At 34.3% G+C, this 107,423-nt stretch carries 87 protein-coding genes, 2 tRNA genes and 1 riboswitch; of the genes, 47 read left to right on the top strand and 42 right to left on the bottom strand.

Going from position 1 to position 107,423, the window contains the following annotated elements; genetic code table 11:
- Both BM088_RS11090 and BM088_RS11085 read left to right on the top strand, forming a co-directional pair.
- A partial coding sequence (locus BM088_RS11090; RefSeq protein ID WP_143085064.1) for a transposase occupies positions 1 to 327 on the top strand: 327 nt, incomplete at its 5' end.
- 68 nt (positions 328 to 395) lie between these two features.
- Positions 396 to 2,672, top strand: a complete 2,277-nt coding sequence (locus BM088_RS11085) for an acyl-CoA dehydrogenase (RefSeq protein ID WP_091983658.1) — start codon at positions 396 to 398, stop codon at positions 2,670 to 2,672.
- Positions 2,673 to 2,762: 90 nt separating this feature from the next.
- On the opposite strand, the gene BM088_RS11080 is transcribed toward BM088_RS11085, so the two are convergent.
- Positions 2,763 to 3,812, bottom strand: coding sequence for a GGDEF domain-containing protein (locus BM088_RS11080; protein ID WP_091983657.1), 1,050 nt, complete (start codon positions 3,810 to 3,812; stop codon positions 2,763 to 2,765).
- Positions 3,813 to 4,013: 201 nt separating this feature from the next.
- Here BM088_RS11080 and hrpA point away from each other — a divergent pair, with 201 nt between their 5' ends.
- A complete protein-coding gene (gene hrpA / locus BM088_RS11075) occupies positions 4,014 to 7,967 on the top strand; it encodes an ATP-dependent RNA helicase HrpA (protein ID WP_091983655.1) in 3,954 nt (1,317 codons plus the stop codon).
- A gap of 335 nt (positions 7,968 to 8,302) precedes the next feature.
- Positions 8,303 to 8,599 (top strand): PilZ domain-containing protein, encoded by a 297-nt coding sequence (locus BM088_RS11070; protein WP_091983653.1) that lies wholly within the window; start codon positions 8,303 to 8,305, stop codon positions 8,597 to 8,599.
- A gap of 91 nt (positions 8,600 to 8,690) precedes the next feature.
- Here BM088_RS11070 and BM088_RS11065 read toward each other — a convergent pair whose 3' ends face one another.
- Positions 8,691 to 9,881, bottom strand: a complete 1,191-nt coding sequence (locus BM088_RS11065) for a class I SAM-dependent methyltransferase (protein ID WP_091983651.1) — start codon at positions 9,879 to 9,881, stop codon at positions 8,691 to 8,693.
- A 97-nt stretch (positions 9,882 to 9,978) separates the two neighbouring features.
- On the opposite strand from BM088_RS11065, the gene BM088_RS11060 reads away from it, so the two are divergent.
- From BM088_RS11060 to BM088_RS11045, 4 genes are all read left to right on the top strand, one after another.
- Positions 9,979 to 10,248: an acylphosphatase gene (locus BM088_RS11060; protein WP_091983649.1), complete on the top strand. Its 270-nt coding sequence runs from the start codon at positions 9,979 to 9,981 to the stop codon at positions 10,246 to 10,248.
- A gap of 127 nt (positions 10,249 to 10,375) precedes the next feature.
- On the top strand, positions 10,376 to 10,765 hold the full coding sequence (locus BM088_RS11055; RefSeq protein WP_091983647.1) for a hypothetical protein: 390 nt from the start codon (positions 10,376 to 10,378) through the stop codon (positions 10,763 to 10,765).
- 13 nt (positions 10,766 to 10,778) lie between these two features.
- The gene (locus tag BM088_RS11050; RefSeq protein ID WP_091983645.1) at positions 10,779 to 12,320 is read left to right on the top strand and encodes a sensor histidine kinase; all 1,542 of its coding nucleotides are present in this window, start codon (positions 10,779 to 10,781) and stop codon (positions 12,318 to 12,320) included.
- A gap of 190 nt (positions 12,321 to 12,510) precedes the next feature.
- Positions 12,511 to 14,166 carry a response regulator gene (locus BM088_RS11045; RefSeq protein WP_091983643.1) on the top strand — a complete coding sequence of 552 codons (1,656 nt, stop codon included), beginning with the start codon at positions 12,511 to 12,513 and terminating at the stop codon, positions 14,164 to 14,166.
- Here BM088_RS11045 and BM088_RS11040 read toward each other — a convergent pair.
- Positions 14,163 to 14,876, bottom strand: coding sequence for an SIR2 family NAD-dependent protein deacylase (locus BM088_RS11040; protein ID WP_091983641.1), 714 nt, complete (start codon positions 14,874 to 14,876; stop codon positions 14,163 to 14,165). The two genes, BM088_RS11045 and BM088_RS11040, sit on opposite strands and share 4 nt — an antisense overlap.
- Positions 14,877 to 15,001: 125 nt before the next feature.
- On the opposite strand from BM088_RS11040, the gene BM088_RS11035 reads away from it, so the two are divergent.
- Complete coding sequence (locus tag BM088_RS11035; protein ID WP_177208022.1) at positions 15,002 to 16,636, top strand: peptide MFS transporter; 1,635 nt, start codon at positions 15,002 to 15,004, stop codon at positions 16,634 to 16,636.
- 283 nt (positions 16,637 to 16,919) lie between these two features.
- Here the strand turns inward: BM088_RS11035 and BM088_RS11030 are convergent, their stop codons facing one another.
- On the bottom strand, positions 16,920 to 18,800 hold the full coding sequence (locus BM088_RS11030) for a M6 family metalloprotease domain-containing protein (RefSeq protein WP_425439300.1): 1,881 nt from the start codon (positions 18,798 to 18,800) through the stop codon (positions 16,920 to 16,922).
- Between the two features lie 1,156 nt (positions 18,801 to 19,956).
- Between BM088_RS11030 and BM088_RS11025 the strand changes: the two genes are divergently transcribed.
- Positions 19,957 to 20,445, top strand: a complete 489-nt coding sequence (locus tag BM088_RS11025) for an SRPBCC family protein (protein ID WP_091983637.1) — start codon at positions 19,957 to 19,959, stop codon at positions 20,443 to 20,445.
- A gap of 179 nt (positions 20,446 to 20,624) precedes the next feature.
- Here the strand turns inward: BM088_RS11025 and BM088_RS11020 are convergent, their stop codons facing one another.
- Complete coding sequence (locus tag BM088_RS11020; RefSeq protein WP_091983635.1) at positions 20,625 to 21,476, bottom strand: hypothetical protein; 852 nt, start codon at positions 21,474 to 21,476, stop codon at positions 20,625 to 20,627.
- A 541-nt stretch (positions 21,477 to 22,017) separates the two neighbouring features.
- Here BM088_RS11020 and BM088_RS11015 point away from each other — a divergent pair.
- Both BM088_RS11015 and BM088_RS27220 read left to right on the top strand, forming a co-directional pair.
- The gene (locus BM088_RS11015; protein WP_091983633.1) at positions 22,018 to 22,380 is read left to right on the top strand and encodes a hypothetical protein; all 363 of its coding nucleotides are present in this window, start codon (positions 22,018 to 22,020) and stop codon (positions 22,378 to 22,380) included.
- Positions 22,381 to 22,533 carry a hypothetical protein gene (locus BM088_RS27220; protein ID WP_177208021.1) on the top strand — a complete coding sequence of 51 codons (153 nt, stop codon included), beginning with the start codon at positions 22,381 to 22,383 and terminating at the stop codon, positions 22,531 to 22,533. It begins immediately after the preceding gene.
- 9 nt (positions 22,534 to 22,542) lie between these two features.
- Here the strand turns inward: BM088_RS27220 and BM088_RS11010 are convergent, their stop codons facing one another.
- Complete coding sequence (locus BM088_RS11010) at positions 22,543 to 23,790, bottom strand: IS4 family transposase (protein ID WP_245763804.1); 1,248 nt, start codon at positions 23,788 to 23,790, stop codon at positions 22,543 to 22,545.
- Positions 23,791 to 24,148: 358 nt separating this feature from the next.
- Here BM088_RS11010 and tnpA point away from each other — a divergent pair, with 358 nt between their 5' ends.
- Complete coding sequence (gene tnpA, locus BM088_RS11005; protein WP_218156502.1) at positions 24,149 to 24,391, top strand: IS200/IS605 family transposase; 243 nt, start codon at positions 24,149 to 24,151, stop codon at positions 24,389 to 24,391.
- Positions 24,392 to 24,536: 145 nt separating this feature from the next.
- A complete protein-coding gene (locus BM088_RS11000; RefSeq protein WP_091983631.1) occupies positions 24,537 to 24,851 on the top strand; it encodes a hypothetical protein in 315 nt (104 codons plus the stop codon).
- A gap of 77 nt (positions 24,852 to 24,928) precedes the next feature.
- On the opposite strand, the gene BM088_RS27215 is transcribed toward BM088_RS11000, so the two are convergent.
- The gene (locus tag BM088_RS27215) at positions 24,929 to 25,066 is read right to left on the bottom strand and encodes a hypothetical protein (RefSeq protein WP_177208020.1); all 138 of its coding nucleotides are present in this window, start codon (positions 25,064 to 25,066) and stop codon (positions 24,929 to 24,931) included.
- Positions 25,067 to 25,722: 656 nt separating this feature from the next.
- Between BM088_RS27215 and BM088_RS10995 the strand changes: the two genes are divergently transcribed.
- Positions 25,723 to 26,487: a class II glutamine amidotransferase gene (locus BM088_RS10995; RefSeq protein WP_091983629.1), complete on the top strand. Its 765-nt coding sequence runs from the start codon at positions 25,723 to 25,725 to the stop codon at positions 26,485 to 26,487.
- A gap of 131 nt (positions 26,488 to 26,618) precedes the next feature.
- Here BM088_RS10995 and BM088_RS10990 read toward each other — a convergent pair whose 3' ends face one another.
- Genes BM088_RS10990 through purM form a run of 3 tightly spaced genes read right to left on the bottom strand, consistent with a single transcriptional unit; the run spans position 26,619 to position 29,045 of the window.
- Complete coding sequence (locus tag BM088_RS10990) at positions 26,619 to 27,401, bottom strand: DUF3108 domain-containing protein (RefSeq protein WP_091983627.1); 783 nt, start codon at positions 27,399 to 27,401, stop codon at positions 26,619 to 26,621.
- On the bottom strand, positions 27,349 to 27,993 hold the full coding sequence (gene purN / locus BM088_RS10985; protein ID WP_091983625.1) for a phosphoribosylglycinamide formyltransferase: 645 nt from the start codon (positions 27,991 to 27,993) through the stop codon (positions 27,349 to 27,351). The genes BM088_RS10990 and purN overlap by 53 nt, the downstream gene beginning before the upstream one ends.
- On the bottom strand, positions 27,993 to 29,045 hold the full coding sequence (purM, locus tag BM088_RS10980; RefSeq protein ID WP_091983623.1) for a phosphoribosylformylglycinamidine cyclo-ligase: 1,053 nt from the start codon (positions 29,043 to 29,045) through the stop codon (positions 27,993 to 27,995). Before purM ends, purN begins: the two co-directional genes overlap by 1 nt.
- Positions 29,046 to 29,514: 469 nt before the next feature.
- On the opposite strand from purM, the gene BM088_RS10970 reads away from it, so the two are divergent.
- Entirely contained in the window at positions 29,515 to 30,339 is an 825-nt protein-coding gene (locus BM088_RS10970; protein WP_091983619.1) for a M90 family metallopeptidase, read from the top strand.
- A gap of 61 nt (positions 30,340 to 30,400) precedes the next feature.
- Here BM088_RS10970 and BM088_RS10965 read toward each other — a convergent pair whose 3' ends face one another.
- Positions 30,401 to 31,834, bottom strand: a complete 1,434-nt coding sequence (locus BM088_RS10965; protein WP_177208019.1) for an alpha/beta fold hydrolase — start codon at positions 31,832 to 31,834, stop codon at positions 30,401 to 30,403.
- A 133-nt stretch (positions 31,835 to 31,967) separates the two neighbouring features.
- Here BM088_RS10965 and BM088_RS10960 point away from each other — a divergent pair, with 133 nt between their 5' ends.
- From BM088_RS10960 to BM088_RS10950, 3 genes are all read left to right on the top strand, one after another.
- Entirely contained in the window at positions 31,968 to 33,683 is a 1,716-nt protein-coding gene (locus BM088_RS10960) for a sensor histidine kinase (RefSeq protein WP_091983615.1), read from the top strand.
- Entirely contained in the window at positions 33,683 to 34,411 is a 729-nt protein-coding gene (locus BM088_RS10955; protein WP_091983614.1) for a LytR/AlgR family response regulator transcription factor, read from the top strand. Before BM088_RS10960 ends, BM088_RS10955 begins: the two co-directional genes overlap by 1 nt.
- Positions 34,412 to 34,574: 163 nt before the next feature.
- Positions 34,575 to 37,775 (top strand): amidohydrolase family protein, encoded by a 3,201-nt coding sequence (locus BM088_RS10950; protein WP_091983612.1) that lies wholly within the window; start codon positions 34,575 to 34,577, stop codon positions 37,773 to 37,775.
- A 101-nt stretch (positions 37,776 to 37,876) separates the two neighbouring features.
- On the opposite strand, the gene BM088_RS10945 is transcribed toward BM088_RS10950, so the two are convergent.
- Positions 37,877 to 38,260 carry a hypothetical protein gene (locus tag BM088_RS10945; RefSeq protein WP_091983610.1) on the bottom strand — a complete coding sequence of 128 codons (384 nt, stop codon included), beginning with the start codon at positions 38,258 to 38,260 and terminating at the stop codon, positions 37,877 to 37,879.
- A gap of 143 nt (positions 38,261 to 38,403) precedes the next feature.
- Here BM088_RS10945 and BM088_RS10940 point away from each other — a divergent pair, with 143 nt between their 5' ends.
- The gene (locus tag BM088_RS10940; protein ID WP_091983608.1) at positions 38,404 to 39,159 is read left to right on the top strand and encodes a Nif3-like dinuclear metal center hexameric protein; all 756 of its coding nucleotides are present in this window, start codon (positions 38,404 to 38,406) and stop codon (positions 39,157 to 39,159) included.
- A 36-nt stretch (positions 39,160 to 39,195) separates the two neighbouring features.
- Here the strand turns inward: BM088_RS10940 and BM088_RS10935 are convergent, their stop codons facing one another.
- Genes BM088_RS10935 through BM088_RS10910 form a run of 6 tightly spaced genes read right to left on the bottom strand, consistent with a single transcriptional unit; the run spans position 39,196 to position 43,490 of the window.
- Positions 39,196 to 39,969 (bottom strand): ElyC/SanA/YdcF family protein, encoded by a 774-nt coding sequence (locus tag BM088_RS10935; RefSeq protein WP_091983606.1) that lies wholly within the window; start codon positions 39,967 to 39,969, stop codon positions 39,196 to 39,198.
- Between the two features lie 16 nt (positions 39,970 to 39,985).
- Positions 39,986 to 40,411 (bottom strand): DUF2069 domain-containing protein, encoded by a 426-nt coding sequence (locus BM088_RS10930; RefSeq protein WP_091983605.1) that lies wholly within the window; start codon positions 40,409 to 40,411, stop codon positions 39,986 to 39,988.
- Between the two features lies 1 nt (position 40,412).
- Positions 40,413 to 40,967, bottom strand: coding sequence for an NAD(P)H:quinone oxidoreductase (gene wrbA / locus BM088_RS10925; protein ID WP_091983603.1), 555 nt, complete (start codon positions 40,965 to 40,967; stop codon positions 40,413 to 40,415).
- The gene (gene arsC, locus BM088_RS10920; RefSeq protein WP_091983601.1) at positions 40,967 to 41,314 is read right to left on the bottom strand and encodes an arsenate reductase (glutaredoxin); all 348 of its coding nucleotides are present in this window, start codon (positions 41,312 to 41,314) and stop codon (positions 40,967 to 40,969) included. Before arsC ends, wrbA begins: the two co-directional genes overlap by 1 nt.
- Before the next feature lie 60 nt (positions 41,315 to 41,374).
- Positions 41,375 to 42,823 carry a beta-barrel assembly-enhancing protease gene (bepA, locus tag BM088_RS10915; RefSeq protein WP_091983600.1) on the bottom strand — a complete coding sequence of 483 codons (1,449 nt, stop codon included), beginning with the start codon at positions 42,821 to 42,823 and terminating at the stop codon, positions 41,375 to 41,377.
- 1 nt (position 42,824) lies between these two features.
- A complete protein-coding gene (locus tag BM088_RS10910) occupies positions 42,825 to 43,490 on the bottom strand; it encodes a hypothetical protein (protein ID WP_091983598.1) in 666 nt (221 codons plus the stop codon).
- 167 nt (positions 43,491 to 43,657) lie between these two features.
- Between BM088_RS10910 and BM088_RS10905 the strand changes: the two genes are divergently transcribed.
- The gene (locus tag BM088_RS10905; protein WP_091983596.1) at positions 43,658 to 43,933 is read left to right on the top strand and encodes a hypothetical protein; all 276 of its coding nucleotides are present in this window, start codon (positions 43,658 to 43,660) and stop codon (positions 43,931 to 43,933) included.
- 24 nt (positions 43,934 to 43,957) lie between these two features.
- Positions 43,958 to 45,031, top strand: a complete 1,074-nt coding sequence (locus BM088_RS10900) for an AI-2E family transporter (RefSeq protein WP_091983594.1) — start codon at positions 43,958 to 43,960, stop codon at positions 45,029 to 45,031.
- A gap of 42 nt (positions 45,032 to 45,073) precedes the next feature.
- On the opposite strand, the gene bcp is transcribed toward BM088_RS10900, so the two are convergent.
- On the bottom strand, positions 45,074 to 45,553 hold the full coding sequence (gene bcp / locus BM088_RS10895; RefSeq protein ID WP_091983592.1) for a thioredoxin-dependent thiol peroxidase: 480 nt from the start codon (positions 45,551 to 45,553) through the stop codon (positions 45,074 to 45,076).
- A gap of 18 nt (positions 45,554 to 45,571) precedes the next feature.
- The gene (locus BM088_RS10890; RefSeq protein WP_091983590.1) at positions 45,572 to 46,105 is read right to left on the bottom strand and encodes a glycine cleavage system transcriptional repressor; all 534 of its coding nucleotides are present in this window, start codon (positions 46,103 to 46,105) and stop codon (positions 45,572 to 45,574) included.
- Between the two features lie 283 nt (positions 46,106 to 46,388).
- Here BM088_RS10890 and bamC point away from each other — a divergent pair, with 283 nt between their 5' ends.
- Together bamC and BM088_RS10880 are read left to right on the top strand one after the other, a co-directional pair.
- A complete protein-coding gene (gene bamC / locus BM088_RS10885) occupies positions 46,389 to 47,465 on the top strand; it encodes an outer membrane protein assembly factor BamC (RefSeq protein WP_091983588.1) in 1,077 nt (358 codons plus the stop codon).
- 149 nt (positions 47,466 to 47,614) lie between these two features.
- Positions 47,615 to 48,988 (top strand): YjiH family protein, encoded by a 1,374-nt coding sequence (locus BM088_RS10880; protein ID WP_091983587.1) that lies wholly within the window; start codon positions 47,615 to 47,617, stop codon positions 48,986 to 48,988.
- A 27-nt stretch (positions 48,989 to 49,015) separates the two neighbouring features.
- Here BM088_RS10880 and BM088_RS10875 read toward each other — a convergent pair whose 3' ends face one another.
- Positions 49,016 to 49,195, bottom strand: a complete 180-nt coding sequence (locus BM088_RS10875) for a DUF2897 family protein (protein WP_143085063.1) — start codon at positions 49,193 to 49,195, stop codon at positions 49,016 to 49,018.
- A gap of 116 nt (positions 49,196 to 49,311) precedes the next feature.
- Between BM088_RS10875 and BM088_RS10870 the strand changes: the two genes are divergently transcribed.
- A complete protein-coding gene (locus BM088_RS10870) occupies positions 49,312 to 50,646 on the top strand; it encodes an ankyrin repeat domain-containing protein (protein ID WP_091983583.1) in 1,335 nt (444 codons plus the stop codon).
- A 37-nt stretch (positions 50,647 to 50,683) separates the two neighbouring features.
- Here BM088_RS10870 and BM088_RS10865 read toward each other — a convergent pair whose 3' ends face one another.
- Entirely contained in the window at positions 50,684 to 51,703 is a 1,020-nt protein-coding gene (locus BM088_RS10865; protein WP_091983581.1) for a LacI family DNA-binding transcriptional regulator, read from the bottom strand.
- A gap of 271 nt (positions 51,704 to 51,974) precedes the next feature.
- On the opposite strand from BM088_RS10865, the gene pgi reads away from it, so the two are divergent.
- From pgi to BM088_RS10840, 5 genes are all read left to right on the top strand, one after another.
- Positions 51,975 to 53,618, top strand: coding sequence for a glucose-6-phosphate isomerase (pgi, locus tag BM088_RS10860; protein WP_091983579.1), 1,644 nt, complete (start codon positions 51,975 to 51,977; stop codon positions 53,616 to 53,618).
- Between the two features lie 263 nt (positions 53,619 to 53,881).
- Positions 53,882 to 54,592 (top strand): 6-phosphogluconolactonase, encoded by a 711-nt coding sequence (gene pgl, locus BM088_RS10855; RefSeq protein ID WP_091983577.1) that lies wholly within the window; start codon positions 53,882 to 53,884, stop codon positions 54,590 to 54,592.
- Positions 54,593 to 55,128: 536 nt separating this feature from the next.
- On the top strand, positions 55,129 to 57,723 hold the full coding sequence (locus tag BM088_RS10850) for a TonB-dependent receptor (RefSeq protein WP_091983662.1): 2,595 nt from the start codon (positions 55,129 to 55,131) through the stop codon (positions 57,721 to 57,723).
- 59 nt (positions 57,724 to 57,782) lie between these two features.
- Complete coding sequence (locus BM088_RS10845) at positions 57,783 to 59,303, top strand: tryptophan halogenase family protein (protein WP_091983576.1); 1,521 nt, start codon at positions 57,783 to 57,785, stop codon at positions 59,301 to 59,303.
- Positions 59,304 to 59,543: 240 nt separating this feature from the next.
- Positions 59,544 to 60,251 (top strand): SapC family protein, encoded by a 708-nt coding sequence (locus BM088_RS10840; protein ID WP_091983575.1) that lies wholly within the window; start codon positions 59,544 to 59,546, stop codon positions 60,249 to 60,251.
- A gap of 362 nt (positions 60,252 to 60,613) precedes the next feature.
- On the opposite strand, the gene BM088_RS10835 is transcribed toward BM088_RS10840, so the two are convergent.
- Both BM088_RS10835 and BM088_RS10830 read right to left on the bottom strand, forming a co-directional pair.
- Positions 60,614 to 61,594, bottom strand: a complete 981-nt coding sequence (locus tag BM088_RS10835) for an ion channel (RefSeq protein WP_091983573.1) — start codon at positions 61,592 to 61,594, stop codon at positions 60,614 to 60,616.
- Between the two features lie 91 nt (positions 61,595 to 61,685).
- Positions 61,686 to 63,341, bottom strand: a complete 1,656-nt coding sequence (locus BM088_RS10830) for a tetratricopeptide repeat-containing response regulator (protein ID WP_091983571.1) — start codon at positions 63,339 to 63,341, stop codon at positions 61,686 to 61,688.
- An 83-nt stretch (positions 63,342 to 63,424) separates the two neighbouring features.
- Here BM088_RS10830 and BM088_RS10825 point away from each other — a divergent pair, with 83 nt between their 5' ends.
- Positions 63,425 to 64,114: a M48 family metallopeptidase gene (locus BM088_RS10825; protein ID WP_177208018.1), complete on the top strand. Its 690-nt coding sequence runs from the start codon at positions 63,425 to 63,427 to the stop codon at positions 64,112 to 64,114.
- Between the two features lie 6 nt (positions 64,115 to 64,120).
- Here BM088_RS10825 and BM088_RS10820 read toward each other — a convergent pair.
- Both BM088_RS10820 and BM088_RS10815 read right to left on the bottom strand, forming a co-directional pair.
- Positions 64,121 to 64,205: transfer RNA gene (locus BM088_RS10820), tRNA-Tyr, on the bottom strand.
- A gap of 66 nt (positions 64,206 to 64,271) precedes the next feature.
- Positions 64,272 to 64,356, bottom strand: a tRNA-Tyr gene (locus tag BM088_RS10815).
- 232 nt (positions 64,357 to 64,588) lie between these two features.
- Between BM088_RS10815 and BM088_RS10810 the strand changes: the two genes are divergently transcribed.
- The gene (locus BM088_RS10810; RefSeq protein ID WP_091983568.1) at positions 64,589 to 65,104 is read left to right on the top strand and encodes a VC2046/SO_2500 family protein; all 516 of its coding nucleotides are present in this window, start codon (positions 64,589 to 64,591) and stop codon (positions 65,102 to 65,104) included.
- Between the two features lie 192 nt (positions 65,105 to 65,296).
- Here BM088_RS10810 and BM088_RS10805 read toward each other — a convergent pair whose 3' ends face one another.
- From BM088_RS10805 to BM088_RS10795, 3 genes are all read right to left on the bottom strand, one after another.
- A complete protein-coding gene (locus tag BM088_RS10805; RefSeq protein WP_091983566.1) occupies positions 65,297 to 65,755 on the bottom strand; it encodes a YchJ family protein in 459 nt (152 codons plus the stop codon).
- 65 nt (positions 65,756 to 65,820) lie between these two features.
- Positions 65,821 to 66,264: a SulA-like leucine-rich domain-containing protein gene (locus BM088_RS10800; protein WP_091983564.1), complete on the bottom strand. Its 444-nt coding sequence runs from the start codon at positions 66,262 to 66,264 to the stop codon at positions 65,821 to 65,823.
- A gap of 87 nt (positions 66,265 to 66,351) precedes the next feature.
- The gene (locus BM088_RS10795) at positions 66,352 to 66,843 is read right to left on the bottom strand and encodes a tetratricopeptide repeat protein (protein ID WP_091983563.1); all 492 of its coding nucleotides are present in this window, start codon (positions 66,841 to 66,843) and stop codon (positions 66,352 to 66,354) included.
- 161 nt (positions 66,844 to 67,004) lie between these two features.
- Between BM088_RS10795 and BM088_RS10790 the strand changes: the two genes are divergently transcribed.
- Both BM088_RS10790 and BM088_RS10785 read left to right on the top strand, forming a co-directional pair.
- Positions 67,005 to 68,294, top strand: coding sequence for an NCS2 family permease (locus BM088_RS10790; RefSeq protein ID WP_091983561.1), 1,290 nt, complete (start codon positions 67,005 to 67,007; stop codon positions 68,292 to 68,294).
- A 403-nt stretch (positions 68,295 to 68,697) separates the two neighbouring features.
- Positions 68,698 to 69,744 carry a CDP-glycerol glycerophosphotransferase family protein gene (locus BM088_RS10785; protein WP_091983559.1) on the top strand — a complete coding sequence of 349 codons (1,047 nt, stop codon included), beginning with the start codon at positions 68,698 to 68,700 and terminating at the stop codon, positions 69,742 to 69,744.
- Between the two features lie 83 nt (positions 69,745 to 69,827).
- Here the strand turns inward: BM088_RS10785 and BM088_RS10780 are convergent, their stop codons facing one another.
- The 4 genes from BM088_RS10780 to BM088_RS10765 all read right to left on the bottom strand — a co-directional run bounded on the left by BM088_RS10780 (position 69,828) and on the right by BM088_RS10765 (position 74,483).
- The gene (locus tag BM088_RS10780) at positions 69,828 to 70,532 is read right to left on the bottom strand and encodes a phosphocholine cytidylyltransferase family protein (protein ID WP_091983557.1); all 705 of its coding nucleotides are present in this window, start codon (positions 70,530 to 70,532) and stop codon (positions 69,828 to 69,830) included.
- Positions 70,529 to 71,608, bottom strand: coding sequence for a pyridoxal-phosphate-dependent aminotransferase family protein (locus BM088_RS10775; RefSeq protein ID WP_091983555.1), 1,080 nt, complete (start codon positions 71,606 to 71,608; stop codon positions 70,529 to 70,531). Before BM088_RS10775 ends, BM088_RS10780 begins: the two co-directional genes overlap by 4 nt.
- A gap of 12 nt (positions 71,609 to 71,620) precedes the next feature.
- Positions 71,621 to 72,691 (bottom strand): CDP-glycerol glycerophosphotransferase family protein, encoded by a 1,071-nt coding sequence (locus tag BM088_RS10770; protein WP_091983553.1) that lies wholly within the window; start codon positions 72,689 to 72,691, stop codon positions 71,621 to 71,623.
- A gap of 175 nt (positions 72,692 to 72,866) precedes the next feature.
- Positions 72,867 to 74,483: an alpha-glucosidase gene (locus BM088_RS10765; protein ID WP_091983551.1), complete on the bottom strand. Its 1,617-nt coding sequence runs from the start codon at positions 74,481 to 74,483 to the stop codon at positions 72,867 to 72,869.
- 713 nt (positions 74,484 to 75,196) lie between these two features.
- Here BM088_RS10765 and BM088_RS10760 point away from each other — a divergent pair.
- From BM088_RS10760 to BM088_RS10750, 3 genes are all read left to right on the top strand, one after another.
- Positions 75,197 to 78,088, top strand: a complete 2,892-nt coding sequence (locus BM088_RS10760) for a TonB-dependent receptor (RefSeq protein WP_091983660.1) — start codon at positions 75,197 to 75,199, stop codon at positions 78,086 to 78,088.
- 279 nt (positions 78,089 to 78,367) lie between these two features.
- Positions 78,368 to 79,666: an NAD(P)/FAD-dependent oxidoreductase gene (locus tag BM088_RS10755; RefSeq protein ID WP_091983549.1), complete on the top strand. Its 1,299-nt coding sequence runs from the start codon at positions 78,368 to 78,370 to the stop codon at positions 79,664 to 79,666.
- Positions 79,667 to 79,840: 174 nt separating this feature from the next.
- Positions 79,841 to 81,730, top strand: coding sequence for a methyl-accepting chemotaxis protein (locus tag BM088_RS10750; protein WP_091983548.1), 1,890 nt, complete (start codon positions 79,841 to 79,843; stop codon positions 81,728 to 81,730).
- 73 nt (positions 81,731 to 81,803) lie between these two features.
- Here BM088_RS10750 and BM088_RS10745 read toward each other — a convergent pair whose 3' ends face one another.
- On the bottom strand, positions 81,804 to 83,045 hold the full coding sequence (locus tag BM088_RS10745) for a DEAD/DEAH box helicase (RefSeq protein WP_091983546.1): 1,242 nt from the start codon (positions 83,043 to 83,045) through the stop codon (positions 81,804 to 81,806).
- Positions 83,046 to 83,303: 258 nt separating this feature from the next.
- On the opposite strand from BM088_RS10745, the gene BM088_RS10740 reads away from it, so the two are divergent.
- Complete coding sequence (locus tag BM088_RS10740) at positions 83,304 to 84,203, top strand: hypothetical protein (RefSeq protein WP_143085062.1); 900 nt, start codon at positions 83,304 to 83,306, stop codon at positions 84,201 to 84,203.
- A gap of 53 nt (positions 84,204 to 84,256) precedes the next feature.
- On the opposite strand, the gene BM088_RS10735 is transcribed toward BM088_RS10740, so the two are convergent.
- Complete coding sequence (locus BM088_RS10735) at positions 84,257 to 86,158, bottom strand: methyl-accepting chemotaxis protein (RefSeq protein ID WP_091983543.1); 1,902 nt, start codon at positions 86,156 to 86,158, stop codon at positions 84,257 to 84,259.
- Positions 86,159 to 86,433: 275 nt separating this feature from the next.
- On the opposite strand from BM088_RS10735, the gene BM088_RS10730 reads away from it, so the two are divergent.
- Both BM088_RS10730 and BM088_RS10725 read left to right on the top strand, forming a co-directional pair.
- The gene (locus BM088_RS10730; protein WP_091983541.1) at positions 86,434 to 87,123 is read left to right on the top strand and encodes a flagellin; all 690 of its coding nucleotides are present in this window, start codon (positions 86,434 to 86,436) and stop codon (positions 87,121 to 87,123) included.
- 121 nt (positions 87,124 to 87,244) lie between these two features.
- On the top strand, positions 87,245 to 87,745 hold the full coding sequence (locus tag BM088_RS10725; protein WP_091983539.1) for a hypothetical protein: 501 nt from the start codon (positions 87,245 to 87,247) through the stop codon (positions 87,743 to 87,745).
- Positions 87,746 to 87,770: 25 nt separating this feature from the next.
- On the opposite strand, the gene BM088_RS10720 is transcribed toward BM088_RS10725, so the two are convergent.
- The 4 genes from BM088_RS10720 to pabB all read right to left on the bottom strand — a co-directional run bounded on the left by BM088_RS10720 (position 87,771) and on the right by pabB (position 93,458).
- Complete coding sequence (locus BM088_RS10720; protein WP_091983537.1) at positions 87,771 to 89,798, bottom strand: HD domain-containing phosphohydrolase; 2,028 nt, start codon at positions 89,796 to 89,798, stop codon at positions 87,771 to 87,773.
- Between the two features lie 194 nt (positions 89,799 to 89,992).
- Positions 89,993 to 91,369 (bottom strand): L-serine ammonia-lyase, encoded by a 1,377-nt coding sequence (locus tag BM088_RS10715; protein ID WP_091983535.1) that lies wholly within the window; start codon positions 91,367 to 91,369, stop codon positions 89,993 to 89,995.
- Positions 91,370 to 91,494: 125 nt separating this feature from the next.
- Positions 91,495 to 92,082 carry an NUDIX hydrolase gene (locus tag BM088_RS10710; protein WP_091983533.1) on the bottom strand — a complete coding sequence of 196 codons (588 nt, stop codon included), beginning with the start codon at positions 92,080 to 92,082 and terminating at the stop codon, positions 91,495 to 91,497.
- An 8-nt stretch (positions 92,083 to 92,090) separates the two neighbouring features.
- Positions 92,091 to 93,458, bottom strand: coding sequence for an aminodeoxychorismate synthase component I (gene pabB, locus BM088_RS10705; protein WP_425439301.1), 1,368 nt, complete (start codon positions 93,456 to 93,458; stop codon positions 92,091 to 92,093).
- A gap of 207 nt (positions 93,459 to 93,665) precedes the next feature.
- On the opposite strand from pabB, the gene BM088_RS10700 reads away from it, so the two are divergent.
- The 4 genes from BM088_RS10700 to lysC all read left to right on the top strand — a co-directional run bounded on the left by BM088_RS10700 (position 93,666) and on the right by lysC (position 100,544).
- Positions 93,666 to 95,195, top strand: a complete 1,530-nt coding sequence (locus BM088_RS10700; RefSeq protein WP_091983530.1) for a fumarate hydratase — start codon at positions 93,666 to 93,668, stop codon at positions 95,193 to 95,195.
- A gap of 65 nt (positions 95,196 to 95,260) precedes the next feature.
- Complete coding sequence (locus BM088_RS10695; protein WP_091983528.1) at positions 95,261 to 97,312, top strand: S9 family peptidase; 2,052 nt, start codon at positions 95,261 to 95,263, stop codon at positions 97,310 to 97,312.
- A 251-nt stretch (positions 97,313 to 97,563) separates the two neighbouring features.
- Positions 97,564 to 98,820, top strand: a complete 1,257-nt coding sequence (nhaD, locus tag BM088_RS10690) for a sodium:proton antiporter NhaD (protein ID WP_091983527.1) — start codon at positions 97,564 to 97,566, stop codon at positions 98,818 to 98,820.
- 96 nt (positions 98,821 to 98,916) lie between these two features.
- A riboswitch (Lysine riboswitch) is annotated at positions 98,917 to 99,116 on the top strand.
- Between the two features lie 84 nt (positions 99,117 to 99,200).
- Complete coding sequence (gene lysC, locus BM088_RS10685) at positions 99,201 to 100,544, top strand: lysine-sensitive aspartokinase 3 (RefSeq protein ID WP_091983525.1); 1,344 nt, start codon at positions 99,201 to 99,203, stop codon at positions 100,542 to 100,544.
- On the opposite strand, the gene BM088_RS10680 is transcribed toward lysC, so the two are convergent.
- Positions 100,533 to 101,177: a 4'-phosphopantetheinyl transferase family protein gene (locus BM088_RS10680; RefSeq protein ID WP_091983523.1), complete on the bottom strand. Its 645-nt coding sequence runs from the start codon at positions 101,175 to 101,177 to the stop codon at positions 100,533 to 100,535. The two genes, lysC and BM088_RS10680, sit on opposite strands and share 12 nt — an antisense overlap.
- Before the next feature lie 185 nt (positions 101,178 to 101,362).
- Between BM088_RS10680 and BM088_RS10675 the strand changes: the two genes are divergently transcribed.
- The 3 genes from BM088_RS10675 to nhaD (BM088_RS10665) all read left to right on the top strand — a co-directional run bounded on the left by BM088_RS10675 (position 101,363) and on the right by nhaD (BM088_RS10665) (position 105,271).
- The gene (locus tag BM088_RS10675) at positions 101,363 to 102,685 is read left to right on the top strand and encodes a sodium-dependent transporter (protein WP_091983521.1); all 1,323 of its coding nucleotides are present in this window, start codon (positions 101,363 to 101,365) and stop codon (positions 102,683 to 102,685) included.
- 103 nt (positions 102,686 to 102,788) lie between these two features.
- The gene (locus BM088_RS10670) at positions 102,789 to 103,673 is read left to right on the top strand and encodes an NAD(P)-dependent oxidoreductase (protein WP_091983520.1); all 885 of its coding nucleotides are present in this window, start codon (positions 102,789 to 102,791) and stop codon (positions 103,671 to 103,673) included.
- A gap of 203 nt (positions 103,674 to 103,876) precedes the next feature.
- Positions 103,877 to 105,271 carry a sodium:proton antiporter NhaD gene (nhaD, locus tag BM088_RS10665; RefSeq protein ID WP_091983518.1) on the top strand — a complete coding sequence of 465 codons (1,395 nt, stop codon included), beginning with the start codon at positions 103,877 to 103,879 and terminating at the stop codon, positions 105,269 to 105,271.
- 75 nt (positions 105,272 to 105,346) lie between these two features.
- Here the strand turns inward: nhaD (BM088_RS10665) and rlmA are convergent, their stop codons facing one another.
- Positions 105,347 to 106,147: a 23S rRNA (guanine(745)-N(1))-methyltransferase gene (rlmA, locus tag BM088_RS10660; protein WP_091983516.1), complete on the bottom strand. Its 801-nt coding sequence runs from the start codon at positions 106,145 to 106,147 to the stop codon at positions 105,347 to 105,349.
- A gap of 1 nt (position 106,148) precedes the next feature.
- Positions 106,149 to 106,955, bottom strand: coding sequence for an exodeoxyribonuclease III (xthA, locus tag BM088_RS10655; RefSeq protein ID WP_091983513.1), 807 nt, complete (start codon positions 106,953 to 106,955; stop codon positions 106,149 to 106,151).
- Positions 106,956 to 107,423 lie beyond the last annotated feature (468 nt).

Genomic DNA, 107,423 nt, shown 5'->3' with positions numbered 1-107,423 from the left:
GATGTTCATGATAGTAAAGTAGCAAATGAGTTGATTGAATTATTGCCTCAAGGTGATTTTGTTATCGCGGATAAAGGCTATGATAGTGAAGCGATTAGAAATAAAGTTCGAGAGAGAAATTCAAGCCCTGTGATCCCCAGAAAGCAGAACTCAAAAACGGGTAATGGAGATATAGATTGGTGCTTATATAAATATAGGCACTTAGTTGAAAATGCATTTGCAAGACTGAAACACTTCCGTGCTATAGCTACAAGATATGATAAATTAAAGTTACAGTTTGAAAGTATGCTAGCACTGGCGTGTGCAATGATTTGGCTGCCAATGTGAAAGATCAACAGCCCCTAAACTAAAATCATGTATTTAATCAAAACTAGATTAATAAAAGGAAGTTTTGAATGTCAATTTTTTTATTATTAATAGCAACGCTTATTGTTATGTTTTTAATTAAAGATATCAGAATAAGTTTGCTAACTCGTCCTGCTTTTAAAATTTTTAAACGCATTTTACCTCCACTATCTCAAACTGAGCGAGAAGCGATGGAAGCTGGAGATATCTGGTGGGATGGTGAGTTATTTAAAGGCTCACCAGACTGGCAAGTTTTGCACAATTATCCAAAGCCTTCATTATCAGAAAAAGAAAATACATTTTTAAATAATCAAGTTAATACACTATGCAATATGTTAGATGATTATAAAATAGTGCATGAAACAAAAGATTTACCCCCTGAGGTTTGGCAATATTTAAAAAATGAAGGTTTTTTCTCTTTGATTATTCCTGAAAGTTACGGGGGTAAAGACTTTTCAGCGATAGCAAACTCAACCATAGTATCGCGTATTGCAACACGAAGTTTAAGTGCAGCTGTGACTGTTATGGTTCCTAATAGTTTAGGTCCAGGTGAATTATTAATGCACTATGGCACCGAAGAACAAAAAGAATATTGGTTGCCTCAATTAGCAAATGGTTCACAAGTGCCTTGTTTTGCTCTTACAGGGCCTGAAGCGGGTTCTGATGCGGGCAGTATTCCTGATACTGGCGTTGTCTGTGAAGGCGAAATTAATGGTGAAACTGTTGTAGGCATTAAACTTAACTGGTCAAAAAGGTATATCACTTTAGCGCCTGTTGCCAGTGTTTTAGGCTTAGCCTTTAAAATGTACGATCCTGATGGCTTGCTAGGTGAGCAAGAAGATATAGGGATCACGTGTGCTTTGATCCCTACAGATCATAAAGGTGTTGAAATTGGTGAACGTCATAATCCGATGGCAATGGCATTTATGAATGGTACAACCTATGGTAAAGATGTGTTTATTCCTTTGAACTGGATCATCGGCGGCCCCGATTTTGCGGGAAAAGGCTGGCGTATGTTAGTGGAATGCTTAAGCGCGGGACGTGGCATTTCACTACCTGCATTAGCAACTGCTACCGGACATGTTTGCTCTAAAATGACGGGGGCATATGCTTATGTACGTAAACAATTTGGTTTATCTATTGGTCAATTTGAAGGTGTGCAACAGTCATTAGCTAGAATAGGGGGGTTTACATATAGCTTAGAAGCAATGCGTACTATGACAGCAGGTGCAATTGATTTGAAAATCAGTCCGTCTGTTGTTACGGCTATTGCAAAATATCACATGACAGAAATGAGTCGGACAATTATCAATGATGCGCTAGATATTCATGGAGGCAAAGGCATACAGCTGGGTCCTAATAATTATTTAGGTCATGCTTATATGGGCATGCCTATCTCGATTACGGTAGAAGGTGCGAATATATTAACGCGTAATCTAATGATTTTTGGTCAAGGCGCAACACGATGTCATCCATATGTTTTAAAAGAAATGTTTGCTGCTAATGAAGACGACTTTGATAAAGGCTTACAGACGTTTGATGATTTACTTACAAAACATATTTTATTTGCTTTAACAAATGCTGGTGCTGCAATAGGACATGGTTTAACACAGTCTATATTTTGTAAGGCTCCCGTCAGTGGACCTACAGCAAAGTATTATAAACAGTTAACACGAATGAGCCGTTCCCTTGCAATTTGCACAGATGTAGCCATGCTACGTTTAGGGGGGGACTTAAAGCGTAGAGAAATGATATCTGCAAGGCTAGGAGATGTTTTAAGCCAGCTATACATCGCTTCATCAGTACTTAAACGTTACGAAGATGAAGGGCGTCAGCAAGCCGATTTACCCTTTGTTCATTATTCACTTGAACATTGTTTGTATCAAATTGGGCAAGCATTTGATGGCTTTTTTGAAAATTTCCCATCAAAAATATTCTCGTTTATTTTAAAACGTTTGGTATTCCCTTGGGGGAATCACTACCAACAGGTTATGGATGATACCTGCAAAGATGTTTGCACGCATATGTTACAACCTGGAGTAATGAGAAATAGATTAAGTCATTTATGTCATGAAGGTGATAGTGGTGGTATGCATATTATGGAAAATGCATTTTTGGCTATGCATCAATGTGAAGCTTTATTTAGTAAATTACAATTAGCTAAAAAAGAAGAAAAGCTTGAAGCTAATTTATCTATGACTGAAATGATAGAACAAGCAAAATCAATTGAATTAATTACAGAACATGAAGCTGAGAAAATGTTAGCTGCAAATGAATTAAGAATGTCAGCTATTTCAGTTGATAACTTTGCAAAAAATGCACTTTAGAGATAATAGCCTCGTAACTTCAAGGTGAGCGTTTAAGAACGATATAAATATGTTTTAACGTGGAATAGCATAAAGAAGGGGCTTTCTCATTCAAATTTGAATTTTTTGAGCGTTTTCTTTTTTTGCTTTATACATCTTGCTGTCAGCTGATTTTATAAGGTCATATTCTTTTAATGCATAGTTATTGCCTGTATCTGCAATACCTATGCTTAAATTATAATTAGGATAATTTTCAATAAATTTTGCTAATATTTTTGTACATATATTTTTTGCGTTTATTGTATTGCACTCAGGTAAAATTAAACAAAACTCGTCTCCACCTGCTCTACAAGGAATATCAACTTCTCTTGTTTGGTTCAGTAGTAGTGAACTAATAAAGATAATTACTTTATCACCTTTATTATGCCCCTCTAAATCATTGATGTTTTTAAAATCATCAATATCAAAATAGGCTAAAGATAAGTTGGACTTTCGTCTTTTTGAAACAATAAGTTCTCTATTTAACATATCTTGCATAGCACGTCGGTTATACAAACCTGTCATGGAATCAAGTTTTGAAAGTCGCTCAAATTCTTTAGACTTTCTTTCTAAATTATGTGCATATATTTCTAATTTTTCTTTTGAAGACACAACTTCACTTACGATGCTATCTATATAGGTATCAAATACTAAGGTCGCATCAAATGTGAGTAATTTGTCTAATGCTCTAATAGTTGTTTCAGTATTCGTTATATTTTCTATCAGTATTGGGATTATTATATATTTAAGATCAGATAGAGCAGTAAGGTATAGCTTTGGGTCAACTCCAATTCTTTTATGCACCATGCCTATTCTTAATCTGTTATTGACATAATCTGCATCATATTTACCAGAAAACAAGTCTAAGATATAAGCGTGTTGTGCTTCTTTTAATCGGACAAGCGTATCTGAATCGCCAATTAAAGCTGCGACCTCATCGTTACTGATTTGTTTTTGATAAAAGGTATTAATTATGTGTTCTATCTTTGTTTCGATAAAAGGTCTACTTTTTGAAAGTAACCTTATTTCCTCATCATGAAGGCCCAGTATATTGAGACGTTCAAGGATCTCTATTTTTGTTATTTTCATCCGCTCTAAAAGTGTTTTATCCGTGTAGTTCACTGATGTATCCTTTTGTCTTGTTATTGAGAACAAGCTGTATAAAATTCAGTATAGTTCAATTATTTAAAGTTCAAATTAAAGAAAATGGCAAAGAGGAATTGTGTCCTTATATGAATTTAAAGAGTTAAGAAAATCTGCTATTCGTAAAAGAGAAATTTTGTTAATATCTACGTCCTTTTTTGATTGAAAGCTGAAACTTGAATGTCGTCTGAGTCACAAAAACTAAATAGCCGTGATGTGTGTAACAAATTATATAAAAAGCTAAATAATTGTCTTAAAAAAGATCAGTTCTTTTTTAAACGCCGCATCGATGGTATTAAAAAAATAAAAGATGAAATTAAACAATCTGATGCACTGGCTAAAATTCAACAATCAATCGAAGAAAGCATATTAGCGCGAGACATTAGAGCACAGAATATCCCTAAAATTACCTACCCAGAAAATTTACCTGTTAGTCAAAAGAAAGACGAAATAAAAGAAGCGATTGCCAATAATCAGGTGGTGATTTTAGCGGGGGAAACGGGCTCAGGTAAAACCACACAATTACCTAAAATTTGTTTAGAGTTGGGTAGAGGAATTGCTGGGTATATTGGTCATACACAACCAAGACGACTAGCTGCCAGAAGTGTGGGGAGTCGTATAGCACAAGAATTAAATACTGAGTTTGGTCAACAGGTTGGTTATAAAATTCGTTTTAGCGATCAAGTTACAGAGCAAACTTATATAAAGTTGATGACTGACGGTATTTTACTTGCAGAAATTCAGCAGGACAAATTTTTAAATCAATATGATACGATCATTATTGATGAAGCACATGAACGTAGCTTAAATATCGATTTTATTTTAGGTTATTTAAAAGAATTACTGCCCAGACGCCCGGATTTAAAGGTAATTATCACGTCGGCAACGATAGATCCTGAAAAGTTTTCAAGGCACTTTAATAATGCACCGATTATTCAAGTCTCAGGACGGACTTATCCTGTAGAAGTTCGTTATAATCCGATTTCTGATTATAGTATTAAAGATAATGATAAAAAGTCAGAAGGTGAGGGCGATCAACTTCAAGGTATTTTTGATGCCGTTGATGAATTAATGCATGAAGGTCCAGGAGATATCTTGATTTTTATGAATGGTGAGCGAGAAATTCGTGATACCGCTGATGCATTAATTAAACGAAATTTACGTCATACCGAAGTTTTGCCTTTATATTCTCGTTTATCGAACGCAGAACAAAATCGTATTTTTTCAAGCCACAGTGGTAGACGTATCGTATTGAGTACTAACGTTGCTGAAACCTCTCTAACGGTTCCTGGTATACGGTATGTTATTGACCCAGGTACCGCGCGGATCAGTCGTTATAGCGCGCGTACTAAAGTACAAAGATTGCCCATAGAAGCCATCTCACAAGCTAGTGCAAATCAAAGAAAAGGGCGTTGTGGTCGTGTAGAAGCGGGTGTGTGTATTCGATTATATTCAGAAGAAGACTTTACGGGGCGTCCTGAATTTACTGATCCTGAAATATTACGCACTAATTTAGCTTCTGTTATTTTAAAAATGATTTCCTTGGGCTTGGGAGATATGGATAAGTTTCCATTTTTACAAGCACCAGATAGTCGAAATATCAATGACGGTTTAACGTTATTAGAAGAGCTTAAAGCGATTTCAAATAAAAAAGAACGCAATGCATCAAAAAATAATGTAACAAAACTCACAAAAAGTGGCCGTGATTTAAGCCGGTTACCTGTCGATCCACGTTTAGCAAAAATGGTATTAACCGCAGCACATGAAGGCGGTTTATTTGAAGTGATTGTCATTGTTGCTGCAATGTCTATTCAAGATCCAAGGGAACGCCCATCAGATAAAAAACAAGCCAGTGATGAGAAACATAATCGCTTTAGTGATCCAGACTCAGATTTTGTTGCTTTTTTAAATTTGTGGCGCTATTTAGATGAACAACAAACTGAGTTAAACCGAAATCAATTTCGTCGTTTATGTCAAAAAGAATTTTTGGCTTATATGCGTGTGCGTGAATGGCAAGATATTGTTTATCAATTAATCACTATTTGTCAGGAAATGGGTTTTAAAGTTAATCAAACAAATGCAGATGGTGAAGTAATACACAAAGCGCTGTTGTCTGGCATGTTAAGTCATATTGGTTTTAAAGATGAAGACCGTCAGTTTTTAGGTGCGCGAAACTCCAAGTTTTATGTTTTTCCTGGTTCGAGTTTATTTAAGAAAAGCCCAAAATGGCTGATGTCGGCAGAGTTGGTTGAAACTTCTAAACTGTATGGGCGCATTAATGCCAAAATTGATGTTAAATGGTTAGAGTCAATTGCGTCACATTTAGTAAAACGTAGCTATAGCGAACCTCATTATGAGAAGAAACCTGGCTGTGTTATGGCATTTGAGCAACAAACTTTATATGGCTTAGTAATAGTTAATAAACGTAAGTGCATTTATAGCAAAATTGATGAAAAAGTGTGTCGAGACTTATTTATTCGCACCGCTTTAGTTGGGCAAGAGCTTGGTCAAAATGAAGGCTTTTTACAGTTTAATCAAAATTTAGTTGATGAAATTCAAAGCTTAGAAAATAAAGCTAGGCGGCGTGATATTTTAGTTGATGAACAGACCCTGTATGAATTTTATAGTGAACGATTACCTGAACATATCAACAATCGTGCTGACTTTAATCTTTGGTGGAAAAAACAAAAGCAAACACAAAAACGCTTTTTGCATATGACCCGTGAATATTTAATGCAACATCAAGCGGAACATATCACAGATAATGAACACCCAGACACTTGGCAGCAGAATAATATTATTTTACCGCTGAGTTATCATTTTGATCCTGGTAATGAGATAGATGGTGTGGCAGTGCAAATTCCATTAGCACTGTTAAATCAGGTTGAAGCGACAGGATTTGACTGGCACATCCCTGCATTTCGACATGAGCTGATCTGTGCTTTATTAAAATCGCTACCAAAAACAATCAGACGAAATTTTGTGCCTGTTCCGAACTATGCTGATGCGGTTATGAGTGATATAGAGCCTATGCAAGGGCGTTTTATCGAAGCCATCACTAAGCCATTATTACGTATGAGTGGTGTTAAAATTGACGCTCAAGCATGGGATTATGATGCACTTGCAACACATTTACGCATTCAATTTGAAGTACGCGGTGATAAAGATAAATTATTAGCACGTGGTACAGATCTTGAAAAGCTAAAACAACAATTACAAGGTAAAGTGAGTGCAACCTTGTCTAAAGTGGCAGATAAAGGCATAGAGCAGTCTGATATTACGCAGTGGAGTTTTGGTGAATTACCTCAGTCTTATGTAAAAAAGCAGGGGAGTTACGAAATTAAAGCATTTCCTGCATTAGTAGATAAAAAATCCAGTACATCTATTGAGTTATTTGACTCTGAAGAAAAAGCAATTACAGCGCATAATTTGGGGTTACGTCGTTTAATATTATTAAATGTACCCTCACCAATTAAATATCTGCAACAAAAATTACCGAACAAGGCAAAGTTGGGCTTATATTTTAACCCATTTGGTAAAGTTAATGAGTTAATTGATGATTGTATTGCAGCAGGTGTTGATAAACTGTGTGATGAATTGAATCGTGATAATTCTATTCGCACCTCAGATGACTTTGAAAATATGAAAGAACATGTAAGGGCGAACTTAGATGAAACTGTTGTAAAAATTGCCATCGATGCTGAACAGGTATTGAGACTTGCTCATAGTGTAAACAAACGTTTAAAAGGACGAGTTGATTTATCTTTAATAAACGCGCATGGTGATATTAAATCTCAATTGCAAAATCTTATTTTTAAAGGTTTTATTAGTAAGTTTGGCGCACATAAAATGAAAGATTTAATTCGTTACTTTAATGCCATTGAACGCAGGTTGGAAAAACTTCGAGTGGATGTGAATCGAGACAGGTTGTGTATATTAGAGCTAGATAAATTGGCGGAACTTTATAAAGCTCAAACAAAAAATATACCTAAAGAGGTCAAAATGCCTCAAGTGCTAGAGGATATCTTTTGGATGCAGCAAGAATTGAGAGTGTCATTTTTTGCTCAAACTTTAGGCACACCTTATCCTATTTCGGCAAAACGTATTGTGAATGCAATTAAAGAGTTAGAGTGAGTTTATAATTAACCTTATTAATATTATGACTTCTGAGAAAACCATGCTTGTTGTTACTAACATGGATGTTGGTACATGAACAATGCAGGAGCATATTGTCGGCCTACTATCTTTCAAGGAGTCAATCATTAATACGTAGGTGCACCTAGTTTATGAATTGCTTCGCAGTCCTAAAACTCGTATCTTGAAATGGTTTCGGTATATATTTTTAATAAGGCTTGCATTTTTTTTTCATCTCATTAACTTAGAATATACCAATTGCTTTTAAATCTGTGTTTTAGGGATTTTTAAGTCATTATAAGAAAAATAACGATATTAATGGAGCATGGAGCAGTATGTTGTACGAAGATAAACGTAATTTTTTCAGAATGATGGTAAATGCTCAGGTTCAAATTAATTTACTTGATTCGGAGTCAGGTCGCCAATTAGATGGAGTTTGTCGTGATTTAAGCGCAACAGGTATGTCTATAGAGTTAGATGAACCATTAGAGGTTAATACTGAGCTTAAAATTAAAGTAGACTCAACAAATAATGGCGTTCCTTCTCTTGATGCAATCGCAAAGGTTATTCGATGCACAAGTCTTGAGTCACAAGAGTATTTAATTGGTTTAGAGTTTATTGAAATGAACTAATAAAAATCACACAGTAATTTTTATTAGTTGGGATAGCGGGGTAAAAAATAGTGTAAATTATCTATTTTATTGCCCCGAATTCGATATATGACTAAAAAACTTTACAAATTAATCCTTTCAAGTAAAACCCTTCTGGATAAAAGCCTGCGATAGGATGATCCGCAGCCTGATTTAAGCGCTCCATAAATAATACATCTCTATTTGCATCTAGTGCAGCATCGGCAACTACCTTTTGAAACAAGTTTTGTTCCATTAAACCAGAACATGAAAAGGTCAGTAGTGTGCCGCCAGGTTTTAAAATTTGCATTGCAATCATATTGATATCTTTATAGCCACGACAGGCACCTGTTAACTGAGCTTTATTATCAGCAAATTTAGGGGGATCCATAACAATAGTATCAAATTTTTTGCCTTCATCGCGGTACTGGCGTAACAACTTAAATACGTCTTGTTTTTCAAAATTAGCTTTGTTTAAATCAAGTTCATTTAGTTCAACATTACGTTTTGCAGTATCAAGTGCAGGTTGAGACACATCAACATTTGTTACAGACTCACAGCCACCTCGCAGTGCATATAAGCCAAAAGTGCCTGTGTAGCAAAAACAGTTTAAAACGGTTTTATCTTTTACAAAACGCTCTAATGCGGCACGGCTGTCACGTTGGTCTAAGTAAAATCCAGTTTTATGGCCGGATTTAATATTAACTTCAATTTTTAAACCATTTTCTTCGATTACGACAACTTCAGGTGGTTCAACTCCCCAAAGTACGCCTGTTATTGGTTCTAGCCCTTCTTTTTTACGCACTTCTACATCTGAACGTTCATAAATATTACAATCAGGAAATACATTACGTAATGCTTGTACAATGTCACCTTTATGTCGCTCAGCTCCAGCACTTAAAAATTGTCCAACTAAATAATTATCGAATTTATCTATAGTAACGCCTGGAATCGAATCTGACTCGGCAGCAATTAATCTAAAGCCTGTTAGTCCACCTTGTTTTATTGCGTCTTCTCTGGCAAATAATGCACGTCGAATACGCTTTTCAAAAAAAGCCTGATCTATGGTTTCGTTTTTATCAAAAGTCCAAATTCGCGCACGAATTTGTGAATGTGGGCTATAAGCCGCTGTTGCTAAATAATTGCCATTTGAGTCTTGAATTTCAACTGTGTCACCCAATCCTGGTTTACCTTTAATTTTCTTAATACCTTTTGAAAAAATCCAAGGGTGTTTGCGTTTTAAAGATTTTTCTCGACCAGCTTGTAAAAATAGGATTGACGACATAAGGTTTCCAAATACTCATTTTAAACTGAGTATATTATTGCTTTAAATTAAAGCCGCTAATTTTAGTGTGCTATTTAGAAATAATAAAGAGAAAATCATGAATAAAAGTATTAAAGCAGTTGTTTCAGGAAAAGTGCAAGGAGTTTGGTTTCGGGCATCAACAAAAGAAGCAGCACAAAATCTCAATATTAAAGGATACGCAAAAAATTTATCAAATGGTGATGTTGAAGTGATGGCAACGGGTAGTGATAATGATCTCTTACACCTCATTACTTTTTTGTCTCAAGGACCTGAATTGGCGGTAGTTGATAATATAAATTGGCAATATATTGAATTTCAGCAGTTTAATCAGTTTGAAACCCGATAGAAAAATCACTTTCATTTAGGTCAGTAAAATTGGGACTTGTAGCTTGATTGTTAATCTGGGTTTAGTTGATATGTATTAAATAAGTGCTTTACTTAAATGGTATCCATTCATACAAATGACTTAGATTATGAACAATAAAAAAGTTATTTTTTTGGGACTTTTATCTTTATTTCCCCAAATCAGTCAAGCTGACATTATAAAAAACCAGCAACTTAATAGTTTCACTATTTATAATTGGGTTAGTCAGATTATTTTTGCTCATATTTTAGGGTGCAGCTTTAATTTTTATGGATTTAAAACGCATTACTCTTTTTCTACGAATAAAAACCAAGGGGGGAGATTTCAGGAGATAGACAATACCCAAGTTGAAGTTTCGCAAGTTATGATGTTAACAATGCTTGATCGCATGGTGCATTCAAGTGCTGTAATTGATATGCAAAGCATGAGGTGGCACATATTTTTATATTTAGCCTTAATGAAATATATAAATGATGGCTTTGCGACCATTGAACAATGAAACATAGCTCACAATGAAACCAATTAAATTTCTACAAAAAAACTCAATTGCAACACAATTGATTAAAATTGTTTTTGGGTTTTACTGCATTGTTGCACTTACTATTACAATCATTCAAATATCAATAGAATATCAGCATACACGCCAATCAGTAGAAAATGAACTCGCTATAAACCAGCAAATATTTGAACCTGTTTTAAGTGCTGGAATATGGAATTTGGATGACGAACAAGTAATGAATACCCTTAATGGCATGATGGCTATTCCGATTATAATAGGCGTTAAAATAGAAAAAAAAGAACAAAACTATAAAGCAATTGGCATTGTAAAAACTAAAAGTGGTCAACAAAAAAAATATGATGCGCATGGTATGGGCTTATTTATTTTAGAAAATGAATATAAAGATGTTTTTTCGTATCAGTTTCCGATTCATTATGTATTTAGAGGAGAACCAAGAAAAGTAGGTACAGCTACGCTTTATTCGAATTCATCCGTGATTATTGACCGAGTTAAAATTGGAATAATTTTATTAATTATTAATGCGGTTATAAAAACAATTGCCTTATGGTTATTGTTTTTCTGGGTTGGAAAACGCATTTTACTAACGCCTTTGAATAAGTTGGTTCAGGCAATTGAAAATGTAAACTTTGATGACTTAGATGAACTTAAAATAGATTTAAAAAATAAACGAGAAAATGAACTTACGATAATAGAAAATGCTTTTTCAGATATGCTAAAAAATTTGGCCGATGCCAGAATTGAACTTATTAAATCGCGTTTAATACTAGAAGAGAAAGTAAAACTAAGAACCCATGATTTGCAACGTGCCAAATTAGAAGCAGAGCGTGCAAATGAAGTGAAAACTGAATTTATGTCTCAAATAAGCCATGAGCTAAATACGCCTTTAAATGCCATTTTAGCGGGTTCTCAAGTTTTAAAAACGTGTATCGGACCAAGTCAAAGTCAAAACTTATTGTTGGCGAATCAAATTTATAGTGCGGGGGTACATTTGTCTATGCTGGTGAATGATGTAATAGACGTCGTAAATACAAGTAAAGATGAACTTGAAGTCGTCATAGATAATTGTCAGTTAAATGACATTATAAAATCGAGTATTGCTATGATAAAACCGATTACTGAAGAACGAAATATCACGATTGATTATGAAGAAAATAACCTCGTTATTTTGGCTGATATGGGTAGAGTAAGGCAAGTACTTATTAATTTACTCACTAATGCGGTTAAATATAATAAAGATAATGGCTTCATTGAGATTAGTGCTTTAAAGAATTCTGTTGGTTCAGTTGAATTATCTGTTAAAGATTCGGGTGTCGGTATTAGTATAGAGGATGATAAGTGTATATTTGAGCCTTTTGTAAGGCTTGATTATGCAAAAAAAAACTGCATAACGGGTATGGGGATTGGCCTACCTCTCGTTAAGATGTTAGTTGAACATATGACTGCTAGCATACATTTTGAAAGTACGGTGGGCTTTGGCTCAACTTTTACAATTACTTTTAAAGGTGCAAGTGAATGTAAAAAACATAACAAATGATGAATACACATGTATATCCTTGTGTGTAAACTTAACCCTCAAATAATACTAGAGGCATGAAATCTATTACTTGCTTAAATATTCATTGGCGTTTAATCTTTAAAATTAGATAGTAGTACTATTTTATTATAATGAAATAACGATTACACAATGCTTTAGAGCCATAACCCAGCGGTAAATTGATTTAAAGATGTTAGATATAGATTTTTCAACAAAAAAAGCATTAATTATTGAAAGTTATAAAGTTTTCCGCGATTTAATTAAAAATTCCACCATGAAGCTTGGCATTGGGCAAGTAGATTGTGTTCGCAATAGTTTTGATGCCTTATCAAATTGTAAAGATCATGATTATGATATTATTTATTTAGGTTATGATCTTGGTGAAGGTAAAAAAAATGGGCAGCAGACGCTTGAAGAACTCAGGGTTAATGGTCTCATAAAACGTACATGTACCGTAATAATGATAACCGCTGAGTCTAGTCAAGAAATGGTATTGTGTGCGATGGAGCATAAACCAGATACCTATTTAACAAAACCTTTCACTACAAAAGAGCTTTTACGCCGATTAATACAAACAATGGATAAAAAAGCTGCACTTTCAGAAATATATCTTGCTTTAGATAATGCAAATTCTGAATTAGTTTTGACTTTATGCGATGCGCATCTCATGCAGGATACAAATTACCGTCAGGACTGTTTAAAAATAAAATCACAACAGTTATTTAAGTTAGGGGAGTTTGCTGCAACAGAGGAGATTTGTGAACGATATACAAATGATGCAAATTGCTTATGGGCTGCTATAGGTTTAGGCAAAGTGTATATGGAATATCGTTTATTTGATAAAGCGACACATGTATTTAAAAAATTATTATTAGAAAACCCGCTATATATTCCAGGGTATGAGTGGTTAGCTAAAAATTATAAAATGCAGGGGGATTTTGAATTATCAAAAAGTACACTTGAAAAAGCGATAGAAACTTCGCCAAGATCAGTCAGTTTAATACAAGAATATGCCAGTGTGTGTGAACAAAATACAAATTATGATAATGCCATTACTGCGTATAAGAAAACGTTAGATTTATCAAAAAATTCAATTCATCATACGCCAAAAAATGGTCTGAACTTTGCCCGAGCAATGTCTGATTATTCCGATTTAACGGATGAACTGGATATTAATAAGCTGACTCAGCAAGTATTTAGAGAGCTGACGAATATCAATCGAGATTTTAAAAATTCTGAAAATAAAATTTTAACAACATTGGCATCTGCGTGTTTATTTTTTACCAATAAAGATAAACACAATGCCACAAAAGCACTGCAAGAATCAGCCAATTTATGTGATTTATTAGAGGGAGATTTACCCCGATACATCGCATTAGAACTTGCGAAAGCTTATATGCATTTTCAGATAGATGAAAAGGCAGAACCAATACTATTAGATCTTGTTGAAAAACATAAAAATGATGATGTTTTTATGTTAAAAGTAGATCAATTTTTACAAGCGCCATTAAGTCAACAAGGTAAAGCAGAAACATTAACAGTAATAAAAATAGCTGTTAAGCATTATAATCAAAAAAATTACCAAGATGCAGTAACAGAACTTTCATTAATTCTAAGTCGTTACCCTAATCATGTCAGCATTAAATTAAACTTAATTGAAGCATTATTAAAATCTGTTCAGCATGATGATTTTCAAAATCATTTAACACGTGCAAATCAGCTTATGGTGCAGTTAAATAAATTACCTAGAAAAAATGAACATTTTCAACGTATGTTAGACCTAAGAAAAAAATTGTCTGCAATTTCGGTAGCAAAAGATTCAGTATCAAAAGACTCAGTGAGTTAAAGAGCAATATACTCACTTGCAGTCATTGAATGATAAGTAACATTTGCATGTAAAATATGACAAGGTTGTGGGTCTACAATTTCAATGGGAATATTTTTTTTTCGCGCTATTTCAATCGCCATCTGAGTGATATTTACGCTAAAAGAGGTTCCTATAAATATAATGCGACTGGCTTGTAACATATATTGCTGTGCTTGCGTTATTTGGTATAACTCAGTGTAAAGTTCATCAAATAATAATACGTATGGCTTTAATGACACATTAAGCTCTGGGCCTTTTTTACTAATTTTAAATAAGTCTAAAAGCGAAGCTGTTAAATTTGTTTCATCTATGTGTTCCCAAGGCGCATGTAAACGTTTTACAGCTTCACCTTGTTCATGAAATAAAGTCATTTCATTAATACGTCCATGAATAGAAATATAATCTTTATTTCCTGCTTTTGCATCTAAGCCATCTATGTTTTGCGTGATCAGTTGCTTATCATTTAACCAGTAGTGCACTTCATTTGGGCCATAATTTCGATAAGTTACAAACCTATGGTAATACCAAAGTAAAAACTCCCCAGGATTTTCTTCGTACATAGCACGTGTTGCCATTTGCTGAGGTGTATAGTTTTTACTTCCTATGGTCCAAAACCCATCTTCCCCACGAAAAGTCGGGATGCCACTTTGAGCACTCACACCTGCACCTGTAATATATAGCGTTGTCATAACCTATTTTTTTTATTCATCCAGAAAAGTCTATCCAGATCATATCACTTTGAAAATAGGTATTTAAAGATACTTTTCCTATACTTCTTAAATACGACTTTCTTTAGCTTATATCTGGATAGTTTATGGAACAAACAACGGTAACATCAGAGAATACACAAATGAGTCAAGATGAGCTATTTGGTCACCCCAAAGGTTTGTATGTATGTTTTGCTACTGAATTATGGGAGCGTTTTTCATTTTATGGCATGAAATATTTGTTGTTATTATATGTCACAAAATATCATTTGTTTTCTGATGGCGAAGGATTAGAAGTTTTAGGCGCTTATGCAGGTTTAGTATACGCACTTCCCGTTATTGGAGGCATGTTAGCCGACCGTTACTTAGGTATGCGAAAGGCTGTATTGTTTGGTGGTATTTTATTATGTTTAGGCCATTTATTGATGGCTGTAGAAGGTCATCAAGCAGTGCAGTATGTTGCAGGCACTTTGCTTGAGTCTGATCTTACTCTTAATGATGGTACGGTTATACTTGCGGGCACAAAGTTAACGCAAACGGTTAAAATTCAGGATGTAGCAGCGCTAAATGTTTTTTATTTTGCATTAGCTTTAATTGTTGTAGGAGTTGGATTTTTAAAACCTAACATTTCAACCATAGTGGGGCAATTATATGCTCAAGATGATCCTCGTAGAGACTCAGGCTTCACTATTTTCTATATGGGCATTAACTTAGGGTCTTTTATGGCAACAATTATTTGTGTTTATTTAGGTGAAACTTTTGGATGGGGCTATGGTTTTGGTGCTGCTGGCATTGGTATGTTTTTTGGTTTATTGACATTTATTAAAGGAAACAAATATTTAAAAGGTCTTGCTGAACCTGAGTTTCCAGAAGTTTTACATGAAAAAATCTTTGGTCCCCTCAGTCGAGAACACTTAATTTATTTGATTTCTATTTTAAGTCTTTCACTTTTTTGGTTAGTGATACAACATGAACCTATGGTTTTTGCTGCGCAGCAGTTTTTACTTGTGGTATCAGGTGTTGGGTTAATTACCTATGCCGTGCTCAAGGGCACAAAAGAAGAAATGCAGCAAATGATAGTACTGATGGTTTTGATTTTTTCAACAATTGTATTTTGGGCTTTATTTGAGCAAGCTGCAGGATCTATGACGTTATTTGCGGACCGTGTTGTAGATCGCAATATCGCTGGAATAGAAATAGCAGCAGGGCAATTTGGCTCTCTTAATGCGGGGTTTATTATATTATTAGCATTACCATTTGCGGCACTTTGGGTAAAGCTTGATAAATATAACCTTAACCCTAATATTCCCGTAAAATTTGCCTTAGGTATAATACAAGCGGGTTTAGGTTTTGGTGTTTTGGTATTGGGGGCACAATTTCCAAATGAAGCGGGACAAATAAGTTTATGGTGGTTGGTATTAGCCTATTTAATTCATACGACGGGGGAGTTATGTTTATCTCCTGTTGGTTTATCAGCTGTAACTAAGCTGGCTATTCATAGGGTTGTTGGCCTCTCAATGGGGGTTTGGTTTTTAGCAACTGCATTATCGGAAACAGTAGCGATGCGTTTAGGTAAACTCGCTGCAATTGAAACCAATGGCAGTGAAAGTATTAATATTACTGATGCGGTCGTTACTTATACACAACTTTTTGAATTTTTGATGTGGGTAGGAGTCGGTTGTGGTGTTTTATTATTATTAATTTCACCTATATTAAAGCGTGCTATGCATGGCATACGTTAAGAAATGTATTATTGATATAGTTAACTTACCTCAAAAGTTAACTATGTTGGAGTTGTTTTTTAAAAAAACGTGACCAGATTTTCATTGAAAAATATAATGCTACTGTAAATATCACTAAGCCAATAAGTGCTACAACGGATTCCATCTTTTTATACCTCAAATATACTGACTTGTATAAGTATAGTGTGGGTGAAATACTTGAGATATTTCACCCAAAAAGTAAGAATGCGATTTAATTAAAATTTGTACGCTTTAATGAACATTTTAATGATTCAATTAAAGTTTACTTATTTACAGTAAGCGTGTAATTTCCTGCACCTGAATATGATAAAACGATAATTCGGTAATACCCATCATTTGCTTGATATTGAATTGACTCTTGAGAGTCTGGTGATTCTGAAATATCAACTTGTGCCCAACTCCCATTCCAGCGCTCGAGTTTTAAGTCAAAGTCAGTATTATTTGGGCCGAGTAAATCGAGTTTTATTAAGCCGCCTGAATATTGAAACCAGCGCCCGTCGGGATGAATATCTTGCCCTTTTTCAGATAAAGATCCTGTGTAAATCTCCCCACTGGGAGGCTGTACTGTTGATATATCAAATGAAATTTGTGTCGCAGGATCTGAAATGGCGCTGATTGACAAGCCTGAGTCTGAGCCATTCCACCAAGTCGCATTCGTGCCTTTACTGGTATATGCATTGGGAGTAACTTTATCAAAACTATGGGTTTGTTGACCATCAAATAAGTCAGTATTGTCACTGCGGTTACGGTTATTTTCTGGATCGCGATCACCATCAGCATGCTCCATTTGTATATATGGATGCCATTCATTTGAATTAGAGCCTGCCGTATCAACATGCCAAATTGCGAGCCCTTGATCTGGTTGATATTGATTTTGTTCACTTTGATGAATAGCTTCAATATAAAATGCTTCATTTGCATTTGAAGGATTTGTCCATTTATAAGATGTATTTGACCCTGATATATGGGTTAACCGACCTTTTGGGGCTTGGTTATTTATGGCTGGATTTAATTCAGTCACAGTATCCCAACCGGCTAAATATCTAAAATGTGCAACGGGAGGTGTGGGCTTAAATTTGTTTTGCTGACCAATTGCACCGTATCCCATTACACCAAAGCTTGCAACAGAGCCTTCTGATGAACCATCATAATCATAAAGATCAGGCCAATTTGTTAATAAATGGCCACTTTCATGAATAAAGGTACCTATGGCTAAGTTATTTCCCATGTTGGTAATTTGATATCTATCTGTACATACATTATCGGCACAAAATCTGGGACTTAAACGTGCCATATGTGGCCATAAACCTTTAGACCATGCGCTATCAGAGTCACCAGCATAAAAAATATTAAGCCCTCTGATTTGCTTTGAACTATTGGTGGATAAAGTCGAAAAATCAAAACCTTCTGTATATTCTAACCAATTGAGTGCTTCTGAAATCAACTCTTGTGAACGTACCGATGAGCTATATCTATTATCGGCATAATAAGATTTATTTTTTTTAGCAGTATAATAGCGGGTTACTGTGTTTTTATAATCAAGCTTGTTATTAGATACATTTAAAAAATAACCACGAACAGATTGTGCATTACCAAATTCGGTATAAGGTACGTTATTTAAAAATGCATTAACTTGGTTTTGTGAGATTGTGCCGAGTTCATCTGGGAATTGAATTATGATAGTTAACCCTTGAACTTGTCCAGGTAACTGCATTGCTGCACTTTTAAATGAGGTTTTTTGTTCTTGTTTATTTAAAAATATATGCTTATTTTTTAAAACAATACGCTGCCTTGCTTCTTCTGAGATTGTCTTTTTAAGTGTAAGTTTATTGACATGTGAAGTACTTTTTAAAACAGCATTTTTTTGAGTTACTAAGCGCTTTTCAGATACAATACTTTCACCATCATTTGATACTTTTGCAAAAGAAAAACCATTTAACTCATTATCAAATATGACGAGTTCACCTGATAGTGTTCTTTGCTCTGCGTAATAATCATTACCATTAATACTTAATGTGATTTGATCACCATTAGGTTGTGTAAACTGATATGTCGTATTTTTATATGGGATAGCTGCTTGGGCTATTTGGCTTGCAACAAGTAAACAAGCAGAGGTTTTTATCAAGTTTGAAATTTTCATCATTGTTCCTCAAATATTATACTTAATGTTGTTTTTCTAGGGTTTAAAAAATAAAACATTCTATATATTGAATGCTGTATCGTTTTAGGTAAATTAATTGTTAATTTTATGTTTAAATAAAGCAATATTTTGTTTGGTTGATTAGTAAACAAATGTAAAGATTAGTTTCACTCTTTGTAAGAGATAACTAAGAAAGAGTAAGGGAGAATCAAGCAGGGTTAAAAAATTAAGCGTAAATTTATATGGCAGAGGAAGGTTTACAAAAATTTAATCTAAAGCTAATTACTAAAGGATCAAAGCAAGTATATGATGAATATTCTGCGCAAGTACAGTTACGAAGTTAAGAGGCGAACTATATACAATTAGCTGTAAATACCCGATAAATAAAATTTTATACGCAAAAGCCCCGACCAATCGAGGCTTTTTAATCAATGAACTAGATTATCGCGGTCCATAACATAGCACGTTTCTTGTAGACCACATATCTCCACCTGCGATTTGATTTGTCATATCAGCTGGTAAAGACTTTTTATCTTTTGACAGGTTTTTGATTTTCTTTTTGTTTAGTTTAAATTTCAGAGCTTTGATCACATCTGAAACATAAATGTGCAGTAGATACTTATTAATTTTTTATTTGTAAATTAAAGTCCAGCTTTAATCAAAACATCTGATCTCTACTGACATAATGCGTCAGTAGAGATCAGATACAATAAAGCGCTATTAATTTATTGGATATTAAATAATAAAAATGGACAATTGCGTTCTTGGGATAAAAACATGAAAGCATCGAATAAATTCTATTATTCATTTTGAACAAATAGAGCATAAGTCAATTTTATCAACTTAAATAATGACCTTCTGGCAATGTGACTATTTTGCATTTCAGCAGAAATCTTCCTGTAATAAGGAACTTGAAAGTAATAGAACGATGATTGATTTTAATATTGCTTCTATGCAAAAAAGTAAAAAGACTTTATAAGAAGTTTATTGAATTGGTTGGAATTTATGATGGCAAGCCGGGTCAATGAGGCGCTAATTTGTTGCATACGCGAGGAATTTAGATATGAAAATATGAGTTTTATTCTCGTGTAATTATCTATTATTAAAAATTGGCAGTAGTGGAAAAATAACACCGAAATACCACGATGAGAGAATTAAAATGAAAAAATCAGAATTTAAAGAGGTGATTAACGCCTCTGTAGAAAAAGTATGGAAAGTATTGTTTAGTCAGTATGGTGATATACATATACACAACCCAACCATGACGGCATCTAACTATATAGGTCATGCTACTAAAGGTGAACTAAATAGCGCTAGGCATTGCATGTTTGATGAAAAATTATATGTGGTTGAAAAAATAACTGAAGTAAATGAGATGAAAAGTTTTAAAGTTGAAGTTTACGCTCATAACCTTCCATTTTTACAAGACATGTCTGCTATCTATGAACTATCTTCAATTGATATCAACAAAACCGAAGTGAAGATGACCTCTTTAGTCTCAACTTCGCCTCGTTTTATGATTTACTTAATGAAAGGACAATTGGGAAAGGGTTTAGTAAAACATCTATTCGGATTGAAATACCTGCTAGAAACAGGTGAAACTGTAAATATGGATAATTACTCAAAAGTTTTTAAAAGCTATCAATAAAAATGAAATAACAATTCTGATTGACTGGAAGCATTGAGCTTAATTGTTGAGGTTCAAATTTAGCCTGACAAACACCATATTAAAATGGTTAACGGTCAGATCAAGCCTGAACCATTACAATTAAACTCAATGATTAATGTAAGAAATTGACCATTTTGAAGTCATTATAATGTTGCTGCTTAATTGTGAGGTAGATCGGTTATGAAGCCTTTCAGGTCCCATGATGACTTTTGTAAAATTTGCATTATATAATGTAATCTTCCAGGGAGAACCCTATCTGTTGCATCAGGTAAAAGGCGAACTCTTTGGTCATATTTATCTGCTGGTAATTCAAATGCTTCAATAATTGCACGTCTATAGGCTATGTTAATTATTTGAGAAACGAATTCAGAACAAATCATGTTATCTTGATTTATGTCTGTTTTCATTTCATTTGGATCTATCGTATCAGGAAGCTTACTAAAAACAGTCTTTATCCCATTTAATAGTCCGTATTTACCTGGATTTTGCATAGCTGTATTTGCTTCATCAAATATATACTTTGGTATTAATTCCCCAACCTTTTCTAATTGAGGGAGTATTTCGTTGGGTTCAAACTTCTTTTGATTTTGTAATACACTAAGTACAGATAGCAAATCACCATCTGTAGTCAATCCTGATTTATTAAATCGATATACTAAAAATAACCCATGGGCGGTAGCTGGTTTTTTTCCTTGTCCTGCTACCTCAAGAATATTATTTTCATTTCCTGTTGCTATTGCTGCATGAACGGTATTGTAGAATGTTTTTGTAGGTAACTGCCCCCAGGAGATAGGAGCATGAGTTAATGTTGTATCAGATGTAACTAGTTTACCAAAAACATTTGTAGCAAGTTGCTGTGTCCATGATAGGTCTTTGAATTGGAGCTTGCGGGCTAATAAAATATCGCCTGCCTTCAGTTCATTTGTGTTCATGAATGTCGCTTCATGATCTTCATTCTTAGTGAAATAGTGCGCACTAACTTTATAAGGTTTGTCTATTTTATATCCCATAGGTAATACTCTTATTATACAAAAGAGTTTATATCCTATCGCGTTGTAAAGGGTTGGTACTTTACTTAACATACTGAATTTTCGGTGTATATAGTTATTTGTGAAATAGTTAAAACTAAAAAATAATAAATGAGTTATACTCATCTAAAACTAATCAAGGGAATGATTATGAGACTATTTAAATGGTTTTTGTAGGCTTTAAAATTGGCTATTACCGTTATATTCATTACACAGAAGTCTTTCCTTTCACTATGCCTCAATTTCTACATATGAATAAATGAGAGGTTAGAACTCTTTGCAGGACATGCTAAAAGCTTTATGGAAAATGGTCTTATTTTTGATGATGAATTTACAAAGCTTAGAATAATAGCTCATTTGAAACTGGCCTGTTTGAAATGAATATAGAGACTGATTTGGATATTACAAAGGCTAAACAATTGTTGGTCTATGTACTTTAGGTGCATCAAAACAACTTAAACTGACTCACTAAAAAATTTAATAAACCTATTATGGGTCTAAATTCATTTACTAAGGAGAGAACATGAAAAAAACATTGCTGCCCTTAATTATTTTAATTACAGCTTGTACAAGCTCTAAATATCCAAATTGGGAATACGTAAGAATTGAAACTTCAACCCCTGACACTCAATGTGTTTATAAAGTACAGGAAGCATGCAGTTTATCTGGGGCTAAATGTTTTAATTGGTATAAAAAAAGGGCTACTAAATTTGAAGCCAATACAGTTGTTATAACTCAAAAAGATAAGAATTTAAGCGCTTCTAGCCAAGTGTTTGTTAACCAAAGTAATGGAGGTAGAAACTCCCAAGTGAATATGGAGCTAACCATGCTAGCTGATTACTTGTATTGCCCAAGTAAAAATCAAATAACTAAAAAAGAAATTTAAATGAAAGTATTAAATCTAGAAGATCTCAAAAAAGTATCCGGTAGTGGTACTGGCGGCGGTATTATTGTTTTACAAATTCCATCGGCATCAATAAAAAGCGGTGGCGGCTCAACAGTCCCTCCCCCTCCTGTATCAATACATCAATGTCATTAACTTAAAGATTTAACACATACGTTTATAGCCCATTGAATACTTATTTGGCACGAATCTTCGGTCTTTTCTAACAAACTTCCTATTGGGCCGAATAATACTTAAATTCCTTGATATTTTATTTATCAATAGTTCATATAATTCAAAATCAGCTAGCCTCATTGTGAACCGAACAACATTATCCTTGAGCTGATTTATCGCAAAGGTGAAGTTGACTTTATAATCATAGAGCCTTTTGTTTTTAGGTTTCTCTATTTTTCGTTTTGCATCATGAATTGCAGCAGCCGCAAGGTTTTTCGTCAAAAGCTTAGCATGTAAGTCTTGTAAAATACCTTCAACAGAAACACTAGAGTAATTCTCAATATTAAGTCGACTTTTCAATACTTTATAATCTTCTTCAACTCCCCATCGTTGATGATATAAATTAGCGAAAACAGAAGTTGGATAAGCTTTCAGATCTGTTAATGATGAAACCAAAACCTCTGGCTCACCTGATGGCAGGTCAACTCGCACTAACCTTAAGCGTAATGTTTCTGTCGATATTTTATCTTTTCTACATCGACGAAGAGACTTCTCAGTACATGGAAAATCAACGATATCACTATATTTTCCACTTTCTAAGAAGGCTTTAACAATATTAGAGCTTTTAACGATACGCATGCAGAAATCAACATTCTTTAGCATATGGTATTTATAAAACCAAACGGCAGGATAACCTCTGTCATAAATGACTAAGTCACCTATTTTAGTTTTATTTAGATGCTTTAACGCCATTTCACGCTCTCCTGTTGAGTGGCTTTCTACCTGCAAATCTAAGGTAATATTATTTTTAACATCATAAAGTTGAGAAAGGCGAACGGCAGGCATCAAAGCATGAGAACGTGCTTTACCAAAATGCTCAAAAAGTTCGTCAGAGATAGGTAATTGTGTGACTGAACCATCAACAGCTAACAGTCGATGGCCTTGCCATGTATTAATGGTTGCAGTTTTATAGAACTCTTGCACTAAATCATCATTTAACTCAATAAATGCTTGATGAGATAGTTTCTTTCTGGCCTTACAAAAAGCAGCGGTGCTAACAGACTTTGTTGATAAGTAGCTATCATCGATAACACTGAAAAACCGAACGAGTTCAGCTTGAATTGAACCATTGAGAGCGTTCAACATAAAACTAATTAAACGAGGAAAAGTAAGCGTGCGATTTCGAGTGAAATCAGTAGATTTTTTACGATGATTTTCTAAAAATTCAGTTGAATGAATTTTATTGGTTAACTTTCGTACTATTTGAATTAAATACTGAACAATTCATTGGTTATTTCTCTATGTTTTTAATTCATAGCTAGGTTATCAACTAGATAACTTATTGTAAATTAGTAATTTAAGCTTAAGTTAATGACATTGATCAATACATAGCGGTGGTGGTGTTGTTGTTAATCGTCCGCCTAGTTAGATGCAACAAATTAGCTTATTAGTCTGCTCGGTTTAACCGAGCAAAACATAAATCCCTTAATTGCACTTTTATTTAAACACTTTAACAGAGCGTAGCGAAAATCTAGGGGGCTTTCCCCCGTGCTGGATAGTGTAGAGTGAGCTTGCCTCAGTCTGTAGTATCCACTACATGGAACTTCAAAGAAATTCTCATCATGTTTTTAGATTAATGTATCACTTTGTGTGGATACCTAAGTATCGACACAAAGTTTTTTCTGATCTTTATCGTGAAGCGATGAAAGTTATAATTCAAAGAATTGGTTACGATTACGATTACGATTACGACATAGATATAGTCGAATTAGAAATACCAGAAGATCATATTCATATGGTCGTAAGAAGTTCACGGAAGTCAATTGGGACTCTTTTATAAATATTACAGCCGATTACACCACTGTCAAAAAATGTATATTGAAACAGCGGGTTTCAACTCGTTTATATTTTTATGATGAATGTAAACAAATAATACAATAGGCTCTGTCAGCTATGCTTATTTAAAACTAATCAAGGTAATGATTATGAAAAAGTTTAAATGGATTGTGTGGTCAATACTGTTTGCTTGGACATTAAAAGTTAGCTACTACCATTATATTTATTACACAGAAAGCTTTCCCTTTCGTTATACCTCAATTGCTGATCACATATTAAAAAATGAGAGAACAAAACTTTTTTCAGCACATGATAAAAGCTTTATGGAAGATGGTCATATTTTAGATGACGAATTTACAAAGCTTGAAGTTATAGCACATTTTGAAACGGGTCTGTTTGAAATGAATATAAATACTGATTTGGATATTACAAAGGCTAAACAATTGTTGGTCGATGTACTTTAGGTGCATCAAAACAACTTATTTTATTGTGCACGAAAAAAAGCCTCGAATAATCGAGGCTTTTTAATCAACGAATGTGATTACCTAGGGTCAAAACATTGCAAGGCTCTTGTAGGCCACAAAATACCACCTGCAACTTGAGGTGTCATATTCGCTGGTAAAGAATGTTTATCTTTTGATAAGTTTTTAATTTTCTTTTTATTTAATTTAAGTTTCATTTTCGTTCCTTTTTCAGTGAGTCTCGATAATGGCATATTGATGAAATTAAAATTGTTAGAAAGTGTTCCTATATTGTAATATTCTGTACCTAAATTAATACTCAATAAAACTAGCAAAAATGTTATTAATTTGAAAAAACTCAAATTCATTTACTTTATTGTTTAATATTGCATAAAAAATAATTTTTAAGAGTTTAAAGCTCAGGTATAGTGCTGTACGTTAATGAATTAAAGTTATTGGTTAAATTTTTAGATTTGATTTTACATACCGTAACAAAATCCCCTTAGCATGTTGCGTTAACCAAATGGGCTGCTTTGTAGGCCGCATTATTAGACCACCTCGTAACTGTTAACCTTTATCATATTAATCTTTTTGTGGTATATAAAACTCATGCGAATAAGTGTGGAAGCAGGGCCGCTAATTATAAAAGTGACATTTTTAGGATATAAAAGCCACTCTTAGAGTCTAGAAGAAAGGTTAGGGTCTATTGTGGGTTAAACTAGAATTGTTATTTAACTATGTGTATGAGAATATCAAAATATAATTAAATTCTTCCATGCTTAAAAAATCATTACTGACATTGAAACTGACACTGTCAAATTGATTTGTATTTTATTTAAGCTCAACCAGTTGTTATTGAAAAGGTTTTTGTTTTATGTGTGAGCTTCTCGGTATGTCTGCAAACGTGCCAACAGATATTTGTTTTAGTTTTTCAGGTTTATTAGAGCGGGGCGGTAATACTGGGCCTCATAAAGATGGGTGGGGCATTACATTTTATGAAGGCAAAGGATGTCGTACTTTTAAAGATCCTTTACCAAGTTGTGAGTCAGAAATTGCTAAACTGGTAAAACACTACCCGATCAAAAGTTGTTCTGTGATAAGTCATATTCGTCAGGGAAACAGAGGGGAAGTTTGTTTAGAAAATACGCATCCTTTTACCAGAGAGCTTTGGGGGAAAGAAATAACTTATGCACATAATGGTCAGTTATCAGATTATGATGATTTACAGCCTGAATTTTATCAGCCTGTGGGTGATACAGATAGCGAATTAGCATTTTGTTGGCTATTAGATGAGATACGTAAGAAATTTACTGTTAAACCTCAAGATATGGCACCTGTATTTCTATATGCTGCACAGTTAGCGCCACAACTGAAGGCAAAAGGGGTATTTAATATGTTACTAACAGACGGTGAACATTTATTAGCATATTGTAGTAATAATTTGCATTGGATCACTCGAAGAGCACCGTTTGGTAAAGCATCTTTGATAGATGTTGATGTGATCATCGATTTTCAAAAAGAAACAACTCCGAATGATGTTGTAACTGTTATTGCAACAAGGCCTCTAACCGAAAATGAAGACTGGCATAAAATTGAAGAGGGCGAATTTAAGTTATTTAAACTGGGTGAACTGATCTAAAAATAAACCTGATGTAGGCATGGATTTTTCGAGGATTTGATTTATTTAAAAAGAGCGTAAAATTTTATAAAAAAACGGGACGTAAGCTGGATTAGTCCCGTTTATAAGTTTTATTTATATATTGCGGTATTTCAGTTCAAAGACTTTAATTGAATATCAAATTGCTCTACGCCTTTTTCCCCTTTCCAGGTTCTGACCATCATATAATCAAGTGAAGGTGCAAACCACACTGAAACTTGACGTTTATCATTATCATATAGACGTTTTACTTTAATTGTTTCTACATTACCAAATGGTAGCGTAATTGTTTCTTTACCAACAACTTGAAATTTATAGTGGCGAACACGGCCTTTTTTATCAACAAGCGGGTAATCAAATTCTGTTTTGCCTTGTTTTATATCTCGGCGAAATTGCACTTGATATGAAATGCCATCTTGTAGTTGGTCATCCCAGATGAGTTTTAAAGGGAATTTTTCTTTATTGCTAAAAACTTGCTTGTTAGTCCGATCGAAACTGATTTTATAGTTTTTATCTCTGCCAGTGCCTGTACGGATCATTTGATAATTTTTAGGAGAAACATGGTTGTCGTAACAGGGGAAAGTAGAGATTTCAGTGCGCTTATCTGAAAAAATCATCCACTCAATGTCACTTTCGTAACTAATGCGGCAATTATTATTATCTAATTTTTTTAATATCCTAGTAGCACGGCCATAACGCTCGCCCTTGCGAAGTACATCATATTTAGCTGTATACTCTTTTACAGAATCAGATGCTAAGTCTGTGCTTGTATTGGCGAAGCTAGAGGGGATAACTAAGGTGCTTAAACTTAATGTTAAAGCACCTTTATTTTTTAAACTTTTTTTAAGCGTAGTCAGCGCCGTGTGCAGGAAGTTTTTTATTATTAAAAACTGCATTATCTTCTTCCATTGTTAGTCGTTGTTCACTGAACCACTGAACCACTAACGGATAGATGATATGTTCCTTTTGGTGTATGCGCTTAGCTAAGCTATCAGCTGTATCATCAGGTAAAATATTAATTTTTGCCTGAAGTACTACGGGACCGCCATCTAACTCTTCGGTCACGAAGTGCACACTAACTCCATGTTCTTTATCACCAGCATCTATTGCTCGTTGATGGGTATTCAGCCCTTGATACTTAGGCAATAAAGAAGGATGAATGTTCAACATTTGTCCTTTATATTTTTGCACTAAGCCAGGGGTTAGAATACGCATAAAACCAGCTAATACAACTAGATCTGGTGTAAAAGTATCAATTTTTTCCATTAAGGCACTATCATAAGCTTCACGAGACTCAAATTCCTTGTGATCTAAGACCACAGTTTCAATCGAGGCTTTTTCAGCTCTTTCAAGGCCATACACGTTTGGACGGTTGCTGATCACAGCGACAATGTCGCCGTTGATCTGCTGTTTTTCACACGCATCAATGATAGCTTGTAAATTTGAGCCGCTACCTGAAATTAATACTGCAATGCGCATTCGTTCCATTACTTAGTGCCGCCTACGATTTCAACTTGCTCTTCACCTTGTGTTGCATCTTGGATTTCACCAATATGCCAAGCGTTTTCACCTTGCTCTTTTAAGATGTTTAAGCTGTTTTCTAATTCGTTAGCTGGAACAACTAAAATCATACCAACGCCACAGTTAAATGTACGGTACATTTCGTGTGTGGTGATATTGCCGTTTTCTTGTAACCAGTCAAAGATTGCAGGCCATTGCCAGCTATCACCTTTTACTACCGCTTTTGCTGATTCAGGTAATACGCGAGGGATATTTTCCCAGAAACCGCCTCCTGTGATGTGTGATAATGCATGTACATCAACAGATTTTAATAGCTCTAATACTGGCTTAACGTAAATACGAGTAGGCTCAAGTAAATGCTCACCTAATGTTTTACCATCAAATGCAGCTGAAGTATCAGCACCTGATACTTCTAGCACTTTACGTACTAAAGAGTAACCGTTTGAATGTGGGCCGCTTGAACCTAATGCGATTAATTGATCGCCAGATTTAACTTTAGTACCATCAATGATTTTTGCTTTTTCAACGATACCGACACAGAAACCAGCGATATCGTAATCTTCACCTTCGTACATGCCTGGCATTTCAGCTGTTTCACCACCAGTTAAAGAACAACCTGATAGTTCACACCCTGCACCGATACCTGTTACTACGTCAACAGCTGTATCTACGTCTAATTTTCCCGTAGCATAATAATCTAAGAAGAATAAAGGTTCAGCACCTTGTACTATTAGATCATTCACACACATAGCAACCAAATCAATGCCCACACCTTGGTGTTGTTTTAAGTCGATTGCTAAACGTAATTTAGTACCTACACCATCTGTGCCGGCTACTAATACAGGTTCTTTATAACCAGCTGGAATTTGGCATAAAGCACCAAAACCACCAATACCGCCCATTACTTCAGGACGTTTAGTTTTTTTTACAACGCCTTTAATACGTTCAACAAGTACGTTACCAGCGTCAATATCAACGCCCGCGTCTTTGTAGCTAAGAGACTGTTTTTGTTCGCTCACAGAAATTCCTCAACATTTGTATGTGGTGGATGGTCTTTAAAGGCGCGCATTTTACCTTAAATGTTCGGTGCTCGCTAGTACTTTTAGCATGTTCGTTAGCTTAATATGCCACAAGTAAATAAGGACTTTTGTCCGGTATATACCCAAACCACTTCAAGATACGAGTTTCAGAACTTCTGAGCAATTTATGATTCAGGCGCATCTTTGTATAAATGGTCATTCCCTTTAAAGAAGATGGACCGGTAATATGCCTTCATTGCTCAGAAGCCCCGTGGGTTGGTTTAGAAGCGCTTTATTCTGCGTTATTGATTTTGAAGAGGGATCCGTCATTCTCTGCAATTAACGCCTTGCTTAAAACGTTTTTCACTCCAACTGAGTTCAGTCCCTTGAAATGGTTTGGGTATAAGAGCCAGTTGAAAACTGAATATTAAAGACCCATGAATATAGTATATTTAGAAAGGGTATTTGAATGATTAATATATTTTTAACAATAACACTGATTATTTTTGTTGTGACTTATTGGCAATGGAATAAAATTAAAACGCATTTTTGGCATAAAAAATATATGGGTCGCACTTTGAGTAAGAGCCAAAAAAAGTTACTACTTAAAGTAATGCCTATTTATAAAAATATGATAGATGCAGACCGTACTAAGTTAGAGCAACATATCTTGTGGTTTTTAGACAATATCAGCTTTTTAGGCCGAGATGGTTTAAAAGTCAATGCGGGTATGCGTTTAGTTGTAGCTGCAAATGCATGTTTATTGGTATTAAATAAACCTTGGCCTATTTATCAAAATGTAAAGCAGGTTTTGTTATATCCGAGTGCTTATTATGCTAAAGAAAATAAAAAAGATGGTGCAGGTTTAGTCAGTTTTCACGAAACCGTACGCCAAGGAGAGTCTTGGCCCGGAGGGACACTCGTGCTTTCATGGCATGATGTTTTAGAAGGTAATCGTTTACCTGAAGATGGTCATAATTTAGTTTTTCACGAATTTGCGCATCAGTTAGATCAACAAACTGGGTTGACTTCAGGGACTCCACAATTGAAAACCTCTGGTCTTTATAAACAATGGGCGCAAGTATTTAATCGTGCATTCAATCAATTAAAAACGCATTTAGCTTATGGCATGCCTAATGTGATCCATCAATATGGTGCGACGAATGAAGCTGAGTTTTTTGCTGTGTTAACCGAAACCTTTATAGAAAAACCCTCACAATTACAAAAACAAGATCCTGAGTTATATCAGTTAATGCTTAATTATTATGAGTTTGACCCTAGGCAGTGGGTTTAATCTTTTAACTTAATATCGTAGTCATCACAATATGAATAACTGCGATATTAAGATCACTGATTTACTGAAACTTAATAGGATCTAAAGTGATGGTATGCGATTGCACTCTTTGACCTTTAAAAAACTCTAAGACACGTTCTGATATTTCGGGAGAAGTCATAAATACATTATGGCCGCCACCTTCAACTGTGATCATATTGGCATTAGTAAAGTTTGCAGCTAATTCAACTTGGCTTTGGTATAAGGTTCTCCCATCTAAAGTTCCAGATACAAATAAAGTGGGGATATCAGAATGTAGCTCTTGTCTAAAGTCATCTCCTAAGTCAGTTACTGGCAATACAGCGTTAATATCTGGAAATGGGAAGTTAGTTGTTCTGCCAACTAAAGCTGTTTTAGCTTGTTTTTGTACTTGAGACCACCTTTCATTCGAAATACCAGAAGCGGCATCCATTGCTAAGCTCATAGGTGTATGTTCAGCTGACATACCTTTTATATAAGCAATATATGAGGCGATTTCAGTGAACTGATTATTTTTCATATCGGCTATGATACGAGGTAATTGTATTAAATATTTAGGGTCCATTAAGAATATAAAGCTTAAGGCAAATTGCATATCAATTTTACCTATGCCAACAATTAGTGGCTTTTTAGTTCTAAAATCGTGGGTATTTATAACTTGTGGTGATGTTTCTAGATTTTTTAAAACATGTGTTAAATCAGCTAAAAAATTTGGATATCTATCTTTAGTATCTGGGTTTGTTTTTAACATCAAAGATACTTTTTCAATTAAGGTTTGCACACGTGCTGGTTGCTTAATTGTATGATCTAACCCTTCTAATGATGCAAGCACCATCTGGTTAATGATTTCAGGGTGATATTTAGCTGCTGTAAAAGCTAAATGTGACCCATAGCTTATACCCCACAGGTTAATTTTATCAGTATTAAGCGTTTTGGCTAAATCAACAAGATCAGCTGCATTTTGTTTTGTATTATATCCATCTAAATCTATATTTTGGTTTTGCCATTGGGTAACACAGGTTTTCACATCAGAAATTGTTTGAGTCATGAGCTCTTTTTCGACTGAAGGTATTTTTAAATCAAAAGAAGTCGCTTTACAGCTTTTTAAATCATTTGATAGTCCGGTTCCTCGTTGGTCAAATAAAATGACATCTGAAGCGGCACGTAGTTTATTAAAAAGTTCAAAACGAGAACGTTTTGCAGTGCCTGTGGCTGAGCCTCCAGGACCTCCAGATAAATATACAATTGGTTTACCCGGTGTTTTACTGGTTGTTGGGAATTTTACATAAGTTAAAGTAAGCTCTCTTGAGTTTGGGTTGTTTCTATTCTCTGGCACTTTAAAAGTACCCATTTGGGCATTTACTTTTTGTTGTTTATAACCAATATATTCATAAGGTAATAGTGCTTTTGAGTTGGCACTGAATTGGCTTGATACAATTAAAGTAATAGGTAATAAAACGTTGAATAGTGGTTTCATAATAAAGACTCTGTTTGTTAATCTTGAGTTCAGTCTAATGTTAAAAAGCATGCCTTGATTTAGAAATGCACCAATGACACCTGTGCATCACCAAGTGCATTTATCTTTGGAGTAAAGTGGTTACAATACAAAAATGAAAATATATAACGTATTAATTACTTTTGTATTCTTGTTATTAAGTACAAAAGCAATAGCCCAAGAAACCAAAGTGCAACCTGCTAATTACTTTCAGTCATTAGGTCAAGATGCGCGTGTTTCAAATGGTACTGTCGCAAATTGTCACGACATATATTTAGATGATAGTGATTGGTCGAAGTTAAACTTATCTCTCATTTCAGAACATCAGCATTATTGTATTCGAATACCTGTGAACGTAAATAAAAGCCAAGTACCGCGATATACAATTCTCAGGGCCATATTCTTAGGCTCGGCAAAATTCTATTGGGATGGTAAGTTTATTGCTGATAAAGGTAAACCTGGTGTTGACCTAAGTTTAGAGCAAGTTGGTCCGATAGAAATGATGGCGCCTTTATCACAAGCTGAATTATCACAAGGAGCGCATTTACTGAGTATTGAGCTTTCTACCTATCATCATATTGAGGATATGCATGCTATTTATTATGGGATGTTTATAACATCTAAAAATGTAAAACAAGATATTAACTTTCAACAAAAACTGATCCCGCTAATGCTCTGTGGTGCTATGTTTTTGCTAACTGTATTTTTTGCTTTAATATATTTTTTATATGAAAAAAGACCTGCATATATTATTTTTAGCTGTTTATGCTTATTTTCAGGGTCTTTAATAGGCTTAGAGGTTATAAAGTATTTTTGGAACTATCCTTGGGATTTTCATATTGTAAGGCTTAGAATTATTATCACAAATGTGCTGTTAACAGGCATGGCGTTGATTGCTTATTATTTATTTTATTATCAGGTAAAACAAAAAGTAACTTGGTTAGGTTTCAGTTTGATCTGCTTTATTGGTTTAGCATTATTTACACCAAGTTATGATATAAAAAGTTTATCAATTTTTGTCTTGGCTTTATTTATTTCTTTATTTATTAATGCACAGGCATTTAGAAAAAAACAGTCGAGTTCATTAGTCCATTTAAGTATATTAAGTGCAGGTTTTACCCTTATGATAGTTTTACCTTTTTCTTTTATTGATAAATGGTTTGCGGCTTTATTTTCTTTTATCGCGTTAGCCAATTTATATAGTTTGATAGTGCAGTTTGGGCAAGAGCGTTCAAAAGCCATGCAATCTTTAAGATTAGAAGCGCAAATGTTAAGGCGAAACCTGCAACCTCACTTTTTGATGAATAGCTTAACTTTAATTGTTGAGTGGGTTGAAACTGAACCAAAATTGGCTGTTAAATTTATAGATGCCTTAGCGGATGAATTTCGTTTATTAAATCTAATGTCGCAGCAAAAACTGGTTCCTTGGTCAAATGAGGTGGCGCTTTGTCAAAAACATTTTGAAATAATGCAATACAGATATCAAAAGAACATACAACTCAATATTGAAGTAATCGAAAGTGACTTTTTAGTTCCCCCTGCAATCATACATACTATTATAGAAAATGCTTTTTCTCATAATCGAATTAAAAATGGTGACTCTTTTGATATACAAATAAAAACAACAGAAAAAATAGATATTAAAGTTATCACGCCTTTTAGAAATAACAATCATCAGGGCTCAGGAATAGGGGAGAATTATATTAAAACCCGCCTAACTGAGAGCTTTAATCATAATTGGATTTTTGAGTCTGCAGCGAAAAATGATACTTGGCAAACCAGGATTAAATTTCCTTTGATAAAAAATGTTGAACTAGACGAGGGGGAATAATGCATATTGTTATTGTTGAAGATGAACCCGTTATAGCGCAGCGTTTAAAAAGACAAATAGGACAAATACTGGTTGCTGGCAAACCCATTATAAAATGGTTTGATGATATTGAAGATGCCAGTAATTATTTAATTGAACATAGTATTGATTTGTTAATGTTAGATTTAAATTTACATGGTGAAAATGGTTTTGATTTATTAAAAGAGATAACAGCGCAAAGTTTTCATACCATTATAGTATCAGCTTATAGCGAACAAGCGATTATAGCATTTGAATATGGCGTTCTTGATTTTGTTGCTAAACCTTTTAAATATGAGCGCTTAGAAGTAGCGTTATCTCGATTTACTGATAAAACGAGTCATGCAAGTCATGACCTAAAACAATTAGCGGTTAAAAAGCATGATGGCTTATCTTTTATCAAAATATCTGACATTAGTTTTATAAAAGCTGATGGTCATTACACTCAACTGCATTATGTCAAGTTACACTATACACAACTTAACTTAGCCCCACATGATGTCGCTTTACATGACAAATCTATCGATAAACTTTCCATGTTATTACCTAAACAATTTATACGAGTTCATCGTTCTTATATTGTTAATATCAATAAAGTTAAACGACTTAAAATTGGCTCAGGTGCAAGTTATCAGTTATTAATAGAAGGTGAAATTGAAGTGCCCCTTAGTCGCAGCCGTTATCAAGAAGTAAAGTCTTTATTTTCTTAAAACCTTGTATAAATTAAATTTTACATAAAACCTCCTAAATTTAGATATAAATCTATCGTTAAATTCAGTTGATTCAACGATATTGATAGAAATTTTAATGCAATGGTGTTCAAATCAAAACGGAAAATAATTTAAAAAATACAAATTAACAATGAGTCTAAAAATGAAAAACACCATTAAAACAGCATTAGCATTGTCGATATCTTTGGCTTTGAGTAGTCAAAGCTATGCAACTGACAAAAATAAAAAAGAAGATGAAAAATTAACTTGGTCTGTTGATGCACCACAAGGTCAGTTTATTGATGCCAGTATCTCTGTGGAACAGGGAACTTGGATGAATGTTGATGTGAGCCCTGATGGAAAAACGGTTATCTTTGATCTGTTAGGTGATATTTATTCTATGCCATTAAATGGTAATAAAGGTGAAAAAGCCACACAATTAACTTCTGATATTGCTTGGCAAATGCAACCTAAATTTAGCCCTGATGGCAAGCATATTGCTTTTACATCGGATGCTGATGGAGGAGATAATATTTGGATAATGGACCTAGATGGTAAAAATGCCAAAGCGGTCACCAAAGAAACTTTTCGATTATTAAATAGTCCTGCTTGGAGCCCTGATGGTGATTTTATTGTTGCCCGTAAACATTTTACTGATACACGTTCTTTAGGTGCAGGGGAAGTATGGATTTATCACAAAGCGGGTGGTAAAGGCATGCAATTAACAAAGCGTCCTAATGATCAAAAAGATTTAGGTGAACCGGCTTTTTCACCTGATGGTAAATATGTTTACTTTTCACAAGATGCTACACCAGGAAAAACGTTTCATTATTCTAAAGACGCTACAGCGGGTATTTACAAAATTAAACGTTATGAGCGTAAAACGGGTGAAATTGAAACAATCATTTCAGGTATGGGCGGAGCTATCAGACCAACACCATCACCTGATGGTAAAACATTGGCTTATATTAAACGCGATGATTTTCAAACGAGTCTTTATTTATATGATTTAGAGTCAGGAAAACATACTAAGGTATACGATAAATTAGAACGAGATATGCAAGAAACGTGGGCGATTCATGGTGTTTATACCAATATAGCATGGACGCCAGACAGTGAAGATCTCGTATTTTGGGCTGCGGGAAAAATTCATAAATTAAATGTATCTGATAAATCTGTATCAGATGTGCCATTTAAAATACACACCACTAAAAAATTACAAAAGGCATTACGTTTTACACAAAATTTAGATACAGAAAAATTTGACGTGAAAATGTTGAGAAACGTACAAGTCTCTCCCGATGGCAAAACGGCATTATTTGAGGCGATGGGGCATATTTATAAAAGGGATTTAAGCTCAGGAAAAGTGAAACGTTTAACAAAGCAAAATTCACATTTTGAGTTCTTTCCAACATTTTCTCGTGATGGCAAAAAAATAGCATATACAACGTGGGATGATAAAGAACAAGGAACCGTTCGTATTGTCTCTACCCGAAATGGTAAAGGAAAAACGATTGTAAAAGAGACTGGTAAGTATGTAGAGCCAGTATTTAGTCCTAATGGTAAAACGTTAGCCTATAGAAAAATAGAAGGAGGCTCTATTTTAAGCCCTGATTGGTCATTAAAGCCGGGGATTTACACTGTGCCATCAAAAGGTGGTAAATCTGAGTTTATTACTAAGTCAGGATCTCAGCCTCAGTTTGGAAAAAGCGAAAACAAAATATACTTATTAGATGGCTACCCTAAGCCAAGTTTATTAATGGTGGAACTTGATTCTAAAAAAGAACGTACACTTTATGAGTCTAAACTTGCAACAGAATTTAGAGTATCACCTGATGGTCAATATTTAGCTTTTGCAGAGCGTTTTAAAGTATTTGTTACACCTTTAGTTGAAAATGGAAAAACAATTAATATAGGACCTAAAGCTGAGCAATTCCCAATTGAGCAATTATCAGTACGCGCAGGAGAAAATATTAGCTGGAGTCGTGATAGTGACAAACTATATTGGTCTCTGGGTCCAGAACTTTACCATAGCGATTTATCAGGTATTTTTGACATCAAAAAGTCAGACAATGATTTTAAAGTTAAAAATGGTGAAAACATCGGTTTTAAACAATCAATGCATGCACCGAAAGGCATAATTGCACTTACAGGTGCCCGTATTATTACTATGAAAGGTGATAGTGTCATTGAAAATGGTGTTTTAATAACGGATGGTAAGCACATAAAAGCAGTAGGTACGACAGCTGAAATAAATATTCCTAAAGGTGCAAAAATAGTTGATGTATCTGGTAAAACGATTATGCCAGGTATCGTTGATGCTCACGCCCATGGCTCTCAAGCTTCTAATGAGATTATTCCACAGCAGAACTGGAAAAACTTAGCGGGTTTAGCTTTAGGTGTAACGACGATTCATGATCCATCAAATGATACTACTGAGATTTTTGCTGCAAGCGAGATGCAAAAGGCTGGCACGATTGTAGGGCCGCGCATTTTTTCTACAGGTACTATTTTATATGGTGCTAATGGTCCAGGTTATACTTCACATGTTGATTCATTAGAAGATGCAAAATTTCATTTAGAGCGCTTACAAAAAGTAGGTGCTTTTAGTGTGAAATCTTATAATCAACCTCGTCGAGAGCAGCGTCAACAAATCATTCAGGCTGGTCGAGAGTTGCGTATGATGGTTGTGCCAGAAGGTGGCTCATTATTGCAACATAACTTAACTATGGTTGCAGATGGCCATACTGGAGTAGAACACTCTATTCCAGTTGCAAATATTTATAATGATGTAAAACAAATGTGGGGTCAAAGTGAAGTGGGTTATACACCTACATTGGTCGTTGGCTACGGTGGTATTTGGGGAGAAAACTATTGGTATGACAAAACGGATGTTTGGAATCACCCAATACTATCAAAATTTGTACCAAAAGAGCTGTTACAACCTCGCTCTATGAGACGTCCTAAAGCACCAGAACACCATTATAACCATTTTAATAATGCACGTGTGGCTGCGGAACTACAGGATGAAGGTGTTATTGTAAACTTAGGCGCACATGGACAACGTGAGGGTTTAGGAGCGCATTGGGAAATGTGGATGTTTGCACAAGGGGGGATGACAGGGCTTGAAACAATTCGTGCGGCAACGCTTGATCCGGCCCGATATTTAGGGCTGGATAAAAATATTGGTTCTTTAGAAGTGGGAAAACTTGCTGATTTAATGATAATCGATGGCAACCCGCTAACTGATATACGCGTAACTGATAAAGTTAGCTATACCATGATCAATGGCCGTTTATTTGATTCTTCTACTATGCAAGAACTTGGAAAAAAACAAAGAGAAGATTTATATTTTGAAAAATAAGCTTGTTGTAGAAATTTATTTGAGTCCATTGAATATTTAAAAACAAAAAAGGCTGCAATTTAATTGCAGCCTTTTTGTTATTAAATTGATATTTAATAAATTTAAACGATGCCTTGTGGTAAACGACAATCGTGGTCTTTTTCTGCTAAATATACAATCCAAAACTCTTCTGCAGTATAACCGTCTTCGTTATTTTTAACGATAACCATGCCTTTATCTTTGATTTCTACTGGTTTAGCAGCTGTTTTTTTAGCAGGTTTTGCGGCAGCCTTTTTAGCAGGCTTAGCAGCTTCTTTAGGTGCTTCTGTTGAAGTACCTGATGAAAGTTCTTCGGTTAAAGCGGCAAGATCAGCCAGGCGCATATTTTTGCCACCATCTACACTGTACCATCCAGCTTTAGCAACAACTTCAGGTTGTTTGCCATTTACTGCTTGATATGCTTTGTCAAAATCTTCTAAAACTTGTGCTTTATCAAGTTTGCTCATCATAATTCCTAGTTTTTGTTAAATTTGTTGCAGCGGCTTTTATACCGACTTTTGAACCAATTATCAATTTTTTCAGGTTTTTCTTTATTTTTGATCAAGTAAACGGGACAATTTCGCTTATCTATAGATAAAATTGAAAATTTATGAAACGTATTGATTTAATCTCACAGCTCAATATTTTGTTAGAACCCCATACCATCAGAGATTTTTGCCCTAATGGTTTACAAGTTGAAGGTACTGACAATATCAAAAAAGTAGTGACGGGCGTTACCGCATCACAAGCATTGATTGATGCTGCAATTTTGCAAAAGGCTGATGCTATCATAGTTCATCATGGCTTCTTTTGGAAAGGTGAAAATCCAGAAATTGTTGGTATGAAGAAAAAACGTATTGCAGCTTTACTAAAACATGATATTAATTTAATTGCTTATCACTTACCGTTAGATGTTCATCCGACACTTGGGAATAACGCACAATTAGCGAAATTACTCGATATTACGTATGAAGCAGGTTTAGAGCTTGGTTCATCTAAAAGTGTGCCAGTAAAAGGCATTTTAAATACACCATTGACAGCAGAGGAATTTGCACAAAAAATTGCTACTGTATTAAATCGCAAACCTGTTACTTCAATTGTGAGAGATAAAAAAATTGAAAGCATCGCTTGGTGTACAGGAGGTGGTCAAGGGTATATCGATTTGGCTGCCCAGCAAGGTATTGATGCGTATCTGACTGGAGAAGCCTCAGAACAAACGATCCATAGCTCAAGAGAGCAAAATATTGATTTTTTTGCCGCAGGACACCATGCCACCGAAAGATACGGTATCAAGGCACTTGGGGAGTATCTAGCAAACGAATATCACTTAGATGTAACATTTATTGATATTGATAATCCAGTTTGAACTTAATCTGTAAAATTATTAGCGATATTTAAAGTTTCAGATTGACTCAGGGTCGTATAGTCGCTTTATTATGATCCACCAAGAGCCTATTAATTCATGTTGATGGGCTGTAGCTGCAGATAGAGCCTCTGAATTTGGAATAAACTGTTGCCAACTGGCTTGTAAATTTAAAGCATAATAATCAGTTGGAGCAGCAATTACATCTATGCCTTGTTGTTTAAATAAATCAGCTGCACGGCTCATATGTGCAGCGGAAGTAACGAGAGCAACTTTGGCATCTATTAATTTATAAGCGAGTTGCTTTGCCTCTTCAGCAGTGTCTTTTGCTCTGGGGTTGGTAATAATACGGGTATGATGTAAACCTAGACTTAAAGCTGTCTTTTTTAATAGAACGCTACTGCTTGTATTATTGATGGAAAATCCTGATAAAACGAGCTTGGCATAAGGGTATAGTCTTGCGATTCGCAGGCCTTCGACTAGACGTGCTAAAGAACAGGCTCCTAATTGTGAATTAGCAGGACGTCCCTTATGAGGTTTTACCTGGCAACCAAGAACAACAATATAATGAAGCTTTGCGTGTTTTTGTTTGTTAAAAGTAGAATAGCGGTTTTCTGCTGTTGAGATTAACTGCTGAGTGACGACAGGCAAACTCAACAAGATCAGAGTTAATATTGCAGGTAAACATAAAAACAAACCGCATTTATTTTTTTTAAAAAAAATAAATAATAAACCAATGATAATCATGGAAAATAATATAGGTAATGGCATTAATAAACTGCCAAGTATTTTTTTTAATTCAAATAAAGTCATAGTTTATCTAATTATTTTAGTTTTTATGATGCTCGTGAGCTGTTTTTTCTTCTGCGAGTTCTTCTTTTAATTTTCTAATTCTCAAACCAAGTTCTTGACCTCTATATTTTGAATAGTAGGTGCAACCAATAAACATGCTAGTTGCAAATATGAGTTCAAGCAATACCCAAATATCAAGCGCAACATAGAGTAGGGTGAGTGAATGAAGAAAATAAATCATTACGATAAAGTTAGCCCAAGCATAGGTATATATTTTGTCTTGAATGATACCTTTAAGTGGTAATAATAAAGGTAGAATATAAATCATAAAAATAAAGCCATTGCTGTGGCCTTCTCGGGGGGCGATATAAAATAACCATAAAGGCATTAAGATCAGTAAGCCAATATAACCAAATAATGCAAGGCGTTGAAAGTTTTTAGTTTTACTATGTTTTTTGATCATATCACTTATTCAATTGTTGAGTAATTTTAGCAAGCCTGTGCCCGACAGAATGGCATATTTTTATTTCATGTTTACTGAGTTTAGTATCATTACTTAAACCTGAGACATGGCTTGCTCCGTAAGGAGTTCCGCCACTTTGTGTACTTGATAACTCTGGAATATCATAGGGCACACCTAGTAACATCATGCCGTGATGTAATAAAGGTAAAGATAAAGTAAGTAAAGTACTTTCATTACCGCCATGCATACTACTACTTGATGTGAATACACTGGCTGGTTTATCAATTAACCTGCCTTTTAACCATAATTCACTGGTATTTTCCCAAAATAATTTTGCTTGCGATGCCATCATACCAAAACGTGTCGGGCTGCCAAAAGCAAGTGCCTGGCAATGCATTAAATCATCTTGGCTAACAACCAAGTCAGAGTTTGATTGTTTTACAAAGGTACGTAATTTTATTTGCATACCCGTACTTGATATTGCATCACAAATCTCATGTGCCATGCTTTTTACTGAACCATGGCTAGAATGGTAAAGTACTAAAATATAAGACATTAGATGATATCTAATATACTTTCTGGCGGACGACCAATGGCCGCTTTATCACCATTTATAACAATAGGGCGTTCAATTAATTTAGGGTTGTTAGTCATGGCATTAATCAGGGCATCTTCATTTGTTTCATCTTTAAGGTTTAATTCTTTATACAAATCTTCTTTCGTACGCATTAGTTGGCGTGCAGATTCAAAACCTAATTTAGTGATTAATGCATTAACTTCTTGAGCTGTTGGTGTTGTTTTTAAATACTCAATAACATCAGGAGTGATATTGTTTTCTTCTAGTAAAGCCAGTGTTTGACGAGACTTAGAGCATCTTGGGTTGTGATAAATTTGAATAGTCATCTTAAATCCTAAATAAAAAATAGCGCAAGGTGCGCTATTTTAGACAAAGCGATGTGATAATTAAAGCTTTGCTAGCTCTTTTTGCATTTGTCGGTATTGTTTTAGTAGTGCTTTGAGGCGTTGGCGCTTAATATCATCGGTTTTTTCAATGAAGTTAAGTGCTTTTTGAACTTCATCAGAAGCTTGTTGAAATGCGCCATGATCTACCATGATACTGGCTCGAGTTTCGTGATATGCTGATTTATTTTTTTGTTCTTTATAGGTAAGAGCCATTAAATCTTTGCCTAATGGGTGATTTGGTTTATCTAATAAAAAATATTTTAATAGACGTTCGGCTAATGCGTAGTCTTTAGCTTCAATCGCTGCATTGGCATAATTTAAGGTGATCACCTGATTGTTCGGTTTTAGCTGGTAGTGCTCTTTTAGTAAAGTTAAAGCGGCTTGTGTATTTTTTTGTGCTAATAGAAGATCCGTTTTACTGTCTAGATAAAATAAATTAGACGGGTCTGACTTTAATAACTTAGTTAAAATAACTTCAGCTTCTTTTAGTTTCTTTTGATCAATTAAAGATAATGCTAGTCCATATTTAGCCGCCGTTCTGTCTGAAAATTGATGTTTTTTGATATCCATTCTAAATTGTTGTTCAGCTTTTTCAGGTGTTGAGGTGAACCGAGCGATTATCCGACTTTTAGTGAGTAAAAATTCAAGGTTTGAGTCGATAAAGCGTTCTTCATATTGTTGTGCCCTTAATCGTATGTCAGATACTCGGCTATCTGGTAATGGATGAGAAAGTAAAAAAACTGGCGGCTTTTTCTTAAAGCGCATTTGTGCCGAAAGTTTAGCTAAAAACTCACTGGAAGCTCTGGGGTCAAACCCTGCGTTATTAAGTATTGTCATGCCTATACGGTCGGCTTCTTGCTCTGCGCCACGACTATGTGTCATTTGGCTTAACATGCTTTGAGTTTGATTGGCTGAAATAATGGCCAAACCTGCTTCTGGGTTGACTATTGTTGTTAATAGACCTGCAACCATGCCGGCTAATGTTAAGCCCGCATTATCTTGTTGTTTTTGTAATCGTCGGGCTAAATGCCTTTGAGTCACATGTGCAATTTCATGACCTAATACAGATGCAAACTGACTTTCACTATCAGATTTGGCTATTAAACCCACATGAACGCCTACATGACCACCATAAAAAGCAAAAGCATTGATTTCATTATTTTTGATCCAAAAAAAATCAAAAGGAAAACGTATGTCGTCAGCATGGGCAACCAACCTGTTTCCTAGGCTGGTGAGATATTCATCTAATAATGGGTCTTGAATAACGGGTGATGAACTGCGAATTTTCATCATCATGATCTCACCGATGGCTTTTTCTTTTTCCAAAGGTAAAACTTGAAGTGCAGACGTTCCTAAATCGGGAAGCTTAAAGTTTGATTGTGCTATTAGAGGGGCTGATAAAAATAAGGAACCTATCATCAACAACGAAAGTTTTCTGTTTTTTTTCATTTTATTCCTTTTTGGTTTGTTCATTCATAATTAGACTTGCAAGCATAAGTTCATCTTGATCTACTGATGTTTCTTTTTCACATAAATCATAATAGCGTTTGATTGAGACCCCATCTATTTTAATAATGTTCAATTCTTGTTTCAAAAACTCAACTATTCTGTGCACAACTTTATGTGCATGTATGATCAATGCTTTATCTGCTTCATCACCGCGTTGAAAATAAAACTGAATATATTTATGTAATTGATTAATTCTGAGAATGAGTCTCATAGAATGGGGATCCCAAAGCATAAACTCCATTAATTTATTGTCTTTTACATATTGATTAATCTCTAAGTCTTTTGCTAAAGGGTAAACTTGTAATTCAAACCCTCTATTTGTGAATACCTGATATAGCGCTAATCTTGGTTTATTTTCACAAATAATTTTACCCGAGTTATCTAAATAACCTCCAAGTAAAGGGATATTCCAATTGCGTTTATCTATGATACGTTTAATAGCCGTATCAAAGCCATGAGTTAAAATACCTTCAGATTCTCCTAATGATGAAGCAACTAAATGATAAAATGGGGGTAGCTCTCCCCAGTTTAATTGTTTTTTATACCAGTTCACATCTTTCAACGTTGGGTTATCTGGCAAGTTTGCTTTATCATTTTGCATTGTCATTAAACTTATACTTATTCCTTAACTACCTTAAGCATAATGCATTGCACTTAATTGGTATAGATTTGAGTGATGAACCCTTTAAAAAAGAGCTTTAAATTACGGTTTATTTTCTTTTAATCAAATTTGCCGTTATTATCATTTTATATTTTGAAATAATTGTAAATTCAATGATTAAATTTGATTTAACGCCGTATCAATGCCCACAGTTATTTGTTCAATTTAAGTACCAATTAAAAAGAGTTATAGCTAAAAACAATCAACAATTAACATTAACCGGTGAAATGACACAAGAAGATGAATTGTGTCACGTAATTACATTTTTGCATCTTCAAGAGGTCGACATCACTGATATAGAAAATTATTTAAAATTACATCGATTTAAATATCAAATTAATTGCTATATGCACAATAAAGAATTACTCGTCAATTTAAAAAATCACTAAGGTCTTTGCAGAGGAAATAAATAAGTGTTTGAATATTTGAAATCTTGGTACGAACGTAAATTCTCAGATCCACATTCGGTGACATTATTATTATTATTAACTGTGCTCATAGCATTTTTATATTTTGTAGGTTCATTAATTATTCCAGTGCTTGTTGCTTTGGTGATTGCATACCTTTTGGAATGGCCAGTACTTAAGCTGCAAAGTCTAGGGTTAGCGCGACTGACTGCGTGTGCAACTGTTATATTAACATTTGCAGGTATTTTGGTTGGTGTTTTTGTGATTATGGTTCCAGTACTGTGGCAACAAACTGCAAATTTGTTTCAAGAAGCGCCAAATATGCTTGAACAGGGTAAGTCATTTTTAATGCATTTGCCTACACAATATCCAGAACTGATTAATGGCACACAAATACAAAATGTTATGACAAGTGTTGAAAATAAAGTAATTGAATTTAGTCAGCAGGTATTGTCTTTCTCATTAACGTCATTAAAAGATGTTGTTGCTTGGATGATATATTTAATATTAGTACCTTTATTAGTGTTCTTCATGCTTAAAGATAAAGTTGAATTAACATCAGGTATTGAAACTTTTTTACCAAAACAAAGGCGTTTGATAACCCAGGTCTGGCATGAAATGAATCAGCAAATAATGAATTATATTCGTGGGAAAGTAATAGAAATCGTGATTATTGGTGGTGTATCTTTTATCGCATTTGCCATTTTTGATTTAAGATATGCGGCATTACTGAGTGTATTAGTTGGTCTGTCGGTTTTGATCCCTTTTGTTGGTGCTGCGCTTGTGACGATTCCTGTTGCTGCTGTTGCATTATTTCAATTTGGTTTAACACCTGAGTTTTGGTATCTCATTATTGCTTATGGTGTCATTCAGGCGCTTGATGGTAATGTGCTCGTGCCTTTGCTATTTTCTGAAGCTGTTGATTTAAACCCTGTTTATATTATTGTTGCCGTATTATTTTTTGGCGGTTTATGGGGCTTCTGGGGGGTGTTTTTTGCGATACCATTAGCATCATTAGTACGGGCTTTAGTAAATGCTTGGACGACACAAGACAAAGAGTTTGTTCAAGAGTTTGAATGATGGCACTGCGCTAATTAAGATTTTAATTAGCGCAGACTAAAGTTAAATTGAGCTATTTTGGGTTAAAAAATCGATCACAACTTGATGATGTTCTTTAGTTTTGAATTTATTGAAAACATGTTTTATTGTGCCATCTTGAGATATTAAAAAGCTTAATCTATGGATCCCGTCATATTCCTTACCCATAAACTTTTTCAATCCCCAAACGCCAAACTCATCAGCTATTGCATGATCTTCATCTGACAATAATGTAAAGTTTAGTTCTTTTTTGGTTTCAAAGTTTTTAAGTTTTTTTACTGGGTCTGGGCTAATTCCAATCGCTAAAGTATTCAGCTGAGCTAATTGTGTTTTGTGATCACGTAAATGCTCCGCTTGAATGATACATCCTGGCGTCATGGCTTTTGGATAAAAATAGACTAAAACCTGATTTTGTTTTAATAATTCAGCAAGTACAACCGTTTTTCCGTCTTGATCTTGCAATGAAAAAAAGGGGGCTTTATCACCCGCAACTAAGGTATTCATAATTATTCCTATTTTTTATTAGCGAATGCGTCGTAATATAGACTCAAGTTTAAAATCAGTGCACAGATTTTCAAATTTAAGTTTAAAGCTATCAAGTGCGCTATCAACGGGTACATTAATTTCTAACATTGAGCACATGTAAAGTTGCCCATCTTGTTCGTATGTATCAGATTTTAAAGAGCAAATGTCGATATTATCTTCTGCTAAAAAAGCAGCTACTTTACTTAAAGCACCAACTGAATCTAACCCTTTATACTCTAAGGTATAACCTGCACAAAATTCACTGCCAGTTCGATTAGAAGTGCGTTTCATCATGGTTAACAGCCCCATTTCCATACTTTTAACTGGGATAGTATGTTCTATGCGACTAATGGCTGACATGTCACCTGATAAAAGCATTATAATTGAAAATTCATTGCCTAAAATGGCGATACGGCTGTCAATTATGTTACAGCTACATTCACTCACAAGTTCTGTTAACTGCGCGACAATTCCAGTTCTATCATCACCAATCGCAGTTAAGACGAGTTGTTGATTTGAAAATCCAGACATTTATTTTATCCGTGTGCCCCTATAATGGTCGCGAAGTTTAGCACATCAGAAATAGAAACACTCTCTCATTCTTGTTTTTAACTGCGTAGGAAAGTAGTATGTTGCTCAATTATATTTATTTAATCGCTTTTGAAGCAATAAATGAATGATTTTCACACGGTAAGTTTAAATTATACACAAACCGTATGAGGGTATAATTTTTTTGAATCAAATTTTGAACCAAATAGAGCATGACTGACTCATATAATAGTTAATAAAATTGGCGTGCTAAGGAGAATTGTAAGTGCAGTATTGGATCCGTAAAAGTTTGGTATTAGGTGTTATTAGTGCCTTAACTGGTTGTAGTGTTTTTATAGATAATGCCCATGATGAAAAAAATTACCGTGTATCAGAGCATATTAAAGTACCATCGGATTTGAATAAACCTTATCAAGATCCTGAGTTTGTAATGACACCAGCGCAATACTCTAAAGCACTGGCTAATGATATGATTTCACCTCCTGCGCAAGTTCTTAATGTCGCTTCGGGGAGTTGGGTTGAAGAAGGTGACAAAACATCACGTATCTTTTTTGACAAATCAGACGGTATTGATGATCTTAAAGGATTTCTATGGACAACTCTAAACGGTTTCTTAGCGGAAAAGAATGTGTCAGCAACGCAGAAAAATGAAGCAAAAGGAGAGCTGGAAACTGATTGGTACTCTATTTATGATGTTGAAGAACCTGGATTTTGGGATGAATGGTTTTGGGAAAGTGATAAAGAGATCAGTAAGCAAAAGTTTAAGTTTATTATTGAGCAAAAAGAGCATCAAAGAACTGCTTCAATTAAGACTCAGTTATTAGATTATCAAAGTAAAGATCAAACACTCACACCTGTGTTACGTCAACAATTAGAAATTGCAGCCTTAAATGCATATGTGAGCCATTTTGATTTTAAATATCGTCAATTGGCTGTCCAACTTAAAAAACAAAGTGGGATTGTTTCTTTAGAGCTCGGGTTTGATAATCAGGGGAATGCTGCTTTAGTGACTGAGCAAACTTATAAAGACGTTTTTGAACGTTTTTCTACATTTATTGAAAAATTAAATTTCACTATAGATGAATTGGATAATAATAAAGGATTAATTACTGCTACATATGAAAAACCAGACGCCAGTGTTTGGGATTCTATTTGGGGAGACGATGTGGCTGAGTTACCACTTGAAATGGGGCGATATCAGATTTTGTTAAATAAAAATAATTCAGGTGGCACAAGTATTACCTGGATGGATGAACAAGGTGAAACTTTAGAACCCGGTACTATGAATGATTTACAGCAAGCATTAGTTAAAGCTTTACGTAAGCAAGGTATTGAAATTTAGAATTAACATGAAAGTTATTTTTATATTAACTATATAAAAGAGCGCAAATAGCGCTCTTTTATGTTTAATTAGGTAAGCAATTTCATTACTTAAATGCGTTATTACTCAGAAGTTTAAGTAATGGAATTGATATAAACATAGGTTTATTTATGAATTCAGAACAAGTCGATAATCAAGCGCTATATCATTGGCGTACAATCATGACTTTTATTGTACCTTCGTTAATTGGTGTATTTTTATTTATGACACCTGTTCAAATGGGTGATGCATTTACAATTCCTATTGCAGTATTAGCCAAAGAAATACAAAATTTTTCAAGTGAATACATAACGCATATTGTTATGGGTGTCATTACAACAACTGCAGTATTGAGTGTAATCGTAAAGCTATTTAAACCAAAAATGATTATGAAAAATGATTTTATGCGTCATTTATTAGATGTATCACTTATTTGGCTTGCAACTCGTATAACAGGTATGATTTTTGTTTCAATGACATTTTTTAAAATAGGCCCTGATGCAATCCATTCTGGAAGTACAGGAACATTAGTTTTGCATGATTTAATGCCTGTTTTATTTTCAGTTTTCATTTTAGCAGGCTTATTATTACCTTTATTGCTTAATTTTGGCTTGTTAGAACTTGCAGGCACTTTATTGACAAAAGTGATGCGCCCTTTATTCAAAGTACCAGGACGGAGTTCAGTTAATTGTGTTGCATCATGGTTAGGCGATGGTAGCGTTGGTGTATTAATGACATCAAAACAGTATGAAGAAAAATTTTATACACAAAAAGAGGCTGCTATAATAGGAACGACTTTTTCTGCTGTTTCAATTACTTTTAGTTTAGTTGTAATAGGGCAGGTAAAGTTAGAGCATTTATTTGCGCCATTTTATTTGACTGTATGCTTGGCAGGAGTCGTTGCGGCTTTAATTGTTCCGAGACTACCACCTCTTAGGAATAAAAAAGATGAATACATTGATGGCACTATTAAAAAAGGTGAACCGGAAGCTTTACCTGAAGGAAAAACATTATTTAAACATGGCCTGCAGGTTGCTTTAACAAAAGCCTATAATGCACAAGGTGTTAAAGGTACTTTAACAGAGGGCATAAAAAACGCGGTTGATATGGTATTTGCTGTATTGCCGGTTGTAATGGCTATTGGTACATTTGCTTTAATTATTGCTGAATATACGCCATTTTTTCAATGGTTAGGTATGCCATTTATTCCGCTACTAGAGTTATTACAAATACCTGAAGCCCAACAAGCATCGCAAACCATTGTTGTTGGTTTTGCAGATATGTTTATTCCTTCAATTTTAGCAGCAAACGCTATAGAAAGTGATGTAACGCGATTTGTGATTGCTGCTATGAGCGTAACCCAGCTTATTTATATGTCTGAAATAGGCGCTCTAATTTTAGGTAGCAAAATTCCAGTGAGTCTTTGGGAGTTATTCCTTATATTTTTATTACGTACCTTAGTGACTCTGCCTGTAATAGCATTAATGGCCCATTGGCTAGTTTAATGATTGAATGAAAGAAGAAACTCTGCATTATTTGTGGGGTTTCTTCGTTTTCTCTTCTTGTTTTTTACGTGCTTCTTTTGCCTTTTCTGTTGGATCTTGATTAAATTTTTTGATATCAAATTTTGCTGAATACTTTAATAAAGCAATATTGCTCCAAACAACCGCGAATACTATCGCTATGATCAAAATAACTTTCCAGGTTTCCACAATAAATTTCCTCTTTGATAAAGGTTAATAATACCATTTTGAAGTTGTTTGGGTATAAAAGCCTGTTAAACTAAGCCTCTTATTATTAAATAATTTATTTTTGTTGGAGTGAGCAGTTGGAGACAGAAAATGTCTTAATTTGGCCTGAAGAATATGTCTTGTTGTTAAAAGGACTATTAGAACAAAATGGCGCCTTTATTTTAGATGCTTTAGAAGCTTGGCCAAAATGCGAAGAGTCAATAGATCAACAAGGCGTTTGTAGTATCAGCTTACCGCCTATTTATTACTTATTATGGCAAAAGCCAGCGGAACCGTTTGATAGCACTGATTGCCAACATTTAAGTGATTTTGATGATCTTGCTTATAAATATATTGAATCAGTACTTAAAGATTTAAAACTTCAGCTAGGAAATGATGAACAAATTACTTTATTATTGCTAGAACGTTTGAGTGGCTATAGCGACTTAGAATCTCAAATGGTCATAAAATCAAAATTAAGTTTAGCATGTCTAGCGCAACAGAAACGATTTTTAAACGTGCTGAAGTTATTATTAGAACAAGGCTTACAGTTGTCAACATCTGATGTAATGTCACTTTTATCTTATGATGAATTACATCCTTTATTAATGCCATTTTTGAATAAAAGTGTTATGGACAAACAGGCTTTAATAAGTTTATTTACTGAACAATTATTGCAGGGCGAAGATAGATTTGAATTTTTAGCGCAATTAGAGCCTGATGATTCTAAAGGTATATTATTAGAGAGCGCTTTATTAGAGCAATTAAAACAAAGTTCTGCAAAACAAAGTATTTGTAAACGTTTTATGGAACAAGGTGCCAAAGGCTTGCTTGCTGATGAAAATGGTAAAACATGTTTAATGTGGGCTGTTGAGCGAGGTTTTTTAGATGTACTAGAGATCTTATGTAACGAAGAACTGCTTACTCAAAAAGATAATCAAGGAAATACTGTTTTACATTATGCAGTTATATGTAAAAACGAATTTGCAATTAAATTCTTATTAAAGAAAAACATTGATTTTACAATTAGAAATAACTTAGAGTTTACTGCGTATGGCTTGGCGGTAGAGTTAGAACATAAACAAATTGTTCAATTTTTGGAGTCCCAGTTTGGGATCAAAGAATTGAGTAAACCAAAGCAGTTTAAGCGCATAAACTTGGTTCATTCTATACATGCATTTATTGGTGTTTTATTACCTGTTCAGTTGTTCTTTTTCTTTGAACCAGACTTTGATCTAAAAAGTGAGTTATCTTTTATTTTAGCGCTTGTGTCTATGTTGTTAATGTTTTTTGCTATGAATTTAAAACGTTGTAGTCTATATCCTGATATAAAGCATCCATGGAGTTTATCCTTATTACGCGCTATATCACCCTTTAGTTTAATATCTCAGTTAATGCTTTTGCTTGTCGTTATAATTGTTGCATTAACTTAAATTAAGTCACACTATTATCATAGTGTGACTTTTTTTATTAAATAGGGCCTGTGCTGTCTCTTATTACTAATTCAGGTGTGAAAGTTTTGATAATTTCTTTATCTTTATTTCTTTGACCTCGCGTTTTTGAAAATAACAATTTTGCTGCATTTTGTGCAATTGTTTCAATTGATTGATTTGCAGTTGTAAGCTTTGGCCAGGTTTGTCTTGAGAAGGGGGAGTTTTCAAAACCAGATATTGATAACTCATCTGGTATTTTTATGTCCATTAATCGAGCTGCAAATAAAGCACCAGCAGCAATTTCATCATTACATGCAATAATTGCTGTCACAGATTTATCTTGATTTATTATTTTCTTAGCATTTTCAACACCGGAAGAAAATGAGTATTCACCTTCTAAAATGAGTGATTCATCGACCTTGATATTATTGGATACTAATGACTCTTTGTAACCTGATAACCTTTCTCGTGTAGATTTATGGCCTTTATCTCCTTTTAAAAAAGCAATGCTTTTATGTCCTTGGCTAATTAAATGCTCGGTTATTTGAAAAGCAGCATTGTGATCATTTACATAAATACATTCAGTTTGTGCGGGATCTAGTTCTTGGCCAGATAATATTCTAACGTAATGAATGTTTTGCTCATCAAGCATATCTATTACTTCATTAATTTCAGAAAGAGGTGGCGTAAGTACTAACCCAGAAATACGAGCTCTGTTTATCATGGTTTTTAACTCTTCAATCATGTCGTCTTTTGCATATGAACATGGATGAATAAGTAATTCATAACCTTCACTTTTACAACATGATAAAATACCGTTTTGCATATCTAAAACATAATATGCATTTGGATTGTCATAAACTAAACCTATGGTAAAGGATTTACTCCCAGCTAGATTGCGTGCTGCTAAATTAGGTTGATAATTTAACGTCTTAACTGCTTCCATTACTTTATCAAAAGTTGCTTTACGAACAGATGGTTCATTATTAATAACTCTAGATACAGTTTTAATTGAAACACTGGCTAATTTGGCAACATCATTAATTGTGACTTTCATTTTTATTAACTTTATTAAAAGTAAAATGTAATTACTGCGCATTTTACTAAGTTTATTGTGATTGTATGCACTATGGCATAGTTTTAATCTATTTATAATCAATTCATATGGTAATTCTTTAAAAATGAATTTGACAGCGTTGTCATTTTAACATATTGTTATCATAAACGTGATTAGGGCAAACCAGATAGTAGGTTATCACTTATTAGAATATTTTGTTAAAATAGGCCATTACGCGATATTTGCAAATTAATACAGGTAGAGAAAAATTATGAGTTGTCGTTCCCAGTTGTCTAGTTGGCAGTCACTAGAAACATTGGCAGAAGAAATGAAAAATGTTCATTTGAAGCAGTTGTTTTCTGAAGATGCGCAACGTTTCAAACACTTTTCAATTCAATTACCTGGTTTATTGTTTGATTATTCTAAAAACTTAATTACCGTAAAAGAAATGAATGCATTACAGTCATTAGCGCAAGAAACAGAATTAACCGCTTGGCGGGATAAAATGTTTGCAGGTGAAAAAATTAATTTCACTGAAAATCGGGCTGTATTACATGTTGCGCTGCGTAACCGTAGTTGTGCTCCAATTTATGTCAATGGTGAAGATGTATCTCAAGCAATAGCTGCTGAATTATCCAAAATGCATGCTTTTGTTAATAAAGTTCGCAGTGGTGAATGGAAAGGTTATACGGGGAGAGTGATTACTGATGTTGTAAGTATTGGTGTCGGGGGTTCTAATTTAGGCCCTCAAATGGCAACGGAGGCACTGCAAAACTATGCCGATGAAACTTTACGCATTCATTATATTTCTAACGCTGATGGTGTACAAATCTCTAAAGTTTTAAAAGAGCTGAACCCAGCTTCAACCTTATTTGTTGTTTCTTCAAAAACCTTTACAACATCTGAAACTATGGCAAATGCTAAAACGGCAGTTGCATGGCTTAAATCAGTTGCAAAAGATGATACTGCAATAGCAAAACACTTTGTTGCTGTGAGCACTAACCTCAAAAAAACAGCTGAGTTTGGTATTAGCAGTGAAAATGTTTTTACAATGTGGGATTGGGTTGGTGGACGTTTTTCTTTGTGGTCAGCTATTGGATTACCTATTGCCCTTTATTTAGGTTTTGATGCTTTTATCCAATTGCTTGAAGGAGCATTTGAAGCGGATGAACATTTTAAAAATGCAGATTTGAGTGAAAATGTTCCTGTGATCATGGCTTTGTTGAGCATGTGGAATACCACTTTTTTGGGTGCTAAAGCTCAGGCAATATTACCATATGATCAAACTATGCATATGCTACCTGCTTATTTGCAACAAGCCGAAATGGAAAGTAATGGTAAGTCTGTTACTTTCACAGGTGAGAGTGTGCCATATACAACCGTACCATTATTATGGGGTATGACAGGGATCAATGGTCAGCATGCTTTCTATCAATATTTACATCAAGGTAATACAATTATACCGGCTGATTTTATTGGTTCAATAAAACCTGTGGTAGAAGTGAATAATCATCATGAAATTTTAATGTCAAATTTCTTTGCCCAAACGGAAGCATTAATGGGGGGTGTCACCGCAGAGCAAGTAAGACAGGAGCTATCAAGCAAAGGCCAAGAACTGTCGGATATTGAAAGCCTAATTCAGCATAAAGTACATAAAGGGAATAGACCAACAACGTCAATTTTGTTGGACAAAGTTGATGCAAAACATTTAGGCAAATTGATTGCTTTATATGAACATAAAATATTTTGCCAAGGTATTTTATTACAAATTTGTTCATTTGATCAATGGGGAGTTGAACTAGGGAAAGGGCTTGCTTCTAAAATTCAGAATGAATTAGAAAATGATAATGTGAGTGCGGAGCATGATTCATCTACAAATGGCCTAATTAGTTACTTTAAAAATAAAAGAGCTTAAAGTTTAAATAGAATACCTTGAACGGGTAGCGCTGGAGATATTGGGACCTGTGATTTTGTGAGAGGAACACAGGCTCCCTTTACTCATTTTGTATTTTACTTAGATGAGAGCGCAATTCTTAGATAGCGTCAAAACAATAATCATATTATTATCTTCTTCTTTTATACATATCTATAATTTTTCATTTAGATTTCCCTAAATCGTGTATAAAACTGTAACTTATTGTATTTATAAATTCCATTGCTTGGATCTAGGACATAAAAATGAATAATATCATTGAGAAATTTTTTAATTCTAAAACTGAATTAACAGCTGATTTGGCACAGAGTATTGAGCAAGGTTTAGAGCAAGGAATTAAAGATGACGGGCGTGCTGTTATTTGTGTATCAGGTGGGTCTTCTCCAAAACCAGCTTATCAACAGTTATCCCATTTACCGCTAGCGTGGGATCAAGTTGATGTTGTTATGGTCGATGAGCGTTGGGTAGACCCAAGCCATGAAAAAAGTAATGAAACATTCATAAAAGAAACATTACTACAAAATGAAGCCCTAAAAGCAAACTTTGTATCGATGAAAAACGCACATATTACTGCTCAAGAAGGACAGGTAGAATGTGAACTAACTTTCAAAAAACTAAAAAAACCATTTGATATTACAATTTTAGGCATGGGACCTGATGGTCATACAGCATCCTTGTTCCCTAATGCACAAGGACTAGAACATGCTTTAACAACAACTGATTTTGTTTGTGCAATCGATGCGATTAAAAGTGATGTGACGGGTGATATCACACAAAGATTATCATTAACTTTACATGCAATAAAACAATCTAAAGTTGTTAAATTACTTATAAGTGGCGAAGAAAAACTCGCTGTTTATAAACAAGCAAAAATGAGTGGTGAAATAAAAGATATGCCACTACGTGCTATATTAAATCAAACGGAAGTGACTGTTGAAGTATACTGGGCACCATAATATTATTATCTAGATAAGGTTTATTTTGTATTAATATAGTAAATCTTATCTTTTCCCAAATAAAATTTATCCTTTCATCTTATTCTTATAAATCCTCGTAAATACCTAATATTAAAATCTTTAATTGAGTTAATGAGCATCATCAAAATATATTATAGTACCTATAATGATAAATTATCGATGGGTTACATCTTTACACACAAGGGTAACATTATATAATATCTTGCAGGTACAATATCAGAATGTAAAAATATAAATAGCTGATTTAAATTATGTTCATCGTTTGTTTTAACAAGTGATGAAATTTAACGCTATTTTTGTATGAAAAACACAAAATAAATGTAGCAAAGATGTGATTTTATGTGTATGGTTTGTATCTAGATGACAACGTTGTCAATTATTTTGGATGAGTTTTGACAGCGTTGTCATTTTCACTGGGCAGAAAGTGAATAAATATAACTAAATGATTCGAGGGGAATCCTGTGTTAGCTAAAAAATTTAAAAGAAATATATTAGCGGTTAATATTGGTCTTGCAATGAGCGCTGGTTTTAGCGGTTCAGTATTTGCGGCTGATGAAGTCAAAATTAAAGAAGATGTAGAAGTCATTGAAGTACGCGGTTTACGCGCTTCGAATAAAGCCAATATAAACTCAAAAAGATTTTCAAATGCGGTAATTGATGCTGTGAGTGCTGAAGATATCGGTAAATTTCCAGACTCTGATGTTGGTCAGGCGCTAGGTCGTGTTCCTGGAATTACAGTTGGACGCTCATTTGGTCAAGGCTCGTCCGTATCTATAAGGGGTACGGATCCTGTGATGACACTAACAACATTAAATGGTCAAAATGTAGCATCTACAGGCTGGTATGATCAATTAAATATAGATCGCTCCTTTAATTATTCTATGCTGCCATCTGAATTGATCGGTGGTATGGAAATTTATAAGTCAACCCAAGCTAACTTAGTTGAGGGTGGTATTGGTGGTACTGTAATTGTTAAAACACGTAAGCCACTTGATATGAAAGCTAACTCTGTATTTGCTTCAGCAAAAAGTGAATATGGAACTATTAATGAAGAAGTATCACCGGAAGTTTCGGCTCTATATAGCTGGAAAAATGATGAAGAAACTTTTGGTGTTTTAGTTGCTGGATCATATGTTGACCGCGAATATCTACGTGTTGGAACTGAAGCTGATTTAGATTGGGGTGGTAGATCATCTATACAGCCATCTAGCTTTCTTCAAGAACAGGAACGTACAGCATTAGACGCAACTTTCCAATATAGGCCAACCGATAACTTAGAGTTTGGTGCGCATATACTCTCTTTGGAATTAGGTGCTGATAGTATTGGTGCTAATATGTACATAAATACTGATACAGATTGGGGTGATGGAGACTCTAATTGTCAGAAGTTCAATGCCGCTGGTGTTTGTACTTTAAGTGTAACACCCGAGAGTGATCCTTCAAGAGTTTTCTTCCAAAATTGGGCTCGTAAAGGTGAGATGACTTCTGATACTTTTGAACTAAATGCCAAGTATGAAGGTGAAGGTTTTACTTTAGAAGTAATCGCGGGAAATACCAAGGCAGAAGGTGGTACTCAAATGAGTGCAAACTTTGGCTATGGCTGGTGGGGTGATAAGTTTAATCAAGTTCAATGGGCTGGTACTGTTGATGCCACAGGTAAGCAAATTGATATCAATGGACGTGATATGGGCTTTGGTATTGATCAATTAGACACAACTGTAGGTACATCTCAGTGGACTGGTATTCAAGGTCCTAACTCGGATGAAGAAACTTATGTGCAAATTGATATTGATTTTGACTTAGATTTAGGGGCTATCAATAAGTTTGAAGCTGGAGTTCGCTTTACTGAACATGAATTTGAAAAGTCTCAAAATCGCGCCATTTATGATGCAGATAAAACTAACTCATTTAATAGTTCAGACCTATATAGTGGCACAATGAAATTAGGTTATGATGAGTGGACTGTTCCTAAAGCTAACCTAGATGCAATGATTGATGGAACTTTATCTTTAGTTGATAAGTTTGCTTATAGTCGTTCAGCTTATGGCAAAATTGAAGAAGAAAACTTCTCTTTGTACGGTATGTTCTCTTTTGAAGGTGATGGTTTTCGCGGAAACTTTGGTTTACGTTATATAAAAACTGATGTCACTTCTAGTGGTCATGTCATTGATAACTCACCTGCAGATGATCTTGCAATAAATGAAGGTTGGAGTACTGGTGTTAGCAGCATAAAAGACAGTTACAGCGATGTATTACCAAGTGTAAATGTTGCATTTGATTTACAAGATGACTTGATTTTACGTGCATCAGCGGGTCAAGCTATTACGCGTCCAAGTTATGATAACTTGTTTTTGTCAAGCTCTGCGGGTTATCCTGATGATCGTGGTGGAAATGAGCAAATTACTTATGGTAATCCTGGTTTATTACCTATGAAATCTTCACAGGCTGACTTAAGCTTGGAATATTATTATGGGAGTGGCAATCTAGTATCTGCGACTTATTTTGTTAAGGATATCAGTAATTTTATTGTAGCAACTACAGAAGTTGATCAACAAATTGGCGTAGTTAATAATGATTTGGATACTCCTGCTGATAGTTGGATTGTTAACAATTACCAAAATGCTGGTGGTGGTACAATTGATGGTATTGAGTTTCAAATAAATCATGCTTGGGATAATGGTTTTGGGTTAAATGCAAATTATACATACACAGATGCGGATGCTCCTGCGGAAGTTTATACCGATAATATAGGTGTTTTTACTGAATCTTCAAAACACAGTGCAAACTTAGTTGCCTATTGGGAGAATGAAACATTCTCTGCGCGTACAGCTTATAACTATCGTTCAGAGTATATGGTGCGTGAATATGGTAATTACTACGGTAACCGCATGCATGATGATTTTGGAACTTTAGACGTGACTTTAGGTTGGAGTGTGAATGATAATATTGCGCTAAGACTTGAAGTTGTAAACCTAACCGCTGAAGATGATGTTCAATATGGTGCAGCTGCAGCTGGCACAGAGGTTAAGGCTGCACTTCAAGAAGGCAATCCAATTTGGTCTTTCAAAGGTGAAACTACTTATAAGTTAGGCGTTAGTTATAATTTTTAAACGCTATTTTTGAGTAAAAATAGCCCAGTTTAGACTGGGCTTTTTTATATGAGAAGAATATGAAAATAAAACGTATTGCAATTATTGGAGGGGGAACTGCAGGTTGGCTAGCGGCAAATCATCTTGGAGTCGAGCTTAATGCTGATCCTGAAATTGAAATTACTGTTCTAGAGTCAAAAGATGTACCTTCAATTGGTGTTGGTGAGGGAACGGTACCTTATTTGATGAAAGGGTTAAAACGATTTGGTATTTCAGAAGCACAGTTACTCCTTTCTTGTGATGCAACTTTTAAACAAGGGATCAAGTTTGTTAATTGGCTAGACCCCGAATCACATGGCGAAAATTATTATTATCACCCATTTGATACACCATATCCGGGAGGCTTTGATATAAGCCCTTTTTGGGTTTCTCAAGGAGAGGGTCGTCCTTTTGATGATGTCGGCATACAAGCAAGAATATGTGAACTTGGCTTATCTCCTAAAAGAAAAAATTCAGGGGAATATTTAGGTGACTTAGCATATGCTTATCATTTTAATGCAACCAAATTTGCTACTCTTTTGGCTGAGAACGCACAAAAAAGATTCAATGTTGTTCATGAATTTGCAACGATTGTTGGAGTAAAAAAAGATGATAAGGCTAATATTTCGCATCTTTTAACTGATACAGGCTCAGAGTTACCTTTTGACTTTTATGTTGATTGTAGTGGCTTTTCTTCGATATTAATTGATAAAGAATTAAAAGTACCATTTGTAAGTAAAGCTAAAGAGTTGCTAACCGATACAGTACTTGTACAGCAAATGCCCTTAGTAGATGATGAAAATATCAATCCATATACAACAGCTACAGCTCATAAAGCAGGCTGGATTTGGGATATCCCTCTTATTAACCGTCGAGGAACTGGTTTTGTTTATTCTAGTCAACATATGAGTGATACAGAGGCTTTGAGTCTTTATGCTGAATATTTAAATGTGCCTAAGGACTCTATTTCACCAAGAAAAATCTCAATGGACATAGGTTATCGAAAAGAGTTTTGGAGTAAAAACTGTGTAGCTTTAGGGTTAGCTCAAGGTTTTCTTGAGCCTTTAGAAGCAACATCAATATTAATATCTGACTTTTCTGCAGAATTATTAGCGCGAAATTTTCCTAGATATGCATCAGATATAGATATATCGATTCCTTATTATAATAAAGTTGTTACATATGTTTGGGAGAAAGTAGTTGACTTTATAAAGTTACATTATTGCATATCTGATAGAAGAGACTCTCAGTTTTGGTTAGATAATCAAAAACCAGATACTATTTCTGAAGAGTTAAAAGCGCGTTTACAAAAATTTAAGCTTCAACCTCCTCAGCAGTCAGACTTTTTTAGTCGTTTTGACTTATTTGATGATAAGAATTTTCTTTATGTACTTTATGGAATGAAATTTGACACTAAATCAACGAAATTAACTCAAATGGAAATAGAACAGAGTTACTCTCTTATTAAAAGTAATGATGTTTTAGTTAATAAGGCTGATAAATATCTAATGCCACATAAAGACTGGTTAATGGGGTTAAAGGCTGCTGTAGCTAAAAATTAACAACTAGTTAGTTGGTATTTACGATATATTTATAGTTATTAATAATAATGGAAATTGTACAAATATAAATCTAACTGTCTCTTTTTATATCTTAAGGAAAGGCATAAAGAGTTAGTTTATAAACATTGATAGTTATCAATTGACTGGGTTACTAAGTTATGTAATATGTAGGCACTTATTTTATTGCTACTGTATATCATTCAAAGTAGTGGCATCTTAATTTTATGGAGAGTAGTACTCATGGCGGATAATATCCAACCTTTACGTAGTAAAGAACATGCAAAAACAAAAATTAAAAACGGCTTAAATGTTGAGTTTACAAAATTACAACATTTGGTTCCAGTTGTTGCCCATGAATTTTCTCGTGTTGCAAATGAATATCCTTTAGTTTTTATTAAAAATGGTGAGTCAGGTGAATTTCAACCGGTAGTGGTATTTGGACTTGAGCCCGGTGAAAACTTATTTATGAAAGATGACAAATGGCAAGGAGCATACATTCCTCATGCACTTACACGTTACCCATTTGTTTTATCTACAAATCCGAATGATGAAACTAAATTACTTGTAGGCATCAATGAATCTAGTGACTTAGTGAATGAAGATGAAGGTCACGCTTTATTCGATGAAAAAGGTGAGGAAACAGATTATCTTAAGCGTCGTAAAGAGTCTTTAATTAATTTTATTGAATTTTCCCAAGTTACAGCTGGGTTTTCAAAGTACTTAGCTGAAAAAGAATTGTTAATAGCTCAAACACTCACATTAGAAATTAAAGGTGAAAAAAGAGACATTAATGGTATTCATTTAATTGATGAGAAAAAATTAAATGAATTATCTGATGAAGACTTTTTAGATATCCGTAAGCGCGGATTCTTAGGTCCTATATACTCATTTTTAACTTCTTTGCATCAAATAAACCGCTTAGCAAAATTAAAATCTGAGCAGATGTAGTAAAAACTGAGATCTAGAAATAAAACCCAATTTTTTGGTTTTATTTCTAGCTTCAAATTCATCACCATACAACTTCTTATCAAATCATTTCTATTACTTTACTAATCGATTCTCCTAAGTTTTTTAACCTTTAATGGCATCAATTATGCTTCATTTATATGTAGCTTAATTATTGACACAGAATTTCCAAAGGAGATTTATTATGTTTAATAAAGAATATTGCCGAGCTTTAGAACTCAGAATGTTTAAAAAAAGTAAAGAAATTAAAAAATTACGCTCTCAGCTATTTTTTTTGAGACTTATTAGCTTTACTTTTATGTGCTTGTTTTTTGTCAGTCAAATGCAAATTGCAACTTAAAAAATTACCTCGTTAGCTTTTTGACAAATACTACAACAAAGAGTGCTAAGGTGAAGCTTCCTGAGAAGGCTTCACAAGCAGCAATAAAACGTGAGTATCCGACTGGTGTTATGTCCCCATAACCTAAGGTCGTGAATGTCACAACACTAAAATATAAGCTGTTGAGTAAAGCTGATATATTATCGGCTGTAGAGTTTTGTAAACTAAAATGAATGATGTGATTAGATTGACTAACACCAAAAACGAAGTAGCACATGGCACAACAAAAAATTAAGGATAAAGAGAAAAATATTACATTAAGTGGCTTTTCTCCATAACCACACAATAAATCAATGAACTTTGAAAATATTCTGCGTTTTGACCATTTGGGATAACGGTATCGCCTCATTATTAATTCTTGATGACTGAATTTACCTGATAACTCAAATAGCCCTTGAAATTCAGCTGCTTTACGCAGATCTCGATAAATCTCTTCTGATTGTTCATAATAATCTAAAGCGATGTCTTTTTTACCTTCATTTAGGGCACTTTGAGCTTGTGTTTGTTGTAATATTTTGATGCCTATATTTATATTATCAATTCTGGTATTAAATAATTTTATGCCAAGTAAGTTAGTGTCTTTTAAACTACAACAATGTAAGTTAGCTTCATTTAAATTAGCTTTCATTAATGAGCCGTTTTCAATTTTGGTATTGAATAAATGGGCTCCTTTTAGGCTTGCACGATAAAAGTCACTGCCACTTAAATCATAACCTTCTTTTGAACCTGGTTTTACAAGGTTTAAGCCATCTAAATTTGCACGTTTAAGTTTTAATCCTTGAAGTAGGCCCCCGGACTTTGCATATCGCTCAAGCTTATCTTTTAAATTTAGCCCACTTTTATCAAACTTTTCATCATGCCAAAAACAAAAACCTGTGCCCATATCTGTTTCTTGGCATTTTTGTTTAGTTGGGCTATGAAATCTGCATTTTGGCTTTTCGGTCATAAGCATCAGAAATTGGAGTGTTTTATATTTATATAATGGTAGCAGGGATCTGAAACCTTGCTAAAAAATAGTGATTTAAAATAAGATTTACTTATTCATGTTTGAGGGTTTTTGAAACACGTTTAAAATCAGCTTTTAAATCGTTATAGCGTTGTTCATGTAAATGAGGCAGTTTTATACCATCTACTAATTTAAAGGTATTAGAACATTTTTGAGCAACTTCAGTGCGATTTTTTTTGGAATGTTGTAATACTTGTATCAATGCTTGAATTAAATTGAGGGCGCTACCTGTATTAACGGGAGCATACTCTAGCGCCTTTTCAAAAGCTTCAATTGCTAAGCTGAAGTTACCTTTTTTGTATTCTTCTATACCTTCTTTATTATGCTGTTCAAAAATACGAATATTTTCTTGTGCTTTATTTGTTTGATCCAGAATCATAGATTCAACGAATTGGCTATTCTTATTATGCTGCTTTAAAGCTTCTTGTTGTTCAAATGCTGCTTCAAACTCACCAATTTGTAATAAAGTTAAAATAGATTCTGGGTATAAATCGTAAGGGAGTGTTTCTTTATTCTCTTCAATTACACAATTTGCATCCGCTAGGATTTTTTTAGCGCTTAAAAATTTCCCTTGAACTGCATCTATTCGTGCATGGCATAAAGCCTCAAAGCTAGAAAATGGTGTTTTAATAAATAAGGATTTCTCATTTTTGGCTTGCTGAATTGCTAATTTACTTTCTTTTATATAATGCTCTTTATCTGGTGCATTATCGGTATTTTGAGCAGCATCAAGTAAAGAACGCACGTAGTTCAATTGGTGTTCTATGTTTTGATGTATTGAGCGTTTACTCATAGCTAAAACTGATTGACAGGCACAAATCAAGCTGTTGTAGGCGCTATTCTTTCGTGCAATATCGGCAAATAAGTATTGCCGTGTAAATGAATAGGGCGAAATAACGGCACTTTTTTTTATAACGTCTAAAGCTTGTTTTTTCTCTCCTTGAGCTAATAAGCACTTTGCTTTAATGTCATGGGCTTCAACACGAAATCGGTTTTGTTGTAAAACTTCATTACAAAGCGCTAAAGCATCGCGATATAACTTTTGTTGATAAAAAATATCAGCTAAAGATATAAGTGCCCAAGCAACTCGCTTGGTATTTAATTCATTTACTAGTAATTGTTCTGCCTGTTCAAAATTTTTTTGTTCCTTATAAAGGTTTGATAATAACTTTGTACAATATTGTCTATACCGATTATTACACGAAATAATTTTTTTGACTTCAGTAATAGCCGTATCTTTATCATCATTTGAAATCGCAGAAAGTGTTTTCTTTAGGGTTTTTTTTCTATTAAATACTTTATGGATCCTGTTTTTCAAAACACCTTGAGAAAAAGGTTTTATTAGGTAGTCATCAGGCTCGGCTTCTACCGCCCCTAGAACCATGGGACGTGTTGTTTCACCTGAAACTATCATATAGATAGAACCTACAGCTAAGCACTTCTTAATTCTTAATTCTTCTAGCAGTTGGCGACCATTTTTACCTAAACCAAGGTTATAATCTATAAATAGTAAGTCAAACTTAATTTCCATGCATTGTTTAATTGCAGATTCACCGGTATCTGCAAAATGAATGTTTCTAGCACCAAGGCCAAATAACATTCCTTTTAATAAAGTTTGAAAAGAACGTTGATCATCAACGATTAATACTTTTCTTTCTTTGAAATCAATAATTTCTTTTTCTGGCATCCGCTTTTATGTTTCGCCTTTATGTATTATGAATAGTAAACTATTTGACTAGAACTGCGTAATAAATTTATTTAGAGATTATTTTGTCGATTGATTATCAATTAAAAAAAAGCTACAAGCGTAAAACGATTGCAATACATGTAAAAAATACATTAGTTACAGTTTTAGCTCCTCACTTTGTCCCACTAAGTTATATCGACAGATTAGTGAATAAAAAACATCAATGGATTATTGATAAAATAGAGCAGCAAAAATCAACTGAATATTTTAGTCAACATAAGCAATCTGCTTTTGATAACGGAGAGTTTCAATTATTTGATCGTACTATTAAATTAACACTTATCGTATCTCAAAATTCAAGCACTCAGTTTAATGGTAGTGAATTGGTTTTGAGTGCTTCACCTCGTGTTAAAAATCTTGCGCTATATCATCAGAATCAATTAAAAGAATTCTTAAAGACTGCTTTAAATATATACCTACAAAAAAGAGTTATTGAATTGGCTGAGGTAATGAATTTAAAGTATGTAAATTTTCAATTAAAAAGGTATAAGCGTAGATGGGGAGCCTGTAATTCTAAAAAACAACTCAGTTTTAATCTGTTACTTGCTGGAGCGCCTGAATGGGTAATTGATTATGTTGTGATCCATGAACTCGCACATTTAAAACATTTAAATCACAGTAAGGAATTTTGGTCGCTTGTAAATAAGTATTGTTGTGAGGTTAAAAAAGCTGAAAGTTGGTTGAAAATAGAAGGAAAAAAATTAGAAATTTAATGAAACTGGTGGAGGGAGGTGGATTCGAACCACCGAAGGCTGAGCCGTCAGATTTACAATCTGATCCCTTTGGCCACTCGGGAACCCCTCCGCAGTATGCGGCGAACAATATTATTGTTCATGCTTGTATTCACACTTGATTCGGCCAAGAAAAAAGTGGTGGAGGGAGGTGGATTCGAACCACCGAAGGCTGAGCCGTCAGATTTACAATCTGATCCCTTTGGCCACTCGGGAACCCCTCCAGAACACGGAGCAGATATTAACAAAAAGAATTAAGCTGTAAAGTTATTTTTTTTAAAAATCGTTTGTTTGCCTTAATTCCGTTCAAATAGAGTGAAAACTAAGCATTGTGGTAAAAGATAGATCCAATTGAGAAACAAAAAAATAACGATTCCATTTTTATTTAAATAAAATTTAAGAATTTCATAATCTAGCCGATGTTTAATATGTAAGTTATCCACTGGGTTATGTTTTATGCAACTTGATGACATTTTGATTAATGAAGCACAATTAGGCAATCAATTGTCTATTTGTGTTGCTGAAAACCGTCGAAATGATTTTTCAATACTTTTAGCTATGTTGTCACAGAATGCATTGGACTTTTCTGAGTTTGCTTTACCTAAAAGTGATCCTAGCGAACTGTATGCTCAGGATCAAAACTTAAGAGTAGCACTGGGCGCTGGCGTTGAACAAACATTAGCACCTGAGCATATTGATTTTTTAATCGGCATAAGAAATGCGGAAATAGTTCAAGGTGATAGTCTAGAGCAGTTTAAGTTAATGAACTATTTAACACCAGAGCCGCTAGCTATTAGAAATGATGTAACTCATATTCGTACTGAAATTATAGATAACTGTGAATTAGCAGTTAGAAAAAGAGTGAAAAATAAAGATATCCAGTTAAGCCATTCTCCAATGAATGCTGCGCGTTTCTATGAACAATTGAAAAGTCCTGAAATCCATAATAACTTGGTTTTACAACAAGCTTAAATTTTTTCTAAATTGTCAGTGAGAATGTTAAATGTGTTTTATTTGCTGTTGATTTTTTCCTTGGTTAAATTAGCTGTTTTTTTAATCAATCAATTGGCATAACTAAAATTTGAATTATCAAACTGAAAGCAGGTAATTTAACGCAATTAAGAATTTACAGAATAAGGAACTTAACTTTATTTTGTAAGACCTTTATTTGTAATGACATTTTTTAAATTTTTTATTACTACCACAAGGGCATAAATCATTTCTATTGATTTTTATTTCTGGTGTTTCCTCAATGTTTCCATCTAAATACTTCCAGCAATCATTTTCTTTTATAAATTTTGACTTTTCATGCAAAGTACATAATAAGTTACTAAATAAATAATGTACTTTAAAAGTAACAAAAGATTCTTCAATAAAGTCATCAGTTTCAAGCACTTCAAGTTTCAAAAATTGACAGCTATTGGCAAATTCAGCAATTTCTTTAATTGGATTTTCAGCTTGTTTTTCTTGAGCATAAGTCTTGTAAATATACTCAGCATCCCCTTTACTATATGCACTATATCTTGAGCGCATCAAAGCTTCTGGATTGGTGGGGATTTTGTCACCATTAATAAAAGGTTGGCAACATAGGTTAAAACTTAATTCATTTCCACATAAACACATATAAGGAGGTCACTTTATTTTTTGATTAAGTGAAAGTCTAACAAATTTTTTATAGCATTAATTATTTAACTGTTCTTTTTCATATGGAATGTATTATTTGGTTTTTTTTGATCGGTAAAGCAATATAAATTTGTATTAGATGATGATTTAACTTTGGCTATAGATGCTAATTGGTATTTAGTAAGCATATTGGTCCAAGTTATCACAGCAGAAAAATTACCGTTATTTAATGCAGAATTTAGAACATAATCTAGATTAGATAAATGTTTTTTTCTGATAACTAGCAGCTTAGATTTATCAATCGAACAAGAGTCTAATAGCGATTTACTCGGAACATGATCTGGAGCAATTAAAAGCATCCAACCATTTTGGCTATTGTATTGATGTAAAATTTTTATTAATTCAAAAGTAGCTGAAATATCATCTTCAATTTCAATCGAATGTAATGATGATTGACAGTGGGTCATGTTGTAGCTTTTAACTTTTCTGATTTCAATTGACTGATGCATTACTTTCTCACTGGTTATTTATACAGTACATTTATATACAGTAGTTTATACAGTTGTTCGGTGCAAGCTTTTTTTGTCATTTTTTAATCAATTTTTTACATCCTGTTTCTCATCTATATATATTTTAAATTGATCATCTTGAATTTGTTCATATATATTAGCAGCTTGTGTTTGAGCATCTTTTATTTGCTTAGCACATAAAGATCTTTGTAATTTATTCTTTGCTTCAACTGCTTCTATTAAACCTTGTGACTCTGCGAGTGTTAGCCAAGTAACAGCATGGTATTCACTTTGTGGTAGGCCATTTCCTTTTGCAAACATTAATCCAAGATAAAATTGTGCTTTCACATGACCAGATATTGCAGCTCGCCTCATCCATTTAGCTGCCCCCACATCATTTTTTGTTTTTGCCATGTGAATCGCAGTTGAAAATAATTGTTCTGTGCTGGGAATTTGTTTATTTGTTGTAGTGATTTTTTTGTGGTTTGAATCAACGATATCAATTAATTTTGAAAATGTATTTAACAGTTGTTCTTCGAGCTCAAAAAGTGTCATTTCTTGTAGGTTTTTATCAAGCATTGTTTATATCTCCCACAATGTTCATCTAGTTATAGAGCTTAGTTTATGAATAGGATCTTCAAAACTTTCTATGAAAAAAATATGGAGCAGGTGAGTATTCATTTTGTACTGCAGTGTTAACCTAGGCTACAATATATCTTTTTATTAAATATATTATTTCTATGATTGAAAGAATTTTTAAAGTTAAATCACAAGGCTCTAATATACCAAGAGAATTAATTGCAGGTCTGACAACATTTATTACGATGGTTTATATTGTTTTTGTTAACCCTGCGATGTTGGCTGAAGCTGGAATGGATCAAGGTGCGGCCTTTGTTGCCACTTGTATTGCGGCAGCAATTGGCTGTTTTATTATGGGTTTTTGGGCAAACTATCCATTGGCTTTAGCACCAGGTATGGGATTAAATGCTTTTTTTACGTATGGTGTTGTTTTAGGTATGGGTTATTCATGGGAGTCTGCTTTAGGTGCTGTATTTATTTCAGGCTGTATTTTTTTGTTATTAAGCCTTTTCAAAGTTCGAGAGTGGATTATTAATGCAATTCCTATGGTACTAAAGCAAGCTATTGCGACAGGGATAGGTGCTTTTTTGGCATTAATAGCACTTAAAAATTCGGGTATTATTATTGCGAGTCCTGCTACATTTGTTCAATTAGGGGATTTATCATCGGCTGGACCTTTATTGGCTATTCTAAGTTTTTTTGTGATAGTTGCATTAATTCATAGAGATATTAAAAGCGGTGTTTTATTTAGCATTTTTATTGTCACATTTATTGCCGTAATATCGGGGTTAGTTGAATATCAAGGTATTGTATCTATGCCTCCTTCATTAATACCTACTTTTATGCAGTTTGATTTAGCAGCTGCATTTGATATCTCTATGCTTAGTGTAATATTTGCGTTTTTGTTTGTTGATTTATTTGATACCTCAGGCACTTTAGTTGCGGTAACACAAAAAGCGGGTTTAACCGATAAAAAGGGGAATATTCCACGCTTAGGGAAAGCATTAAGTGCGGATAGTACTGCAACGATAGCGGGTAGTATGTTGGGTACTTCTACAACAACTTCCTACATAGAGTCTGTTGCAGGAGTATCGGTTGGTGGTAAAACAGGACTAACCGCTGTTGTAGTTGGTATTTGTTTTTTATTAATGCTATTTTTAGCGCCACTTGCGGCTATGGTGCCTGCATATGCAACAGCCGGTGCTATTTTATATGTATCAGTACTCATGTTATCTAATTTAAAATTAGTTAATTGGGATGATATGACGGATGCGATTCCTGTATGTGTTGTATTACTTATGACGCCACTTACTTTTTCAATTGCCAATGGTATTGCACTGGGTTTTATTTCCTATACAGCAGCAAAAGTATTATGTGGTAAAAAAAATGAGGTAAGCATAAGTGTTTGGATTTTGACTGTAATGTTTATTAGTAAGTTTGCATTCTTGTAGGCCTTAAACTGAAAATAAAACGTATCTAAGAATAAGGTACGTTTTACCTTGTAACTAACAATAATTAGTTTGAAACTAAAAATGATATTTCTGACTATACTGAGAATTTCCCCTTGATGCGCTGCAGGGTCTATTTCAGAACGGGAGAATCATCACTTTTTTGTGAGTTATTATTTTAATTAAAATGCTTGTTATAAAAAGGGTGAGTGTCAGATGTATCGATTAAGCTGGGTAATACAATATTTTTTATAAAATTTTAATTTGTTAATCCCATACTCACAGATTGGTAATATACAATACTTTAAGATGGTTTTTTTCGTTTTCAGAGAAATATATCGACTTGTTTTTTTTATTTGATAAATGGTAAAATTTTAGTCCTTTTCTATTTTATAAAATATATAGCATGCCTTCAAAACGTTACCTTTTTTATATTTCTAAAAATTATAGTTTCGCTATTTTAAGACCCATTCAAGCTGCTATTGTTGAAAGAGGGGGAGAGGTTGCTTGGTTTGTAATGGGAAGAGATATTTCATTAGAGTATTTTAATAAGAACGAAAAAAGGCTCCAATGTGTTGATGAAATAAAAAAGTTTGATCCCCTTGCTGTTTTATACCCCGCTAATATAGCACCAACATTTTTACCTGGTATTAATGTTGCAATTTTTCATGGTTTTGATGCGGGAAAGCTAGATAAAAAAGGTAATAACGATCATTATAAAGTCAGAAATTGCTTTGATTTATATTGTACTCAAGGGCCTGAATCAACAGCAGCGTTTTTAGAATTAGAAAAAAATCATCAATCCTTCAAAGTTAAAGAAACAGGTTGGAGTGCGTTAGACCCTTTATTTCAATTAAATAATATGGTTAATAATAAAGGTAAAAAAACGATTTTATTATGTTCTACATTTTCAAAAAAATTATCATGTGCGCCTCATTTATTTGAAAAAGTTAAACAGCTTAGTCAAACAGGAAAGTGGCGCTGGCTTGTACAATTTCATCCTAAAATGTCTCTAGAGGTTGTAGAAAAGTATAAGTCAATTCAAAATGAGCATTTAGAGTTTATTGAAACGGATGATGTGATACCTTTATTACAGCAAGCTGATGTTATGGTATGTGATACATCTTCTGTTTTAATTATGTTTTTATTGCTACATAAGCCTGTAGTGACCTTTAATAATATTTCACCGGATGACTATTTAATTGATATCAATGACCCTGAAGTACTTGAAAGTTCGATTGAAAATGCATTATTACGCCCCTCTAGATTAATGGATAAGATACAAACTTTTATAGATCATACTCATCCATATAATGATGCAAACTCGTCTTATAGAGTGCTGGATGCAATAGATGAAGTGCTTGAAGAAAGTAAACCTGTAAAGGCAAAGTCAATAGATATATTACGTCAATTCAAAATGCGTAAAAAGCTTAATTATTGGAAGTTTTGGTAGTTGAAGAATACAGGGTTTTTATTAGAGTGTTTATTGTAAAGCTGATTTTTCAAATCAGCTTTACTTCGATAATGAGCTGAAAATTAAGCTAAATAAGCTATTATGCGTTCATAATCTTCTATATAATCGACTTCTGCCCAAAAATAACCTTTTACATCATGAATGTGTATTATCTGGCCATTGTCTATTTGGCGATATATCGCATCTTCCCACCACATATTGTATTGCTCTGAATTAACTAAAGAGTTCACTTTTGTGATCAGTTTTTTTGCATCTAAGGCATTAAATTTACCAATACCAACATATTCTCCAGTCGTTTGTGCATTTGTCAGTTCTTTACCAAAAGCAGTTAGTTTATTATCTTGCCATGTAAAGCGATAATCAGCATCTTCAATACGTGTTGAGTCAGCTAACATGAGTGGCGATAACTCGGTTTCTTTTAAAATATCGAGTATTTCCTTTTCAAAAAATACATCACCATTCATAAATATAACATCCTCGTCAGAGTCTAAAAACTCTTGGGCAAACCATAAAGAAGCTAAAGAATTAGTGACTCTGAAAAAAGGGTTAAAAATACGTTTATATTCAAAGTCCTTTAAAACATTTTGTAAATAGTCATCGTGATATCCTGAAATTATGGCAATATCAGTTATGCCTTGGCTATTTAATAGCTCCATTGTATGTTGGATCAGAGGTTTGCCATTAATATCAACACAGCATTTTGGATGATCTTTTAAGTGTCGGCTTATTCGGCTGCCAACACCTGCAGCCATAATTATAACTTTCATACGTTTATTCCATAATAATCATGTAAAACATTAAGTAATTTTTGTGTATCTTCACGTGTTATATTGCCCATATGAGAAACGCGAAAGACGGTTTTTGATAGTGCGCCACCATTTGGGCATAGCACTATTTGATATTTACTTTCAATATCTGCGACAAGTTCTCCTGCATGTTGGCCGTTTGTTGTAATGAGTGCAGTAACACTATTAGGCATATGCTTTGAATATAATGCTAAAGGTAAGTTTTTGATACCATTTCTAAAAAATTGTGCGATTGATTGAGTATGTGATATTGCAGAGTCAATACCACCTTGTTTAATGATACTTTTTAACCTTTGATGCATTTGTAAAATGATTGAAACTGCGGGAGTATAGGGTGTTTGCCCTCTTTGTGCATTCGTTAAATAATCCGAAAACTTAAAATACAGTGTTGCAGGCTCTGGAATTATTTTATCAATTGCTTTAGGGGTTAAAATTATCATTGCAAGACCAGGAGGCAGTGCTAACCCTTTTTGAGAACTCACAATTAATGCATCAATATTATGTAATTGCATGTCTAAGGGATCTGTGAGGAAAGCTGAAATGCCATCTACAATATGAAGCAAATCATTCTTTTTACAAAATTGACCTATTTGAGTTAAATTAAATTGATGGCAAATTGTTGTTTCATGTGCGTTGATCAATAAAATATCATTATCTTTATGGGGTAATAAAACATCAGTATTGGTTAAATCGTCATCTTGTTGAGGGTGGTAACTCTGACACTCCCGTTGATGAATTTTACAAATGTCTGAAAAACGTTGTCCAAATCCACCTGAAACGATACTTAAAGTTTTATCTTCAACGGATACTAAATTAAGTACAGCAGCTTCCATCGCGGCAGTACCTGAGGCTGTTAAAGTAATTACTTTACTATTTTGCGGTGCATTTACTAATGCTAAAAGCATTTTTTCAGACTCTAACATCACCTGAGAAAATTCATCGTTACGAAAGTAAGGGGTTTGTTGTCCACCAATAGCATTTGTTTCTGGAAATTCCTTTACGGGACCAGGGGTAAAAATTAGTTTATTTTGTTTCATATTTTAATCACTTTATGAATAAATGAGTTCAAAAATGCGTTGCGATACTTTTCCGTCCACAATACCACAAATTGAACTTGTTACTTCTGCGCGTAATTTTTGGTGTTCTTTCGGATTTTCAAGTGCGCAAATGACATCGTTTTTCATTGCATCATAGGACTTTGGATTGTAGCCGACACGACGATACACCTCTATACCTTGATCAAGTCGCTTTATAAGCTTTTTAGGGTTTAAATAATACGACCAGCGTAACTTTAAAAAACGATTAATGATCACAGGCTTATCTAATGCGACGCATTCAAAAATAGCGGATGATTCATCGCTTATCATAACATCCGCTAAACTGATAAATTTAGTTAAGTTGTACTGAGAAACATCCGGGATATAACAATTATTTGATAAAGCCCAATGTTTAAATAGTTTTTGTTGGTTTTTATATGCTTTTCTTTCTAAAGATAAATAATGTGGTTTTATAATGACATTAAACTCAGAAAAATCTTCAGTGAAATGTCTGCTCATTTTTTCAATGGAAGATGGAAAAAATGTTGGGGCATATAATATTGTTTTTTTATTCGGGTCTAAATTATATTTTTTTAGCATTTCATGTTTATTATCTGAGTTATCATTAACCATAGGGTCAAGCTTACTAAATCCTAAACACTTTATTTTATGTTGAAATTGAGGTAACTCTTTTTGTAGCATTTCAACTCGGTAAGTACCTTCAATAATAACATAGTCAAATAATTCACAGGCCTTCTGATAATTGCAGTATTTTGTACCAACACCATGATCAAAAAATAGGGTCTTACCCTGAATACCTTTTGTTGAATCCGTGTTTTTTGCAAAGAAAAAAGCATCAGCTTTATATTTAAATAAATTATCTTTTCCAAATACAAAATCTAATTGCTCTTCAGAGGCTATTTTTTCCATTAGTTCAGAGTTTTGTTTTGTGGATAAAATAAATAACGTATTTTTACCTTGTTGTTTAAAGTATTCATGAATGGGTAAAAAATGAGGAAAATAATAGGGGTATGCAATATAAAAGATTGCATGATATTCAGACGTATTTAGATTTTCAGCCATAACATGATAATTCAATTCAATAAACAGCTAAGTATAATATCATAAAGTATTATATTAGTGAGCCACCTTTGCTTCTTATAAAGGCTTAAAGGATATTTTATTTTTCCAAAATATAATAATCGTTGTTGTGAAAATAAAAAAGGTGAGCTTGGCTCACCTTCGCAGGGATTGAAATTTAACTCATAGCATAAAAGCAACTAAAACCGGGAAGCGTGATTTTATTTGCTTGGTATTGGCCTTTGTTATGCGTCAAAGGGGATAATGGGGTGCTATTAAGTGCATTGGGCATTTTAAACTCTGCAACAGCATCACTTAAGTTAAAACAGCAGAGTATTTTTTGTGCATTAGTATGTCGCCAAAAAGCTAATATAGGCTCTGGAGTATCAATAAATTCAATGTTTCCTGTCACTAATGCAGGATAAATTTTACGCCAAGTTAAAAATTCGCGATATGCGTTTAATATCGAGTCACTTGATAGCTCTTGAGTACTGATGCATTTTTCTAAATGATCGTCGGCTAAAGGTAGCCATGGTTTGTTTGATGAAAAACTACCGTTTAACTGATTTGTCCATGGCATAGGTGTTCTACACCCATCTCTGCCTTTGAAGTTTGGCCAAAATGTAATGCCATATGGGTCTTGTAAGTCTTCAAAATTAACCTCTGCTTCTCCTAAACCAAGCTCTTCACCTTGATACATGCAAACACTGCCTCTGAGGGATGCAAGTAATGCGGTTAGCATTTTTACTTGTTCAGAGTTAACACCATTTTTGCTCCACCGTGATGCAACTCTTGTTACATCATGATTACTAAATGCCCAGCAAGGCCAACCTTCAAGCATTTGAGATTCAAGGCATTGCACCGTTTCACGAATATATCTAGCGCTATAGTCATCGGTTAATAATTCAAAACTATAACCCATATGCAGTTTATCTTCATCGGCCGTGTATTGGGCCATGGTCGCTAATGAATCCTCTGAGGATATTTCACCTAAAGACACTGTACCTGGGTACTGATTTAATAATGTACGTATCTCTTTCATGAAATCAAGATTTTCAGGTTGTGTATTATTGTAATAGTGATATTGGAATGCATAAGGGTTATCTTCACTAAAACCACGACCTTCTCGTTTTTTTTCGGGCTTTGCAGGGTTATCGCGTAGCTTTTCATCGTGAAAACAAAAATTAATGGCATCTAACCTAAAGCCATCAACACCTTTTTTAAGCCAAAATTCAATGTTATCTAAAACATGAGCCCGTACTTCGGGATTATGAAAATTTAAATCAGGTTGCTCAGTTAAAAAATTATGCAGGTAATATTGCTTACGACGGGGCTCCCAATGCCAAGCTGGTCCACCAAAAATTGATAACCAGTTATTAGGCGCTGTACCATCTTGTTTGGCATCGGCCCATACATACCAGTCAGATTTATTGTTAATAAGACTTTGCCTGCTTTCATTAAACCAAGCATGTTGGTCTGATGTATGGCTGAGAACTTGATCAATGATTATTTTAATATTGCGTTGATGCGCTTGCTCGATTAAACGGTCAAAATCTGCAATGTTGCCAAATATAGGATCGATATCACGGTAATCACTAATATCGTAACCAAAGTCCTTCATTGGAGATTTGAAAAAAGGAGAAACCCAAATTGCATCTACGCCTAAGCTTTTTATGTAGTCTAAGCGGTTTATAATTCCTGGAATATCGCCAATTCCATCATTATTGGTATCTTGAAAACTGCGAGGATATATTTGATATATAACGGCTCCTTGCCACCAATTATGCTTAGCCATACTTTTCTCCATACCTTATTTATTACACATATATAAGGTCTTTATTTTAGTCATTGCGATTTTGATAAAAGCATACGTGATTAAATTTTTACTGTAAAAACACTACATACGTATGCATGAAAATTATTTTAAATTTGTAATTAAAAATTCTAATAGGGGTTATTTGAATATCAAAATGTGAGGACTTATAAAATTTTGACCAATTAGTTTTAGCGAAAACAAATATTCTCTTTTTAAAAAGCTCTAAATGAAATATAAGCTTATAAACGCTAAGGCTAATAACAAATGCACCAAAATGGTTATTTTCAGTATATTGGTAAAACCAATTAACAATAAAAGAAAATGCAAATTATTATAGGTGATATTATATGTTCTCCATTATTTTTAAATAGCAATATCACTTATAATGAGTTTATATCTTTTAATTGATTTCACTGGCTTAGAGGGTATTAGCTTGTTTGTTTTTATTTTAAGAAAGAGTTTAATTAATAAGCTTTTAGTCTTTGTTTTAATAAATAAATTTAAATTTTTATGTAATGAAAATGTTAACTGAAATGTGTTGGATTTCATTGAATACGTATGCAAGCTGTTGTTTCGTACATTGCGTCGGCGGTATGATTTTTACGATAACAAATGCAACCCATTTTGGTGCAATGCTCACGTATATACCGCACTGAAATTGGAACTAATAAATGGTTAATCGGGGTAACAACATGTCAGTTTTCAAGCCAAGTATATTAACACTCGCATTATTAAGTGCTGGAGTTGGTTCATTTTCTGCTTATGCAGTGGAAGAAACTAAAAAAGAAAAAGAAGCCGCAGCAAAAGAAGTTGAAGTAATTGAAGTGCGAGGTGTGAGGTCTAGTATTATTAAGGCATTAGACACCAAAAGAAATGCAGATGTCGTTGGCGATTTCATTGGTTCTGGTGATTTAGGTGTTTTACCTGATGCTTCTATTGCAGATGCACTTGGGCGAGTATCTGGTGTGACGACTGTTCGTGAGTCAGGGCAATCTTCACAATTAAATATTCGTGGTATGAATGGCGACTTTATTCAAACAACATTGAACGGACGTGAGCAAGCGAGTACCAGTGGACGAACAGAAAGTAGTCGTTGGATGGCATTTGACCAATATCCTGCAGAATTAATCACTGAAGCAGCCGTTTTTAAATCACCGAAAGCGTCTCATATTGAAGGTGGGGTTGCAGCAACCGTTGAATTAAAAACAGCCAACCCTTTGCAAGCTGAAAAAGACAATAACTTTACTGCGAGTTATCGAGCGTCATTTAATGATGCTGCGAAAGATGTGGGTGCCGATGAAAATGGTCATAAAATAAGTTTCTCATATCAAGGTAAATTTTTAGATGAAACATTAGGTTTAGGTCTTGGTTATTCAAGATTAGATCAACCTAATAATTTTGAAGGTGCTCGTGCTGGGGCAGATGGTCAAATTGGCTATCAGAAGGATGATGTTAATGGTGATGGAACTGAAGAAACTAGAGTGAGAGCCTTACAGTATCAAGCAGGTGCAGGAACCGATATTCGTAATGGATATTTAGCCACATTGGTTTATCAACCACACGATAATTTTAAGGCGCAGTTAGATTATTTTAAATCTGAATATGAGTCTGAAGATCTTCGCCATGGTGTCACTATTGGTGGTTTGGGCAGTGATACAGACCTTTTTTCTATTACAGATCCTAATATTGTAAATGGCTCTTTAATCGGTGCAACAATAGGGCTAACAAACCCAAATACACGTAATGATTCTAGTCCTTGGTTTGAAACGCGCTCTGAAGATCAATCAATACAGGCAGACTCTGATGCAATTGGTTTGAATATAGATTGGCAAATTACTGATAATGCGAACTTAAAAGTTGATATAGCACATAGTGAAGGGAAAACGACTAGAAAAGATCGCCTAGCATCTCTTCATGCTTATGAATTTGGTAGTGCAACGGGTTTAAATGAAAATGGACAAAGTGTAACCGGAGAAACTTGGCAAGAGCTTTCTGGGCAAATAATGCAATATATGAGTAATGGTGATGGTACACCTACTCTTGGACTTAATACTGATCTGACAGATACTAACTTAATGAGGTTATCGCGATATGAAGAATATCCTCATGAATATTTAGATGATATAGATAGTTTAAAAGTAGATTTTAAATACAGCCTAGACTCAGGATTTATATCTTCAATTGAAACGGGTATACGTTATTCAAAACGCACATTTGATTCAAATAGGGGCACTTTTTTATATGGTAGTAGAGATGGTCAGTTTAATACTGTAAATGCACAAGGTAATTGGGAGTCTTGGTGTGCTGATAATTTAAGTAGTTCTCCTACATTGGCCTGTGAGCCTCAATCTGTTGCTGGATTTTCATCGATAGGTTCAGTTAATGGTGCGCCTGATCACCTTGTAGTAGATTTAAATGGATTGGCTGACAGTATATTTGGTGCGGGAAACTATCAGGGAAAACAGGTGTTTAGTCGTGACTGGACCTTTATCGAATCTGGTAAATTAGAAGAAAAAGTATTTGCATATTATTTAATGGCAAATATTGAAACAGAAGTTCAAGGGCTTGCATTGACCGGTAACTTTGGTGTTCGTGTTGTAAAGTCTGATGTTAAAGCCAGTGGCATTCAAAATGTGGGCACTGGTTTAGGTGTTGAAATGACAGACGATGTGGGTGTGACAAGTACTAATTATGATCACATTAAGTATGGTCCTAAAGATACTGATGTTTTACCTTCTTTAAATTTAAACTTAGAAATGACTGATCAAGATATGTTACGTTTTGCTGCTGCAAAAGTAATGGGTCGTCCACCTGCTGGTCAATTGAAAGGGGGGGCGGGTTCTTGGGTTTCCGGTGTAGACGGAGATGAATATAATGTTTGGTCTAAGGGTTCACCTTTTATCAAACCATTTATGGCAAATCAATTTGACTTATCTTACGAACATTACTTTGAAGATAATGGTGCTGTAACAGTCGCGCTGTTTTGGAAAGACATAGATACATTAGTTGAAGATGCAGCTTATGGACCTGATGATGAATGGGTGGGTATAGAGATCCCCGAAGGTTTTGTTAAAGGTGACTATTATACTAAACAAAATAGTGATAAAGGTGGATATATAAGAGGATTAGAACTTGCATTAACACAAACATTTGAACAGTTACCTGGGGTTTTTTCTGGTTTAGGTCTAACTGCAAGTTATTCTTACACTGAAAGTGAAGCTGAAATTTCTGGCGGAAACTTATTTGGGGAAAAGATGGACTTGCCTGGTTTATCAAAAAATGTGTGGAGCACAACTATATTTTGGGACATAGATAATTTCAGTACACATATAAATGTGAGATACAGAGATGATTTTGTGATTAATATGGCTATTCCTGGTAGTAATACACCGATTAAATCAAAAGAATATACAACAGTTGATATGCAAGCATCATATGATTTTGAAAATGGAGTTACAGCTGTTTTACAAGGTAATAACTTAACAGACGAAGCAAATGTCGCCAATTATGGTGTTGATTCCTTATTAGGTGAGTACAAAAGTTTTGGTCGACAATATTACTTAGGTATTAACTACAAATTTTAGCTAAAAGGTTTTTAATATATAAAATCGCTATCAAATATTTTGATGGCGATTTTTTTATATTTAATAATTAAGTCATTTTGTTACAAATTAAATATGTACATCTCAATAAATAGGTTCACTATACATTTATGAAAATGCGTGTTGTTAAGTTTTAATAATCTTTAAAACTCAGAATAAAAAATTACAGTTTGGCTTTTATGTGGTTTTTTATGCTGGTTGTTGTTAAAGACCTAAATACTCTTGAGTGGTTAGTTCTTTAATAATATTAAGGGAACAACTATGCAAACAATTAAACCTAATATCGTCATTATAGGTGGTGGTGCTGGTGGGCTTGAATTAGCAACTCAGTTAGGTCATAAATTAGGAAGGAAAAATAAAGCAAATATCATTTTAATCGATAAAAATCGAACCCATATTTGGAAGCCTTTATTGCATGAAGTTGCAACTGGTTCATTAGACACTAGCCTTGATGGTGTAGTTTACTCTGCACATGCGGCTAAGCATGGCTTTAGTTTTCAACTAGGTGAGTTTTATTCGCTCAATAAATTAGATAAAACAATAAAACTTAAAATGATCCATGAGAATATGTCACATTCTTTTGCGGAACGTACAATTCAATACAGTACCTTGGTCATAGCGATAGGCAGTGTATCAAATGACTTTAATACACCGGGTGTTAAAGAGCAGTGCTATTTCTTAGACTCTCATAAACAAGCTGAACGGTTTCAACACGCTTTATTAAATCACTTTACTCAAATACATCAGAATTCTAAATTACCTGAATTGAAAATAGCCATTGTAGGAGCGGGTGCTACAGGTGTTGAGCTTTCTGCTGAGCTTTATCATGTTGCGGCTTTATTAAAAAGTTATGGTTTGAATAATATGACGGCGGATAAGTTAAAAGTTTATTTGATTGAAGCGGGCCCTAAAATACTACCTGCTTTACCTGAGAGGATCACACATTCAGCAAAAAAAGAATTAATGAAACTAGGTGTTGAAGTACATGAAAATACGAAAATAGCCAGTGCAAATGAGGCTGGTTTATTAACATCGGAAGGTACTTTGATTAAAGCAGACCTCAGAGTATGGGCTGCAGGTGTTAAAGTTGCTGATTTTATAAAAGAACTTGATATATTTGAATTAAATCGCGCCAATCAAATAATTGTAACTGATATGCTTAAATCAAGTGTCGATGATTCTATTTATGTTTTAGGCGATGCATGTGCATTTAAGCAAGGAGATGGCAGTTTTGTACCACCCAGAGCGCAAGCTGCTCATCAAATGGCAAAGAATGTTGCACATAATATTTTAAATGAAATTGATCAAAAACCTTTAATTAAATTTGATTATACAGATCATGGTTCACTGGTTAACTTATCTCGTTTTAGTACTGTAGGAAGCTTAATGGGAAATTTAACTCAGAACTCTATGTTTGTTGAGGGTAAAATAGCACGTATTATGTATATGTCGTTATATCGTATGCATCAACGTGCCATTCATGGCAGTATGAAAACCTTCGCTTTATGGCTAGTGGAAAAGCTTATGAAAGTTGTTCGCCCACGGATGAAACTCCACTAAAAGGTTGAAATATATTCATTTAAAAGTGTTTTGCATCTGTAAATACAGGTGCAAATACAATTTTACAGATGTTTGAAATGAAAAATTGATAACTGCTTTCAAATATCATCTTAAATGGGTTAACCTAGTGTTAATTATATTAAATAGATTTTAAATAATACTTCTAGGGTGTTTATGTTTCATTCGCTTAAATTTACCACCAAAATAACGATGGCTGCTTCTATCGTATTAGTTTTGGTTTTGGGGCTATTTACAGTTAATAACTTTATTTCAATGCGGACTCAAACCGAGCAGCAACTTGAATTAGTATTAAAGGAAATATCACAATCTGTATCGCAAAATATTGCGAATTGGTTAAATGGTAAATTAAATATTGTTGTTTCTGTTGCCAATACTTATCAGCAAGAAGATGTGCAATCACTGACCCTAATGCAAATAAAACAAGCTAATAAATCTGGTGACTTTAAAAATACTTATATTGGGAAATTAGATGGTACGTTTGTACTAAACGACCCAAGTATTGAACTACCCAGTGATTATGATGCAAGGCAGCGACCTTGGTATCAACTTGCAAAAGAACAAAATTCAACGGCTTTTACAGCACCTTATATAGACGTCACTACCAATGAATTTACGATTTCAGCTGTGGCGCCCATATTAATAAATGGTCAGTTTTCCGGTGTTGCTGGTGGTGATATCGATATGGCTACAATTACAGAAATTGTCAATGGTATAGATTTTTTAGGTTATGGTTATGCTTTTTTAGTGAATAAAAAAGGTCGCATACTAAGTCATCCAAATAAGGAATATAACGATAAAGAGCTCAGTCGGTTATTTGGTCAAACTATGACATTAAAAAGTGATTTTGCTGAATATGATATAGATGGCGAAACACACCTTGTATCATTTATAGAAATTAAAGGAATAAAAAATGTTACCTGGTACTTGGCTGTCGTAATAGATAAAAACATTGCATTTTCTTCAGTAGATTCATTTCGTAATATGGCAGCTATCTATATGATATTAGGTGTCTTTGCAATCATTCTAATGATGCAACTTTCATTACGTTATTTAATGAAACCTATGAATAGAGTATCTGATGCAATTAAAGACATTGCGCAAGGAGAGGGAGATTTAACAAGGCGACTTGCAATAGAGTTTGATGATGAATTTGGCGAACTGTCACGTTATTTTAATGCATTTATTGATAAAATTCATAGCTCAATCATACAAGTAAAAGAAACTACAATTGCTTTAGAGAAATCAGTTGAGAGTTTAGTTGCCAGTACTGAATCAACATTAGATATGTATAGTGATCAAACACATTGTACAACTAGTGTCGCTGCGGCAATTAATGAACTATCTGCAAGTGCCATTGAAATATCAAATAATGCAAAAAATGCATCAGATTTAGCAAATAGTGCAAATACAGAATCTGAACATAGTCAAAGTACATTAAACGAGAATATTGCTGCAATTGACTACTTATCGCAAAAAATGGCATCAGCCCATAATTCAGTAACAAGTTTAAGTGAACATACAGCGAGCATAGGGCAAATATTAGAAGTCATTAAAGGTGTGAGTGAGCAGACTAATTTGCTGGCACTCAATGCTGCTATTGAAGCTGCAAGAGCTGGAGAAGCTGGGCGTGGTTTTGCAGTGGTTGCTGATGAAGTCAGACAGTTAGCACAACGAACGCAGGAGTCTACTAAAGAAATTGAAATAACAATTGGCCAATTACAAGATGGATCTTCACAAGCTGTGACTGTGATCACCCAAAGTCAGAAGGACTCTGAAAATAGTGTGGTATCAGCACGTTCAGCAGGAGACCAGATGGCTAAGGTAACCACAACTATTTTAGAAATAGACCAAGTAAATTCAACCGTAGCAAATGCAACTGTTGAGCAAAGTCAGGTTATTGATTCATTGGATAAAGAAATTACACATATTAGTGAGTTAAATAGTACAGGTCAGGTAAATTTAAATGGTACGTTAGAAGAGTGTACTTTACTTAAAAATGCATTTTATGAACTTGAGCAAATGTTACTTAAATTTAAAGTATAGATAAGAGAGTATTTAAATAGGGTCTGAATAGACCCTATTTCATCGATAAATTAGACAGATATTTAAGTTAAAACTACCAAGGAGTTTTATCGAGTTTTAATTCAGTATTTAATGTATTGGCTATTTTAGGCACTAAACGTTCTTGCTCTGGGCAAACCAATGAAAATACATGTCCTTGGATATCATCAACTGTTACTTTTGGTGCATCCGAAAATTCAAATTGTTTGGTTGTGATCACATCTTTTGAAAGGTTTTGTTTAGATACTTTTTCACTGTTTGTTATTTGTTTAACTGATTTACGTGCCGTTCTGCCAGCTCTATGAATATAATCGTTGCTATTAACTGGTAAATCAAAATTGATCACATAATAAAGGTCGTCAAAATCGATACCCCGTGAAGCGATATCTGTTGCCACTAAAAACTTAAATTCACCATTTTTGAATCCAGTTAGACGTTCTTGTCTTCTTTTTTGAGCAACTTCATTGTGAATACCTTGGTTTGATAAGCCTTTTTCAGTTAATAATTGGGTTAATTCTTTTACATCTTGCTTAGTACGAGTAAATATTAAGGCACGATCGCAATTGAGCATGGTTAATAAACTAATTAAGTGGCCTGTTTTATGTTTACGATAACAACGGTACATGGTATGTACAATCTTAGATTGTGCAGGTTGTTGTTGCTCAGTTTTAATTTCTTTTTGATGAGACAAATTGTCTTTTGAAAATTTTGCTAAGGTTTTTGAGTCTGTGGCTGAAAATAAAACGATTTGTCTTTTTTTAGGTAACGCCGTTAAAATAGTTCTTAATTCTTGTTGGATCCCCATGCTAACTAATCTGTCGGCTTCATCCATCACAAAGTGTTTTATTTTATCTAAAGAAAATGTACCTAACTTTAATAAATCAACCAAGCGCTTAGGTGTCGCAATTACAATATCAGCACCGCGTTTAAAACGCTTAACCTGAGACTCAATCCGAACACCGCCAAAAATAGAGATTGTACGTAAATTAAGGTCTTTGCCGTAATTGGCAATTGAAAGCTCAAGCTGTTGTGCAAGCTCTCTTGTTGGTACTAAATATACGGCTCTTATTGGTCTGATTTCATCATTACTATGATCTGTTTGACTTAATTCCTGCAAGGTGGGTAATAAATAAGCAGCCGTTTTACCTGTGCCCGTAGGTGCGATGGCATAGGTATCAGCGCCAGATAAAACAGCGCCAATCGATTTCTTTTGAATATTAGTCGGTGTTTTATAGCCCAAGCGTTTAATGTTTGCTTGAAGTGTTTTGTTTAGGCCTAATTCGGCAAATATAGTCATGATGATCAACTTATAACAAATAATGGCGGCATTATACCTAGGTTTTACAAGAAAAAGGCATAGATTAAGTTATTCACAGTGGAAATTTAAAAAAGAAATAAAAAATAGTCAATGCGAGACCTTTAAATTTTATTCTTTTATCTGCTAAATTTATAAAAGAAGGTGCGACATTTTTAAGTATCTCACTGACTTATACCTCTTAAAGATTAATTACATATGCTGAGTAAAATAAGTGCTATTTAATGTGGGAGAATGAAAGTGGCAAAATTTAATCTGACAAAAAGCATTGATTTAATAATACGAAGCATGATCGTATTTGTGTTTTGTTTCAGTTTATTCTGTTTTAGTTGTGATTTATTAGCTTCAAAAAAACCTGAATTAGCTCAAGCTGATAATTTTACAAAAGGACCTTTTGGTAATACAGCGAATACATTTGGCATAGGGCGTATTTTTATAGGTGCTGTATTGAATGACAGATATTTAAATCGACCTGAAAAGCCAGATTCAAAAACCATTTTTATAACACCAGGTTCTTGGTATCCAACTGATTTATTAGAGAAAATCTCATTTGAATGTAGTGAAAGTGGTGCCGAATTAATTAAACAAATTGGCAAAATTAAAGGAAAACATAAAAAAAATAAATTTAAATATGAAAAATATGCAATTTCTTTAGCTAAGCAATATTTAGGCATGAAATCTTACAAAGTCCATAATGGTGCGCAAGGATATAGCAATTTTGAAATCATGATTGATAGAAATAAAAAAGTAATTGGTATGGCTGTTATTAAGCATTATTTAAGTTCTCCAGGACAAAAAGTTATTAGCGAAGCCTTAAAGAAAAAATTAGGAAAGCCTAAAATTCAAGGTGGTTATTCGGTAACTAAATTAATTTATGAAGGCCGGCTGAATGATAGTATGAACCTTGAATTTTATAATGAAGTAACGCGTCCTAAGCAAGAGAAACATCAAAAAAAGTATAGAGGTAATCAATTACTAATTACAATTGAAGACCTTTCAGTAACTTACTTAGCTAAATCTATCGATGAATTAAACGTGAATTATGAAAATTCATTATCGGAATGCATTAAAAGTTATAAAAAATACTTGAAACAAGAGATTGAAAAAGAAAAAAATAAAGCGTCAGCCTTTGAGTTATAAAATGACGTATTTAACTAGGCATTAATAGATTAATGCCTAGGTTAAATATGAAATTAGCTAGATAACTTAAATTTTAAAACCCTATCGCCTAATTGATCAGATAATAATTTTAATTGTTCACTTGAGACTGAAATGGTTTCAGTCAGAACTGAGGTATTCTTAGCAACACTTGCAATAGAAATTATATTTTGATTAATTTCTTGTGTCACCATGCTTTGCTCTTGTGCTGCTGTAGCTATTTGTAAATTCATAGAATTAACAATTTCACTGGAATTTTTGATATCAAATAAAGCACGTTCTACCCTATTCGAATTTGTAACACCTTCTTGCACTTGAATTTTGCCTTGATGCATTGCGATGACTGCATTTTTTGCAAGTAACTGTAAACGCGTAATAACGTTTTCAATTTCTTGAGTCGAATCGGCAGAGCGTTTTGCTAAAGTACGTACTTCATCTGCAACGACAGCAAAACCACGACCTTGTTCACCGGCTCTTGCTGCTTCTATTGCCGCATTGAGTGCTAATAAGTTTGTTTGATCTGCAATGCTACGAATATCATTTAGCATATCACCAATATTATTACTTTCATCGCTGAGTTGTTCAATAATGAGTGCCGATTTTTCAATTTCATCAACAAGTTTTGTAAAACTATTTTTATTTTCCTTAACAAGATGGTGCCCTGTAATTGAAGCTTTATCTGCAGATGTGGAAGCTTGTGCTGCATCCGATGCACTTGCTGCTACCTCTGAAACAGAATCAGTCACTTGATTCATTGCAGTTGCAGCTTGCTCACTGTCTATTAGTTGCTTATTAACACCTTGATTAGTATCAACGGTAGATTGTCTTAAATCTTGAGATGCAGCGGCTAATTCTATTGATGAATGTTTAACTTCAGTCATCAGTTCATCAAACTCAGTCATCATAATATTATAAACATTAGCCATAAGAGTGATTTCGTCATTACCTGCTAAATCTGCTCTAATACTTAAATCTCGTTTGTTAGATGCTTCAGACATGAAGGAAGACAAAATACTGATCCTGCTTGAAACACCATTTGCGATAAAGATAAATAATGCCATAGTAAGCGAAATGAGGCTGATGCCTATTAAGATATTAAATAATTTTTCTTTGTATACAAATGCTTCAATTTGTAATGAAATTTTATTATGTAATTCATTGAATAAGGTTTCACTTTGATGTATTACTTGCCTCATTTCACCTAAAATACCACTGGTACTGTTAAGCCCAAATTCTTGTTCAGCATACACAAGCTTTAAAAATTTATTTTCATAATTATTTAGGGCATTATTAGCATTTATATTAAACTTATTACTGAAAATATTATGTGATAATTTTTCTCGCATTATCACCAAACGTTTATTAAATTTATCAACATACTTTAAATGACGCCTTAGCATAAAATCTTTTTCATGTCTTCGAAGCATGAGCATAGTTCGCATTAAACTATGGGTTTGTGTACTGGCTCCTTGTTTTGTCTCATAGTGCTTTATCAATAATTCAATTTGATGAACATCAAACCTTAATGCGCCATATAAGCCATCTTTTGAATGTAGACCTATCACTTGTTGTTGTTTGACCAGCTGTTCAAATTGCACTTTATATTCAGCTAAAATTCTTTTTAAAGACGTTATTCTATCGATAGAAATATTTGTATTGTTTAGGTTTTGACTAAGTGAATTTATGGTGCTTGATATTGTGTTATATGTGCTTTCAAACTTATTTAAATACTTCATATCTTTACGGGCGATGAAGTCTTTTTCATGCCTACGAAGCATAAGCATATGAGTTTGAATTTGAGTTGCTTGTACAGAAATATTATTGAAACTTGTTAATGAAGTAATAACAAAATAATTGGAGGCAATCAAAAAAATGAATGCAATAGCTGATAACAATGCTAATATCCCCATTTTCCATTTTATACTTAAATAATTCATAAATGATCCTTACTAATTAATTACTACATTTAAGTGACGTTTAGATGGCTATAATATTACATTTATATTTCAGTTTAATGACACCTCAAGGTTAAGATTTTTAAAGACTTTATCGAATATAGTTTATCGAATAAAAAATGCACGATATGTATTATTTATTTGAAACTATAAATCTCAGTTTATTTATTATGGTTATTGCGCTAATTTTTATTTACGTGCCTTTAATTTAGTTTACACTTACAATGTTGTATGTTTTTTATGCTAAAGGTGTCGTAATGAAGTTTTCTGTAGGTCAACCAACATCTATGATGAGTTTTATAGATGTCCAAAGTAAAAAACGTGAAGAACAATCCGAAAAATTAGCTTCTGGTTTAAAAATTAATTCTGCAAGCGATGATGCTGCTGGGTTACAGTTATCTAATCGTTTAACATCTCAGATAGAAGGGCTAAATCGATTAGTTGGCAATGCACAAGATAAAATTAATGCAAATAATGTGGCTGATGCACAACTTTCATCAATTACAGATACTTTACAACGTGCCAATGAGTTGTCGATTCAATCAGGAAACCCTTTATATTCGAACTCAGCTGTTCAGGCTGAATTTGATCAATTAACGGAAGAAATTAATTTAGTTGCAGAGCAAGCTTTAGGACAGTCAAATTTTATTTCAGGTCTTGATGCTAATGATCCCAGTGCAACACAGACAGTCATAAGTGATGCACTTAGCAATATTGGTGAACAAGCAACTTCTATTGGTGCCCAATCGAATGGACTTTCGAGTCAAATTGCAACTTATGAGGTAACAAGTATAAATAGTAGTGCCTCTCGTTCACGAATTTTAGATACAGATTACGCACAAGAAACCTCTGAACAGCAAAAAAATAATTTATTGTTACAGGCATCCCTTATTGTAAAAAAATCTGATGAAGAGCGAAAAGGCTTACTCATAAATCAGTTAGTTTAGAACACTTGGCATTGGTGAATAGGCACCCTTTTTACTTTACGTACCAGATCATTTCGTTCAATTTTTTTCCTTTATGCTACACTAAAATAATCATTTTAAAGCATACTCATAGGATAAAGTGATGATGAAAAAGAGTTTTGTATTTTTTATTATTTTTTCTATATTTGGGCTAATTGCATGTAAAAGTACGAGCCCTATTAAAAATGCTCAGTTGTATTGTATGGAGCATGATAGAGATTTTTATAGTGATTGCGTTAAGCATAGAAAAGATTATCTAACAAAAAAACAAGAGATCATGACTAAGTTCCGTGAAAATAAAAATCAGTGTGAAAAATATATCTCTCAAAAAATAGATGGTAATCGCTGTGAAAGTAGTCAAAATACAACTTTAGTAAAATCAGCTAATGCATCAGTTTCTGGCAACATCAATCCACAGCAGCAGTGTACTGAAAATAACTCATTATCCAACAGTGCAATAAATCGTAAGCGTATGAGTTTACAAAAAAGTGATCTGCAAAGACAGTGCATGATGGATTTAGGTTGGCAAAATCATCACTCATATCGACTTGAGATAAAAGATATAAATCAACAATATGGTTATGATGTAAAAGAAAGTAATTAATGGAAATAGCACGACTATTTTCATCTTAATTCATGACTTTTTTAAGTAAAGTTTTAAACTCAATATCGGAAGCATTATTAAATAAAATATGTTCAAAAAGTTGCATTAGTTCAGGATCAAACTTGCCATTTTCAGCGTGTTTTTTTAGTTCTGAAATAGCAGCATGACTTTCCCATCTTTCCCTGTAGGGACGCCGGGATGTTAATGAAGTATAAGCCTCTGTCACTGCAACTATTCGAGCACCTAATGGAATATTACTACCTGATAGCCCTTTGGGGTAGCCACTGCCATCAAAATATTCATGGTGACATTCAATAATCTCTAGCATACTAATATTTTGATATCCCATACTTTTTAATTTTCTTAAACCTTCCCTAGGGTGCTTGAATATTTCTGTAAATTCATCTTTATTTAAACTACCTTTTCGATTCAGTAAATGATGGGGAATAATAGACTTACCGATATCTGCAAGATAGCCTGCTTCCAAAATATCCTTTTTGTCTTGATCAGGTAGATTGAGTTTATCTGCAATAATATAAGCTAAAAATCCGACGATTCTAGAGTGCCCAATTGAAGCATCTAAACACTCTACAGGGAGAATAATATCTTCTGGATATTTAATTAAACGTTCAATTTCATTAAAATATAAATTAAATAATGATTTTGGAATAATTTCTTGATCATAAAGCGGATTTTTAACTGCAATTACTTTATATAAATGGCTTGGTTTTATTCTACCTTTAATTGGTACCTCTTTTATATGTTCGGTTTTTAAAGCAAGCTCCGCAAATTTTATTTTTATATCTGAGTTAGTAGGGTCAAATTCAAGCGCATATGTGTAAAAATCTTTTGCCTTATTATATTGGCCTCCTTGCTCGTATAGCATAGCTAAAATACTCGCTTGTTTTACTGATTTCTCTTGTTGCCAAAGTATCAGTTCAGCTTCAATTTCTTTAGCTAAAGCCTGTGACATTTGATTTTTATTATTTGAAATGTAAATTGATTCAACATCAAAATAATCTTTTATTTCTTCATAAGTATCTTTATCTATTGTCACTTCCCCCGGGATACATAAATTCTCTATGCGAGAAGCCAAATTTACCACATCACCTAAAGCAGTATAGGATTGGCGTTTATGACCAATTAATCCGATTATTGGCTCTCCAGTCGCAATACCTATGCGCATTTTCCAGGGAAAGTTATCGTGATTGAGCTGCTCTTGCATTTTTAATGCAGCCATAACTGAAAGTAGGGCATGTCTTTCATAATCAATAGGCGCACCAAATTCAGCCATAATGCCGTCGCCAACATATTTATCTATATGGGCATTATAAAGTAGTAAGATAGTCTCCATAGATGCTAAATAATTATTTAAATCCGTGATGACGACTTCTGCGTGGTGTTTTTCTGAATAAAGGGTAAAACTCACTAAATCACAAAATAAAATACTAATGCGACGTTTTTCCGTTCTGAGACGCTTTTCTATCATTAGTTTTACAACAGCTGCATCCATAGTAGAGTACAGCGCATCTTCAATTTTATGTTTATGCACTTCAATTTCACGTTTTGATTTTTCTAAGTTACAGGTACGCTCCGCTACTTTTTTATCAAATTCATTTGTAAACTCAATCAGTTCACTTGTAGTTTTATTAAGTAACTCTGTATTTTCGTTTAGCTCTGAGCTCATTTTACTTGCTTCGAGCAATTTTTCTTTTAATTGCTTATTTAAATAACCGACTACTGAACCACTTAGGATCAAGAAGCCCCCCCAAACCATAATACGAGCAAACAAATCTAGCTCTGCATTATTGACATAGAATTTTTGTGGGAAATAAAATGCGTAAACTGACACCATAATTATGGAAAATAATGCGCCAAGAATTGCTTGTTTTGTTCCAAGGTAAGAGGCCGCAAGTAAAATGGGTATAAAGAAAAAGCTAAGAAATGCTAACTTATGTGGAATGAAATATACTATGCTAGAGACACTTAATAGTATGATTAAAATAAAAAGTTGTTCGAAATTACGTAATAGATAACTTTTCAAAATCAGCATATATCATTTCCACTTTATAAAAGCATAGTTGTTCCTTGCCATAACAAAATATAGCAAAAGATCGCGCAAACGAAAGAATTGATATATTTTAAAAAGTTAGTTTATAAGCCTGAAATTTTAAATAGACAAACTAAAAAGCCTCAATATCAACTGAGGCTTTTGAAGAGGCTAATTATTAGGCTATTGTTGTGATATTAACATTCAATGATATTAACAGCTAAACCACCTCGGGCCGTTTCTTTATATTTTGTTTTCATATCATTACCAGTATCGAGCATGGTTTTAATGACTTTATCTAATGATACTTTTTGCTCGCCAGAGCCTCTCATAGCAAGCCTTGCAGCATTAATTGCTTTTACAGCTCCCATGGCATTTCTTTCTATACAAGGCACTTGAACTAGCCCGCCAACGGGATCACAAGTAAGCCCTAAATTATGTTCCATTCCGATTTCAGCCGCATTTTCAACGTGCTCCACATTGCCGCCCATAATTTCAGCAAGTGCACCTGCCGCCATTGAACAAGCAACACCTACCTCTCCTTGACAGCCAACTTCGGCACCAGAAATTGAAGCATTTTTTTTGTATAAAATACCAATTGCAGCAGCTGTTAACAAGTAGCGGGTAGCAATATCACGGTCTACAGTTTTGATGAATTTGTTATAATACATTAATACCGCAGGTAAAATACCTGCAGCACCATTCGTTGGGGCGGTGACAACACGTCCACCTGCTGCATTTTCTTCGTTTACCGCTAAGGCAAATAAATCAACCCAATCCATAGCACGTAATGGGTCGTTATTATTTTCGACATTCACTTGAAGGTATAAACTCGGGGCCCTGCGTTTTACTTTAAGACCTCCAGGCAAAATTCCTTCAGTCTCAATACCTTTTGTTATACAAGCTTCCATGACTTGCCAAATGTTATAAAGTGCGTCTTTTATTTCGTCGGCTGTTTTGAGTGTTTTTTCATTTTCCATCATTAAAGTGGAAACACTGTAGCCATTTTCTTTGCAGAGATCGACTAACTCTTGAGCAGATTCAAATAAAAAAGGTGCAGGGTTAGTTGTCCTTTTAGCGATTTCAGTTTGTTTTTGACTATCAAAATCTTCAGCTGAAACAATGAACCCACCACCAATAGAGTAATAGACTTGGCTATGAAGTATGGTGTCACCTTCGTAAGCTATGAGTTCCATTGCATTGGAGTGTTTAGGTAATGTTTTTCTGCGATGAAATACAACAGCGCCTTTCTTTGGAAAAGCGACAGGGAATGATTGATCAAGATGGATAATTTCGTCTTGTTCAATTTTAGCCAGTATTTGTGGTACTTTATCTGTATCTATTGTGTCTGGATCAAAGCCCGCTAAACCTAATATCACAGCTTTGCCCGAACCATGACCAATACCTGTTTGTCCTAATGAACCAAATAATTCTACTTTTACTTCTGTTGTCTTACTAATCAGGTTTTGTTTTTGTAATGATTTAACAAATAAGCGTGAAGCTCGCATAGGTCCCACTGTGTGAGAAGACGATGGACCTATTCCAATGCTAAACATATCGAATGCACTGATCATAAAAATTCTCTTAATACCTAGAACGGATTTACCATTATAACGTAATAAAAAAAATTGTAATGCTATAAAGCGATTGTATTTATTTATCTACTTCATAAAAAATATTAAAGATAAAGTGGTCTCAATTATAGAGAATATGAAGCGTTTTTATTTGGCGTGATTTGCGCAACAAGGTTTAAAATGATTTGTGCTGTGGCTCCCCACAGTAGACCATATTCTGTCATAAAACCTTTTAAGATTATTTTTTTATGGTTTCTTGTAAAGTTGAGATCGATCCAATTATTTTTTTGAGTAAGGGCATTGAATGGCAGGAAAAAAGTATCTACGACTTCATTTTTTTGCGGAATAATTGTGACGTTAGCATCGATAACGCCAATATAGGGTTTTATTTCAAAACCAGTCAAAGTCCAATAGCTATTCATTTGACCAAGGAGATTTATTTCGCTTTTAATAATGCCCAATTCTTCGTGTGTTTCTCTGATCGCTGTGTCTTGTAAAGACATATCTGATTTTTCAAGTTTGCCACCTGGAAAGCATATTTGTCCCGGGTGATGCTTTAAATAACTCGGACGTTTGCATAAGAGTACATGCAATTTATTATTAATATCACATAAAGGTACTAAAACCCCGCTTTTAATCGCATTATGCGGATAACCATGATCACCTGTTAAAGCATTCAGTTGAAATTGTGGTATAAATTTATGAATATTCACATTCGTCCCTAATTCATAGTACTCAATACTGGCAATATTTTATTTACTTTATCAAAAGTTTCTTGATATTCAGCATGAGAAGTTGAATCTGCCACTATGCCACCCCCAGCCCAACAATGAATTTGTTGGCTTTTATTATCACATATTAATGTTCTAATGGTAATACTGGTATCCATATTTCCACAAGCACTTAAATAACCAATTGAACCACAATAAATAGAACGTCGATGTGGTTCAAGTTCTTCAATTATTTGCATGGCACGAATTTTAGGTGCTCCTGTGATTGAACCGCCAGGAAATGAGGCTTCTAATAGGTCAATTGCTGTTTTTTCATGTGCTAACTGAGCAGTGATAGTACTCACCAGATGATGAACAGCCGCAAAGCTTTCAATATTAAACAATGAAGGGACTTTGACACTTCCTGCAGTCGAAACTTTACCTAAATCGTTACGTAATAAATCAACTATCATAACATTTTCAGCACGATCTTTTTCTGAGTGGGCCAATTGACTCGCATTATTTTTATCTATGATAGGATCACTACTGCGGGGCATGGTGCCTTTAATAGGTTTTGTCTCTATTAAATTGCCTTTTACTTGTATAAAGCGTTCAGGAGAAAGCGATAAAATAGCACCTGTAGGATGATTTATGTAAGCTGAAAATGGTGCAAGGTTTTCTTGTCTTAATTTTAAATAAGCATGCCAGGGGGAGCCAAGATACTGTGCACTAAACCTTTGGGCTAGATTGATTTGGTAACAATCGCCTGATTTTAAATAGGCTTGTACTTGATCAAATTTTTCTATGTACTGGCTTTTGTCCATATTTGCTTGCCATGGCGACATGAGCTTAAATTGATTATCACTGTTGGGTTTTGCATGAATTAAATCTATATAGTGCGCTAAACGGTTATGCTTTATTTGTGCAATATAAAACCATTTAACAGCTTTATGATCAAAAATTAATGCATCAGGATATAAGCCCACAGCCATATCTGGAAGTGAGATATCTTTTTTAGATAAAGTATCAATTTGCTCAACATAACGACCTAGATCATAGGAGAAGTGACCTAAAAACCCACCACTAAAGGGTAAGTCAAAGGGAGCTTTTTGAGCATTAAACCTTTTCAAATAGTGTTGAATTAAGTTAAAAGGAGAAGCGTCAGTTTTAAGGCCATCAACAAAGCATTGCCCATTTTTTGCTTCTATTTTTATGAGTGGGTCGATTGCAATAATATCAAAGCGATTATTAACATGTTCAGGGTTGGCTGAGTCTAGAAAAATAGCCCAAGGTTTAGTGCAAAATCGTGAAAAAATATCACAACTGGTTTCTGAAATATCTAATTCTATACAAATTAATTGATCTTTATTCATTAACAGCTTTTTACTTTCAATATATTGGTGTAAATCAGATGGGGGGGCATTATACCCAAAACACTATAAAATGCGAGTTTCAAGCCTTTTGAGCCCAAAGCATTAAAAAATCAGTGTGATTAATTGCAAAAATAATTACACCTTGGCGCTAGTTAAGTTAAAATAATGAAAATTGAAAACAAGCCACCGTCACGGGCCAACCAAGGATACAGTATGACTATTATTCGTCAGCAAGATTTAATTGATAGCATTGAAGATGCACTTCAGTATATTTCTTTTTATCACCCGCTAGATTTTGTTCAGGCACTTGAAAAGGCATATCACCGCGAAGAAAGTAAAGCGGCGAAAGATGCAATTGCACAAATACTCATTAATTCTCGCATGTCTGCAGAAGGTAAACGTCCTTTATGTCAAGATACAGGCATAGTGACCTGCTTTGTAAAAGTAGGAATGGATGTTAAATGGGATAAAACGGACTTAACCGTTCAACAAATGGTTGATGAAGGAACTCGTAGAGCTTATTTAAACCCGGATAATCCACTTCGCGCATCAATTGTTGCAGATCCAGCTGGATCACGTAAAAATACCAAAGATAATACACCTTCCGTTGTGCATGTTGACCTAGTTTCAGGTTCTGAAGTTGAAGTGATGATAGCAGCGAAAGGCGGCGGTTCTGAAAATAAAACTAAAATGGTTATGCTTAACCCATCTGATGATGTTGCAGCCTGGGTAGAAAAAACGTTGCCTACTATGGGGGCTGGTTGGTGCCCACCAGGCATGTTAGGTATAGGCATTGGCGGTACAGCAGAAAAAGCTGCTGTACTTGCAAAAGAATCTTTAATGGACCCTGTTGATATTCATGAGTTAATCGAGCGTGGCGCGCAAACAACAGAAGAAAAAATGCGTTTAGATATTTTTGAACGTGCAAATAAGTTAGGGATAGGTGCACAAGGTTTAGGTGGGTTAACAACCGTTGTTGACATTAAAATTAAAACAGCACCAACACATGCCGCTTCAAAACCTGTTGTAATGATCCCTAATTGTGCAGCAACACGCCATGTTCATTTTACTTTAGATGGAACAGGCCCCGCTGATTTAAAAGCACCAAAACTTGAAGACTGGCCTGAAGTGACTTTCGAAGTGGGTGAAGATACACGTAGAGTTAATCTAGATACATTAACTAAAGAAGACACTCAAGAATGGAAAATGGGCGAAACAGTATTACTGTCGGGGACTATTTTAACTGGTCGTGATGCTGCCCATAAACGATTACAAGATATGATTAATTCAGGTGAAGGTTTACCTAAAGGAGTCGATTTTGATAATAAGTTTATTTATTACGTTGGTCCTGTTGACGCTGTAGGTGATGAAGCAGTTGGCCCTGCTGGCCCTACCACAGCAACACGAATGGACAAGTTCACTGACATTATGTTAGAAAAAACAGGTATTGTTGGTATGATAGGTAAAGCGGAGCGTGGCCCTGCAACTGTTGAATCAATAAAGCAAAATAAGTCAGTTTATTTGATGGCCGTAGGTGGTGCTGCTTATTTAGTATCTAAAGCAATTAAAAAAGCACGCGTTGTTGCTTTTGAAGATTTAGGTATGGAAGCGATATATGAATTTGAAGTTGAAGATATGCCAGTGACCGTCGCTGTTGATAGTGAAGGTGCTAACGCACACACACAAGGCCCTGCAATCTGGAAGGCTAAAATCGAAGAACTTGATGCAAAACTTAAATCTTAATTTAACTTAAAAAAGCGCTACGGCGCTTTTTTTATGTAAATTGTTTTAATTTAAAAGGTATAACAATGAAAAAAATACTCGCCTTATCTTTACTTGCAACCGGAGCAATATCAATTGCTCAAGCAGAAGATACAGCACAAGTACCATTTACAGTTGAAAAATTAAACTCACTAAATTCTCTACATAGCATAAGTGTTTCTCCTGATGGATCAAAATTAGTCTATGCACTTAGCACTGAGTCAGGTAGTGATCTGTATCTTAAAAATTTACAAACAAAGGTAGATGATAAACGTTTAACTTCACATCCATCAACAGAGTCTGATGTTATTTGGACAAAAGATAGCAGCAGTATTCTTTTTTTAGCGAATAGAGCGCAGTCAACTCAAGTTTGGCAATTAAAACTAAATGGTGGTGAAGCCCTTGCGTTAACAGATTTGGCTTTAGGTATTAATGGATATAAGTTATCGCCGGATAATAAAAAGCTTGCTTTAGCATTAGAAGTATTTCCTACATGCCAGACAATTCAATGTTCGGTTGATAAAAAAGAATCGCTTAATAAAATAAAACATACGGCTCAAGTGTATAAACAATTGCCTGTACGTCATTGGGATACTTGGAAAACAGAATTTAGAAGTCATGTTTTTGTGAGTGACATTTCTGATAAACCAGCAATACAAGCAAAAGATTTAACACCAGATTGGAATACTGATATACCCGCTAAACCCTTTGCTGGTATGGAAGAAGTCACTTTTACACCTGATAGTTTAAATGTTGTATTTTCAGCAAAAGCACCGAATAAAGATCAAGCATGGACAACAAACTATGATTTGTTTCAGGTATCCATAGAAGGCGGTGAGGTGACAAACTTAACGGCTGATAACACCGCTTGGGACTCACAACCTACTTTTTCTGATGATGGTCGCTTTATGGTTTATTTAGCCATGAAAAAAGCAGGCTTTGAAGCCGATAAATTCTCATTAATGCTAAAAGATTTAAAAACAGCCGAATTAAAAGAAATTGCACCGCTATGGGACCGCAGTGTTTCAAGCTTTACATTTTCAGCAAATAATCGCGCTGTTTATGTCGTTGCACAAGATATGGGTCAAAAAAGCATATATGAAATAAGTACAAATTTTGGTGATGTCCGTAAAATTTATTCAGATGGCAGCGCTGGCGATTTGCACTTAGCAGGCAATAAAATTATTTTTACGCGCCATGCGCTTAATTCACCTAAAAATATATATTCTATTAATCGAGATGGTTCAGATTTCAATCAATTAACTGACATTAATAAAGAAAAGCTAGCCAATGTACAATTCGGTGAATTTGAACAGTTCAATTTTCCTGGATGGAATGATGAAACTGTCCATGGTTATTTAGTGAAGCCTTGGAACTATGATGCAAATAAAGTAAAAGAAGGCAAAAAATACCCTATTGCATTTTTAGTACATGGTGGACCTCAAGGATCATTTGGCAATTTATTCAGCACTCGCTGGAACGCACAATTATGGGCTGCACAGGGATATGGCGTTGTTATGATAGATTTTCATGGTTCAACGGGTTATGGGCAAGATTTTACTGATTCAATTTCTCGAGATTGGGGTGGTAAACCTCTTGAAGATTTACAGAAAGGTTTTGATTTCATCGCAAAACAGCAAACTTGGCTAGATGTTAACAATGCTTGTGCTTTAGGAGCATCTTATGGAGGCTATATGATGAACTGGATTGCTGGAAATTGGACAGAAGGTTTTAACTGTTTAATCAATCATGCAGGTTTGTTTGATATGGACAGTTTTTATCAAAGCACTGAAGAATTATGGTTTCCAGAGCATGATATGGGTGGTCCATTTTGGACAGATGAAAAAGATTATAAATCATTTAATCCGGCTTCATTTACAAAAAATTGGAAAACACCTATGTTAGTGATCCATGGTCTAAAAGATTTCCGAGTACCTTATGCACAAGGTCTTGGTGCTTATACTACATTACAACGCATGGGCATTGAGTCAAAACTGGTTATTTATCCAGATGAAAATCACTGGATTTTAAATAAAGATAATCGAGTACATTGGTATGGTGAAGTGTTTGACTGGATGAAAAAACATACGCAAAATTAGTTATAGACCTTTACTAGTCTAAATTTATCAAAAACCAACCGATCCAGGTTGGTTTTTTGTTTATATATAAACCAATATTTCATCGGTTGTAAATCATAATTATTCACCGTAAAGGCATATATACTACTTATAAATTTTAAGCCTTGATTTTAAACAAAATCATAATAGTTTTATGATAATTTAAGTGTTAGACTCCGCGCCAAATTTGTACCCTAACTATTTCACATTTTTGTAAAAAGGTTAAACACCCAATGGTAACTGGCATCATACTGTCCCTGGTCGCAATCGCATTTCTTTTAATCGTGATTGAAGATATTATTCATGTTAACAAAGCTAAAACAACATTATTTTTTGGTACTTTATGTTGGATTATCGCCTTTATCTCTCCTATTAATGGTCAAACGCCTGAAACTATACAACATCAGCTAGATGATAATATTTTAGAGATTGCGACTTTATGGCTGTTTTTGATGTCAGCAATGACTTTTGTTGCATATTTAAACTCAAAAGGGTTTATTCAGAATTTGGTACACAAGGCCATGCCAAAACAAATATCTGAACGTAAGTTAATGTTTTTGATTGGTATTTCAGCTTTTATATTTTCATCAATTTCAGATAATATCACGGCAACTTTAATTTCTTTAGCTGTTGTTTTGTCATTAAAGTTGGAAGCTAAAAAACGTATTAAATACGCTACTTTAATCATATTCTCTGTTAACTCAGGAGGTGTTTCTTTGATCACGGGTGATGTAACTACTTTAATGATATTTTTAGCTGACAAAGTCACTATTGGTCATTTATTACTCTTAGTGGTTCCATCTGCAATTAGTGTTATGGCTTTAGCGGGCATGTTATCTTTTAATATGAATGGTACGCTTTATTTTGAGTCTGAAAAACAACGAAGAATTGAAAAGACAGATATTACAATTGCCGTTATATTTTTGTCGACTATTACAGCAACCTTAGTTTTAAGTGTAATGTACAATGTACCACCTGTTTTAACTTTTTTGTTTGGGTTGTCTTTCATGTTTTTAGTCGCACAGTTTTTAATGCGTAAAAAAGATGTGAATAAAAAGATTATCGACTACATACGTGAGATTGAATACGATACTTTACTATTTTTTGTAGGTGTATTGCTATTAGTTGGCGCAATGAAAGAAGTCGGTGTACTAAATCAATTTACACATTTATATGAAATTTTGGCACCTGAGTATGCTAACTATCTCATGGGGATTCTATCGGCTGCTGTTGATAATGTACCACTGACAGCTGCTTTATTGAAAGCTGACATCGCAATGGATCCCCGTCAATGGCTTGCATTCACTTATGCTACAGGAGTGGGAGGGTCAATGCTGATTATTGGCTCAGCAGCTGGTATTATTGCAATGAGTAAAATAAAAGAACTGACATTTTTAAGCTATTTGAAAATGAGCCTTTATTTATTAATTGCGTATACAATTGGTTATAGTGGCGCATATTTAGCTGGTTTCTTAATGCCAGTGCTTTAAATTAAAATTAATTATTGACAGCTAGACGTCTAAAATGTAAATTTCAAAACCTCACTCATAGTAGTGAGGTTTTATTTTAAGGAAATTTTCCTTTTAATAAACAGAAGAGGAGCGAAAGCCAGGTTATTTAGTGATAGGAGCGGGATCCGTTGACCACTAATGAGGGGGACTTTTGCCGAGGAAAATAATTTTCCGTGAAATTATTTTTCGGTTTTTTGGGCTGAATCCCTAAAAACTGTCACCGAGAATCAAATATTGTTTCAACATGTTTGATTAGGTGGAGAGCTTCTGGCTGAGACACATATTTTAGAATTGTATTTTATTCGGTTTTAATATTATCAAGTCCTGCCAAGTTCTCCTTATAAGTATTAGGAGATCCCATGAATTCATCTTATATAGTCGCCAAGTTTGGCGGTACCAGTGTTGCTGACTTCTCAGCAATGAGCCGTTGTGCTCAGATAATAAAAAATAATGATCAGGTTCGCCTTGTTGTAGTCAGTGCAAGTGCAGGGGTCACAAATCATCTTGTTGCTTTATGCCTAAACGATATAACGGATGAACAACGGACTACGCATATTAAACAAGTTGTAGATATTCAATATTCTATTTTAGAGGATATTAGCCTTGATGCTGACTTAGCGACTGGCTTTGAACATACTTTAAGTGAGTTTAAGTTTGTGGCAATACAGCAAGTTTTTTCGGAGCAGCAAAAAGACGAATTATTAAGCTTTGGTGAACGCTTTTCATCCTATTTATTTACACAAGTATTACGCCGCTTAAATATAAAAGCGACCCGTCTCGATGCTAGAGATATTTTGAAGACGAACAGTCAGTTTTCAAAAGCAGTTCCTGATATTAATGCGACTAAAACAGCAGCTGAAAAATATTTGTTACCTTTATTAACCAGCCAAGTTGTAGTTACACAAGGTTTTATTGGGTCTAACGAATTTAATGAAACGACAACTTTAGGCCGAGGAGGCTCAGATTATAGTGCAGCGCTATTTGCTGAGGCAGTTGAGGCATCGAGTATACATATCTGGACTGATGTTGTTGGTATATTTTCAACAGATCCTCGTTTATGTATCAAAGCAAAGCCAATTGCTAAACTTAGTTTTGATGAAGCGGCTGAAATGGCAACTTTTGGCGCCAAAGTATTACATCCTGCAACCATATTACCAGCCAGTCGCGCAGGTATTTCTGTTTTTGTGGGGTCAAGTCGAGCTCCAGAACAAGGTGGAACTTGGATAGAAAAAGAAAAATCACAACATTCGGGGATCCGAGCGGTTACACAAAGGAAAAACCAAATACTCTTAACGCTTAAAAGCCCTGAAATGCTGTTAGCCAGCGGTTTTTTAGCAAAAGTTTTTTCAATATTAGCAAAGTATAATATTTCGGTTGATCTAATTACAACTTCTGAAATTAGCGTTGCGCTTACATTAGATAATGCACCGAATACGAGCCGTCCTGAGTTAGAGCAAGCTTGCTTAGACGAATTAACTAAGTTTTGTCATGTGAGTGTTGAAAATAACCTGACATTAATTGCATTAATCGGTTCACAAATCCAATTACAGCAACATGAAATTAATCTTATGCAAGTTTTGGCTGACTTTAATATTAGGTTAATTTGTCATGGAGCAAGTAAGCATAATTTATGTTTTTTGGTTGAACAGTCTCAATCTGACTCAATAGTGCAAAAAATTCATAGTCAATTATTAGAGGCTTAGTGGGAAGTTAATAGATTGAATGTTAACTTTCGCACTAATATGACTGCTTATTAAACTGACATCATATTCTTGCCAGTGACATGAAGTTGTATTTAAAGCGCGTTTTTGGATTTCATCAAAAACGTTTTTACTTAATAACTGAGATATTGGCTGGCAAATTGTTTTTGCGAGTGCTTCTTTTAATGTCCAGATTCGATAAAAACTATCATGTGCTTTATTTGCATTAACTATTAATGCAACTTCGTCATCATGATAAAAGTGTTTGGCAAGTTTTATAAAAGGACGTTTTAAATTTATTTTTTCAATATCGACACCAAAAGTGAATACTGTATTGCTTAGTGCAACTAGCACTACACCGTTACTGTGTGATATTGAAATTGAAACTTGTAAAAGGGTATCTTTATAAAAGACTTCTAAACGACTTGCTTTTAAGTTAAAACGTGTTTCAAGTTCAACAAGTTGGCATTTTAAATACTGACTTAATACCTGCTTTATCATATATCGACTTGCAATATATTCTTGTTTAGCAGCATGTTTTTTACGTGTATTGATAGTGTCTATTTCAAATTGGGTAAATAACTTATTGTAAGTGTAATTGTCTATTTGCAACTTATTTGAGTCATATATAAACAAATTAATACCTGCTTCAAGCGAAGTCGGTATATCTTGTTTTTGATACTTAAGATCATTAATTAAAAAAGGCTGTGGTTTAATGCGTGTTCCTACCTTAAGGCGCTTGCTATATAGTGAGTTAAGGCTGTACTATTCCAACTCGTCGGCGTGCATAATACATAAAAATAATAAGAGATAACAATAAAATGGCAGAAATACGTGATGGCTTTCAAAGTCGTTTAGGTTTTGTACTTGCAGCAGCAGGTGCTGCAGTTGGTTTAGGTAATATTTGGGGGTTTCCAACACAAGCCGCGAATCATGGCGGTGGAGCTTTTCTTTTAGTCTACTTTTTGGTCATATTTCTACTGGCATTGCCTGCACTTTATACCGAATTATATTTAGGGCATAGCGCACAAGCTAATCCTGTTAAAGCACTTCAAAATGCTTGTAAAGAGCGCTCAAAAAATATGGGAGCTGCAGCGGGTTATATTGGTTTGTCTGGTGCAATTGTTATGTTAAGTTTTTATTCGATTGTTGCTGGTTGGATGCTTGCGTATAGTTTAGACCCCATTGCAAGGTTCTTTGAGCTTAATGAATTAAGCAAATTTCTTAATTCAGACTCAATGTTAAAAAACTTCATTTTTACGCCATTTATGTTGTTATTAAGCGCAAGTATTATTCTTAAAGGGGTAAAGTCAGGTATAGAGATCTGGTCTAGGCGGTTAATGCCGTTATTGTTAATTTTATTAATTGCTTTAACCGCTTATATTGCAACTTTAGAGGGGGCAGCGGAAGGTTTTAATGCATATTTAAATCCTGATTTTAATCAAGTTCTTAATCCTGATTTGATTCTTGCAGCAATGGGACAAGCCTTTTTCTCTTTGTCATTAGGTGTAGGCTGTATGATGATTTATGGTTCGTATTTGAAACCGGATGCTAATTTACCTAAGTTGACATTATCGGTCGCAATGTTAGATACAGGCGTTGCATTTCTAGCTGGGTTATTGATTATACCTGCAATTTATGTAGCCCAAAGCCATGGCGTTGAAGTTTTTCAAAATGGTAAGTTGATAGGTGAGGGGCAATTAATTTTTGCTGTTTTACCTGAACTTTTTAATTCTATGGGCCAAATTGGTTTATTCATTGGGTTTATCTTTTTTGTTTTAATGTCGATAGCTTCAATTACCTCTACTATTTCCTCAACTGAAATACCCGTTGCTTTTTTGGTTGAAAATAAAAGTTTGAGCAGACAAAAGTCTACTTGGTTAGTAACTTTAGTTATTTTTATTGCATCTAGTACGATTATTTTAAATTTTGATTGGTTATTTGGTTTAGTAATTAAATTATTTACTCAATATCAATTGCCTCTAATGGGACTATTTTATTTTATAACGGTTGGTTGGTTATGGCGTAAAGGAAATAAGTTATTGTCAGTTTCTAAGGGCCTACATTATTGGTTTGCCCAGTATATACGTTATATTTGTCCAGTATTGATGACCGCTGTTTTTGCTAATGTCGCATTTAAATAATAAAAATTAGGTGGAATTTGGCATATCGTTTGTCTATTAACTAAGGCAAAGATATTTTTAAATGTATTTCACAGGTAAATAATAAGAAATAAGGAAAGTTAAAATGTCGACTAAAGTCGCTTTTATTGGTTTGGGTGTGATGGGATATCCGATGGCAGGGCATTTAAAAAATGCAGGTTTTGATGTCACTGTGTATAACCGTACACAAGAAAAAGCACAAAAATGGATGGCTGAATATCAAGGTAAAATAGCACAAACACCTGCACTTGCAGCAAAAGATGCCAAATTTGTATTTATATGTGTTGGTAATGATGCTGATTTACGTCAAGTAACTTTGAATGACGATGGTGTGCTCAGCACTATGTCTGAAAATACTATTTTGGTTGATCATACAACAACATCTGCTGAAGTCTCACGAGAAATCGCTCTAATGGCTAACAAAAAGCAAATTGCCTTTTTAGATGCGCCAGTATCTGGTGGTCAAGCAGGTGCTGAAAATGGTGTGCTGACGGTTATGGTTGGTGGTGAAGCTGAAACCTTTGAGCAGGCACAGCCCATTATGGGGGCTTATTCTAGATTTAGTCAACTGCTAGGCCCGGTGGGGGCTGGTCAATTAACTAAAATGGTAAATCAAATTTGCATTGCAGGGGTAGTACAAGGTTTAGCTGAAGGATTACATTTTGCGCGCAGTGCAGGGCTTGATGGTGAAAAAGTGATTGAAACCATTTCAAAAGGGGCTGCAGGTTCTTGGCAAATGGAAAATAGATATAAAACCATGTGGCAAGGTGAATATGACTTTGGTTTTGCTGTTGATTGGATGAGAAAAGACTTAGGTATAGCGTTAGATGAAGCTAGAAATAACCAGTCGAGCCTCCCTTTAACAGCACTGGTAGATCAGTTTTATGCTGAAGTACAGGCAATTGGTGGTAATCGGCAAGATACCTCCAGCTTATTATCACGACTTGAAAATATGAGAAGAGATAAATAGTTAATATTGATTATATTTAAATCATAAAGCAAGGTAATTCAATTAACAATTATTATGTATTTCATTTATTTGTTTTAAATCAATAAAAATAAGTTACAAAGTGCTATTTTCCCCCGCAAAGATTCTATCTATTGTAGGGGATTATTTTATTAGTACTTATAGCACGATAAAATAATCACAAAAATTTGGGGACGCTAAATTATATGAAACAACTTTTATTCATTCTGATTGCACTGGTTTGCTCAGGATCTGCTTTTGCTTCAGGTGGGGGTGATACCATCGACTTAACAACGCACTGGATTGGTTATACAGCCCTCGCAATATTTGTACTCTCATACAGTTTAGTTATTCTTGAAGAGAAACTTCATTTACGTAAATCAAAACCTGTTTTATTAGCAGCTGGCCTTATATGGATTTTAATAGCCGCATTTTATAACTCTCAGGGTATGCCGCATTCGGCAGAAGTCGCGATCCGTCATAATTTTTTAGAATATGCGGAGCTGTTTTTCTTCCTTTTGGTTGCCATGACCTATATCAATGCGATGCTGGAACGTGATGTATTTAATTCATTACGCGATTGGTTGGTTCTAAAGGGTTTTAGTTACCGTTCTTTATTTTGGTTAACTGGAATCTTAGCTTTCTTTATTTCGCCGATCGCAGATAACTTAACAACAGCTTTAATTATGTGCGCTGTAGTATTAGCCGTAGGTAAAGATGAACCAAAATTCATTGCGATTAGCTGTATTAATATTGTTGTTGGTGCTAACGCCGGTGGTGCATTTAGTCCATTTGGCGATATTACAACATTAATGGTATGGCAAAAAGGCATCGTACAATTCCAGGAATTCTTTGTATTATTTATCCCTTCCGTAGTTAACTTTATTATACCTGCATTCATCATGCAATTTGCATTACCTACTGGCAAACCAAAATCATCATCGCTTGAAATGACCCCGATTAAAAAAGGTGGATTAACAATTGTTGGTCTGTTTATTCTTACAATTATTACAGCTGTATCATTCCACAACTTCCTACATTTACCGCCTGTATTCGGTATGATGCTAGGACTAGCTTATCTTAAATTATTTGGTTACTACTTACGCCAATCTGCAAAAATTGAAATTGACCACAACGACATACCAACTGGTCATCAAATTGAAGATGACTTTGATATTTTTAATAAAATTGCTAAAGCGGAATGGGATACGTTGTTTTTCTTCTACGGGGTAATATTAGCTGTAGGCGGTTTAGGCTATATTGGTTATTTAGGCTTAGCATCTGAATTTATGTATGTTCAATTAGGTGCCACAACGGCGAATGTATTAGTAGGAATTTTATCTGCAATTGTAGATAACATTCCGGTCATGTTTGCAGTCTTAACGATGCAGCCTGAAATGTCTCATTCACAATGGCTACTTGTAACATTAACTGCTGGAGTGGGTGGTAGTATGTTATCAATAGGTTCTGCTGCTGGCGTTGCATTGATGGGTCAAGCTAGAGGGTATTATACTTTCTTTAGTCACTTAAAATGGACTCCTGTTATAGCATTAGGCTACGGGGCAAGTATTTATGTTCATATATTAATTAATGGTTCATAAAAAACGTAAAAACTAAAAAGGCTTTCTTATCAAAGAAAGCCTTTTTTAATACTTTAATACCTCAATTCAGATAAACTAAATTATCTTTTTAAATATAGATAAGTAGAACTCTAAAGTAACTTCAATATTTTCTTTTTGCTCTAAATCTTGCCAATGCTCAGGTCTAAATTTCCATGCAAAAGGTGTCATCATAACTAAATTTTTTGCAGTAGGAATATCAAGTACCACAGTTCTGGTTAGTGTCTCTTCACTATAACTTTCAAATCCTTGAGGGCAATCAACTGGTGTATGAAGATTGACATCTTGATAGATTTGCTTTTTAAGTTCAAATAAATGTCTTGGACCAGGGCTTGCTACAATAAGCTTGTCTTTACATAAACGTGAAAGTTCAGTATCAAATAAAGGAGCGAAAATACTGACGATTACATCTGCTTTCAAATCATTAAATGGTGCTTGTGCGATAGAAGCAACACTAAAATGACAATCTGGGTACCGTTTAGCGGCATACTTTATCGCGGGCTTGGAAATATCTACACCATAAACCGTGCATGTAGGTGCTGACTTTTGCAAAGCTTGTGTATAAAAGCCTTCACCACAGCCTAAATCGATAACTGTTTTATCTGGGCCAACTGACTTTAATTTATCAGCAACTGCATTTTGTAAAAAACAATAATGCCCTTGGGATAAAAATTGACGCCGAGCTTGAACCATTGCAATGTTATCACCTGGATCTTTACTCTTTTTATGCTGTACGGGCAATAAGTTTACATAACCTTCTTTCGCAAAATCAAAACTATGATTATTTGAACAACTTAGTGTTTTGTTATTAAGACTTAAGTTTTGTGTACATATTGGACATATATAAGCTAATGACATCTTATTTAAACTCAGACCAAATGGGCGCATGATCAGAAGGTTTTTCTATTGCACGTAATTCATAATCAATGCCTGTATCTATGCATGTTTTTGCAAGAGATTCAGTTGCAAGTATTACATCAATTCGTAATCCCCTATTATCTACAAAACCTTTAGAGCGATAATCAAACCATGAGTACTTATCTGCGACATCAGGAAACTGTTCTCTGAAGGTATCTTTAAAACCCCAGTCCATTAATGTTGAGAGCCATTGTCTTTCTTCTGGTTGAAAAGAACACTTTCCTGTTTTTAACCAGCGTTTTGCATTTGTCTCGCCAATACCTATATCTAAATCTGTGGGAGAAATATTAATATCGCCCATCACAATGATGTTTTCCTCATTATCATGGTGTTCATCTAAATAACCCATTAAATCAGTATAAAATTGACGTTTATATGGGTACTTAGTCTCATGGGAAATATTATCACCCTGTGGAAAATAACCATTTAAAACTGTAACTTTATCTCCAGCATCATTTGTTGTTGTTACCATGACCATGCGTTTTTGAGCGTCATCATCATCGGTTGGAAAACCCATTTGCACACTATCAGCTTCTTTTTTACAGAGCATAGCAACACCATAATGTGCTTTTTGGCCATGGAAATAAACGTGATAGCCCATGGCTTCAACGTCTTCAATCGGAAATGCATCATTGTGCACTTTTATTTCTTGCAAACCGATAATGTCGGGTTGATGCTTGTCAATGATAGCTTGAAGTTGATGAAGGCGTGCACGTAGGCCATTTATATTAAAACTGATGATTTTCATCTTTTATGAGTTCCGTGAATTTATTATGTACTGGCTCAAAGTGGATAAGAGCTCACTAAGGTTTAATTCTACCTATATAGAGGTTAAATGTTATCACTATATATAGCATAGAAAATAGTGATTATTTATATATAAGTAAAATGCATAGGTTTTGAGAGTGTTAAATCCAGGGTTGTGCACAGGACTTTGTGAATAACTTGGTATCAATATGTGTTAAATACAGTATAAATAATTAATTCAAAAAAAGTGATAAAAACACTTGCGCTCAATCCAAATCTCTCTATACTGCGCCTCCACCGACACAGACGGCAAGCAACATTCTTAAAGGGGTGTAGCAAGTTAGCTAGGTTGGCGAGGCAAGTAAAACTTAACGATTCTTTAGAAAGAAACTTCTTCTAAAGAAAATTAAAATTAAGTGTTGACTCAAGGTTTTTAAGGTGTATTATTCGCACCCCAAGCAATTAACGG

This window comes from Pseudoalteromonas denitrificans DSM 6059, from assembly GCF_900112265.1.
Classification (GTDB): Bacteria; Pseudomonadota; Gammaproteobacteria; order Enterobacterales; family Alteromonadaceae; genus Pseudoalteromonas; species Pseudoalteromonas denitrificans.
Note: the sequence above shows the minus strand (reverse complement) of the source record. Positions and strands in the feature narration are given on the sequence as shown.

Coding starts and splice junctions, on each gene's coding strand:
- BM088_RS10845 (WP_091983576.1), top strand. CDS start 57,783: ATGAAAATAAAACGTATTGCAATTATTGGAGGGGGAACTGCAGGTTGG.
- bepA (WP_091983600.1), bottom strand. CDS start 42,823: ATGAAAAAAAACAGAAAACTTTCGTTGTTGATGATAGGTTCCTTATTT.
- BM088_RS10965 (WP_177208019.1), bottom strand. CDS start 31,834: ATGAAACCACTATTCAACGTTTTATTACCTATTACTTTAATTGTATCA.
- BM088_RS10930 (WP_091983605.1), bottom strand. CDS start 40,411: ATGATCAAAAAACATAGTAAAACTAAAAACTTTCAACGCCTTGCATTA.
- BM088_RS10760 (WP_091983660.1), top strand. CDS start 75,197: ATGTCAGTTTTCAAGCCAAGTATATTAACACTCGCATTATTAAGTGCT.
- BM088_RS11000 (WP_091983631.1), top strand. CDS start 24,537: ATGAAAAAGTTTAAATGGATTGTGTGGTCAATACTGTTTGCTTGGACA.
- BM088_RS10865 (WP_091983581.1), bottom strand. CDS start 51,703: ATGAAAGTCACAATTAATGATGTTGCCAAATTAGCCAGTGTTTCAATT.
- BM088_RS10675 (WP_091983521.1), top strand. CDS start 101,363: ATGGCAGAAATACGTGATGGCTTTCAAAGTCGTTTAGGTTTTGTACTT.
- BM088_RS10955 (WP_091983614.1), top strand. CDS start 33,683: ATGCATATTGTTATTGTTGAAGATGAACCCGTTATAGCGCAGCGTTTA.
- BM088_RS11035 (WP_177208022.1), top strand. CDS start 15,002: ATGGAACAAACAACGGTAACATCAGAGAATACACAAATGAGTCAAGAT.
- BM088_RS10935 (WP_091983606.1), bottom strand. CDS start 39,969: ATGACTTTATTTGAATTAAAAAAAATACTTGGCAGTTTATTAATGCCA.
- purN (WP_091983625.1), bottom strand. CDS start 27,993: ATGGAACGAATGCGCATTGCAGTATTAATTTCAGGTAGCGGCTCAAAT.
- BM088_RS10730 (WP_091983541.1), top strand. CDS start 86,434: ATGAAGTTTTCTGTAGGTCAACCAACATCTATGATGAGTTTTATAGAT.
- BM088_RS10795 (WP_091983563.1), bottom strand. CDS start 66,843: ATGCTTGATAAAAACCTACAAGAAATGACACTTTTTGAGCTCGAAGAA.
- wrbA (WP_091983603.1), bottom strand. CDS start 40,967: ATGTCTTATATTTTAGTACTTTACCATTCTAGCCATGGTTCAGTAAAA.
- BM088_RS11065 (WP_091983651.1), bottom strand. CDS start 9,881: ATGTCGTCAATCCTATTTTTACAAGCTGGTCGAGAAAAATCTTTAAAA.
- BM088_RS10715 (WP_091983535.1), bottom strand. CDS start 91,369: ATGATCAGTGCATTCGATATGTTTAGCATTGGAATAGGTCCATCGTCT.
- BM088_RS10700 (WP_091983530.1), top strand. CDS start 93,666: ATGACTATTATTCGTCAGCAAGATTTAATTGATAGCATTGAAGATGCA.
- BM088_RS11020 (WP_091983635.1), bottom strand. CDS start 21,476: ATGGGATATAAAATAGACAAACCTTATAAAGTTAGTGCGCACTATTTC.
- BM088_RS11015 (WP_091983633.1), top strand. CDS start 22,018: ATGAAAAAAACATTGCTGCCCTTAATTATTTTAATTACAGCTTGTACA.
- nhaD (WP_091983518.1), top strand. CDS start 103,877: ATGAAACAACTTTTATTCATTCTGATTGCACTGGTTTGCTCAGGATCT.
- BM088_RS10940 (WP_091983608.1), top strand. CDS start 38,404: ATGAAACGTATTGATTTAATCTCACAGCTCAATATTTTGTTAGAACCC.
- BM088_RS11025 (WP_091983637.1), top strand. CDS start 19,957: ATGAAAAAATCAGAATTTAAAGAGGTGATTAACGCCTCTGTAGAAAAA.
- BM088_RS10840 (WP_091983575.1), top strand. CDS start 59,544: ATGGCGGATAATATCCAACCTTTACGTAGTAAAGAACATGCAAAAACA.
- BM088_RS10805 (WP_091983566.1), bottom strand. CDS start 65,755: ATGTGTTTATGTGGAAATGAATTAAGTTTTAACCTATGTTGCCAACCT.
- BM088_RS10800 (WP_091983564.1), bottom strand. CDS start 66,264: ATGCATCAGTCAATTGAAATCAGAAAAGTTAAAAGCTACAACATGACC.
- BM088_RS10890 (WP_091983590.1), bottom strand. CDS start 46,105: ATGTCTGGATTTTCAAATCAACAACTCGTCTTAACTGCGATTGGTGAT.
- pgi (WP_091983579.1), top strand. CDS start 51,975: ATGAGTTGTCGTTCCCAGTTGTCTAGTTGGCAGTCACTAGAAACATTG.
- BM088_RS11040 (WP_091983641.1), bottom strand. CDS start 14,876: ATGACAACGCTATATATTACAGGTGCAGGTGTGAGTGCTCAAAGTGGC.
- BM088_RS11070 (WP_091983653.1), top strand. CDS start 8,303: ATGTTGTACGAAGATAAACGTAATTTTTTCAGAATGATGGTAAATGCT.
- rlmA (WP_091983516.1), bottom strand. CDS start 106,147: ATGTCATTAGCTTATATATGTCCAATATGTACACAAAACTTAAGTCTT.
- BM088_RS10970 (WP_091983619.1), top strand. CDS start 29,515: ATGATTAATATATTTTTAACAATAACACTGATTATTTTTGTTGTGACT.
- BM088_RS11050 (WP_091983645.1), top strand. CDS start 10,779: ATGAAACCAATTAAATTTCTACAAAAAAACTCAATTGCAACACAATTG.
- BM088_RS11060 (WP_091983649.1), top strand. CDS start 9,979: ATGAATAAAAGTATTAAAGCAGTTGTTTCAGGAAAAGTGCAAGGAGTT.
- BM088_RS10995 (WP_091983629.1), top strand. CDS start 25,723: ATGTGTGAGCTTCTCGGTATGTCTGCAAACGTGCCAACAGATATTTGT.
- BM088_RS10780 (WP_091983557.1), bottom strand. CDS start 70,532: ATGAAAGTTATAATTATGGCTGCAGGTGTTGGCAGCCGAATAAGCCGA.
- BM088_RS10950 (WP_091983612.1), top strand. CDS start 34,575: ATGAAAAACACCATTAAAACAGCATTAGCATTGTCGATATCTTTGGCT.
- BM088_RS11055 (WP_091983647.1), top strand. CDS start 10,376: ATGAACAATAAAAAAGTTATTTTTTTGGGACTTTTATCTTTATTTCCC.
- BM088_RS27215 (WP_177208020.1), bottom strand. CDS start 25,066: ATGAAACTTAAATTAAATAAAAAGAAAATTAAAAACTTATCAAAAGAT.
- tnpA (WP_218156502.1), top strand. CDS start 24,149: ATGGAACTTCAAAGAAATTCTCATCATGTTTTTAGATTAATGTATCAC.
- BM088_RS10880 (WP_091983587.1), top strand. CDS start 47,615: ATGAATTCAGAACAAGTCGATAATCAAGCGCTATATCATTGGCGTACA.
- BM088_RS10765 (WP_091983551.1), bottom strand. CDS start 74,483: ATGGCTAAGCATAATTGGTGGCAAGGAGCCGTTATATATCAAATATAT.
- BM088_RS10720 (WP_091983537.1), bottom strand. CDS start 89,798: ATGCTGATTTTGAAAAGTTATCTATTACGTAATTTCGAACAACTTTTT.
- BM088_RS27220 (WP_177208021.1), top strand. CDS start 22,381: ATGAAAGTATTAAATCTAGAAGATCTCAAAAAAGTATCCGGTAGTGGT.
- BM088_RS10990 (WP_091983627.1), bottom strand. CDS start 27,401: ATGCAGTTTTTAATAATAAAAAACTTCCTGCACACGGCGCTGACTACG.
- BM088_RS10750 (WP_091983548.1), top strand. CDS start 79,841: ATGTTTCATTCGCTTAAATTTACCACCAAAATAACGATGGCTGCTTCT.
- BM088_RS11030 (WP_425439300.1), bottom strand. CDS start 18,800: ATGATGAAAATTTCAAACTTGATAAAAACCTCTGCTTGTTTACTTGTT.
- BM088_RS10910 (WP_091983598.1), bottom strand. CDS start 43,490: ATGACAATGCAAAATGATAAAGCAAACTTGCCAGATAACCCAACGTTG.
- nhaD (WP_091983527.1), top strand. CDS start 97,564: ATGGTAACTGGCATCATACTGTCCCTGGTCGCAATCGCATTTCTTTTA.
- BM088_RS10785 (WP_091983559.1), top strand. CDS start 68,698: ATGCCTTCAAAACGTTACCTTTTTTATATTTCTAAAAATTATAGTTTC.
- BM088_RS11045 (WP_091983643.1), top strand. CDS start 12,511: ATGTTAGATATAGATTTTTCAACAAAAAAAGCATTAATTATTGAAAGT.
- arsC (WP_091983601.1), bottom strand. CDS start 41,314: ATGACTATTCAAATTTATCACAACCCAAGATGCTCTAAGTCTCGTCAA.
- BM088_RS10735 (WP_091983543.1), bottom strand. CDS start 86,158: ATGAATTATTTAAGTATAAAATGGAAAATGGGGATATTAGCATTGTTA.
- bcp (WP_091983592.1), bottom strand. CDS start 45,553: ATGAATACCTTAGTTGCGGGTGATAAAGCCCCCTTTTTTTCATTGCAA.
- BM088_RS10960 (WP_091983615.1), top strand. CDS start 31,968: ATGAAAATATATAACGTATTAATTACTTTTGTATTCTTGTTATTAAGT.
- BM088_RS10770 (WP_091983553.1), bottom strand. CDS start 72,691: ATGGCTGAAAATCTAAATACGTCTGAATATCATGCAATCTTTTATATT.
- BM088_RS10810 (WP_091983568.1), top strand. CDS start 64,589: ATGCAACTTGATGACATTTTGATTAATGAAGCACAATTAGGCAATCAA.
- BM088_RS10755 (WP_091983549.1), top strand. CDS start 78,368: ATGCAAACAATTAAACCTAATATCGTCATTATAGGTGGTGGTGCTGGT.
- pgl (WP_091983577.1), top strand. CDS start 53,882: ATGAATAATATCATTGAGAAATTTTTTAATTCTAAAACTGAATTAACA.
- hrpA (WP_091983655.1), top strand. CDS start 4,014: ATGTCGTCTGAGTCACAAAAACTAAATAGCCGTGATGTGTGTAACAAA.
- BM088_RS10775 (WP_091983555.1), bottom strand. CDS start 71,608: ATGAAACAAAATAAACTAATTTTTACCCCTGGTCCCGTAAAGGAATTT.
- BM088_RS10725 (WP_091983539.1), top strand. CDS start 87,245: ATGATGAAAAAGAGTTTTGTATTTTTTATTATTTTTTCTATATTTGGG.
- BM088_RS10670 (WP_091983520.1), top strand. CDS start 102,789: ATGTCGACTAAAGTCGCTTTTATTGGTTTGGGTGTGATGGGATATCCG.
- BM088_RS10830 (WP_091983571.1), bottom strand. CDS start 63,341: ATGCCAGAAAAAGAAATTATTGATTTCAAAGAAAGAAAAGTATTAATC.
- BM088_RS10745 (WP_091983546.1), bottom strand. CDS start 83,045: ATGACTATATTTGCCGAATTAGGCCTAAACAAAACACTTCAAGCAAAC.
- BM088_RS10835 (WP_091983573.1), bottom strand. CDS start 61,594: ATGACCGAAAAGCCAAAATGCAGATTTCATAGCCCAACTAAACAAAAA.
- BM088_RS10945 (WP_091983610.1), bottom strand. CDS start 38,260: ATGAGCAAACTTGATAAAGCACAAGTTTTAGAAGATTTTGACAAAGCA.
- BM088_RS10850 (WP_091983662.1), top strand. CDS start 55,129: ATGAGCGCTGGTTTTAGCGGTTCAGTATTTGCGGCTGATGAAGTCAAA.
- BM088_RS10905 (WP_091983596.1), top strand. CDS start 43,658: ATGATTAAATTTGATTTAACGCCGTATCAATGCCCACAGTTATTTGTT.
- xthA (WP_091983513.1), bottom strand. CDS start 106,955: ATGAAAATCATCAGTTTTAATATAAATGGCCTACGTGCACGCCTTCAT.
- lysC (WP_091983525.1), top strand. CDS start 99,201: ATGAATTCATCTTATATAGTCGCCAAGTTTGGCGGTACCAGTGTTGCT.
- BM088_RS11085 (WP_091983658.1), top strand. CDS start 396: ATGTCAATTTTTTTATTATTAATAGCAACGCTTATTGTTATGTTTTTA.
- BM088_RS10695 (WP_091983528.1), top strand. CDS start 95,261: ATGAAAAAAATACTCGCCTTATCTTTACTTGCAACCGGAGCAATATCA.
- BM088_RS10790 (WP_091983561.1), top strand. CDS start 67,005: ATGATTGAAAGAATTTTTAAAGTTAAATCACAAGGCTCTAATATACCA.